Below are 115,343 nucleotides of genomic sequence, written 5' to 3' on the forward strand. Positions count from 1 at the left end.
GGCGGCGGCGCCTTCTCCGGCAAGGACCCGTCCAAGGTCGACCGCTCGGCCGCCTACGCCATGCGCTGGGTCGCCAAGAACGTCGTCGCCGCCGGCCTCGCGGCGCGCTGTGAGGTCCAGGTCGCCTACGCCATCGGCAAGGCCGAGCCGGTCGGTCTCTTCGTCGAGACCTTCGGCACCGCGACCGTCGACACCGACAAGATCGAGCAGGCCATCGCCGAGGTCTTCGACCTCCGCCCGGCCGCGATCATCCGCGACCTCGACCTGCTGCGTCCGATCTACTCCCAGACCGCCGCCTACGGCCACTTCGGCCGTGAGCTGGAGGACTTCACCTGGGAGCGCACGGACCGGGTGGAGGCGCTGCAGAAGGCCGCGGGGCTGTAAGGCCACACCGCCGCTCGCTCTGATCACGGCCCCGGACCGCTTGGCGGTCCGGGGCCGTTGGGCTGTGTGCTCGCCGCCGGTCGCTGTCAGTGCCGTCTGCTAAGACTGGAGCTGTGAGCAGGCAGAACGGGCGAGCGGAGGAGGGGGCGTCGGAGATGGGGGAGCAGCTGGCGCTGATCCGGGAGGCCGTGCGGGAGAACAAGGCCGGTCGGGCCAAGCCGCGGACGTGGCGGGGGGCCGAGCTGGCGGCCGAGCTGCCGGTGGCGCGGGTGCTGGTCGACAAGGGTCTGGTGCATCTCGACCGGTACTTCGACTATGCCGTGCCGGCCGCTATGGACGCCGAGGCGCAGCCCGGGGTGCGGGTGCGGGTGCGGTTCGGGGCGGGGGAGAAGGGCGGCCGGCGGGAGGGGGGCAAGCTGGTCAGCGGCTTCATCGTGGAGCGGGTGGCGGAGAGCGAGTACCGGGGGGTGCTCGCGCCGATCGCCCAGGTGCTGTCGGCGGAGCGGGTGCTGAGTCCCCAGTTGCTGGGGCTGTGCCGGGCGGTGGCGGACCGGTATGCGGGGACGCTGGCCGATGTGGTGCAGCTGGCCGTGCCGCCGCGCCGGGCGCGTGCGGAGGCCAAGCCGTCGCCTGCCCCGCTGTCGCCCAACGCGCCGCCGGAGGCCGGGAGTTGGGAGCGTTACGGAGCCGGGCCCGGGTTCCTGGCGGCGCTCGCGCGGGGGGATGCGCCGCGGGCGGTGTGGACGGCGCTGCCGGGGGCGACCTGGCCGCAGGAGCTGGCGCGGGCGGCGGCCGCGGCGCTGGCGGGCGGGCGCGGTGCGCTGGTGGTGGTGCCCGACGGACGGGCCGCGGCGCGGGTGGACGCGGCGCTCGCCGAGCTGGTCGGGCCGGGACGGCATGTCCTGCTGACCGCCGATGCCGGGCCCGAGGAGCGGTACCGGCGCTGGCTCGCGGTCAGCCGGGGCTCGGTGCGGGCCGTGGTCGGGACACGAGCGGCGATGTTCGCGCCGGTCGCCGATCCGGGGCTGGTCGCGCTGTGGGACGACGGCGACGCCAGCCACAGCGATCCGCATGCGCCGCAGCCGCATGCCAGGGAGGTGCTCATCCAGCGGTCGGTCAGCGAGCGGGCCGGCTTTCTGCTGGGCGGGCTGAGCTGCACGGTCGAGGCGGCGCAGCTGGTCGAGACGGGCTGGGCGCGGCCGCTGGCGGCGGAGCGCGCCCAGGTGCGGGCCGCGGCGCCGGTGGTGCGTACGGTCGGCGAGGGCGACGAGGCGCGCGATGCCGCGGCGCGGGCGGCCCGGCTGCCGACGATGGCGTGGCAGGTGGTCCGGGAGGGGCTGAAGCAGGGGCCGGTGCTGGTGCAGGTGCCGCGCCGCGGCTATGCGCCCCGGCTCGCGTGTGAGCGCTGCCGTACGCCGGCGCGTTGCCGGGCCTGTGCCGGTCCGCTGGAGTCGCCGGCAGCGGGGCAGCTGGGGTGCGCCTGGTGCGGACGTCCGGAGCCGGACTGGCACTGCGCCGAGTGCGGCGGTGCCCGGCTGCGGGCGCAGATCGTGGGGGCGCGGCGGACGGCGGAGGAGCTGGGCCGGGCGTTTCCGGCGGTTCCGGTGCGCACGTCCGGGCGTGACCATGTGCTGGCCACGGTCCCCGAGGCGCCCGCGCTCGTGGTGAGCACCCCGGGCGCGGAGCCGGTGGCCGAGGGCGCCGGTTATGCGGCCGCGCTGCTGCTGGACGGCTGGGCGCTGCTCGGACGGCCGGATCTGCGCGCCGGGGAGGAGGCGCTGCGCCGCTGGCTGGGCGCCGCCGCGCTGGTCCGCGGCCAGGGCGAGGGCGGCACGGTCGCGGTGATAGCGGAGCCCACGCTGCGGCCGGTGCAGGCGCTGGTGCGCTGGGACCCGGTCGGCCACGCGGTCCGCGAGCTGGCCGAGCGGGCCGAGCTGGGGTTCCCCCCGGTGTCCCGGATGGCCTCGGTGGCCGGCCGCGCCGCGGACGTCGTCGAGCTGCTGCGGACTGCCGAACTCCCCGAGGGCGCCGAGGTGTTGGGGCCGGTCCCGCTGCCGGTGCCGGATCCCGGACGTCCGCGCCGGCCCGGTGATCCCCCTGCGGGTGAGGAGTGGGAGCGTGCGCTCGTGCGCGTCCGTCCCGGCCAGGGGGCGGCGCTCGCCGCGGCGCTCAAGGCGGCGCGGGCCGCGCGGCTGGTCAAGCGGGAGGGGGAGGCGGTACGGGTACGGATCGATCCGCCGGATCTGGGGTGAGCCCCGGGGGCGGCCCCGCGCGCCCGCGGCTTCGCGGCCCGGGCACGGGCGCCGCGGGCCCCGGACATGGCGCCGCCCCGGGACCGTGGTCGACGGGCGGTCCCGGGGCGTTGGCGAGCGGTGCGTACGAGGCCGCGCCCGGTGCGGCGAGTGGTCAGCCGTTGCGCGGGCCGGGGAGGGCGCCCGGACGGGTCGACTCGTCGCGGCCCGCGGTCCCCGAGGGCTGGGCGGGCATGGAGCGGGCGGCGGGCACGGACGGGGCGCCGGGCAGCCCCGTCGCCATGGTCACCGCCCGGGGCGCGGGAGACGCGGCGGGCTCCGCGGCCCGGGACACCGGCTCGCCGCCGCTGTCGGCGGAGGGCTGGGCGGTGGCCCGGCGGGCGCCGTAACGGCGGTGCACGGCCTGCTTGGTGACCCCGAGCGCCGAGCCCACCGCGTCCCACGAGAAGCCCAGCGAACGGTCGAAGTCGACCGCGGCCGTGACGAGTGTTTCGACGCTGTCCCGCAGCTCCTGGGCCAGGCGCACGGTCGGCGCGGGCGCGCGTCCGTAGACGACGAAGCCGGCGGAGGGTCCGGTGCGCCGCGGCCGGTAGACGTTGCCGAGCTGAGCGGTCAGCGTGCGCAGTGCGTCCACCTGCCGGCGGACCCGCTCGATGTCCCGCACCAGGAGATGCAGGCTGGCGCGTGCCTGGGCGTCGTGGGTTGCGTGGTCGGCCATGAGCAAGCCTCTCGAACCGGCGTGGAAAAGGAAGGGTGAATGCGATCGGGCCGCCAAGGCGGCCCGTCCGGGTCAATGCTGCTTGACCAACGCGACAGCAGCGGCTCTGGTCACGGTATGGGGGCGTACGAGCTTCCGTGCGAGGCGCGGGAAATGTCGTACGCCCCCTGGATTCACCGCTGTGGCTTGGGCCAAGCCCCATAGACTGGTGCGTCGTTCCGCTGCGTGTGAGAGGTAGATCGCCACCTATGAGGCTTGTCTTCGCCGGTACCCCCGAGGTCGCCGTACCCGCCCTCGATGCCCTGATCGCCTCGGACCGGCACGACGTCGTGGCCGTCGTGACCAGGCCCGACGCGCCCGCCGGCCGCGGCCGCAGGCTGGTCGCCAGCCCCGTCGCCCAGCGCGCGGAGGAGGCCGGCATCGAGGTGCTCAAGCCCGTCAAGCCGCGCGACGAGGACTTCCTGGCCCGGCTGCGGGAGATCGCGCCGGACTGCTGCCCGGTGGTCGCCTATGGCGCGCTGCTGCCGAAGACCGCACTCGACATCCCCGCCAAGGGGTGGGTCAATCTGCACTTCTCGCTGCTGCCCGCATGGCGGGGCGCGGCGCCCGTCCAGCACGCGGTGCTCGCGGGTGACGAGGTGACCGGCGCCTCGACGTTCCTGATCGAGGAGGGGCTGGACTCCGGCCCGGTCTACGGGGTGCTGACCGAGGCCGTCCGCCCGACGGACACCAGCGGCGATCTGCTCACCAGGCTGGCGTTCGCCGGTGCCGGACTGCTCGTCGCGACGATGGACGGCATCGAGGACGGCACGCTGGAGGCGGTGCCGCAGCCGGCCGACGGCGTCACGCTCGCGCCGAAGATCGAGGTCGAGGACGCCAAGGTGGACTGGACGGCGCCGGCGCTCCGCGTGGACCGGGTGATCCGCGGCTGCGCCCCCGCGCCCGGAGCCTGGACGGTCTTCCGCGGAGAGCGCCTCAAGCTGATGTCGGCCGCCTCCGCCGCGGGCCAGGCCGAGCTCGGCCTCGCCCCCGGCGAACTCGCCGTCACCAAGAAGGCGGTGTACGTCGGCACCGGCAGCCATCCCGTCGAACCGCTCTGGGTCCAGCCGCAGGGCAAGAAGCCGATGAAGGCCGCGGACTGGGCGCGGGGCGTACGCATCGAGAAGGGCGAGCGGCTGGGGGAGTAGGGGCCGCGTGCCGCGCCGGGGGCGGAGCCCCGCCGTCCTCCCGGCGGCGCTCAGGGGTGCATGCGGGCGCCTTTGAGCACCTTGTCGACCGCGTTGCGCGGCCCGTACACGGCCAGGCCCACCAGATCCAGCTGGTCCTTCGGCACGGCCCGTACCGCCGCGCGGTTGTCCCGGTCGTTGCCGGTGACGAAGAGGTCGGAGGTGAACACCGACCGGGGAAGCGAGCGGGCCAGGGCGCGGCCGTGCGCGGCGGTCAGCGTCTCCTTCGTCCCTTCGAGGACCAGGACGGGCTGACGGAACATCGGCAGGTACGGGGTGCCGTCGGCGTCGGCGTACGGTTCGCCGATCACCTCGGGAAGCTCCGAGCCGAGACCGCTGACCAGGAACGCGGTCACGTTCAGCCGCTGCCAGGGCGCAAGGTCCTCGCGCAGCAGAACGGCGATCTTGGTGTCGAAGCGTACGGGGCTGTGCTGGGTCGTCATGCTCCGAGACTGCCGGCCGCCCCGCCGTACGTTCTTGTACGTTCTTGGCATGCTGGCACGGCAGGAGGTCACCGCGTGGCGCCCGCGGGTCCCGGGCGTCGTGGAGGTCTTCCACGCCCATTTCACCGAGCACGCCTACCCGATGCACGTCCACGACGTGTGGACGCTGCTGATCGTCGACGACGGCGCGGTCCGCTACGACCTGAACCGGCGCGCGCACGGCACCCCGCGGGACACCGTGTCCCTGCTCCCCCCGCAGGTACCGCACAACGGCCAGTCCGCCACCTCCCGGGGCTTCCGCAAGCGGGTGCTCTATCTGGACCTGACCCAGCTGGACGAGACCTTCATCGGCCCGGCGGTGGACGGCCCCGACCTGATCGACACTCTGCTGCGCCGGCGAGTCGGACAGCTGCACGCGGCACTGTCGCGCCCGGGCGACGAACTGGAGGCGGAGAGCCGCCTCGCCCTGATCGGGGAGCGGCTGCGCGGCCATCTGCGGCCCCGCCGCGTCGCCTGCCCGCCCCAGCCCGTCCGCGGGGTGGCGCACAGTCTGCGGGAGCTCCTGGACGAACGGTTGCCGGACGGCGTGAGCCTGGACGAGGCCGCCAAGCTGGTGCACGCCCACCCCACGCACCTGGTCCGGGCGTTCACCACCGCCTTCGGCATCGCCCCGCACCAGTACCTGATGGCCCGCCGGGTCGACCGCGCCCGCAGGCTGCTCCTCGACGGCCGGTCGCCCGCCGAGGTGGCGGCCGCGACCGGCTTCTACGACCAGCCGCATCTGACCCGGCACTTCAAACGGCACGTGGGCATCACCCCTGGTCGCTATGCCCTCCGGCCGTCCCCGTGGGCCGCCGGCGTCGGGCCCGCGTAGGCTGGGGCACCACCCCCATCCCGTATCCGGAGCACCTTTTCTGTGAGTGAGCAGCCTCGCCGTCGCCCCAGCAAGCCCCATCGCCGGCCGAAGAAGGACCCCGTCAGGATCCTCGCCTTCGAGGCGCTGCGGGCCGTCGACGAGCGCGACGCGTACGCCAACCTCGTCATGCCGCCGCTGCTGCGCAAGGCGCGGGAGCGCGGTGACTTCGACAGCCGGGACGCGGCGCTGGCGACGGAGCTGGTCTACGGGTCGCTGCGGCGCCAGGGCACCTACGACGCGATCATCGCGCAGTGCGTGGACCGGCCGCTGCGGGAGGTGGACCCGCCGGTCCTGGACGTGCTGACGCTCGGCGCCCACCAGCTGCTCGGGACCCGCATCCCCACCCACGCCGCGGTCAGCGCGAGCGTCGAGCTGGCGCGGGTGGTGCTGGGCGATGGCCGGGCGAAGTTCGTCAACGCGGTGCTGCGCAAGGTCGCCGCGCACGACCTGGACGGCTGGCTGGAGCGGGTCGCCCCGGAGTACGACGAGGACCCCGAGGACCACCTCGGCATCGTGCACGCCCACCCCCGCTGGATCGTCTCGGCGCTGTGGGACGCCCTCGGCGGCGGCCGCGCCGGTATCGAGGACCTGCTGGAGGCGGACAACGAGCGCCCCGAGGTGACGCTGGTGGCACGGCCCGGCCGGGCCACCACGGAGGAGCTGCTGGCGGCCGCCGGCGAGGAGGGCGCGCTGCCCGGGCGCTGGTCGCCGTACGCGGTCCGGCTCGCGGAGGGCGGCGAGCCCGGCGCGCTGGACGCGGTACGCGAGGGGCGCGCCGGAGTGCAGGACGAGGGCAGCCAGCTGGTCGCCCTGGCGCTGGCGAACGCACCGGTCGAGGGAGCCGACCGCGCCTGGCTCGACGGCTGCGCGGGCCCCGGCGGCAAGGCGGCGCTGCTGGCCGCTCTCGCCGCGGAGCGCGGCGCCGCACTGCTGGCGTCGGAGAAGCAGCCGCACCGTGCGCGGCTGGTGGCCCGTGCGCTGGAGGGCAACCCCGGTCCCTACGCGGTGATCGCCGCCGACGGCACCCGCCCCGCTTGGCGGCCCGGCGCCTTCGACCGGGTGCTGATGGACGTGCCGTGCACGGGTCTGGGCGCGCTGCGCCGCCGCCCCGAGGCCCGCTGGCGCCGCCGCCCAGAGGACCTGGACGGCTTCGCCCCGCTCCAGCGTGAACTGCTGCGGCAGGCGCTCGCGGCGGTGCGGGTCGGCGGCGTCGTCGGCTATGCGACCTGCTCGCCGCACCCGGCCGAGACCCGGGCCGTGGTGGACGACGTCATCAAGGGCCGCGGCGGACCGCCGGCGCAGGTGGAGTGGGTCGACGCACGGCCGCTGATGCCGGGCGTACCGGCGCTCGGCGACGGCCCGGACGTCCAGCTGTGGCCGCATATGCACGGTACGGACGCGATGTACCTGGCGCTGCTGCGCCGGACGGGCTGAGGCGCGGCGCGACCGTCGAGCCTGCGGCGGAGCCGGGCGGGACCCGACCTGAGGGCCGGGCGGCCGCCCGGGGCGGTCCCGCCTCCGACCCTTTCCGGCCAGGACGCCATACTGGTGGCATGGCCTTGATCAACCCCAGCATTCTGTCCGCAGACTTCGCCCGGCTCGCCGAGGAGGCGAAGGCCGTCGAGGGCGCCGACTGGCTGCACGTCGACGTCATGGACAACCACTTCGTCCCGAACCTCACCCTCGGCGTGCCGGTCGTCGAATCGCTGCGCAAGGCGACGGACACCCCCCTCGATCTGCATCTGATGATCGAGGACCCGGACCGCTGGGCACCGCAGTACGTCGAGGCCGGGGCCGGTTCCGTGACCTTCCACGCGGAGGCGGCGGCCGCGCCGGTGCGGCTGGCGCGGGAGATCCGGGCCAAGGGCGCGCGGGCGTCGATGGCGCTCAAGCCGGCCACCCCGATCGAGCCGTACGAGGATCTGCTCCCCGAGCTCGACATGCTGCTGATCATGACCGTGGAGCCGGGCTTCGGCGGCCAGGCGTTCCTGGACATCATGCTGCCGAAGATCCGCCGCACCCGTGAGCTGATCTCCCGGCACGGGCTGGAGCTGTGGCTCCAGGTGGACGGCGGGGTCTCCGACGCGACGATCGAGCGGTGCGCGGAGGCCGGCGCCGATGTGTTCGTGGCCGGTTCCGCGGTCTACGGCGCGGACGACCCGGCCAAGGCGGTGCGCGACCTGCGGGAGAAGGCCGAGGCGGCGACCGCGGCGGCGGGCTGGGGCTGCGCACACTGAAATCTATTCGGAAGGTCTTTTCGGAACAGGGGGTCGGTGGCCCGGCGATTTCGGGACACGGGAGCGGGCGGTCCGGCCGGATTTCGCCAGGGGAATCGCCTTGTGGCACGGCCGCGCCGCCAATTGTCCGTGGCGCAATCGAGCGTTCACGGCCGCCGGGGCGCTGATGGTCCCCGTTGCCCCCGGGTTTCTGAAAGGATGAGCAAAGACTCGATCAGATGCGCAAAAGGGGAGAATTTCGTGGTAGCCAGCCGCCCACAGTCCGGAATGGGCCCTGCCGAGCTGGTGCAGGCTGCGGCCATGGCCCGCCGTTTCTATCTTGAGGGAAAGTCGAAGATCCAGATCGCGGAGGAGTTCGGCGTCAGCCGGTTCAAGGTCGCGCGGGTGCTGGAGACGGCACTGGAGCGTGATCTCGTACGGATCGAGATCCGGGTGCCCTCCGAGCTGGACGCCGAACGCTCCGACGCCCTGCGGGCCCGCTACGGCCTGCGGCACGCGGTGGTCGTCGAGTCGCCCGCGGACGCTCCCCCCGCGTTCGGCGGCCAGACCCCGCCCGAGGACGCCGCCGACCCCGAGAACCTCGGTGAGGTCGCGGCCGACCTCCTGGGTGAGCTGGTCACCGAGGGCGATGTGCTCGGGCTCGCCTGGGGCCGTTCGACCATTCACATGGCGGCCGCGCTGCACCGGCTCCCGCCGTGCACGGTCGTGCAGTTGACCGGGGTGTACGACGCGGGCACCGCCGACCGCGGCTCGGTCGAGGCGGTGCGCCGCGCGGCCGACGTCTCCGGCGGCGAGGCGCACCCGATCTACGCGCCGATGCTGCTGCCCGACTCGGCGACCGCCGAGGCGCTGCGCCGGCAGACCGGCATCGCCCGCGCCTTCGAGTACTTCGACAAGGTCACCGTCGCCTGTGTCTCCATCGGCTCCTGGGAGCCGGGCGTCTCGACCGTCTACGACATGCTGAGCGAGCAGGAGCGGGAGCACTACGCCTCGCTGGGCGCGGCCGCCGAGATGTCCGCGCACCTCTTCGACGCCGAGGGGCGGCGGATCGGCCGCGACCTGGGCGAGCGGTGCATCACGGTCGAGGCGGACCGGCTGCGCCGGATCCCGGAGGTCGTCGCCATCGCCGGCGGCCGGCGCAAGGCCGCGGCGATCGGCGCGGTGCTGCGCTCCGGGCTGGTGACGAGCCTGGTCACGGACACCGCGGCGGCCGACCATCTGCTGCTGGAGACCGGCCCCGGGCCGCGTCCCGCGCTGGACCGGGCGGATCCTGACGGGGCGTGATGCCCGCCGGGGGCCGGTGACCGGCCACCTGAAGCGCTCGCCGCCGGCCACCCTCCGACGCGCGCACCGGCGAGCGGCCTTCGCACGCCTGTGACAGCATCGGCGCCATGGAGATCAGCTCCGCCCCGCGCCGTGCCGCCGCCGTCCTCGGCGCGCTGCTCGCCGGCCTGCTCCTCGTCCTGACGGGCTGCGCCACCGGCGGGGCCGACAAGGGGAGTTCACACGGATCGCCGCGGGCCGCCGCCACGGCCGTCACCCCCGCGCCGGGCACCTCTGCCGTTCCGGACTGGGCGCAAGGCCTGCCGGTCGTCCCGGTCGGCGCGCTGCCCTCCCAGGCGCGGGACACCCTGCGGCTCATCGACGCCGGCGGGCCCTTCCCCTACCGGCAGGACGGGACCGTCTTCGGCAACCGCGAGCGGCTGTTGCCCCGTCAGCCGCGCGGCTACTACCACGAGTACACGGTCCCCACGCCCGGCTCCCCGGACCGCGGCGCCCGCCGTCTGGTCACCGGCCGGAGCCATGAGACGTACTACACCGACGACCACTACCGAAGCTTCAAGGCGGTGCTGAGATGAGGTTCCTGTCTTTGACGGCGGCGGTTCCGGTGCGGCCGGGGGGCCGGGGGTTGGCCCCCTCGGGTTGCGGTGAGGCGGTGCTGCGATGACCGGGTCGGTGCCGCGGCCGCTTGCGGCGGTGCTCGACGGCAGTACGCCTGCGGGGGTGCTGACCTGGCCCGCCGAACGCCCGGTGGCGGATGCGCTGGCGGCGGCGCGCGAGGCCGGCTGGCGCGGCGCGTCGCTGGAGCTGGACGGGGCCGAGGACAAGGCCGCCTTCATGGAGCGCTGTGCCCGTGCGCTGCGGCTGCCGGCCTGGTTCGGCCACAACTGGGACGCGCTCGCCGACTGCCTCACCGACCTGTCCTGGTGCCCGGCCGACCGCGGCCGGCTGCTGGTCGTCACGGACTGGCAGGGCTATGCCGCCGCCGCGCCCGAGGACTGGCGCATCGTGGAGTCCGTCCTCGCGGACGCGGTGGGCTTCTGGCGCGACACGGACACCGGGCTGGCCGTGATCATGGCCAGGGGGCGGGGCCGGCAGGGGGTGTAGCACCCGGACGGAGCGGTCCCGGCGCACCGGGACCGCCCCCGTTGGCGGATCGCACACATGGCCCAGCCCTAGCTCGGACAATCGTATGAGCCCTGGTCAGGGCCCGTATCCTGGCCATATGCGATTCCTGAATCCGAAGAACGGCGCGCTCGAAGAGAGTTCTTCGGTGCCCTACGACCTGACCTACGACGATGTGTTCATGGTGCCCGGCCGCTCCGCCGTGGGCTCCCGCCAGGGTGTCGACCTCTCCTCGCCCGACGGCACCGGCACCACCATTCCTCTCGTGGTCGCCAACATGACGGCGATCGCCGGCCGCCGGATGGCCGAGACCGTCGCCCGCCGTGGTGGCCTGGTCGTCATCCCGCAGGACATCCCGATCGATGTCGTCACCGACGTCGTGACCTGGGTCAAGCGCCGTCACCTGGTCCTGGACACGCCGATCGTGCTCTCGCCGGTGGCGACCGTCGCCGACGCGCTGTCGCTGCTGCCCAAGCGGGCGCACGGCGCCGGCATCGTCGTCGAGGGCGGCCGCCCGGTCGGTGTCGTCACCGAGCACGACCTGGCCGGGGTGGACCGCTTCACCCAGGTTTCCGAGGTCATGTCGAAGGACCTGCTGGTCCTGGACGCGGACATCGACCCGCGTGAGGCCTTCAACCGCCTCGACGCCGCCAACCGCAAGCTCGCGCCCGCGGTCGACGAGAACGGCATGCTGGTCGGCATCCTCACCCGCAAGGGCGCCCTGCGCGCCACCCTGTACACCCCCGCGACCGACGCCAACGGCAAGCTGCGGATCGCCGCCGCCGTCGGTATCAACGGCGATGTGGCCGGCAAGGCCAAGGCGCTGCTGGACGCCGGCGTGGACACGCTCGTCGTGGACACCGCGCACGGCCACCAGGAGACGATGATCAGCGCGATCAAGGCCGTCCGGGCGCTGGACCCGCAGGTCCCGATCGTGGCGGGCAACATCGTCGCCGCCGAGGGCGTCCGCGACCTGATCGAGGCCGGCGCCGACATCATCAAGGTCGGTGTCGGACCGGGCGCGATGTGCACCACCCGCATGATGACCGGCGTCGGCCGGCCGCAGTTCTCCGCGGTGCTGGAGTGCGCCGCCGAGGCCCGGAAGTACGGCAAGCACGTCTGGGCCGACGGCGGGGTGCGCCACCCCCGCGACGTCGCGATGGCGCTGGCCGCCGGCGCGTCCAACGTCATGATCGGCTCCTGGTTCGCCGGCACGCTGGAGTCGCCCGGCGACCTCCAGCACACCGCCGAGGGCCGCCCGTACAAGGAGAGCTTCGGGATGGCCTCCGCCCGTGCGGTGCAGCGCCGTACGAGCGAGGAGTCGGCCTACGACCGGGCCCGCAAGGCGCTCTTCGAGGAGGGCATCTCCACCTCGCGGATGTTCGTCGACCAGGCGCGTCCCGGCGTCGAGGACCTGATCGACTCGATCATCGCGGGCGTCCGCAGCTCCTGCACCTACGCGGGCGCCGCCTCCCTGGCGGAGTTCGCCGAGAAGGCCGTGGTCGGCGTGCAGAGTGCCGCCGGCTACGCCGAGGGCAAGCCGCTCCACGACAGCTGGAGCTGACGCGTCACAGGGCCGCCCAGCGGTCCACCAGCACGGCTCGACCGGCCCCGCACCGTATTCGGTGCGGGGCCGGTCGCGTATCCGCACACCCGGAGTGTCCACCCCTTGGACACCGTCGCCGCCGCCCGCCCGACCGCTGCCCGAAACGCAACGAACCTCCGCTCTCCACTTTGGCGCGCAACGATCGTCCGCGGTTGCGCAAGGAACCCGCATTACGGCAGGTCAGCGGCGGCCCGTAAGGTCATGCGCTGTACGTGGAGTGGCGGAGACCGTCTGCTCGGCGGTCTCCTGCTGCAGGGGCTTCGGCATGCCTGCACACGGCCGCCGCCGGTCGCCGTCATCCGAATCCGCCTTGACCAGGCAGCGATAAAGGAGCCACCCCAGTGTTGGAGCACGGCGCAGCCCCACCCGCAGGGGACAGCGACATTCGGCCACCCGCCCCCGGAGGCCTCGGCACCAGACTGATGCGGCGCAAACCGGTCGAGCGGCTGGTCGCCGAGGGCGGCAAGGGGGAGGGCGGTTCGCTCCGCCGCTCCATGGGCGTATGGCATCTGACCATGATCAGCATCGGTGCCACCCTCGGTACCGGCATCTTCGTGGTCCTCGGTGAGGCGGTGCCGGACGCCGGGCCCGCGGTCGTCATCTCCTTCATCATCGCCGGTATCACCGCGCTGTTCTCGGCGCTGTCGTACGCGGAGCTGGCCGGCACCATCCCGGTCTCCGGATCCTCGTACTCCTACGCCTACGCCACCCTCGGCGAGCTGGTCGCCTGGGTCTGCGGCTGGTGTCTGATCCTGGAGTACGGCGTCTCGGTCGCGGCCGTCGCGGTGGGCTGGGGCGAGTACCTCAACGAGCTGCTCGACGGCGTCTTCGGCTTCACCATCCCCGACGCGCTGTCCGCGCCGCCCGGCGACGGCGGCATCTTCAATCTGCCGGCGCTGCTGGTGGTGCTGCTGGCGATGGCGTTCCTGCTGGGCGGGGCCAAGGAGAGCGCGCGGGCCAACACGATCATGGTGATCGTCAAGATCGTCGCGCTGCTGCTGTTCTGCGGTGTCGCCGTCCAGGGCGTGCGGTCCGGCAACTACGAGAACTTCATGCCGATGGGCATGGCGGGCGTCAGCGCCGCCGGCGCGACCCTGTTCTTCTCCTACATCGGCTTCGACGCCGCCTCCACGGCGGGCGAGGAGGCCAAGAACCCGCAGCGCGACCTGCCGCGCGCGATCATGCTCTCGCTGGTGATCGTCACCGCGCTGTACTGCCTGGTCGCGGCGATCGCCGTGGGCGCGCTGCCGTGGCAGAAGTTCCAGGGCTCGGAGGCCGCGCTGGCCGGGATCATGACGGCGGTCACCGGCCAGAGCTGGTGGGCGGTGCTGCTCGCGTTCGGCGCGGTCATCGCGATCGCCAGCGTCGTGCTGACCGTGCTCTACGGCCAGACCCGCATCCTCTTCGCGATGTCCCGGGACGGCCTGGTGCCGAAGGTGTTCTCCAAGGTGCACCCCAAGAGCGGTGCGCCGCGCGCCAACACGGTGATCGTCTCGCTGTTCTGCGGAGTGCTGGCCGCCGCGGTGCCGCTCGGCCAGCTGGCCGACGCCACCAGCATCGGTACCCTCTTCGCCTTCGCGCTGGTCAATGTGGCCGTGATCGTGCTGCGCCGGACGCGTCCCGACATGCCGCGGGCCTTCCGTACGCCGCTCTCGCCGCTCTTCCCGGCGATCGGCTTCCTGCTGTGCGTCTACATGATGGGCAGCCTCGGCACCGTGACCTGGGTGGTCTTCGGTGTCTGGATGGCCGTGGGCCTTGTGGTCTACTTCGGATACGGCTTGCGCCGCTCCCGATTGGCCACGTCAGAGAAGTGATCCACCCGCAGTGCGACTGAACGATCTCGACGAACGCATCGTCCACGCCCTCGCCGAGGACGCCCGCCGCAGCTATGCGGACATCGGCCAGGAGGTCGGCCTGTCCGCACCGGCCGTCAAACGCCGGGTGGACCGGCTGCGGGCCGACGGGGCGATCACCGGCTTCACCGTACGGGTGGACCCGGCCGCGCTCGGCTGGGAGACCGAGGGCTACATCGAGATCTACTGCCGCCGCAACACCTCGCCCGAGGCGATCCACCGCGGCCTGTCGCGCTACCCGGAAGTGGCGTCCGCCTCCACCGTCACCGGTGAGGCGGACGCCATCGTCCAGGTCTTCGCCTCGGACATGCGCCACTTCGAGCGGGTGCTGGAGCGGATCGCGGGCGAGCCGTTCGTGGAGCGGACGAAGTCCGTACTGGTGCTCTCGCCGCTGCTGCGGCGCTACAGCTCGGGCGCGCCGGGCTAGGGCCTGTCCGGTGGGTCTTGGCCGGAAAGGCCCGAGGGCCGTCAACAGGCCCTTCAAGCTCCCCGGCCCCCTCAGGCCTCCGCCCCTCAGGCCTCTGCCCCCAGGCCCGCCGGCAGTCGCGGCGGCGTCCCCTGCGTCCAGGCGATGCGCAGTGACGAGGCCGCGATCCGCCAGCCGTCCGCGGTCCTGACCAGCTCGTTGTCGGCGTGGCCCGCCGAGATGAAGACCTCCCCGGAGCCGTCCGCGAGGACATGGGTGCTCAGCTGGGCGCCACGGGCGGTGGCGCGGTCGCCGTCGATCTCGATGACGGCATTGCTTCCCAGGTGCACGGTCCGGTCGAACAGGGCCATCCCGCGCCGGACGTGCGCGAGCAGGGCGTTGCGCCCCCGTACGGTGCCGATGGGCATCTCGGCGGTGACGTCCTCGGTGTGGAAGGCGCGGGCCCATGCCTCGTCGAACCGCCCCTCGTCCAGGGAGCGGAGGTAGCGGTCCAGCAGGTCGGTGATCTCGGCGCGGTCGGTCAGGTACTGGATCTGGTGCTGCATCGCTTCGGTGTCCATGGCGGAGATCCTGCTACCTCAAGCGAACTTGAGGTCAAGGAGGTCAAGGAGGTCGAGGAGGTCAAGGCGTCATGGCCGGAACCGCGGGCCGCGCCCGCCGACCCGCCCGCCGCGCACTACAGTCCGGTGGATTAACGCCCACCGCAAAGTCTGGACTCCATGATTGCGCGACACGCATCCATCGATCTGAACCTGCTGACGGCCCTGGACGCCCTCCTGGAGGAGGAGAGCGTGACCGCGGCCGCCGACCGCCTCGGGCTCTCCGGGCCCGCCATGAGCCGCGCCCTCGGCCGGATCCGCCGTACGATCGGCGACCCCGTGCTCGTGCGGGCCGGCCGCCGCATGGTGCCGACGCCGCGCGCCCTGGAGATCAGGGCCGAGGTGCGCCGGCTGGTGGAGGCGGCACACGGTGTGCTCGCCCCCTCCGCGCCCGCCGACCCGGCCGCGCTGGCCCGGGTCTTCACCCTCAACAGCAACGACCTCCTCGTCACCGCAGTCGGCCCCCGCCTGGTCGCCCTCGCCGCCAAGGAGGCGCCGAAGGTCGTGCTGCGCTTCCTGGGGGAGAGCCATATCGATGTGCCGCTGCTGCGCGACGGCGCCGCGGATCTGGAGCTGGGCGTCATCGACAGCCGCGAACCGGAGATCCGTACGGAGGAGCTGTTCACCGAGCGCGGTGTCGCCGTGGTCCGCGACGGGCACCCGCTGACCACCGTGAAGCTCACCCCGCGCCGCTACGCCGACGCCGTGCACGTCAACTTCTCCCGCCGCGGCCGGCTGACCGGCCCCATCGACACCGCGCTCGCCGAACTCGGGCTGCGCCGCAAGGTGATCGCCACCGTCCCCACCTTCGCCGCCTCGCTGATGATGGTCCGCGACAGCGACGCGGTCGGCCTGGCCAACGAGCTGACCGCGGCGTCGGCGATGCGCGGGCTGGGCCTGCGCACCCTGCCGATACCGCTCGATCTGCCGCCGATGACCATGGCGATGGCCTGGCACCCCCGCCAGGAGGCCGACGCGGGGCACATCTGGCTGCGCGGCCTCGTCCGCCGGGCCGTCGCCGAGGCGATCGGAGCGCCGCCCGCCCCCGCGTGAGCGCGCCGCCGCTCCGCTTCCGGTGCCCTCCACGCGCCCCGGGACCCCCGCTCCCACCTGCGCGAACGGCGGGCGCAACGAATCGCCGGGGAGTCCCTTGAACGCGCAATGAATCGTCCGTCGGCACGCAACGGTGGCGCCTTGTCCGGAATCGTCGCCGCCCCGTACCGTCATTGCGTCCCGCCCGAACCGTCCGCCGAGGGGTCCCATGACGTCGCTGCACACCGCCCTGCTCCAGAGTTCGGGCCGGCCCGGCGATGTCGCGCACAACCTCCAGGTGCTCGACGACGCGGCCCGTACGGCGGCGGCGACCGGCGCCGGACTGCTCGTGTGCCCCGAGCTGTTCCTGACCGGCTACGCCATCGGCGGCGATGTGCACCGCCTCGCCGAGCCCGCCGACGGCGACAGCGCCCGCACCATCGGCAAGATCGCCGCCGAGCACGGCATCGCGGTGCTCTACGGCTACCCCGAGCGCGCCGGCCACGACGAGCCCGACAGCGCCGCGGTCTACAACTCCGCGCAGCTCATCGGCCCCGGCGGCGAGCGCCTCGCGAACTACCGCAAGACCCATCTCTTCGGCTGCTTCGAGCACGAGTGGTTCACCCCGGGCGACCGCGCCGTCGTCCAGGCGGAGCTGTCCGGCGTCCGGATCGGCCTGCTGATCTGCTACGACGTGGAGTTCCCGGAGAACGTCCGGGCGCATGCGCTGGCCGGCACCGACCTGCTGCTGGTGCCCACCGCGCAGATGCACCCCTTCCAGTTCGTCGCCGAATCCGTCATCCCGGTCCGCGCCTTCGAGAACCAGATGTACATCGCGTACGTCAACCGGGTCGGCGCGGAGGGCGAGTTCGAGTTCGTCGGCCTGAGCTGCCTGGCCGGTCCCGACGGTGTCGTACGCACCCGGGCCGGCCGCACCGAGCAGCTCGTGCGGGCCGATGTGGACGCCGCCTTCCTGAAGGAGTCCCGGGCGGACAACCCGTATCTGCACGACCGGCGGCCCGAGCTGTACGGCCCGCTGACGTGATGTGACGTGACCTGATCTGACCCGCCGGCCCCCACCCGGCCCCACCCCCTGTGCCGCAGTCCGGCCCGCCCGGCCCGCGCGCCCCCCTGCCCTGCCTGCTGTGCCCTGCCTGCGAGGAGTCCGCCCCCGATGACGTCCACGGTGCCCACCGCCGCCCACCACGCGGATGCCCAGCCGCCGATCACCATGTTCGGCCCGGACTTCCCGTACGCCTATGACGACTTCCTCGCCCACCCCGCGGGCCTCGGCCAGATCCCCGCGGTCGAGCACGGCAAGGAGGTCGCGGTCATCGGCGGCGGCCTCTCCGGGATCATCACCGCCTACGAGCTGATGAAGATGGGCCTCAAGCCCGTCGTCTACGAGGCCGACCAGATAGGCGGCCGGCTGCGCACCGTCGGCTTCGAGGGCACCGGCGCCGAGGCCGCGGACCTGACCGCCGAGATGGGGGCCATGCGCTTCCCGCCGTCCTCGACGGCGCTGCAGCACTACATCGACCTGGTGGGCCTTGAGACCAAGCCGTTCCCCAACCCGCTGGCGCCGGACACCCCCTCGACCGTCGTCGACCTCAAGGGCGAGTCGCACTACGCCGTCACGGTCGACGACCTCCCGCAGGTCTACCGCGACGTCATGAACGCGTGGAACGCCTGCCTGGAGGAGGGCGCCGACTTCTCCGACATGAACCAGGCGATGCGCGAGCGCGACGTCCCGCGCATCCGCGAGATCTGGGCGAAGCTCGTCGAGAAGCTCGACAACCAGACCTTCTACGGCTTCCTCTGCGACTCCGCGGCGTTCAAGTCCTTCCGGCACCGCGAGATCTTCGGCCAGGTCGGCTTCGGCACCGGCGGCTGGGACACCGACTTCCCCAACTCCATCCTGGAGATCCTGCGGGTCGTCTACACCGAGGCCGACGACCACCACCGCGGCATCGTCGGCGGCAGCCAGCAGCTGCCGCTGCGCCTGTGGGAGCGCGAGCCGGCGAAGATCGTGCACTGGGCGCCCGGCACCTCGCTGTCCTCGCTGCACGACGGCGCCCCGCGCCCCGCCGTGACCCGCCTCCACCGCACGGCCGGCAACCGCATCACGGTGACCGACGCCGACGGCGACATCCGCACCTACGAGGCGGCCGTCTTCACCGCGCAGTCCTGGATGCTGCTGAGCAAGATCGCGTGTGACGACTCGCTGTTCCCCATCGACCACTGGACGGCGATGGAGCGCACCCACTACATGGAGTCGTCCAAGCTCTTCGTGCCCGTCGACCGGCCGTTCTGGCTGGACAAGGACGAGGAGACGGGCCGGGACGTCATGTCGATGACGCTCACCGACCGGATGACCCGCGGCACCTACCTCCTCGACGACGGTCCGGACAAGCCCGCCGTCATCTGCCTCTCGTACACCTGGTGCGACGACAGCCTCAAGTGGCTGCCGCTGGACGCGAACGAGCGGATGGAGGTCATGCTGAAGTCGCTGTCGGAGATCTATCCGAAGGTCGACATCCGCAAGCACATCATCGGCAACCCGGTCACCGTCTCCTGGGAGAACGAGCCCTACTTCATGGGCGCGTTCAAGGCCAACCTGCCCGGCCACTACCGCTACCAGCGGCGCCTGTTCACCCACTTCATGCAGGACCGCCTCCCCGAGGACAAGCGCGGCATCTTCCTCGCCGGTGACGACATCTCCTGGACGGCCGGCTGGGCCGAGGGCGCGGTGCAGACCGCGCTGAACGCGGTGTGGGGCGTGATGCACCACTTCGGCGGCGGCACGGATGCCACCAACCCCGGACCGGGCGATGTCTACGACGAGATCGCGCCGGTCGAGCTCCCCGAGGACTAGAGCCTGCCCGATGGGTCATGGCCGGGTCCGATGGGTCCCGGCCGGGCCCGCGACCTGCGCAGCTCCCGGCGTGACACGGCGGTCTACACCCCGGCCGCCCGTGCCGCCGTGTACACCTCCGCCGCGAGGTCCTTGAGCTCCTCCGCGTCGCGGGCCCGGCCCTGGAGGTCGATGAGGATCTCCGCCACGCCCACCGCGGCGTGCGCCGCCAGATCCTCGACGATCTGCTCGACGCTGCCCTGGAAGGGGCTGCGGTCCGGGCCGTCGTACGCCTTGGCGGTGTGCTGGGTGTTCACCCGCAGCACGCTCTGCACCGGCTGTGTGCGCCCCCGCTCGGCGGCCAGCTCCTGCAGCCGCCGCCACTGCCCGGCCAGCTTCGCGGCGCCCGTGCCGACCGGCATCCAGCCGTCCGCCCGGTCGATCAGCCGGCGCAGCGCGCGCGGGCTGTTGGCGGGCAGCAGGATCGGGATCGGGCCCTTCGGTTTGGGCCCGACGACCGACGGCGCGATGGTGGTCAGCGCCCCCTCGTACGCCACCGGGTCCGGGCCCCACACGGCGTGGCAGACGTCGATCAGCTCGTCGAGGACCCTGCCGCGCCGCTCGAACGGGGCGACGGCGGCGGCCGCGTACTCGTCCAGCGACCAGCCGGTGCCCAGGCCCGCGACCACCCGGCCGCCGCTCGCCGCGTCCAGCGACGCGAGGCCGCGGGCGAGCTGGAAGGGCACATGCAGCGGGGCGACCAGGACGCTGGTGCCCAGCCGGGCCCGCTCCGTGGCGGCCGCGGCCAGCGTCAGTGTCACCAGCGGGTCGGCCACCGAGCGGTACTGATCCGGCCAGGGCAGGCCCGGGACGCCGTACAGCCCCTGCGCGGCGGGCTCGGGGAACAGGATCCGCTCGAAGACCCACAGGCTCTCGTAGCCGGTCCGTTCCGCCGCCCGTGCCACGTCGGGCACGTCCCGTCCGATGTCGTACTGCCGCATCTGCGGAAGGCCCAGACCGAGTCGGATGCCCATGCACGCGCTCCTTCGTCTCAGGTGGTGCGTCGTCACCGCGTCCCCTCGGCCAACGTACCGCCGGAGCAGGGACGTTCGGGGCGGAACACGTCGAGGCGGCGGCCGTGCCGGGTCAGCCGGGCAGCGGCGTCAGCAGCATCCGCCCCACCAGGCCCACGCCCGCGTCCAGCCGCTCGGTGAACTCCTCCGTCACCTCCGGCAGCCCGCGTACGCTCCACAGCGCCCTGGCCGCGACCCAGGCGCCGTCCCTGGCCTTGTCCAGGCTCCACGACCCGATCAGATGGGTCAGCGGATCGGCGACGTCCAGCATGTCGGGGCCGGGCATCAGCCGCTCCCGGATCCGCTCCTCCAGACTCGTCAGCACCCCGCCCACCCGGTCGAAGTCGCCCTCCAGCGCGCCCGGTTCGCACTCCAGCGCCCGGCAGGTGTCCAGCACCGCGAGCGCGAGGTCATGGCCGATGTGGGCGTTGATCCCGGCCAGCGCGAACTGCAGCGGGCGCACGCCCGGGTGGCGGCGCAGCTGGAAGAGCGGCCGCCAGCAGGCCGGCGGCCGCAGCCCGGCGGCCGCGGCGTCCACCGCGTCGAAGTAGCGCTGTGCGAAGCGCAGGTCCAGCTCGCCGGCGGCCTCGGGGTCCGCGAAGGCGCCGTCCCCGATGCGCCGGGCCACCGCTTCGGTGACGGTCAGATAGACCCCGTTGAAGACCGCCACCCCGTCCTCGGCGGGCAGCGCCGCCTCCAGCGCCCGCATCCGCGCCACCGCCCTCGCCACGCCCTCGGCGGACGCGGTGCCCGGCGGGTCGCGGTCGTCGCCGTGTTCCTGAACCGTCGTCATCGGTCCAGCGTGACAGCGGTATTACGGATATCGACGCCGGCCGGTCGCCGTTGACCGGAACGGGGTAATGACCGGCGCGCCCTCTTGTGGCACCGCCCGGCGGGTTGTGACCTTCCGGCGAGCCGGAAATGCGGGCGCGACGGCTTTGCCACACCCCTGCCTTTCGGCAATCCCAGGAAGCGCCGCGGTGGACCCGGCGCAGAATTCCGGAGGTTGGCGTATGTCCCGAAGAGCCGTTGCCGCACTCGCCGTTCCCCTCCTGGCCGTGCCGGCGGCGCTGCCGGCCGCCGCCGCGCAGGCCGCGCCCGCCGACAAACCGCGGGTGCTGGCGAGTTGGACGCAGCCCGACACGGCCAGCTATGGCATCTGGGTGGCGGCCCGCGGCGACCGGTCGAAATGGTCCTCCTACCGATTCGACTGGTCCACGGATTACTGCTCGCAGTCGCCCGACAACCCTTTGGGATTTCCCTTCGACATCTCCTGCGCGCGACATGACTTCGGCTACCGCAACTACAAGAGAGCCGGCACCTTCACCGCCCACAAACCACGGCTGGACAGTGCGCTGTACGCGGATCTGAAGCGGGTCTGCCGACGCTACTCCGGCGCCAGGAAGGGCTCCTGCAGCAGCCTGGCCTGGACGTACTACCAGGCGGTGCGAAGGCTCGGCCGGTGAGGCGGCGGACGGACCGGATGGCAGGGGGCGAGCCGGGGGCACGGCCGTAGCAGACCCGCGGGTTTGTTCAGCGGGAAACGTTCGGCTATGAATCACCTCGGCTCTGTGACGTGCAGGGCGTCGCAATCATGGAGTGTGATCATGGCCGGCTTCGGGTGGAAGCTGCACGGGGATGGCAAGCACCTGGAGCCCGGCGAGGTGGTCAGGCCGGGGGAGCGGCTGACCTGGGGGCGGACGATCGGGCTCGGCGCCCAGCACGTCGTCTCCATGATCGGCGCATGCTTCGTCGCCCCGGTGCTCATGGGGCTGGACCCCAGCCTCGCCCTCATGGCGTCGGGTGTGGCGACCGTCCTGTTCCTGGTGATGACCCGCGGCCGGATCCCGAGCTACCTGGGATCCTCGCTCTCCTTCGTCGGCGTGTCCGCGGTGATCGCGGGCCAGGGCGGCGACGCCGGGACCCTGACCGGCGCGATGCTGGTCGTGGGGGCGTGCCTGGCGGGCTGCGGTATCGCCATCCACGTCCTCGGCGCCCGGGTGATCCACGCCGTGCTGCCGCCCACGGTGACCGGCGCGGTCGTCATGCTCATCGGCTTCAACCTCGCCCCCGTCACCGCCTCCGCCTACTGGCCCCAGGACCAGTGGACGGCCCTGGCCACGATGCTGTTCACCGGGCTCGCGCTCGTCGTGCTGCGGGGCTTCTGGTCGCGCATCGCGATCTTCCTGGGCCTGGTCTTCGGCTATGCGCTGTCCTGGGTCCTGGACCGCACCGCCGGCAAGATCCACTCGGTCGACGGCTCGGGCAAGCTCACCGATCACTGGCGCATCGACTTCTCGGGGGTCGCCGAGGCCGACTGGATCGGCGCCCCCACCTTCCACGCCCCGAACTTCTCGGCCTCCGCGATCCTGGTCGCGCTGCCCGTCGTGGTGGCGCTGGTGGCGGAGAACGCGGGCCACGTCAAGGCCGTCGGCGAGATGACCGGCGATCCGCTGGACGACAAGATGGGCATGGCCATCGTCGCGGACGGCACGGCGACGATGCTCTCGACCGCGGCCGGCGGCCCGGCCACCACGACGTACGCGGAGAACATCGGGGTGATGGCCGCGACCCGGGTCTACTCGACGGCCGCCTACACCGCGGCCGCGGCCTTCGCGGTGCTCTTCGGACTGTGCCCGAAGTTCGGCGCGGTGGTGGCCGCGATCCCCGGCGGTGTGCTGGGCGGCATCACCGTCATCCTGTACGGCATGATCGGCCTGCTCGGCGCCCAGATCTGGGTGCGGAACAAGGTGGACTTCACCGTTCCGCTGAACCTCATCCCCGCCGCGGCCGGCATCGTCATCGCCATCGGCGGGGTCTCGTTGAAGCTCACCGAGAACTTCGAACTGAGCGGCATCGCCCTCGGCACCCTCGTCGTCCTCACCGGCTACCACGCCCTGCGCTGGCTCTCGCGGGCAACCGCCGCCCCGCAGCAGGGCGCGCTGCTGGACGGCGGAACCAGTGACTACGACGGCACCGCCGCCGCCGACGAGTCCGACTGAGGCCCGTTCCCGTTCCCGTTCCCGTTCTCGTTCCCGTTCCTGTTCACGGCACGGCCGGTGACCGGCCTTCCGCGCTACGGCGCGGGCACCTCCTTGGTCAGCCGCGAGGACCAGGGACACCACACGAGGCCGGGGAGGAACGCTCCGCCCGCCTCGTCCAGATGCTCCTCGACGTACGGCAGGCTGGCGTCGCACACCTCGATGGCGTAGTCGAAGAAGTCCACGGTCTCCGGCCGGAAGTGGAAGCTCCAGTTGGGGTTGTACGGCGCCCGGGTCTTGGCGATCCGTCCGACGAGGTGGGGCCGCTCGTCGGTCTCGCCGTTCACCAGCGCCCTGGCGTGGGCGATGAGCTCGGGGTTGGTGATCTTGACTACGGCGGGTGCCGGGTGGCCGTACCCGTAGGTGGTGAACTCGAAGTAGGCCGCGGAGTCGTCCGCGGCGGCGCGGTCCCGTGCGCTCCCGGCCTGCTTGCCCTGGGCCGCGCCGGCCGCGGTGAGGGCGAGCAGCGCGGCCGCGGTGAGAATGCCGACCTTGGTGGTGATTCCTCGCATGGGAGCCTCCGGCGCCTCATGGTCGCTCTCTGCAACCAAGTAGTCGCTCAGAGTTGTGTCCTCCGGTGTCGGCGTCCAGACGCCCGGGGGGCGTGCCGCCCTCAGGGGTGACGTCGCCGGAGCAAAATCGAACGGCCCACGTTGGCCGGAAGTCCGCGGCGGCGGCGCGGACGCGGGCCGGTGGGCGAACCGTTCTAAGCGCCCGCTTACGATGGCTCCGGCATACGCACCGAGAATCCAGGAGCAGTACCCCGTGAGCGTCGAACCCCTGCAGACCGCCGACCCCGTCCCGTACGGGCAACTGGTCCCCGTTACCGTCCACTTCGACGACCTCGACGCGCTCGGCATGCTCCACAACTCCCGCTACCCGCTGCTGGTCGAGCGCGCCTGGGCGGAGTACTGGCACGGCCGGGGCTTCGGATTCGACGGTGACTGGGCCGCCGCGGGCGACATGTGCAACGTCATCAAGGAGATGCGCGTCTCCTACGAGCGGCCGATTACCAGCCCCGGCCGCTACGCCGCACCCCTGTGGGTCGAACGCCTCGGACGTACCGGCCTGACCTACGGCTTCCGGCTCTGCTCGGCCGACGGCGCCCGGACCCACGCCCAGGGCCACCGGGTGCTCGTCCGCGTCGACGCGCAGACGCTGCGTCCCACCCCGTGGTCGGACCGGGCCCGGGCGATCGCGGCGGAGCTGCTCCGGCCGGAGGCGGACGCCGGGCCCGCCGGGACCGCGGAGGCGGACGCGGCCTGAGCCGTCCGGGGCGGTCGCCCGCCCCGGTCACCGGCCCCGCCGGCCGTTTATGACCGCTCCAGGTCTCCCGTCACCGCGGGCGCACCGGTCGCCGTATGCGTCGGCACCCGGAGCACCCGTGCGCCCACGACCAGGCCGAAGGCCAGCGCGGTGACGAGCGTGAAGGACGCCGTCAGCGAGGTCGCCTGGGCGATGCCCCCGATGGCGGACGGTGCGATCAGGCCCGAGGTGTAGGTGATCGTGGCGACGCCCGCGATGGCCTGGCTGGGGGCCGGGCCGCTGCGGCCGGCGGCGGCGAAGGCCAGCGGCACCACGACCGCGATGCCCAGGCCCATGAGGCCGAAGCCGCCCATGGCCATCGCGGGGTGCTGCGCGGTGATGATCAGCAGACCGCCGGCCGCCGCCAGTGCCCCGCCGGTCCGTACCGTGCGCACCGCGCCGAAGCGGGCCACCACCTTGTCACCGGCCAGTCGTGCGACGGCCATGGTGCAGGCGAAGGCGGTGGTCGAGGCGGCCGCCAGGCCCGCGTCCGTGCCCAGCTGATCGCGGAGGTAGACCGCCGACCAGTCCAGGGCGGCGCCCTCGGCGAAGACCGCGCAGAACCCTATCGCCCCGATGACCAGCGCCGATTTCGGCGGCAGCGCAAAGCGCGGCGGCGGATGCTCCTCGGGCGCGCTGCGCAGGTCCAGTACGCCCTGGCAGGCGAGCGCGCCGAGCAGGGTCAGTACGAGCGCGGCGCCGGCCAGGTGGAGCCGGGCGTCCCATCCGGCGTGTGCGGCGACGGTGCCGGCCGCCGAGCCGAGCAGTGCGCCGGCGCTCCACATGCCGTGCAGCCCCGACATGATCGGCCGGCCGAGCCGGTCCTCGGTCTCCACGCCCAGCGCGTTCATCGCCACGTCCGACATCCCGGAGGCCGCGCCGTACAGCAGCAGTGCCGGGCACAGCGCGTACAGGCCGGGGGAGAGGGCGGGCAGGACCAGGGACAGCGTCCACAGGGCGAGCAGACCGCGCAGCGCGGCGCGGGCGCCGAAGCGGTGGCTGATCCGGCCGGCCAGCGGCATCGCGAGGGACGCGCCGATCGCCGGGAAGGCGAGGGCCAGGCCGAGCTGGCCCGGGGAGATGCTCGTGTGGTCCTGGATCCAGGGGATACGGGTGGCGAAGTTGCCGGTGACGGAGCCGTGGACGAGGAAGACCAGGGCGATGGACCAGCGCGCGCGGCGCAGCCCGCTGCGGGGGAGGGAGAGGGCGCCAGACATGGGCGGTAAACTATCAGGAACCCTGCCTGATAATAAGGGTGCCGGCCCGGCCGGATGAAAGAATCCCGTTATGCATCCACCGCGCGCGGCGGCCGCCGGCCGCACCGCCTCCCCGACCACCGCACGGCTGATCAACGACCGGCTGGCGCTGCAACTCCTGCAGTCCGAGGGCCCGTTGACCGCAGGTCAGCTCAAGACGCTGACCGGTCTGTCCCGGCCGACCGTGGCGGACCTCGTCGAACGCCTCCAGGAGGCCGGGCTGATCGCCGTCGTGGGGGAGAGCGGGGCGCAGCGGCGCGGCCCCAACGCCCGGGTCTACGGGATCGTCGCCGACCGCGCCCATCTCGTCGGCCTCGATCTGCGCACCCACAGCGTCACCCTCGCGGTCGCCGACCTCCTCGGTCACGTACGCGCCGAGCGCACCGTCCCCGTCGCCCCGGACGACGCCCCCGACGCGGTCGTCGACACCGTCCTCGCCGCGGTGGACAAGGCCCTCGCCGCGGCCGGCACCGAGCGTCCGCACACCGTCGCGGTCGGCGCCCCGGGACTGGTCGACCCCGCCACCGGGCGGCTCGGCAGCACCGACTGGATCCCGCCCTGGCACACCGCCCTGGTCGCCGCGCTGCGCGACATGGGAGTCCCCCCGCGCCGTTCAGGCATGGGGGAGGCCGTACCGGTCCTGCTGGAGAACGAGGTCAACCTCGCCGCCATCGCCGAGCAGCGCGAGGGCGCCGCCCGCGACCACGAGACCTTCGTGCTGCTCTGGCTCGGGCACGGCACCGGCGCCGCGGTCGTCCTGGACGGCAAGCTGCGGCGCGGCGCCTCGGGCGGCGCCGGCGAGATCGGCTTTCTGCCGGTCCCCGGCACCGACGCGCTGCCCTCCGCGAGCGGCTGCGACGGCGGCTTCCACTCCCTTGCGGGCTCCGCGGCGATCTGCGAGCTGGCCGCGGAGTACGGCATCCGGGCCGCGGCGGACGAACGGACGGCCCGCGGCCCGCTGGCCGACGCCCCGCCCGCCGAGGCCCTGGTCCGCGCCGCCGTGGACGCCGGTGCCGCCGGCGCCGGGTTCCTCGACGCGCTCGCCGAGCGGATCGTCCTCGGCGTCGCCGCCGTCTGCGCGGTGCTCGACCCCGGCTGTGTGGTGCTTGGCGGCGAGATCGGCCGGGCCGGCGGAGACCCGCTCGCCGACCGGGTCGCGGACCGCCTGGCCCGCCTCTCCCCCCTGCGCACCGACGTCCGCCCGGGGGCCGTAGGCGGCCGCGCGGTGCTGCTCGGCGCGGTGCTCGCCGCCCGGGACGCCGCCCAGAGCGAGCTGTTCGCCCCGGGGGGCTGAAGCGTGTCCCAGGGCTAGCCGTCCCGGGGGCATCCCCTCGGGGGAGGGCGAACAGATCCCGTAGGGGATGCGCGGGCCCCCTGCAGGGCCACAACGTGGCGGGTGGGGAGGGTATTCCGGTGGGGGCGCGACGAAGGCTCATCCCGCCCGTTCCGCCAGGAACTCGGCGTAGGTGCGCCGTCCGTCGGCGTGCTCCGGGGTGAGGTTTCCGCCCCGGCGCAGCGCGGCGGCGAACGCGCCCGGCAGCGGCAGCGGCAGCAGCAGCCGGCGCCGCCCGCCCGCCGCCAGCGTGGCCCGTGCGAGTTCACGGACCGTCAGCACCTCGGGGCCGCCCATGTCCGGCACCCGCCCGGCCGGGTCGCCGGCCGCCAAGTCGGCCAGCCGGTCGGCCACTTCGCGTACCTCGACCGGCTGCACCCGTACGCCGGTCGGCAGGGGCAGCACCGGCGAGCGGGCCCCCGCCTTGATCACTCGGAGCACCAGCTCGTGGAACTGCGTCGTGCGCAGCACCGTCCAGCCGATGCCGGAGTCCTCGATCAGCCGCTCCACCGCCAGCTTGGTGCGGTAGTAGCCGAGCGGCACCCGGTCCACGCCGACGATCGAGATGTAGACCAGATGCCGGACGCCCGCCGACCGGGCCGCCTCGATCAGCCGGCCGGTCGCCTCCGCGTCGCCGCCGGACGGCGCCGTGGCGCAGTGCACGACCACCTCCACGTCCGCCAGCGCCGCCGCCAGGCCCGTGCCGTCGCGCAGATCGACCGCGTACGAGCGCAGGCGGGGCCGCTCGGTGCCGGTGTGCGGGCGCCGGCTCAGCGAGCGGACGTCATGGCCGTCGTCGAGCAGCCGGTCGATCAGGGGCTGCCCGAGCGTGCCGGTGCCGCCGGTCACCAGAATCGTCGTCATCGCAGTTCAGTCCTCGGGTGTGCGGGGTCGGGTACGTACGGCCCGCGCGCGTGCCGTACCGCACTAGGACGGACCAGCCCTGCCGGCTGTGACACCCCGACGCGCCCGATCCCTGTGAGACAGCCCACAGGGATCCGCTCGCATGGGCGAGGACCGGCCGTGGCAGACTGAAGCTGTACTGACATAAGAGCAGCAGCGCACTCCGGGGTCGGTGTAATTCCGAACCGGCGGTAACAGTCCGCGACCCGTCCGCAGCCAGCGGCCGGTTGAGCAGGTGAAATTCCTGCACCGACGGTGAAAGTCCGGATGGGAGGCAGTGCGCGGCGGGCGAGCTTCGGTACACCGCCGTCGGCGGCGCGTCCGGACGTTTTCGGGCGGGCCCTCCTTTCCGGCATCGGTGTCCCCGTTGCGTCGTTTCCGTTTCTGTCGTCCCGACAGCCCCGGAGTCCGTGCCTGAACAGGCAGGAGGACCCGGTGGCCACCGCAGCCCCCGTCGAGACCGCGGCGATGCGCCGAGCCATCGAGCTCGCCGCGCGCGGCCTCGGGCACACCAGCCCCAACCCCGTCGTGGGCTGTGTCGTCCTGGACTCCGCGGGCCGTACGGTCGGCGAGGGCTGGCACCAGCGGGCCGGCGGGCCGCACGCCGAGGTCCACGCCCTGCGCGCCGCCGGAGACCGGGCCCGCGGCGGCACCGCACTGGTCACCCTCGAACCCTGCAACCACACCGGCCGCACCGGCCCCTGCGCCCAGGCGCTGATCGACGCCGGGATCGCCCGGGTCGTCTACGCCGTCTCCGATCCCAACCCGACCGCCACCGGAGGCGCCGTCACCCTGGCCGAGGCCGGTGTCGACGTCGAGGGCGGCCTCCTCGCCGACGAGGCCGCCGCCGGCAACGAGGCCTGGCTGACCGCCGTCCTGCGCGGCCGCCCCTTCGTGCTGTGGAAGTACGCGGCCACCCTCGACGGCCGGATCGCCGCCGCCGACGGCACCAGCCGCTGGATCTCCTCGCCGCAGTCTCGCGCCGACGTACACCGGCTGCGCGCCGCCGCGGACGCCGTGATCGTCGGCTCCGGCACCGCCCGCGCCGACGATCCGCAGCTCGGCGCCCGGATCAGCGGGCTGTCCGACGACGAGATCAGCCAGCCGCTGCGGGTCGTCGTCGACTCCGGGGCCACCGCCGTCAAGGCCGGCGCCCGGGTCCTGGACGGCACCGCGCCCACCCTGATCGCGGTCGCCGAGGACGCCGACGCCGGTCACCTCGAAGGCCTCGCCCCGCTCGTCCGGCTGCCGCGCGCCGCCGACGGGCGCGGCCTGTCCATCCCCGCCCTGCTCCAGGCCCTGTACGAGCGCGATGTCCGCTCCGTACTGCTCGAAGGCGGTCCCACGCTCGCCGGGGCCTTCCTGGCCGCCCAGGCCGTCGACAAGGTCGTCGGCTATCTCGCACCGGTGCTGCTCGGCGCCGGACCGGCCGCCGTCGGCGATGCCGGAATCACCACCATCGCCCAGGCGTTGCGGCTCGATGTGACCGGAACCGAACGGCTCGGCCCCGATCTGCGCATCACCGCCACGCCCATCCGCCACGCCCTCCACGAGGAGAACTGAAGTGTTCACCGGAATCGTCGAAGAACTGGGTGAGGTCGTCGCCATCGAGGACCTCGGTGACGCCTCCCGCTTCCGGCTGCGCGGCCCCGTCGTCACCGAAGACGCCAAGCACGGCGACTCGATCGCCGTCAACGGCGTCTGTCTGACCGTCGTGGACACCGCCGACGGTGAATTCACCGCCGATGTGATGGCCGAGACCCTCAGCCGCTCCAGCCTCGGCGCGCTGACCGCCGGCTCGCGGGTGAACCTGGAGCGCCCGATGGCGCTCGGCGGGCGGCTGGGCGGCCACCTCGTCCAGGGCCATGTCGACGGCACCGGCACCATCGTCGAGCGGACCCCCGCCGAGCACTGGGAGATCGTCAAGGTCGCGCTGCCGGCCGCGCTGTCCCGCTACGTCGTCGAGAAGGGCTCCATCACCGTCGACGGCGTCAGCCTCACCGTCGTCGACGCCGCCGACGACTACTTCACCATCAGCCTCATTCCGACGACCCTCGCGCTGACCACCCTCGGCATCAAGAAGGCCGGCGACCCCGTGAACCTGGAGGTCGACGTCCTGGCGAAGTACGTCGAGCGGCTGCTCGGGCGGGGCTCCGAGGACCTCAAGGACGTCGAGGAGATCAAGGAGATGGACCGGTGAGCGTCCTCGACCCGCTGAACGGCGAGGCCTTCACGGCCTTCGGCCAGCACGTCATCTGGTCGGACATGATCGGCAACAGCATCGGTCTGGCCGCCCTGGCGCTCGGCTGGCGGCGCTCGATATGGACCTGGCCCGCCCAGTTCCTCTCCGGCGTCATCCTCGTCGCGGCCTACGCCTCCGCCCACCTCAGCGGCGGCGTCGGCAAGCAACTCCTCGTCATCGGCGTGGCGTTGTGGGGCTGGCGGCAGTGGCAGCGCGGCCGCCAGCAGGCGCAGGACGGCTCCATCGCCGTACGCTTCGCCAGCTGGGGCGAGCGCGGTGTGCTGCTGGGCGGCACGGCCCTCGGCACCGCCGCCGTCGGCACGCTCTTCACCCTGATCCCGCAGCTGTCCTGGAACCCCTGGCCGGACGCCTACATCTTCGTCGGCACGCTCGCCGCGATGGTCGCCCAGGCGCGCGGGCTGGTCGAGTTCTGGTTCGCCTGGCTGCTGGTCGACGTCGTCGGCGTCCCGCTCGCCTTCAGCAGCGGGCTCGCCTTCTCCGGCCTCGTCTACGTCGTCTATCTCGCCCTCGTCGTGTGGGGCATGCGCGACTGGTGGCTGCGCTCGCGCGCGCAAAGCCGCCCCGTCCTGGAAGGAGCAGCGGCATGACCGCAGTGCAGAGCTGGTACGACGCCGAGGCCGAGTCCCTGGCGCTGGACCCCGTCGAGCAGGCCATCGCCGATATCGCTGCCGGCCGTCCGGTCGTCGTCGTGGACGACGAGAGCCGCGAGAACGAGGGCGACCTCGTCATCGCCGCGGAGAAGGCCACCCCCGAGATCGTCGCCTTCATGATGAGCGAGTGCCGCGGACTGATCTGCGCCCCCATGGAGGGCCCGGAGCTGGACCGGCTGGAACTCCCCCAGATGGTCGAGCACAACACCGAGTCGATGGGGACCGCCTTCACCGTCTCCGTCGACGCCACCGCCGCGCACGGCGTGACCACCGGCATCTCCGCCGCCGACCGCGCCACCACCCTGCGGCTGCTCGCCTCCGGAGAGTCCTCTGCCGGCGACTTCGTCCGGCCCGGCCACATCTTCCCGCTGCGCGCCAAGCCCGGCGGCGTACTGGTCCGCAACGGCCACACCGAGGCCGGTGTCGACCTCGCCCGGCTCGCCGGACTGCGCCCGGCCGCCGCCATCGTGGAGATCGCCGGCGAGGACGGCGTGATGCTGCGGCTGCCCGAGCTGGTGCCGTTCGCCCGTAAGCACGGCCTGTCGATCATCTCCATCGAGGACCTGATCGCCTACCGGCGGTCCTCCGAGCCGACCGTCCGCCGCGAGGCCACCACCCGGCTGCCCACCGCGCACGGCGAGTTCACCGCGTACGGCTACCGCTCCACGGTCGACGGCGTGGAGCACATTGCGCTGGTCGCCGGTGAGCTCGGCGACGGCGAGGACGTCCTGGTCAGGGTCCACTCCGAGTGCCTGACCGGCGACATCTTCCACTCGCTGCGCTGCGACTGCGGCCCGCAGCTGGAGGCCTCGCTGCAGCGGATCACCGAGGCCGGCCGCGGTGTGGTGATCTACCTCCGCGGCCACGAGGGGCGCGGTATCGGCCTGCTGTCCAAACTGCGCGCCTACGAACTCCAGGAGCGCGGCCGCGACACGCTGGACGCCAACCTCGAACTGGGGCTGCCCGCCGACTCCCGCGACTACGCCGCGGGTGCGCAGATGCTCCAGGACCTGGGCGTGCGCTCGCTGCGCCTGATGACCAACAACCCCGAGAAGACCGCGGCCCTGGTGCGGTACGGACTGAAGGTCACCGGCCGCGAGCCGATGCCCGTCAAGGCCGGCGAGCACAATCTCCGCTATCTGCGAACAAAGCGGGACCGAATGGGCCACGATCTCCCGTGGTTGGACACCGACCACGCGACCACCTGCGACAACCAGTAGCCCGGACCCCGGATCCCGGCACCCCACGTCACCACCACCCACCACCATCACCCGTACGAGGAGAACCGTGAGCGGCAAGGGCGCACCCGAACTGACCGTGAAGAACTGTGGCGACCTGCGGGTGGCCGTCATCGCCGCGCAGTGGCACGAGCAGGTGATGGACGGCCTGGTGGACGGTGCGCTGCGGGCACTGTCCGAGCTGGGCATCAGCGAGCCCACCCTGCTGCGGGTGCCCGGCGCCTTCGAGCTGCCGGTCGTCGCCAAGGTCCTGGCCGGCCGCGGCTATGACGCGGTGGTCGCCCTCGGCGTGGTCATCAAGGGCGGCACCCCGCACTTCGACTACGTCTGCCAGGGCGTCACCCAGGGCCTGACCCAGGTCTCGGTGGACACCGGCGTACCCGTCGGCTTCGGTGTGCTGACCTGCGACACCGAGCAGCAGGCGCTGGACCGCGCGGGCCTGGAGGGATCCGCCGAGGACAAGGGCCACGAAGCGGTCACCGCCGCGGTCGCCACCGCCGCGACGCTGCGCACGGTGTCCGAGCCCTGGCGCTAACAAGGACGGGCCGACCGCGTAGGGTAGTCACCATCATGTCCAAGAAGACGTTCGAGGAGCTCTTCGCCGAGCTCCAGCAGAAGGCCGCCACCGGCGACCCCGCGACCTCCCGTACCGCCGAGCTCGTGCAGGCCGGTGTCCATACGATCGGCAAGAAGGTCGTCGAGGAGGCCGCCGAAGTCTGGATGGCCGCCGAGTACGAATCCCATGAGGCGGCCGCCGAGGAGATCTCCCAGCTCCTCTACCACCTCCAGGTCATGATGGTCGCCAAGGGCATCTCCCTCGACGACGTCTACGCCCACCTCTGAACCACCCCGGCACACCCAACACCCTTCAGCTGCAAAGGAACTCTCTCTCATGCTGCGCATCGCTGTCCCCAACAAGGGTTCACTGTCCGAGCCTGCGTCGGCGATGCTCCATGAGGCCGGCTACCGCCAGCGCAAGGACCGCAGGGAACTGGTCCTGGTCGACGCCGAGAACGAGGTCGAGTTCTTCTTCCTGCGCCCGCGCGACATCGCGGTCTACGTCGGATCCGGCAAGCTCGACATCGGCATCACCGGCCGTGACCTGCTGCTGGACTCCGGAGCCGACGCCGAGGAGATCCTCCAGCTGGGCTTCGCCGGCTCGACCTTCCGCTACGCCACCCGTCCGGGCACGGCCAAGGACGTCAGCGAGTTCGGCGGCATGACGATCGCCACCTCCTTCGCCGGCCTGGTCACCCAGCACCTCGCCGACAACGGCGTGGACGCCTCCGTCGTCCACCTCGACGGCGCCGTCGAGACCGCCATCCAGCTCGGGGTCGCCCAGATCATCGCGGACGTAGTGGAGACCGGCACCACCCTGCGCAACGCCGGCCTGGAGATCATCGGCGAGCCGATCCTCAAGTCCGAGGCCGTCGTCATCCGCGGCACCGGCGCGCCGGACGACGACCCGAAGGTCCGCCAGTTCCTCCGCCGCATGCAGGGCGTCCTGGTGGCCCGCCGGTACGTGATGATGGATTACGACATCCGCGTCGAGCACGTCGAGAAGGCCGTCGCCCTCACGCCCGGCCTGGAGTCGCCCACCGTCTCCCCGCTGCACCACGAGGGCTGGGTCGCGGTCCGCTCGATGGTCCCCTCCAAGGACGCCCAGCGCATCATGGACGAGCTCTACGACCTCGGCGCCCGCGCCATCCTGACCACCGGCATCCACGCCTGCCGGCTGTGACCCGCGCGATCTGACCACCCGTACGCCCCGCCCCCCGACGGAAGACCGACCACGTGTCCGCGGCACCCCAGCCCTCCCTGCCCAGCCTCCCGGTGACCTTCCGGCCGACCCGCACCCGGGTCGTGCTGTACACCGTCGGCATCGCCCAGCTCGCCGCCCTCACGGCCGTCGCGCTGGCGCTGCCGAAGCTGAGCGGCGGCGAGCGCTTCAGCTTCGTGGCGACCGGACTGCTGGTGGGGGCCGTCCTCCTGCTGCTCGCCCGCCCCAAGGTGGTCGTGCGGCAGGAGGGCGTCACGGTGGTCAACCTCACCACCAAGCGCGAGCTGGCCTGGGCCCAGGTCGTCCGCGTCAACCTCCGGGCCGGCGACCCCTGGGTCCACCTCGACCTCTCCGACGGCACCAGCCTGCCCGCCATGGGAATCCAGCCCGGCATCGCCCGGGACCAGGCCATCCGGGACGCCCGCGCGCTGCGCGACCTCACCGAGAAGCATGGTGCGCTGGACCACACGGGCGGTTGAGCCTGCCCTAATCCGGGCCCTGCTGTTTACTCTGTTCCCCGGGGCGCACCCCTGCGCCCTGCCCCTCAGTGGGCCCACCGCGACCCGAGGAGTGACTCCCTCCGGCAATGGACGGATCGTCCTGTAGTACCTGCGCCGCCCCTCCCCAACCCCCGCATACCACGGAGGCGGCGGCATGACCGGCCCCCTGCTGCTGCTCGCGGCGGCCCTCGTCCTGATCCTGGCCAACGGATTCTTCGTCGCCGCCGAGTTCGGCCTCGTCACCGTCGAGAAGGCGGACGCCGAACGGGCCGCGGCCGACGGCGACCCCCGCGCCGACACCGTCGTCTCCGCACTGCGCGAACTCTCCTTCCAGCTGTCCGGCACCCAACTCGGCATCACGATCACCTCCTTGGTGGTCGGCATGCTCGCCGAGCCGGCGCTGGCCCATCTGCTGTCCGGCCCGCTGGCCGCGCTCGGCCTGCCCAAGGGCGCGGTCCCCGGCGTCGCCGTCGTCATCGGGATGCTGCTGGCCTCCGCCGTCCAGATGGTCGTCGGCGAGCTGGTGCCCAAGAACTGGGCGGTCTCCAGGCCGCTGCAGGTCGCCCGCTTCGTGGCCGGCCCCCAGCAGGCCTTCTCCCGCTTCTTCCGGCCGGTGATCACGCTGCTGAACACCGTCGCCAACCGCCTGGTGAGCTCCCTGGGCGTGGAGCCGACCGACGAGCTGGCCTCCGCCCGTACCCCCGGCGAACTGGTCTCGCTCGCCCGGCACTCCGCCCGCGCCGGCGCCATCGAGCAGGACACCGCGGACCTGTTCGTCCGCACCCTGTCGCTGGGCGACCTGACCGCGGAGAACGTCATGACCCCGCGCGTACGGGTCAGCGCCCTGCAGGCGACCGCGACCGCCGAGGACGTGGTCAACCTCACCCGCGCCACCGGCCTGTCCCGCTTCCCCGTCTACCACACCCGCCTCGACGAGGTCGTCGGCATGGTGCACCTCAAGGACGCGCTGGCCGTCCCGGCGCACGACCGGCTGCGCACGCCGGCGGGCCGGATCGCGATGCCGCCGCTGCTGGTGCCCGAGACGCTGCCGGTGCAGCCGCTGCTGGAGCGGCTGCGCAGCGAACAGCCGATAGCGGTGGTCGTCGACGAGTACGGCGGCACGGCCGGTGTGGTCACGCTGGAGGACATCATCGAGGAGCTGGTCGGCGAGGTCCGCGACGAGCACGACGGAGTGGACCTGCCCGAACTGGGGCAGGCCCCGCCCGAGGAGGGCCGCCCCGCCTGGGACGCCGACGGCGGCTGCCGGGTGGACACCCTGCGGCGGATCGGCCTGGAGGCCCCGGAAGGCCCGTACGAGACGGTGGCAGGACTGGTGGCACACATACTCGGCCGGATCCCGGCCCCCGGCGACACCGCGGAGCTCGACGGCTGGCGGCTGCGGGTGCGGCTGGTGTCGCACCACCGCGCCGAGCGGATAAGGCTGGTACGGACCGCGGCCGCCGCGCCCGCCCCCCGTGAGCCCGCCGCGGCCGGTGCGGAGGTGGCCCGATGACCCTGGCCCAGCTGCTCTTCGCGGTGCTGCTCGTGCTCGCCAACGGCTTCTTCGTCGGCGCCGAGTTCGCCCTGGTCTCGGTACGCCGCTCGCAGATCGAACCGCTGGCCACACAAGGCTCCACCCGCGCCCGGCAGGTGCTGCACGGGCTGGAGAACCTCCCGCAGATGATGGCCGCCGCCCAGTTCGGCATCACCGTCTGCTCGCTGACCCTCGGCGCGGTCGCCGAACCGACCGTCGCCCACCTCCTGGAGCCGCTCTTCGAGGCGGTCCGCCTCCCCGCCGCGCTGGTCCACCCGCTCGGCTATGTCATAGCCCTCGCGCTGGTGGTCTTCCTTCACCTCGTCATCGGCGAGATGGTCCCCAAGAACCTGGCCATGGCGGCGCCCGAGAAGACCGCCCTGTGGTTCAGCCCGGGACTGGTCGCCTTCGCCCGGCTGTGCCGCCCGGTGACGGCCCTCCTCGGCGCCTGTGCCCGCGGCGTACTGCGGCTCTTCCGCGTCGAGCCCAAGGACGAGGTCGAGGCGGTCTTCACCAGCGAGCAGCTGACCCACCTCGTCGAGGACTCCGGCCAGGCGGGCCTGCTCGAACCGGCCGAACAGGAGCGCCTCTCCGACGCCCTGGAGCTGGGCAGCCGCCCCGTCACGGACGTTCTCCTCGACCGGGCCGGCCTGATCACCGTCGATCCGGCGGTGACGCCCCGCCAGGTGGAGGAGCTGACCGTACGCACCGGCTACTCCCGCTTCCCGGTCTGCGCGCCCGGCGGCGCGTACATGGGCTATCTGCACGTCAAGGACGTCCTCGACCTGGAGGAACGCGACCGCGCGGTGCCGCAGCGCATCTGGCATCCGATGGCCACGCTGCGGGCCGAGCTGCCGCTGGACGACGCCCTGACGGCGATGCGCCGCGCCGCCTCCCATCTGGCCGCGGTCGCCGACGCGAGCGGCCGCGTCCTCGGTCTGGTGGCCCTGGAGGACGTGCTGGAGATGCTGGTCGGCGAGGTCCGCGACCCGTCGCACCGCCGGGCCCCGGCGGCCCGCGGGGCAGCGGAGCGCATCACCGAGCCCCGCGAGGAGGCCACGCTGCCGGCGGAGGACCGGGCGCTGGCCGGCTGAGCCGAAGGGGTGCCCTGGCGGCGGCGGTGCGGACCGCCGCCGCGACGGCGCTCACCGGCCCGGCGTATCCGGCCCCCGCCCCGACAGCACCTCCCCGTACGCCTGCATCAGGTCCGGCAGCCGCAGGGTCGCGAGGTCGTCCCGGGTGGGCGTCCCCCGCCAGGTGGACAGCCGCAGATCGCGATAGGCACAGCTCTTCTCGTAGAGGGTGCGCAGAAAGCGGCCGTTGCCCAGCTCGTCGATCCAGCCCTGGTCGACGACGTGGCCGCTGATGCTGCACAGCTCCTCGCGGGCCTCCTCGTCCCAGCGGTCGCCGTTCTCGGCGGCCAGCACCTCGCCGATGGCGGTCAGCTCCAGCGGCCGGTAGCTGGGGAAGTCGACGCGGCTGGTGAAACGGGAGGACAGCCCCGGGTTGGCGGCCAGCAGCCGGTCCATGCCCTCCGGATAGCCCGCCAGGATCACCACGAGCCGGTCGCGGTTGTCCTCGGCCCGCTTGAGCAGCACCTGCAGCGCCTCGTCGCCGTACGCATCGCCCTTGCTGTAACCGGAGTTGGACAGGCTGTACGCCTCGTCGACGAACAGCACCCCGCCCAGCGCCGAGTCGATCAGTTCGTTCGCCTTGACGGCGGTCTGGCCGAGGAACTCGCCAACCAGGTCCGCCCGTTGGGCCTCCACGAGATGGTCGCCGCCGAGCAGCCCCAGCGCGTAGAAGACCCGCCCGAGTATCCGGGCCACGGTCGTCTTGCCGGTGCCGGACGGCCCGGAGAAGACGAAGTGCCGCTTCGGCGGCTGCACCGGCAGCCCCTGACTCGCGCGCAGCTGCGCCATCCGCAACTGGGCCGACAGCGCCCGCACCTGCCGTTTGACCGGCTCCATGCCGACCATCCGCTCCAGCTCCGCCAGCGCCTTCTCCAGCAGCACGGGATCGGCGGGGCCGGCGGGCAGCCGCTCGGCGCCGCGCGGGCCGGGTGCCGCCGCCTTGACCCGGGCGGCCACGTCGTTCCCGGCCGGCGCGCCGCCGCCGACCGGCGCGCCGCCCAGCTCCTCCGCCTCGCCGGTCGCCAGCAGCTCACGGCCGTCGACCGGATCGAGCGGCGCCAGCGGGTCCAGATCGCCGCCGGCCTCCTGGCCGAGCCCGGAAGCGGAGACCGTGGCGAGGCCCGCGCCCTCGTCCAGGCCGTCCACCTCGGCGATCGCGGCCAGCCGCGCCGCGGTGTCCATGAACGCCGGGTCGACGCGGTGCACGGCCCGGTAGAGGGGGAGTGCCGCGGCGCTGCGGCCGGTGCCCTCATGGGCGCGGGCGAGCCAGTAGCGCAGCTCCTTGCGCTGCGGCTGCTCGCTGCGGCAGCGCATCAGCGCGGCGGACAGCAGCGGTTCGGCCTGCCCGTACATCTCCAGACGCACCCGCGCCATCCCGCCGAAGAGCCCGGCCTCGATGCCCAGCACCGGATCGCCCAGCAGCGGCTCGGTATGCCGTACGAGCTGGTCCCAGTCCTTGACCAGATAGGCCCGGCAGGCGTGCAGGAAGCGCACCTGGGGATCGGTGTCCACCGGCGGGCACCCGGCCAGCGCCTGGTCCAGCTCGGCGACATGGCGGCCGTCGAGCCAGTGGGAGGCGTGCGCGAGCAGCAGATCGCGCGAGGTCTCCAGCACCGGCTGAACCCACCAGCCGAGCCAGTACCAGGAGTTGAGGGTGCGTCGGTGACGGGTGCGCATCTCGCCGAACCGGTCCCTGTGCCGATGCATCCTCAGCAGCGCGATGGAGGTGTCGGCGCGCAGTGCGTGCAGACCGAGCCAGGCGTCGGCCATCGACGGATCGAGCCGCACCGCGGCCCGGAACTCCTCCTCCGCCTGCGGGTATGCGCCCACGGTGTAGGCGTCGACCGCGCGCAGCCAGGCGAGCTCGGCCGGGGCGGGCGAACCCTGAGTTCCGAAATCCATCGTCCCCCCACAAAACGTCCCCCGTGTGTGCCGCCGGGCCAGTGCCGGCCGAGGGCCGTTCCGAACCGGCGTACGACAGGCGGGAGTTGACCGTCCTCACGTACTTCGGTCCCGTGGCCTGCGGTGGCACGGACTCGCATCGTACCTGCGGGATCGGTGCAGTCCGTAGAGGGCGGTACGGGGCAAGAGCGGACGACTTGGCGCGACCCGACGGCGTGAAGAATACGGTGACCCAGGGTGAGGGTGAGGAGGCGTCAGGTCGCGGAGAAAGGTGCTTCAACGCAGAACGAAGCCCCCGATCACGGGGGAACAACCGGGGGCTTCGCATCTGCGGGCGGTCCGTAGAACCGCACATTGAGAACGTAAGTCCTGTACGCCCCCCAGGTCAAGCCGAGTTGGGGCAGTCGGCAAGACCCAGTCGGCGTGTACCGGCGCTCAAGCGAGGTCTGCTACGGAGCGTGAACTGCGGGGCTGATCATGGCGTCGCGGAAGGCCCCACGCGTACCTCGTATCCCATCTGCCCCTGGTGCACCAGGAAATCGGCGTAGGGGCGCGAAGGGTCCGCCGCGAAGTGCGCGCGCTCCGCCGGAATCCAGCCACTCCAGAACGCGGCAAGGTCCGGTCCGTCCCGGAGTTGCCCCCTTTGCCATGAGTGCTCGCTTGCCAGTTCCATCCACAGCAGGCAGGCGAGATGCGGCCGCAGCGCCCGCCGGCCCGCGCCGACCCCCTCGATCAGCACGACCGGCGCGGGCGCCAGCGCACGCTCCTCGGTGAACTCCCCGCGCACCCAGTCGTAGACCCCGTAGCGCGCGGTCTCGCCCCGGGACAGCGGCTCCAGCACCTGTGCGCCGAACCTCTCGTTCCAGGCGAACAGCTCCTCATGGGTGGCCAGGTCGTCGGTGTGCACCACCGGGGCGCCGCCCAGTGCCCGTGCCAGCCGCCCGGCGAAGGTGCTCTTGCCCGACCCCGCGTGCCCGTCCACCGCGATCAGCCGCACCGGCCCGCAGGAGGGCGGCAGTGCGCGCAGGCTGGCGACGAGCGGAGCCAGATCACGATCCATCGAGCCAGCGTACGCTCCGGTTTCCACGGCCGTCGGCCCGCAGTGGTCCATACCAATATTCCTGCTGCGACGCGCACCGCAGCCGCTTCCGAAGCCCGCCCGGAACGGCAATAGTTGACCCACTGCCGATCTGCCCGTGCCCGCCCGCCGCCCCGGCCCGACCCCTCGCACCCGATCGCACGCATCCGACTGGGGGACTCCACCATGACCAGCTCCGCGCCCCGGCGCACCGTCCTGGCCGCCGCGCTCGCCGCCGCGGCGGGCGTCGCCACCCCTTTGGCGCAGGCCGCCGACGAACCCCGCAAGGCCGCCGCGGACAAGGCGGCCCCGCCCGCCACCACCCCGGACGCCGCCGTGCGCCGACCGAAGAGCCCCGTGGACTACCACTCCTGGACCACCACCGCAGACTGGAACAGCGGAGCCGGCAAGGGCACCCGTGTCGCGCACGGCGCCCGCCCCGGCGTCCTCATCGCCCGCCCGGCCGGCACCGCCGACTACAAGGACCCGCACACCGGCAGGACCGCCGCCTGGGAGTACGCCACCTGGACCTCCCCGGTGCACACCCCCGCCGTCCCCGCCACCGAGCTCGTCGCCTCCTGGAACGCGCACACCCCGCCCGGCACCTGGATCACCGTCGAGCTCCGCGGCACCTACAGCGACTCCGGCCGCACCCCCTGGTACGTCCTGGGCCGCTGGACCGCCGGCGACACCGACGCCGACATCCGCCGCACCTCCGTCGACGACCAGAAGGACGGCAGAAGCAGCGTCTCCACCGACACCTTCGCCATCGACGCCCCCGCCAGCGGCCTCCGCCTGACCTCCTACGAACTCCGCCTCACCCTCCACCGCAAGCCCGGCACCACCCTGACCCCCACCGTCTGGCGCCTGGGCGCCATGTCCTCCGCCCTCCCCGACCGCTTCGAGGTCCCGGCCTCCAAGCCCGCCCAGGTGGGCCGCGAACTGTCCGTGCCCCGCTACTCCCAGGAGATCCACAAGGGCCAGTACCCGGAGTACGACAACGGCGGCGAGGCCTGGTGCAGCCCCACCTCGTCCCAGATGATCATCGAGTACTGGGGCCGCAAGCCCACCCAGCAGCAGCTGTCCTGGGTCAATCCCGCCTACGCCGACCCCCAGGTCTGCCACGCGGCCCGCTACACCTTCGACTACCAGTACGACGGCTGCGGCAACTGGCCCTTCAACGCCGCCTACGCCGCCACGTACCGGGACCTCCAGTCCGTAGTCACCCGCCTGACCTCCCTCACCGACGTCGAACGCCTCATCCACGTCGGCATCCCGGTCATCACCTCCCAGTCCTTCCTCAAGACCGAACTAGACGGCGCCGGCTACGGCACCGCCGGCCACCTGATGACCGTCATCGGCTTCACCAAGACCGGCGACGTCATCGCCAACGACCCCAACTCACCCAGCAACGATGCCGTCCGGCGCGTCTACCGCCGACGGCAGTTCGAAAACGTGTGGCTCCGGACCAAGCGCAAGAACGCCGAGGGCAAGGTGGTCGGCGCCACGGGAGGGGTCTGCTACCTCTACTTCCCGGCCAAGCCGTCACCGACGCAGCGGCGGGTGCTGGAGGAGCTGGGGGTGCGCTGAGCATGCGCGCCCCGAAGGTGGCCTCGACGACCTGACGGCAGCGCTTGCTGCCGTCGAGGGTGAGGTGGCCGTGCCGGTCCACCGTGATCTTGAACGAGCTGTGGCCCATCCGTCGCGGTACCCGGTGGATGGGCACACCGTTGCTCAGGATTACGGTGGCCCATTTGTGCCGGAGGTCGTGGGGGTTGTAGTCGGGGAGCCCGAGGTGATTGAGGGCGCGATCCCAGGACTTATGGAAAAGGCCGGGGTAGATCATGCCTCCGGCCTGAATGCGAATGGGCAGCGTTTCGGCAATCGGCTCCAGGGTGGCGGGCGCCGGTATACCGTGCCATTCGCCCTCTTTTCGATGCTTCAAGGGTACGTAGAGGGCAGCGTACTTAACCTGAGGAATTCTTGATACGCGAAACCTGCCGCCGGCAACGCAACATGCCGTCGACGATTTCCTCTGGAAAGACTCCAAGCGACTCGCCGATACGCAATCCGCAGCACGCCATGAGCCACACAGCAGGCTCCAGACGTGGACCAATCTCTTTGGCCAAGGCTGAAATCGCATCGAAGCCGGGAAGCGTCCTCTCATCCACTTGCATGATGGGGTTGGCAGGCTTCTCGGCCTGCGTGATCGGATTCTCGCGGATCCTCTGGTGGCGAACCGCGTGAGAGAACATCCCCGACAGAGCAATGCGGCGGGAATCTATCGTGTTGGGCATCGCGCCCTGCCGGCGCCAGAGCGCGTACAGCTCCTCCACGTCGGCCGCAGTGACCTGGGAGATGGTCTTCTTCCCCAGCTGCGGGAGGACGTGAAGACGCATGATGCGCTCGTAGGCCTCCTCCGTGCCGGGCGCCATGGGCGTCAGAGCGAGCCAGTCGGCCGCATAGCGCCGCACCGACAGCTTGCCGGCAGAAGGATCGACGTAGCTGTTCGCCCGCTTGTCGTTCTCCATCTTGGTGGCGAAATCCACCGTGTCCTTCTTGCGGTCGAACGACTTCTCACGCTGCCGAGCGCTACGCCCAGGCGTCTGAACGGCCGATCCAAAGGGTTGAGGCCCCAGGCCGACCCGGCGCTTGCCTCCCCGCACCGCCCCCACACCTCTGCCTGGGCGGAGAGCACGCTCGGCACACGCCCCCAACGTGTGGGCGCCGTGGACCACCTCCGCCTGCGCGGAGGCCACTTAATCCCGAGCGTCTGCACGTCGGCCATGAACGGATCACCTCCGCCTGCGCGGAGACCACGGCGCGTTGAACAGGTAGTAGCCGTAAACCAGCGGATCACCTCCGCCTGCGCGGAGACCACAGAGGGCAGCCACCCACCATTTCCGTTTCGCCCGGATCACCTCCGCCTGCGCGGAGACCACGTGCTGATCGGGGTGGGCGGTGTCGCTGCTGCCGGATCACCTCCGCCTGCGCGGAGACCACCTTTCAGTGGTTGGGGAGTTGGCGTGCGAGGGCGGATCACCTCCGCCTGCGCGGAGACCACGCGGGGTCGCCGATGCGCTGGATGGTGACGGCCGGATCACCTCCGCCTGCGCGGAGACCACCAGGAGGACTTTCACGCCGTGCCCCTCGTCTCCGGATCACCTCCGCCTGCGCGGAGACCACGCCCAGAATCTCGATGCCGTAGCGGTCGGCAACGGATCACCTCCGCCTGCGCGGAGACCACCGTCTGGCTGTTACGGTCGGTGCGAACCATGGCGGATCACCTCCGCCTGCGCGGAGACCACGGAGGGTGGTCAGGCGGCGTGGCGGGGCGCTGCGGATCACCTCCGCCTGCGCGGAGACCACCTCCGCGAGCGCCGCGAGGACGCAACCGCCGCCGGATCACCTCCGCCTGCGCGGAGACCACGTGATCGACATGACCTCAGGGGTGATCTCCGACGGATCACCTCCGCCTGCGCGGAGACCACCCTTCGCGACCTGCGACGCTACAACGGCTTTGCGATTTCTTGGTCTACTCCGTGGGTGCCTTCGTTGTTCCGGAAAGCGACGAGTGTGAGTCCGTCGAAGTCGCGCAGGTGGCGGTGTCGTTGGCCGGCGGTCCGTAGTGCGAAGCCTTGTTCGTTGTTGGCGGGATAGGTGAGGACTGCGATGCCATCGCCGACGCAGGCGCTGACCGCGTTCCAAAGTTCGTCTCTCACTTTTGCGGAGACTGTGCCGACGTAGAGTTCCGGGGTTACTTCCAAGAGCCAGCGTGTCAGGGCTCCTCGCAAGTGGTCGGGGACTGCCGTCATGGTGAGGGTGATCATCGATGGCATGTGGTGCCTCGTTGTACTGGGGTTAGCTGCCGTCGGCCGCGTAGTTGACGCCGCCCGGAATGACTCCGGAGATCGGGTCCCAAAGGTCTACCAGTTCTTCTTCCGGGTCGGGTTGTTCGCGTGTTTCGTCGGGGGCGAAGAGGAGTTGGATGTCGGAGACGATGCGGGGCATGAGGCGGAACAGGCGCAGGCCGTTGCGGAAGCTTCGGCGGGCTGCTTGTTCGGGTTGGGGAGTGTTGTGCAGGGTGAAGGCGAGGGGAATGGTCAGTTCGGCCTTGTAGAGGTCGGCGATGTCGTAGACGAAGGCTTGCTGATTGCCGCTGTGGACGAATCCGAGGGCAGGGGAGCAGCCCATGGACACGATGGCTGCGTGAACGATTCCGTACAGGCACGTGTTGGCGGAGGACAGGGCGAGGTTGACGGGGTCTTGTTCGTCCCATTTCGATGGGTCGTAGGTGCGCTTGAAGCGGCCGATTTTGTGTTGCTGGGCGAGGAGTTTGTAAAGGGCTTTGACGCGTTGGCCTTCCAGGCCGCGGAGGCTGGCTAAGGAGGTGCCAGGTGGGACGGTGCCGGGGCCGAAGCGGTGCTCGTACATGCGGGTGGCGACGGCGACGCGTTCGTGGTCGTTGGCCCAGGCGCGGGCTTGGAGTTCCAGCCAGCGGGTGCTGAGGGAGTCGGGGATGGTGGCGCTGTAGGTGCGGACGCCGCCGGCGCCGGTTGCGATGACGGTGGTGCCGTGGCGTACCAGGGTTGCCAGGGCGCGTGTGGTGATGCTGGTGCCGGGGCCGAGGAGCACGCAGCTGAGGGCTGCCGTGGGCAGATAGACCAGTTCGGCGCCTCGTTTTTCTGTGGTGACAACGGCGCAGACACCGGTGTCGTCTTGCTGGACGCGCACGATGTCGAGGTAGAGGAAGGAGAGGGAGTCGGCGGTGCGGGGGAGCATGGCGACGGTGGGTGCGGCGAGCTTGCGCCGTGCGGCCGGCTGTTCGGTCATGTGGAACGCCCGATGGCAGGTGCAAGGGTGAGGAGGCCGCAGCCGTATGCCTTGCCTCGTCCGATGCCTTCGAGGATGCGGCGGCGCAGCAGGTCGGGGTCTTTGATGCGTGCGGTGCCGTCGAACCTGGTGCGGGCGTGGATGATGGGGGGCTTGTTGTGGGTGTGGGTGCCGTGGGCGGTGTCGAGTGGGGTGGAGCGTGCGAGGTCCAGGTGCAGGCCGCTGTTCTCCTCTGCCTGGCGTTGCCACCATTGATCGGCGTCGGCTCCGGTCAGTGGTATGGCTGCTGGTGCTCCGGTGGCGGCGCGGGTGGTGTGGCCGGGTTTGCGTACTGCGTTGGCTGTAATGCGGTAGCGGACGGTGAGGCCGGGGCGCAATGCGTGCAGGAGGGGGCTGAGGTCTTTGGTGGCGGCCCGGCCGTAGTTGGTGGGCAGCTGGTCCAGGTCGGGCTGGACCTGACTTTGCAGGAGGATGACGGGGGAGGCGTCGTTGTCCTCGGTGCGGAAGAGGACGCCCAGCTGCCGGCGAGCCTGGGGGCCTACGCCGTCGGGGAAGAGCTTCATGAGGCGGCGGTGCATGCTGACGGCGTTGGCGAGGTCATGTCGTGCCTCGCGGGCGCTGAGACTGGGCAGGATGCGGGTGAGCCACAGGGTGGTCATCGCGCGGCTCCTTTGCGGCGGACGTTGTCGGTGTAGATGGTGAGGGCGTTGAGGTAGGCGGTTCCCATGCCTGCGTACTGGCTGTTCGGCAGGGTGAGGGTGCGCTGGTAGACGTCGCGTGCGCGGAAGGTGCGGCCTGCGGGTGTTCGGTCTTGCGGGTCGTCGTTGATTTCGCTGACGGGTGCGATGCCGTCCAGTGCGTCGGCGTCCTGTCCGCCGGCTGTGTGAGGTGCGGGCAGTTGGTTGAGGGGGGCGTCGGACTGGAAGCCGATGCGGACGGGTCGCGTGCTGGGGAGCCGGGGCAGGGGCAGGTGCACTAGGTGGTGCAGGGGGTGGGTCCACAGGCCGATGAGTAACGGGCCTTCCGGGGGACAGGAGCGGCGCCCGAGGTAGGGCGGCCAGTGCGGGCGGAGTAGCGCCTGGTGGCACGCTTCCAGAACGTGCTGGTCGCCGGTGAGGCATGCGGTGAAGGCTGCATCGGCCAGGTAGGAGCGGTGGGTGAGGAGCGTGCTTTGCGACGGAGGCCGCTTCTTTCCCTCTGCGGTGGTGACCGTCAGTTTGGACGGCAGGCCGCCGCCGACCGTGTGCAGATCACGCAGCAATACGCCGGGTCGGTCAGCGCGTGTGGTGAGCGACAGCTGTGCCAGGTCATCCACCTGGTCGTAGCGTGTGCGGCCCAGGCACGCGGCGAGCAGGCCGATGACACCAGAGCGGGTCGGATGGGGTGCGGTGTCGCGTTCGTTGTAATGGCTGCGCGTTCCCCACGACTGCAGTGGCCCGGCAAGGTGCAGCAAGAGCCCTGGCGCGGCAGCGTCCGGGGCATTCACGAGGTTGCCTCGCCCAGTGCGGCGGTGACGGCCTCGGTGATGAGCTGGTCGAAGGAGTCCGCACGGGCGCCCAGCCCGGACAGATCCTTGTCTTCCACGCTCGCCCATCCGGCGTGCAGCACGCCGCGGGGGCCCAGCAGACGCCCGGCTGCCTGGGCATAGTGAGAGAGCGCCTGCCGCGACGGCTGGGCGAATCCACCAGTGCGATCGGCGTCCACCGGCTTCTCGAATGCCGCCGCATACGACAGTGGCCGGTCGGTGCGGACACTGATCTGCACCAGGTCGGGGATGGTGTGCGGGGCGGTCGACGTCTTCTTCGCTTCGGGCAGCGACAGCGTGAACGCCTCGGCGAACGCGGCGGTCAGCGTCCGGGCAGCGTTCACGTCCCCGCCGATGTTGCGCAGGAGGTCGGCCAGGTCCAGCGTGGCGTAGCGGTAGAACACCCCGGCGCTGAATTCATTGCTGCCCAGGTGGGCGCTGCCGGCCGTATCGCGCCAGGCGTCCGTGATGTCATCGACCGCGGCGAAGTAGTCGATCTCCACGTCGGTGCCGTGCGTGGTGAGGGCGTGGGCAACCTGTACGGCGCCGTCGACGCCTGCGTCGTCGATCTCGGCGAGCATGCGGCCGAAGAGGTTGATGACCCCGTTGCGGCTGCGCAGGATCGCATCGATGTCGGCTTGTGGCAGTACGCTCTTGACGCCCTTCTTCATGTCCTTGGCGTTCTCGATCAACTCACGGTGTGTATCGGCGAGTTGCGCAAGTTCGGCGATGGCGGTATCGGGGATGTAGACCATGGCGTTGGTGCTCCAGGCCGGTTCGTCCTGTGAGGGAGGGTCGGCCTTGATGCTGCTGCCCGCGGCGATGTGCTGGCCGGCGCGCCGGGCCAGGTCCTTGGGCCAGCCGTGTTCGGTGCCCAGCAGGCGCTCGACGCTTTCGCCGAACCGGCGGGTGCGCAGTGCCTGCTCGCCCATGGTGCGCTGGAAGTAGCGGCGGACGGCACGTTTCCAGCACTGGCTGCTGACGCGGGTACGTTCGCACTTGCCGTACTGAACCGTCTTCACCGAATTCGTATCGTCCCGGTTGAGGTTGGCGTAAGGGACGCTCTGCAGGATGTGGATATCGACGAAGCGCCCCGGGACATCGGGCAGGGCAGTGGCGGTAGTCATGAGCGATCTCCTTGGAGAGAGGGGTGGATAGCCAGGGAGGGGGAGGTCATGCGCTCGGGTTTTCGTCGCTGGTGTCGGGGGATTCCTGGGGGGCGTCGTCGGCTCGGCGGGCTGCATCGAGCGTGGCTGCGTTGCGGGCGCGGTGATAGTCCTGCAGCCATCGGCGTGCGACGCGACGATGCTGCTGCGGCCAGTTCCGCAGATCGACCAACAGTCGTGCCCAGTCCGGTGGGGCGCCCCGGTCGCACAGCTGCCGTGCCGTGGCCGGCAGGTGCCGATGCACACCGGAAGTGCTCTGCTTACTCAGTAGGTTCAGACGTGTCTCGGCGGCGCTTTCACGGATGCCGTTGCGTGCTCCGGCGGCGACGGCCCGGGCGTAGGTCGAACCGAGGCTTTCGCCGTAGCGATTACGCCGCTGCTCTGCGCCCTCGGAGCTGCTGAGGGCCTCCTGCCGGAGATGCGCGTCATCTGCTGGCTGTACGGGGCTGTCTGTATGTGTGGCCGCGGCTGCGTCAGAGGGTTTCTGTTCAGGCTGGGCATCGTCGGACACGTCGTCTTGCTGATCGTCAAGCTCGATTGCCGACCCTGTGGTGCGGGGTCGGTGGTAGGCAGCGATCAGGGAAGCCACCGTGTAGTAAGGCCGTTGGCCGTCTTCATCGTTCAGTACGGCCGCAGGCAGGCGGGGAGCAACGATGCGATGCATCCTTGGGACGTTGTCCAGATCCTTGCCCACGCCGCTGCGCAAGGCGGCACGCGCTCCACCGTCTTTGCTGATTGCGGTAATGATCTCGCTGACGAACGCGCGGGCTTGGATCAGCCACGGCGACGGGCCGTTGTGAGAAGTGACGGACGCAGACGGTCCGGGGGAACTGGTGGTCATCGGAGTTCTCCAGCAGGCAGGGGTGGTCATGCACCAGGCGTCTTCTTCGGGCGGCCTCCATAGAGCTCGATGCGCGCGTACTCACATGCCCGTGCGCCTCGTGCCGTGCCGGCTGCAGCCTGGGTGACCTGGTCATAGATGCGTTCAGCGGTGGACCGGAATGCCTTAGCAGCACCGTCGAAGTGACGCTGTTGCAGTCTTTGCCAGAACTCCGACTCCGCGGCCGGCCAGTAGTGCGCGGCCGCAGTGGCCGACCACGCGCAGTCCTCCGCCTTGGAGGCGTTGCTGAACAGCGCCCACGCCTGTTTGACAGCACGGTCCAAACGTCGGCCGGCACGCTCACCGGCGAGCCGCAGGTCTCCCACCAGCCGCGCCTGGACTGCGTCGCGTTCCTCCATCAGCTGCACGACAGGTGGAGTGATCGCGGAGACAATCTGCCTGTCCTTGGCCTGGCCCTCCTGGTCGATGCCCAGCGCCTGCACCCGCAGGCCCTCCTCGTCCTCGAAGACATCGATCGCCGTGGGAAAGACCGGTGGCCGGCGGGTCTCCACGCCGGGCGGATCGTGGAGCAGCAAAGCGTCCAGGTCACGCCACAGACCACGTCGGCAGTCGGCGTAGCGGGCGTAACGATTGCCCGCCTGGCTCGTCTGCCAGATCACGTAGTCGTCATCGCGCGGAATACGCTCGCGATAGGCCCAGGTGATGTATGCGTTCACGGTCTGAGCACCCTGCGCGCCGGGGACCAGAAGCAGCGCGTGCTGGTTGTGCCCCACCAGCTTCGACATCGGGCCGGTGACGACCCCCTTGAGCGTCAACGGGTCGGTCGGAGTGTCGCGTTCCCAGGGACAGGGATCGTCGGCGCGGACGTACTGGCGTGCCCGGTCGGGTTCCGGCAAACCGGCCAACAACGTCTCGAACAGAGTCCGACCCAGCGGGTGGTAGGACAATGCGCTGCGCAACGGCCCCGCGGTGGAGTTGGCTTCCTTCGCGCCACGCACGGTGCGCGCTGCGCAGCGCCCGGAAGGGCCGTAGTAGCGCCAGACGATCAGGTTCTGCAGCGCCTGGGCGGAGGAAACGGGGTGCGGTCGCGCATCGACACTGTGCTCGAACCAGGCGTGGTTGGAGCCCGAGGGCCTAGTGGTGATGAGCTTGTTGAGACCCGCAGGCTTGTCGCACTCCTTCGTCAGCCGCGGGTCCTGCAGGAAGGGATGAGTCGGATCGTAGAGTCGGAACCGGTCCGGGTACGCGCCGAAGTAACGGTCGATGCCGACTGGGTCGAAGCGCCCCGACTCCAGGAGGCGGTCGCGCTCTGCGTGCCAGTTGCGGGAAACGTCGAGTTCGGTGATGCGGGCGGTCAGGGCGTAGAGGATCCGATACAGCCCCGATAGCGCCGGCGCCAGGGGTATGGCCAGAGCCGCGATCTCGTGCGCCCGTAAGAACAGCTCCCTCAAGCCGACCGCGTCCGGCGGCCGACCGCTACCTCGCGCCGTGTGTGCCCACCGCACCGGAAATACCGGCTCGGTGAGCAGATCATGGAGTTCAGCAGACATGTCACCTCTACGACGATGGATTTCAGTAGGCTCGTCAACCTCCCCGCGCGAGTGGGGGTGACCCGCGTGATGGAGGCGTGTCAACGCCCGGAAACGGTGTCGTACGTACCGGCGCAGGCGGGAGTGGCGCTCTTCAGGCACGCCGCGGTGTACCCGAAGAGCTGTTGTTACGGTAGGAAGCGTGACGGTGGTTGTGTCTTACGAACTCTCAACTCCGACTGTGCTGACCGAAATTGATCGATCTCCGACCCTGCATGACCATGCGTCATCGCTTGTTGGCCGGCGCATCCGTAGGACGCTCAGCTCGCGCAGCGCCGCGCGCTTCGCCCACGACTCAGGGACCTGCTGATCCGGACCCCGCTCCCGCAGCCACCCACCTGGCAGCGGGACCGACTGCTGCACTACTGCGCGAACGTCTTCCAGTGACAGCCGTCGGTTGCTCTGCCACCCCGGCACCGGGACATCTCCCTGGGCATCCAGCGTCACCGATCCGCCGGGCTGCACATAGACGCACACTGCCCGCGCCGAGTCTGCACCCAGCCGAGTCGTGACCAGCGCCTCATCGATCACATCGCCGTCCCGGCTCAACTCGGCAAGGTCAATCATCCCGTTCGGGGGATTCACCAACGTCATCTGCGCCAGCGACTCCTCCGCAAGCACAGCCCCCCATCGCTCCGCGTCCTCCCGCTTGAGCCGGTCACGCATCGTGGCATCGCCCAGGCGGTCCGCGAAGTCTTCCGCGTAGACCTCGTCGACCAGCTCTTGCACATCACCGGGTACGGCGATCCCACGGTCGGCGTACCTCTGCAGAAGCTCGCTGGTGCGCGTCAGTAGCGCTTGGGCGTAGACCGATCCCCATGACCGTGGCGCCATGCCCCTCACCTCGTCGGTCATGGGATCCAGCACGGTGAGACGAGGGCGGTCGCCCACCCAATCAGGTCTACCGCCGTCCTCCAGCCCCAACCCGCTGCGGTCATGCCGCATACAGCGCCCCACCCGCTGCAACAGCTGGGCCAGCGGCGCCAGATCGCTGATCACGACATCAAAATCCAAGTCGAGGGACTGCTCAACCACCTGCGTCGCCACCAGCACCGACACCCGCGGCCGTCGCCGCCCCCCGACCCCCGGTTTCCCGAAGGCCCGCTCACAGGCCCGCGTAATCTCCGCCCGTCGCGCGCCCGGGTACCTCGAATGCAGCAACAGCAACCCGTCCTCCGCATCCGCCAGCGAAGGGAAAACCTCACTCAGCATGCGGAACGTCTGCTGCGCCTCGGCCACCGTCGTACAGCACACCAACGCACAGCCACCCTGCTCCACCAGTGGCCGCAACTGCTCCACCACAGCCGCATCACGCCCGAGCACACCACCACTGGACGGGCCCCACCGCACCGGGACCGACGTCACCTGGACACGACGTGACCGACTCCCCTCCACCGCACATGGCGGCGAAACATCTCCCGTCCGCCCGCTGACGTACACCCAGCCCGGATACACCGGCACCACGCCAGACGGCTCAAGATGCCCACCACCACGCCGATAGGCATCCACCAGCGACGAAGCCGTACGACCCGACAGCGTCGCAGACAACAGCACCACCGGCGCACCACAGGCACCCAGCCACTCCAGCAGACGCACCAGGAGACTGTGCATCCACGGCCCGTACGCATGGGCCTCGTCCACCACCAGGACCTTGTTCGAGAGGCCCAGCAATCGCAGTACGTTGTACCGAACCGGCAGCACACCGGTCAGCGCCTGATCGATCGTCCCTGCTGCCAAGGGTGCCAACAGCCCCCTCTTAGCGCCCCTCAACCACTCGCCAGCCGCGATCTGAGCCTGAGGATCACTCACCGTCGCTTCCGAACCACCCTGAGACCCGTTGCCGAGCGGCAACGCGTACGCCTCACTCAGCCACGCCATGCTGTGCAGCAACGTAAGCGCCCGATCACCCTCAACGTTCTGCATCGCGAAGTCCGCTACACGGCGATATATGGCATCAGCCGTAGCCATGGTCGGCAGGGCGAAGAACACCCCCGAAGAGCCCGCAGCACGGGCCATCACCGAGGCGGCATGCAAGGCCGTTTCGGTCTTCCCATCACCTGTCGGGGCGGTCACCAACAGCAGACCCGGACCGTCCGCCAGGGCCGGCAACCTCTCAGCCACCGAAGCCTGCAGCTGATTCGGCGCAAACGGAAACTGCTCCCCGAACGGCCGCTCCGGAAAGCCCGCCACACCCAGCCCAGCTTCCGCCACCAGCGGCATAGCCCCTGAGACGGCCTTCGTCCAATGCGCCTGCAGAGCTTCATCGGTTGCATGCCACCCGGCCCCTGGCAGCCGAGCCGCAATCGCCTCCTCCTGACTGGCCAGCCAGTCCGCAACCACCACTAACCCCAGCACGACCACGGCCGCTTGCGCAGGAAGGGGAGCCGGCGGCACATCATCCGGGCCACAGCCCGTCAGCCGTCGCACCGCCGCGGCGTGAGAGCCCCGCTGGCCCCGCCAACCGGGACCTCCCAGCTCACGAGCGTAGGTACCGGGGTTACGGAGTTCTTGCCCTCTCAGTGGACGGTGCACCCGCCCGTGATGGCCGCCGAGCAACTGCGCCACCTGATGGTGAACTGATTGCCGGAGCCTCTTCGACGCCGGGTAGCCCCAACTATCGAAGATCTCCGTAAGTGCCCATTGTGTTGCGATGTCATGCGGAAAGGGCTGGCCCTCGATGCCCGGCTCGTGCCCGTAAGAAGCGTCACCACTCAACGAGGCGTAACGCTGCGGAACCTGTGCCTGAAACGGAGGGATGATCTTTCCGACGTCGTGCAGTCCGGCCCACAGGCAGACCAGCCGCCGGCACCGGTCTTCGGGCATCTGCATCGCCTCAGCCAGGCGCTCGCGGGCCGCCGCAGTCAGCGTCCGATCCCACAATTCCCCAGCCGTTGCCGCCGTATCCAATAAGTGGCAAATCACTGGATATGGCCGGAGTAGTCCCCTTTCTTTTCCCCACAGCCGTGCATCGACTGCTCCACTCGCCATCTTGCTCCCATCGCCCGCGAACCCGCGAAGAAGAAGTGCCTCAAGGGATAGCACCCAGTACTGACAGTGTCCGTCCTTCCAGTCGCTTGAACGTCAATAACTCCCTTGCGTGCTGGGGCATCCGGGGCCGCAGGCGGACTACTCGACGGCCGGCTCTGGTGCGTGGTACGCCGCTTTGCTCGGGTCGGCGATCGTCGGCGTGCCCTGAACGGGGCATCGCGGTAAGTTGCACTAGGTGAACAGCCGCCGCTTCTTGATTAAAGGAAATGCAAAGTCGATGTGGCGTCGCAGGTCGTGAAGGGTGCTCTCTGCGCAGGCGGAGGTGATCCGCAGGCCGCCAGGTAGCCATCCACTGCTAGTCGGTGCTCTCTGCGCAGGCGGAGGTGATCCGGCTCGTAGCTGATGAGGATCGGCTTGGTGCGCGTGCTCTCTGCGCAGGCGGAGGTGATCCGTCGGTGGGGTCGACCTGGCTGAGGTGCCGGTCGTGCTCTCTGCGCAGGCGGAGGTGATCCGCCCGTGACGATGGATGCGTCGCGGCTGCTGATGTGCTCTCTGCGCAGGCGGAGGTGATCCGGACGGGGTCGAGGGCTCCGCCGGATCCCCGGGGTGCTCTCTGCGCAGGCGGAGGTGATCCGTGGCGTGATGACGAGGCCAACCACGGAGCAGCGTGCTCTCTGCGCAGGCGGAGGTGATCCGCTGTACCCGCCGTACTTCACGGCCACGTACAGGTGCTCTCTGCGCAGGCGGAGGTGATCCGGTCTCCGATCGCTGCTTGGCGAGGTCAGAGAGGTGCTCTCTGCGCAGGCGGAGGTGATCCGGGTCGCCCTCGGCCTGGGTGTACTCGGCGTCGGTGCTCTCTGCGCAGGCGGAGGTGATCCGCACCCGTCCGCTGCGAGTCGGGACCCGGCGGAGTGCTCTCTGCGCAGGCGGAGGTGATCCGGTCTGCCGCAGAGCCCGGGCGCCGCCGTCGTCGTGCTCTCCGCGCAGGCGGAGGTGATCCGGTGACGGTGACGGCGGTGCCCGGGTGGAGGCCGTGCTCTCCGCGCAGGCGGAGGTGATCCGATGCTTGACACCGGAGTGAGCCAGGCCGAGGCGTGCTCTCCGCGCAGGCGGAGGTGATCCGCAGACGTACGACCAGACGCGCACCCTCAACGCGTGCTCTCCGCGCAGGCGGAGGTGATCCGGCGTCACGTGCACCGAAAGCGTGGGGTCGCCGGTGCTCTCTGCGTAGGCGGAGGTGATCCGCCGGCGGATCGGAGGGCCCCGCAGCAGCAGGAGTGCTCTCCGCGCAGGCGGAGGTGATCCGGTGGTGATGTCCGCGCCGGTTGTGCCGAGGACCGTGCTACCGACTCCTTGCTCGATCGCCTGCAGCTCCCGGTAGGCGGACCGGGAAGCCTGGACGGTCTTGTGGTCGAGGTCGTCGACCTTCCAGGCGGCGTCCACGATGAGGGCAGCCATCTGGCCGTGCGGGCTGAGGAAGTTGTGCCGGGCCAGCAGGTCGGCGGGACGGTCGACTCCGAGAGCGTCGGCGACGAGCCGTGTACGGAGTCCCGGCGGGGTGGAGGGAGACATGAACATATTTCGTGCGGTGCTGTGCAAAGAGCTGGGGGTCACGAGCGGGTGCGGTCGGGACCGTGGCTGCGCGGTGGGAGCCGCAGGCGTCTGCGGACGACTTGTGGGTGCTGATCGCGCCGCCGCTGCCGTCCTGCCCCAAGCGATCGCCGGGGTCGTAGCCGGTGTCGGACCGGTCCTCCGCCGGCTTGAGCAGAAGCCCGACGTGGCCGGTAGCCAGGGTGTGCACGTCGTACGGATTGTCGGGCGTCAGGGTGTCAGGGCGTCAGGTTCGGCGATCAGGTGGTCCTGCATGGCAACGGGAAGCGACCGGTCGTCGGCGAGACGGATGTAACGGATGTAGGTGGGTGCGGGCGATGGTGCCGCAGGTGTCGGCATGGGCCCGTGCGTCGGACATCATCACCGCTGGGGAGAGTCGTCCGGTTGCAGGATCGCCCCTAGGATGAACGGCGTACGGTCAACACGGCTTGACGGTGCCGGACGGACAGGACAACGGGGGGACAATGACCAGCCCGAGCCAGGCCCCAGAGCAGAGCAAGGCCCATGAGCCGCATCCCTACATCGGGGGGCGCAATGCCGTGCTGCGCGCGCTCACCGGGTGGCGGATGGAGTGGCCGGGTGCGCCTCGGGTCGTCATCCTGACTGGGAGTCCGGGCACCGGGTGTTCGCGGCTGCTCACGGGGTTCCTGATGCTCTGCGATCCGGAGCATCGCAAGGGGATCGAGCTGGACGCGCTCGATCCGGCGACCGTGCCTCCGGACCTGCCCGCACCCGCGGTGCCGAGCGTCGCCGGGCTGACGGCAGCGCAGACCCTGTGGCTGCTCGCCGATCACTACGAATTGTCCGCGACCCGCACCGCCGACATCTTCCCCGAACTCGGTCAACTCCCGTTGTCCGGACGGCCGGTGACGATCGTGGTGCCGGATGTGGATCGGGCCGGTCCGGTGCGGGGGGCGGGTGAGCCCGCGCGCGTGGTGCGGGACGTGCTGAAGCCCCTCGCCGCCGTCGAGTCCATACGCCTTCTCGCCGACGTGCCCCGGGAGTTCGCCGTCGAGCTCGCCGAGGGCCTGCCGCCCGGCGTGGCCCAGATCATCGACCTCGACGCACCCGAGTGGGCCGACCCCGAAGGGCTTGTGCTGCAGGCCGAGGCGCTGCTCACTCCCCAATTCGGCGCCCCGGAGCTGCCGTTCACGACCGAGCCTGACGCTCGACGCGCGCTCGCCGAGGCGATCGCCCGGCACGCGGGAGACGGCGCGGGCAGCCGCCTGACCGTGCATCTCGCCGTGCGGTCGATCCTGATGCACCCGGAGGGGTTCGACCCGGCGGATGCGAGCCAACTGCCCGGCAGCGTCGGCGAAGTGCTCGATCTGCACGCCGAGCGACTCGACACCCACCCCCGCACCCTGCGGCAGATCCTCGCGCCCCTCGCCCTTGCCGAGGGCGACGGCCTGCCCGTGCACCTGCTGACCCCGCTCGCCTCCGCCGTCGCCGAGCGGGACATGAGCGAGGACATGGCACGGGGCATGCCGCTCGTCGCCCCCTTCATCCGCCCCATCGAGAGGGACGGCGAAGGCATCCCCGAGGACGAGCGGACGCTCATCGGATTGCAGCACCCGGGCATCGGCGAGGCCGTTCGGGCAGGCATTCCGGATGTTCCGGGCGCTCAGGCGCGTATCGCCATGGAATTGCTGGAGGCCGTACCCCATCAGGACTGGGCGAAGGCAGGGGCGTACGTTCGCGATCGCATCGCGGGACACACCCTGGAGGCCGGTTTGCTCCCCCGGCTCCTCACCGACCCCGGCCTGTTCGCCCACGCCGATCCGGTGCGGTTGCGCGCCGCGGTGGAGGCCGTACCCCCGGAGCAGCTGGACGCACCGGCGCGCACATATCTGCGTACGGCCCCGCTGCTCACCCGCACCCAGGCGCCCGCCATCCTTCGGGCGGCGCTCCTGGAGACCGCGTTCGTCGAAGACGGACTGCCGGAGTACGCGGCGGTGTTGCGCCGCATAGTGCCCGAGCTTCCCTGGCACACCCTGTGGAGCGTACCGGTCGCCGGGGTCGATGCCGTGACCGTCGGAAAACTGCCCCCGTCCGCGGTCGCGTCGGACAGCGCCGCGGAGGCCCCTGCCGAGCAGGAGCCTGCGGAGTCGGCTCCGCTCGCCGTCGCCGTGAGCGTGGTGCCTCAAGGCACCCCGGGTTCAAGCCCGTTGAAGGCCGACGATCCCAAGGCCCCCGCCGTGCTGGTGCAGGACCTCGGCACCGGCTCCGTCATCGATGCCGACCCGGCCCAGATCCTGCGCCCCTCGGATGACGAGCGTGCCACGGGGCCGCTCGGGTTCAGCCGCGGTGCCGACTATGTACGCGTCTGGCGTCGCGGCGAGCAGAAGGGCGACGAGACGGTCGTCACGGCCCTGATCTCCGCCACGCCCTTCACGGGAACCGACCTCTCCCCCGACGGCATCCTCCTCGTTGCCACGGAAAGCGGTGTGAAGGCGCTGCAGATCCGCCCGGCGTAGCCCTATGCCCGACCGCCATAGCCCTATGCCACGACCGCCGTAGCCCTATGCCACGACCGCTCGGCGCACCGTACCCGACCTCCGGGCAGCCGAGCCCGAGCCCGAGCCCGTACAGGCCCCGAGCCCAAGCCGGAAGCCGCACGGGCTCCACAAGCCCCCGGGCCCGATGCCCACCCGACCGCCCCTGACACCCACCCACCGCAGACCGTTAGCCTCGAAGGCTCAAAGCCCCGGAGCCCCGGAGCCCCGGAGCCCCGGAGCCCCGGAGCCCCGGAGCCCCGGAGCCCCGAAGCCTCTCGAAGGCGCCCGCCCGCATCAGACCGCCTGCACCCAGGCCCACTCGGACGAGGGCCGCGCAGCGCCCGGCATCGACCCCGGCCGCACCGGCCCCGTCCGCCCGAAGACTCGAAGGGAGTTCCCGTGATCAGCCAGGAGCAGGCGCTCGCGACCGCCGAGGGGTGGCTCAACCCCGAGGGACAGGAGCGCCGTGAGGTGCGGATGCAGGAGTTCGATCTGGGCTGGGTGGTGTGGGCCGCGGCCCCGCCGATCGAGCGTGACCCGGTCACGGGCAAGCGCCGGCCGCCGGCCACGATCGGCCACTCCTGCGGTGTGGTCGACCGCCGCACCGGCGAGCTGAGCACCTGGCCGTCCGTGCCGGTCGAGGAGGTCGTGCGGATGTATCAGCAAAAGCACGGCGGCGGCCAGGAGACCGCGCCGCCCGCGCAGCCGCCGGTCACCGGCCCCGGCAACACCACGGTCATCACCTACGTCGACCCGCGCACCGGCGAGGAGACGAGCCTCTTCAAGAACTCCGCCCCCGGTCTGCCGCACTCCGAGTTCCAGGCCATGGCGGAGATCCAGAGCCTCGGCGTCCCCGCGCAGAACGTGGTCGCGATCCACACCGACCTCAGCTCCAGCCTGCTCCCCGGCGGGTACCCGGGCCGGCTGATCGGCCGTGTCTACCCCAACGCCCGGTTCTCCTGCACGCAGGAGTACGGCCTGCGGGGCGAGGAGCGCGCCGAGGCGATCGCCGGGCTGCTCCAGCACGTCGAGATGATGCACCAGATCGCGGGACAGCAGCCGCCGCCACGGCCTCACCGCGCCCCGGTGCCGACCGACGTCGAGCCCGCCGAGCCGCTCCGCGATGTTGCCCTGGGTCGCGAGCTGACAGAGGCCTTCGGCGCTGACGGCGTACGTCGCTACGACGCCGACGATGTGGCGGCCACCCCGCTCCCCGAGGCCACCAAGGCCACGCTGACATGGGCCGGGCTTCCGACCGACATCCCGTTCTTCTTCACGGCCGACAGCCCGGAGGTGGAGCTTCCGGCCGGCCTGTTCGGGAATGCCGCCGCGCATCTGCGCGAGGTCGGCTCCCAGGCGAGCGCCGACTCCCTCGCGTTCCTGGAGGGTCACGTCAGGATCGGCACCGACGGGGTCGCTCTGATCACCGTCCAGTGCACGGGGTCCGATCTGGAGGGTGAGCCGGTCGGCCAGCTCTGGGCCGTCACTCCGGAAAACGGCGCGGGCCGCCGCGTCAACGCCTCGGTGTCCGCCTTCGCCCGCTCCCTCGCGCTCCTGGACACCACGCGCGAGGAGATGATCGCGCTCGACCCGATCATGGCGGGCAGGGCCGTCGCCGACTTCCAGGAGCAGCTCGTCGCCATCGACGCATCGGCCCTGGACGACCCGAGGAACTGGTGGTCGGTGATCGTCGAGCAGATGTGGCACGGGTTGTTCTGATCGACCCCCATCGCTTGGAGGCGCGGCGCGTTGCCGACAACGCGCCGCGCCTCTTCGCGTACGTACGAATTCTGTACGCGCACTTGAGGCAGCCCACGCCGTGCACCAAGTGTGGATGGGGGATACGGAGCGGGAGGCGGGCTACATCGGGCGCCGGGACATGCGCTACAACCCGCGGCTCAACGGACGCGCCTGATCGGACGGCCAGGACGGCCAGGACGGCCGCGACAGTCAAGACGGGGAGGGAGTACCGGACCATGGGCCGACGCTACGAAGTGGACGGCTACACCGCCGAGTTGGACGACGACTTCCGGGTCGTCTACCGCAATCCACGAGGCAAGAAGCTTCAACAGGTACCGGACCGGCTCGCGGACACCGAAGGCGTACGCCGGCTGTATCGGCTGCGGCGGGCGCTCACGAAACACCGGAGGGACGCGCGCGTGCAGGCCGAAGCCTGGGCCACCGCGGGCACGCGCGTGCCCCTGGCCCTCGCCGAGTCCGATGCCGAGTGGCGCGAGGCACTCGATGACGCCGGCGTCGACCTAGCGGCTGACCTGCCCGCATCGGATGCCGACGAGGACGAGGCGACGCTGATCGCCCGGACGTACATCCACCCCGACGGCCACACCATGACGCTCCTCATGAAGGCCGCCCCCTTCGCACACCACTGGGACGCGCTGCTGGCGTCGCAGGAGGAATGGGAGCTGACGGACACCTTCGCGACCGGCATTCGGGCTCCGGGGGACGCCGGGGACAGTGAACTCCCCTTCCCCGAGCGGCTGATGGCGGCGCACCCCGGCCGGGAGCAGGAGGCCCTGGAGGCCGCCTACGCCTTCGGCTGGAGCCTCTGGGGCAGCCCAAGTCTCTACAAGTCCATCCTGGACGACGACTTGGAGAACCTGGCCGCGACGGCACCCAGGTTCCTCCCCGCCTTCCTCGACGAACTCGCCGACATGTGCCTGAAGGAGGGCGGAAAGCACAAGGAGTACGCCACCGGGTACTTCACGCGCGCCAGGAACGCCGAACGTGAGCACCACACCAAGCCCGACGAGCGATGGCTTGACGCCCGATACGCCACCTTCGCGGACCATGGAGCGCTGGCCAGCGGGGCGGTACGCGCGCGTGCCAAGGAACTGGCTCCCCGAGGCGCGGTGGTTTCGCCGGACCAACTCTGGCGATTCCGCGACGTACTCGTACGGCGCGTACACACGCCCCACGACCTGTATCCGGGCATGGCCGCGGATCTGCTCAAGGTGGCCCGGGCGGCGGGAGCGAATCCCGAGTCCGAAGTGGCCGCACTGCTCGAGGACATCGTGCCGAGGGTCGGGCTGTGCGCGGGCGACACGGACAAGTTCTGGGTCGACGCCCTGAAGGGGAAGGCCCTGGAGCTGCTGGTCGAGCGACGCCCGGAAACGGTGCACGACGTACTGCGGCTGATCCCCGACGACGCGAACAGCGCGGAGGACTGGCTGTCGCTGCTCCGACGCAGCGGCGCCCTGGCCCTGGTGACGGGCGAGCGGCCGGGGCTCCCCGCCGGTGAGGCCGCCCGCCTGCTGCACGACTGGCTGGCGAGCGAACCGACGTGGCGTGTGCGTAGTGACGAGCTGTACGACCTGGCGGTGCGCCTCGCCCCACGCCTGGCGGCCGACGACGTCCCGGTGCGCCTGCCCTATCCCGGTTCCGATCCCGCGCCTGACCACGGGCGGGCCCCCATCCCGCTCGACCTGGCGGACGAACTCCTCGAACACGGCGTGCCGTTGGCCGACCCTCCGCCGAAACTGGGCAGTCCGGGCGCCGCCCACATGCTCGTCCACCGGCGCCCGCACCTGACCTGGCTGCTCGCAGACCCGCGCTTCGCCCGCGAGCTGCGCGGCGGGCTCGACAGCGAACTCGAGCTGGAGGGGCTACCGGAGGCAGGGATCTCGTATCACCGTTACTACCGCCCGCATCACGCCACCGAACTCGACAGCTGGCAGAGCACCCCCGGCATCTGCCGCACGCCTCTGGGCCGTGAGGTGCTGCGCGTCTGGCTGGACCGCCAACGCGCACGTCTGCGCACAGGCCTCGACCTGAACGGTCTCGTGCGCGTGCTCGCCCCCTTTGTGCATGTCGGCGGGGCCGTCGACGAGCTGCTCAAGGACGAGGCGGCGGCGCGGGAGTTCACGGCGGTGGACGTGGTCGCACTGGTCCTGGCCGACCTTCCGATCCAGGCCGATCGTCCGGCGGTCGAAGGGCTGATGGCCACGATGCGCCCCGAGGACCTGATCGGCCTGAGGCCCATGCCTGACCTGCGTACACGGATCGACCAGACCCTGCCCGACCTGTCCGAGGTACAGGTGGCCCAGGCCTGGAAGGCGCTCCAGACAGGGGTCAACTGCCAGGAAGGGCTGAGGCGCCTTGTCGCGCGCCTCTCCGGCTGATACGCCGACACCGATGTGTCCCTTGTTGTGTCCCTTGTTGTGTCACTCGTTGTGGAGGACGTACGACCACGCGGGCTGCTCGCCGCCCCTCTCATCGGCTTCGGCCAGTTCCCCCAGGACCCAGTAAGTGATCTGTCCCCGCTCGGAGTTGCCTGGAGGAAGGAGGGCACGGGTGCGGAGCCCGGTGACCCACAGTGCGACCATGGTGAGGAAGCTCTCCAGGCTGCGTGCAGCGGGCAGCCCGGCCAGATACTCCTCGTCGGGCCCGGTCGGGACGCGCAGGATGTGTCCGGTGGGCCCGTCGATGACGATTTCGCCCCCCATCCACTTGCCGATCTGGAAGAAAGGCCCGCGTTCCGCCACGGGTTCGACGTCACCCGGCCAGCTCACCTCGTCGAAGAGGTCGACTTCCCAATTCCCGTACGGCAGTAGCGCCATGGCGCCCTCGTTCATGTCCGGCAGGCCGAACTCGGTGCAGAGCTCGCGAGTAGGCTGATGGGTCAACTCATCGGGAAGTTCCTCGGATTCGGCCTCGTAGATGTCGTCTTCGCCGAAAAGCGCGATCAGGTCTCTGTGGTTCGGGGGCGTGGCATCAATGGGGCGGCTTGGGCCCGCGTCCGCGTAATCCCAGGACAGGGGCTGTTGCCGGGAGCCGAAGGTGTCCGAGGGGACCACGCCGTCCGCTGATTGGATGGCGATCAGCCCCAGGTTGCCCCCGAACACGACGACATTGCCCACGGTCAGTGAGGTGCAGGGAAGCAGGAATGCGTTTTTGCTTCGAGGAGGGGACGACGAGTCGAACAACTCGCGGAGGTGTGTGGGATGCCTGGAACTCTCGCCGGCCTGTGAGGCCGATGGGGACGGTGTCGTAGTCGACGGGGGAAAGGCCAGGTCCGTGCGATGTTCCTGCGGAATCTCATCCTGCTCCCAGGGGCCTGCGACGAGCTCACCCGTCTCCAAGTCCCGGATGGAGACATACGGTTGCGGCGATCCGTCTACCGTACGCTGCTGCAACCCGGCAATGGCGGACCGCCCCTGCCGGCGCACTTCCGCCAGCCTGACGAACCTGCCCGCTTCGAGGAAACGGGCATGGTATCCACCCGGCGGCCGCCAGTGGGCCCACTTCGTACGCCAGGGAAGTGAGACACCGGACGAAGCCACGGACGACGCGAATTCGAGATCGTCGCGCGACCAGGCCATCAAATGCAGCCAGGAAGCCCACTCACCCTGACTTTGCGGTACAACTCCCCATCCCCACAAATGAATTGCATCGGCGGCGGGACTGTTTCCGGGGATGACGAAGCTGCGGCTTCGCGCCGAGTCCATGAGTGCGGTCTGCGGTAGATGGGCCACCGTACGTCCATCGCACAGGAGTTCTTCGTACGTCCCCGCCTGCACGGCGTGCATGGCGAGCCCAGTGGCCGCGTACAGGCCGACGGCACCGTGCTTGGCCCACCCCTCGGGGTGGCGAAATCCCGGAGCCGAGCGCATCAGCCAGGCAACCACATGCCTATTGACACGGGAGAGTTCGGCGGATTCGACCTCCCGACGCAAGGCCTCGGCCAGGCCCTCGTCGACGAAGGAAACCCCGAGAGGCCCGAGCCGAAGAATTCCGGACTCTTCCCTCGCGAATTGAGCGAGTTCGTCTTCGGATGCCGCTTCACCGGTCAGCGCGGTGACGAGTTGGACCCAGACAGGGACGGGTACGAAGCGGGGCTCGGCCAGTGCCAACGCCCGCACCGCAACAGACTCTGTCACCGCCGGCAGAGACTCGACGGCCGACGCAGACAGCCGAAACACCGCCCTGGGATCAACGCGGGCCGGCAGCAACTCGGGAACCACATGGACCACCACGGCCAACTTGCCACGCGTCAGCCACGGAAGGGTCCGGGTCACCAACCGCTCGGACTCGTACGACCGCCGTGTCGGCCCGGCACGATGGGCGTTGACGACCAGCAGCAACCGCTCCTCGGGCCATGCGCCGAGCGCGAAACGCCAGTCGTCCCGTTTGTCCGCGGACAGATCGACTCCGAGCGCCGTGAGGGACTGCTGCATGACCTGCTCGGCGGTGAGACCGGTGGCGTCGACGACGACACTGCCGGGCACGTGGTCGTGTGTCTCCCGCATGACGGCCGAGGCGTCATGGCCGTCCGAAGCGACAAGAAAGGCCACCTGGCCGCCGAGCCCACCCTCACGCCACCATGCGCCGACGCGACCGGCGACCTCTTCCTCGGGGATTCCGGGGATTCCGGGGGTGTCGGCGGTTGGCTCGGGCATGGTCCTCCTCAGTTGCGCGATGACTCCTCGACCCTACGCGTGGTGGGCGGTGGCGGAATCAGGCCGGGGCAGTCGCGACGCGGCGCAGCACCACGTCCCAGTCGTCCTCGCTCGGCCAACCCGCCAAGTCGGCGAGCTGCCATGTCTCGTCGCCCACGGGGAAGGTCTCACCGATGCGGAGGATGTGAGTCTGCTCCTCGGTGGCGAAGGTCGCGAGCCGAACCCTGACCGAGGCGTCGGACTCCCTGTAGATATCGCTCACTGAGAACCTCGCGTTCTCGGACTTTCGCTGGATCCCGTGCCAGAGATGAATCGTGTCGGCATTACTCACTTCTCATCCCCCATGACGCGTACTGGTTGCTGCAGTTTTTCATGAACTCCTCAATGGTCAGCGGCCGGGGCAGTCGCGACGCGGCGCAGCACCACGTCCCAGTCGTCCTCGCTCGGCCAACCCGTCAAGTCGGCGAGCTGCCATGTCTCGTCGCCCACGGGGAAGGTCTCACCAATGCGGAGGATGTGAGTCTGCTCCTCGGTGGCGAAGGTCACGAGCCGAACCCTGACCGCGGCGTCGGACTCCCGGTAGATGTCGTTCACTGAGAAGCTGGCGTTCTCGAGATTTCGCTGAATTCCGTGCCAGAGGTGAATCGTGTCAGCACTCACTTCTCATCCTCCAAAGACGCGTACTGGTCGCTGCAGTATTTCATGAATTCCTTGATGGTCAGCGGCTCGGGATGGTCCTTGTTGTGTGGATTGCGCAACTGAATCAGGCCCTTGTCGTCGACCGAGACGATCTCGTAGGCGTGGGAACTCCGGAGGCCCTTCTCCATCTTGTTCTCCACACCCGTGCCCTTGGGGACGGTGCCGATAACGACCGGCCTGCCGCTTTCCGTGAGTTCCCGCAGGTGGGCCAGGAGTTGCTTTTCCGGGCTGCGGCCGTGCATATCGTACTGCGTCGGGACATCGTGGTTCTCCGACGTACGTCCCGTGATCTGGGCCAGCAGTTCGGCACGGTCGCCCGATGTGGAGCCATGGGTGATACGGGAGTAGCCCGTCAGCAGGTTGCCGTCGAAGTCCTTGTAGCGGGGGAACTGCGACAAGTGCTCGCGCTCCTTGTCGTCCCAGAATTGGTCCAGGCCCGCGATGGCCTTCTCCATGATCGCTGGCCAGGCCACACCCACGTCGTTGGCGTTGGCGTAGGCGGTGATGGTGGGGAAGTCGCTGTACACGGGCACGTCGGGAGTGACCCGCACGGTCAGGATGCGCCCGGTCGGAGCCTGGTTGCCGTACCTGTTGCGCGCGACCTCGTGGAAGCGGACCTCGTAGTTGCCGTCCTCCGTCTCGCGAATCATGTCCTGGAGGAGATCCGGGTACCTGCTCGCGACGGCTCCCATGGTGGCGATGATGCCGCAGTCACCGATTGCACCCTGTTGCGTCTGCTCACGCGACGGAGGCCCGTCGAACAGCGGCACGCGCGTCCCATCGGGACGGTCCAGCGGAGTGCCGTAACGGTCGGGCTGGTGCTCCGGCAGCTTCTTGTAGTTGCCGAACTGCGGCTGGTTCACCTCAGTGGTGATCTCGGTGGGCTCGGCCGGGCCTGACTGGGTGAGCGACTGCCAGACCCGCTTGAACCGGCCTCGCCTTTCCGGCTGGTTGTCCGAGGCGGGGGAGCCTTCGCGAGGCTCGTCGGCGGATGGGTTCGGGGCGCCGGCCTGCTCGCCCGCCACCGTGGTGGCGGTGGTGAGGCGCGGGGCATCTGCCGCGCGCGTGAGTTCGGTCTCCGTCTGCGAAACGTCGCGGTGTGAGCGCTGTGAGTCCGCCGGCGCGGATGTTCCGTTGTCCGCAGTCCCGTTCTCCGCAGTCCCGTTGTCCACAGGGGAGTTGGCGCTCGCGGGGTCTGCCGAAGGTGTGCGCCCGCTATCGGTCGGGTTGGTGGTCGGCGTGCCTGCGGGGTCGGCGGAGGGACGGCGGTCCGTGCCTGCGGGGTCGGCGGGGGGACGGCGGTCCGTGCCTGCGGGGTCGGCGGGGGGACGGCGGTCCGTGCCTGCCGGGTCCGATGGGGGTGTGCGGTTGGGGTCCGTGGGATTGGACGGGCCCGACTGAGGAGCCTGGGTGGGCGGTGTGTTCTGGTCGGGCGTTGGGGCCGGCGGTGTGTTCTGGCCCGGATTCGCCAGCGTCTGTGTCAATTGATCGACGAAGTTCAGGTGCTGCTGGATCTCCTGGTCCATGAGTTGGCGGTTGGGCGTCTTGTAGCCGTCCAATTCCTTCTTGATCTCGGCCTCGGTCTTGCCCTGGTCCCGCAGGGCGGCGCGCTCCTGCTCCAGCAACTCCTTGCGCTGAGGGTCGACCCGGTACGTCGTGCTGTAGTACACGGGCACCCCGTCCATCGCGTCGGAGTCGCGAATGGTCTTGGAGCAGTCCGCATGCCCGGACATGTCCTTGCGCAGACCGCAAGGTTCCCGCTCGGTGTACAGACCGGCGATCTTGTACTTGGGCTTCCCCTCGGCTTCCCTGCTGTTGTTGAGCTGGTCGACCCACTCCAGGATGTGACCTTCCGAGTGCCGTGGACGCACGGCATCCGAGGCGGCCGGGACCGAGGAGTCGATGATGTAGTGGCTCTCGCCGCGCTCGTCGACGACCTCCACCACCGCGTAGTTCTTGTCGGAGAAGTCCGGGGAGTTGCGCTCCGTCTCGTCCAACAGATCCCTGAGGTCCTGCGGGGCGTTGTCCTTGGGGCGAGCCGAGGCTTCCCGTCGGGTGGATGCCACGGACTCGTGATGGTCGTGCGCCGGGTCGATCTTCTGACGCTTCTTGGGCGGGGCGTCGGCGTACGGATCGTTGTTGGGCGCGGGTTCCGGGCTCGCGCCCACCGCGTTGTTCGCGTGGAAGGAGTGGCTCATCCGGCCCAAGGTCGCGAGCGCGGCGTACCGGTCACCGTCGTTCATCTGCGACCACGCCGGGTCGAGATGACGGCGCAGATCGCTGTCCGTGAAGTTGGTCGCCGGCATCGAGACGTTGTCCCGGTGCGCCCGCAGCGTCTCTTTGTGCTCCTTCTTCGCCTCCGCCAAGGCGTTCTTGGCGTCGTTCAGTCTCTGCTCGGCAGCCGCCCGCCCCGCCTGATCGGCCTTCTTCAGCGCCCTCTTGGCGCTGTCGGTCTCCTTCTTGGCGTCGTCAAGAGCCTTCTTGGCGTCGCGGACGTGCTGTGCGGACTCTGCATGCTGCTGCCGTCGATCCAGGGACTCCTGCAGCAGATTGTGCAAGGGGGAGGGGGAGGTGGGCGGGTTGCCCTGGGGCTCGGCCCAGGCCCGCATCTGCTGCTGGACCGGCGTCAGATCAATCCGTCGTACCGCGTGCTCCCGCCGGAGATCCTGCTGTGATTGATCCGGAGGGAGGTTCGCATGCTGCTGGTCCGGGGCTTCCGGGTTGGGGAGGCTCTGGTTGCGCCGCTCGCGAGTGGCTTCCGCACTGGGGTCGTTGGACCCAGGGGTCGCACCGGCCGGGCGCTGGGGCGATGTGTGGTCCGTACCGGCAGGTGTGGTCTGGCTCTGGTTGTGCGTGGTGGGCTGGTTGGTGGTCGCGATGGGTCGACGGTTGGCGTCCAGCGGGATCGCGAAGACGCCGTTGTTGCCGTTGTGGAGCGGGGTGGTGCTGCTCTGGCCCGTCTGCGGATCGGCGTAGACAATCTGGCCGTTGTGGTTGACCACGTTCCAGGCGTGGGCACGGCCGTCGGCGTTCTGGGTGATGATCACGGCCTGTGAGCCGTGGCCCTCGTTGAGGAGGGCGGTCTCCAGGTTGTTGTACGCGTCGCGGCCGTCACCGAAGTCGTCGAACTGGGCGCCCAGAGCGTTCTCGATACGGTCGCGGCCGCCCGGCTCGGGGGTATCGGCGGGGGTGCCGTCCTCGTTCGGGCTGCGGCGGGCGGCGACCGTGGGGCTGCCCGCGTACGAATCGACGAACGCCAGTGCTCCGTCAGGGCAGTTGACGTCGCGCCCGGACTCGTCCGGGTTCTGGCCGCGGATGTCGTCGAGCCAGGTGCCTTCGCGCGGGTCAGGAGCATGCTGGAACGAGCCGTCCTCGTTGCGCGGGAATCCTTCCTGCTGCGCACGGTTGTCGGCGTCGGTGGGGTCGTCGTAGCCGTCCGGCGGGCCGGAGGGGCGCGTTGCGGTGGACGGGAAGACCGGTTCTCTCGTCTCCGTCTCCGACTCCGACTCCGCTGGCTGGTCGGTGTCGTGAGGGGGCTGGGTGTCCTGGGTTTCCTGGGTGTCCTGGGAATCTTGAGGGGCTTGAGATTCCTGGCTGTCCTGCGTGTCCTGCGCGTCCTGAGTGTCCTGCGCGTTTTCGGGCTGCGGGCTGTCCTGGTCCGTCGCGTCCGAGTCCTGGGTCGCTTCCGAGTCCCGGTCCGTGGTGGAGTCCGTGTCCGGGGTGGTCTCGGATACCTGGTCCGGGTTGGACTCCTGGTTGGCGTTCGTGTCCGGAGAGGTGTCCTCGTTCTGCGGTGATGTTGCCTCCGGGGTCGACGTCGTCTCCGGGGTCGGCGTCGTTTCGGGGGTCTGCGTCGTCTCCGGCGTTGTGGAGGATTCCGGCGTCGTCGACGGCGGTGCTGTGTCGGTGCTGCCGTCGTTCGTGTTCTGTTCGGCGGTCGAGTCGTCGTTGTCGGAGGGCGTCTCGTCAGTGGACGGCTCAGTGGACGGCTCAGTGGACGGCGAGGTGTTGGACGGTCCGTCCGACTGAGCGTCGGGAGTCGACTGATCCGCCGACGAGTCCGGGCCCGGGCTGTTGTTGGTGTCCGGAGTGCTCTGGGTGGACGGTTGAGGCGTCGATGGGGTCAGGAAGTACGGAGTGATCGGATTCCGATTGGCGTCCAGCGGGGTGTAGAAGACCTCTTGGGCGCCCAGGTGAATCGGATTCTCGCTGACGACGCCTGTTTGCGCGTCGACGAACAGGACCTGGCCGTTGTGGTTCACCGCCGCGAAGGCATGGCCGCCACCGCCGGGCCAGTTGACGCCGATCACGGCTGCCGAGCCATGCCCGGCCTGCGACAGCTCGTAGGCGATACGTGCGTACGGGTTGGGATGGTCCTTGCCCGCATACGTGCTGGGTGCACCGGCCCAACGCGCCTGGTTGGCGACCGAGTCGCGCTCCGCGGAAAAAGTGTTGAGGCTGCCGTCCGCATTGAGGTCCAAGGTGCGCGGGGCGGACACCGTCGGGCGGCCGAACCATGTCTCAAGGAACGAGCGGGTGCAGTCGGCGCAGTTGTTGGACCGGCCGGGCACCCCCACGCCGCCGTCGTTCTGCAGAGCGGCCCAGTTTCCTTGCCGCGGGTCCGCGTACACCTGCGGGGTGCCGTCGGGGTTCCTCGGGTGGGCGTTTTCGAGGTCCTGCTGATGGGCGGGGTCGGGTGTGGTCAGGCCTTCGTGCGGAATGTTGAGGTCGTTACGGATGTCCGAAAGGTTGTCTGCCTGGGGCGGAGGCGGAGGCGCTGTGGGTTGCTCGGGCGCGCTGTCGTCAGCGGGGGGCTGGTTCTGATCGGGCGTCTGGTCGGTGGCGTCCGGCTGCTGATTGTCCGGCTGCTGATTGTCCGGCTGTTGGTTGTTCGGTGCCGGCATCCCCTGGTCGTTCGGCGTGGAAGTGGGGGACTCGGCCGGTGAGTGCTGGTCTGTCGGACGGTTCGTCGGCTGCTCGCCGCGGGGCGGCGTGGTCGGGCGCCCAGGTGTCTCGGTCCGCGGAGTCCCGGCACGCGGTGTGTCTGTACGTGGTGGTGTGGTGGGGCGGTTGGGCGTTTCGGTACGCGGTGTGTCAGTGCGCGGCTGCGTGGTCGGGCGGCTTGGTGTCTCGCTGCGCGGCGTCTCGGTGCGCGGCGGTGTTGCGGGACGGTTCTGCCGGGGGTCCCGCGACGGCGTCGTGGGCCTGGCGCTCGGCTGTTCCGTACGCGGCGTCGTGACGTTGGGCGTGGTGGCCCGCGGTGTCGTCGGTGTCGTCCTGGGGGTGCCTGCCGCCGGCGCCTGCGTCGGGATGGGGCCGGCCGCCGGTGGTGGCATGGCACCCGGGGGCGACGTTGAGGGCGTCGCGGACGACGGGGCCGCCTGCTGCGGAATGCCCGCCTCACCGGGCTGCGTACCGGGGGCCGGGGGCGTCGCCGTGGCGACGTTGCCCATGAGGCCCATGTTGTCGTCGTCCGGGTCGTGCGGGGTCGGTGTTGACGGTGTCGGCGCGTGGCCCTGACCAGGGCTGGGGTTTGCGGTGGGCGTGTTGCCGGGCATGGCGCCGCTCGGCATGGAGACGCGGCCGCCGCCCTGGTTCTGGTTGTCGTTGTTGTTGTTGCCGTCGTTGGAGTCGCCCGGCATGGGGCCCTGGGCCGGTGCGGGCATGGTGGTGACCGAGTCGCGGTCGACCTGGTGCACGCCCGGTTCGGGGCGGGAGTTGTCGGGAGCCGGAGCCGGAGCCGGATCCGGTGCCGGGGCGGCCTCGGGGCGGTCTGTCTCCGGCGGCGGGGACGGCATGGGCGCGGGCTCGGCGTTGCGCGGGTCGGGAATCGACGCGCCCTGCTCCGGGGTGTGGACGTCGACGCCTTCCGGGCGGCTCGGGCGAGCGCTGTCCGGAGTGGTGTCCGGCGCCGGGGAGCCATCGACGTCCGGAGTGGTGCCCGGGCCCTCGATGGGCGAGGAGTTGGAGGGCATGGACGGCTCGTTGCCCGGTGCCGTGGTCGGCGGGGCGTCCGGTGTGCTGTCCGGACGGGCGGAGTCAGGGGCGGTGTCGGAGGCGGTGTCGGGGGCCGGTCCGCCCCCCACGTCCGGCCTCGTCGTGGTGGACGGCGTGGACGAGTCCGGAGACGAGTCGGGGGTGGACGAGTCGTCGCCCAGAGGACGACCCATGCTCTCGTTGTAGGCCCGGGTGCCCACGTCGAAGGGGCTGGGCGAGTCGGAGCCACGGCTTGGTGAGGGCGAGGACGACGAGGGGTTCGACGAGTCCGGGCTGCCGGTGCTGTCCGTGCTGCTGTTGGACGGCGTACTCGAGGAAGAGGAGGGCGAACTCGAAGCCGACGGGCCATCGGACGACGAGGACGGGCTCGACGACGAGGACGGGCTCGACGAAGAGCTGTCCGAACCGCTCGACGGAGACGAGGACGACGGACCGCCGATATCCGGTGCCCTGCGCCCGGAGTCGCCGCTGCTCGAACTCGGCGAACTCGGCGAAGTACTGGAACTCGGGGAGCTGCTCGACGAGCTGCTGTCGTTCGATGACGAGTTGGATGAGCTCGGCGAGTTGGACGAGTTGGACGAGCTCGGCGAGTTCGACGAATTGGAGGAGCTGGGGGAGTTGTTGGACGAACTGCTGTCGTTGGACGATGAGTTGTTGGAGGAACTGCTGTCGTTGGAGGACGAGTTGTTGTTCGACGACGAATCGTTGGAGTTGGACGAGCTGTCGTTGCCGGAGTCCGACGAGCCGTCGCCGCCGTCGTTTCCGCTGTTGGTCAGTCCGTCGCGGGCGCCACGCCCCGCGCGGGAGCCGGCGCCGTCGCGCAGGGACTCGCCGAAGGTGGAACCGGAATTCTTCAGGGCCTCCTTGCCCTCTTCGTAACCCTTCTTGGCGGTGCGGCCCAGGTCGTAGCCCGACTGCTTGCCGAAGTTCTGCTCGACGGTCTGGGCGACCAGGTCGGAGACCATGGCTTCCAGAGCGGAGACAAAGGGTTCCTTGGCGGTCTCCAACACCGCCTGCAAGATCTGTTGGGCTATCTCCTTGAGGAGTTTGCGCAGGATCAACCGCGTGGCGGCGGCCGCGCCCATCGCGCCGAGTTCGGACAGACCCAGGGTGAATGGAGCGGCGGCCTGGGCCGCGGCGATCTCGATCGCCAGGATGATCAACTGGGCGATCACCGCCACTTTTAGCCCGATGATGAGCATCGCCGCGGCGTCCATGCATATGGCGATCAGCTCGGCGCCCTGGCGGGCGTCGTCGAAGTAGCCCGAGCCGCCGGCGAACTTCTCCCAGGTCTTGTTGAAGCCCTCGATGGAGTCGCCGGCGTTCTCGGCGAGGACGTTACCGGCGGCGCTCATGCCACGGGCCTGGAGGGCCTCCACATCAGCGGCGAACTGGCGCCAGGTGTTGGCGCACTCCATCATCTTGTCTTCGTCGCCTGTGGGCCAGTCGAAGCCACACATCTCGAGAACCCACTCGAGTGCGGTCGGCAGCATCAAAGCCATGACGAAGACCCCCGTTGTCGCCCATGTAGTTCGTGTCGCCCCGGCCCTGTGGGCCGACCGACCCCCTCCGCCTCACCGCCGACGGAAGGGCCCTGCTTCTCTGCTGCTGCCGGAGGCGCCCTTCGGCGCCTCGTGAGTGCTCAACCGGCTTGCGTCGGCACAGAGCCATGCCCATGCCAGAGCCTACTCAACGACCCTTCAGATCTCTGAACTCTGGTGTGTCACAGTGCTGTAGCAGACATCCGGTCCAAAGCTGTCCAGCCCTCAGGCGGCCGCCCTAGCCATTGGGTCGCCGCATGCTGCGGTACAGCTCGATCGCGGAGTCCGGCGGAAAGTTGGGGACATAGGTGACGGCTCCGTCGCTTTTGGAGATCACCATGTGACTGCCACCCAACGGCGCCTGAGTGCCGGGCGGCGGTGGGGGCATGACGGCGTGGACGAGGAAGCCGATGTCGAACTCCACCACGTACAACGGCGCCGGGTTCCCTTCCAGATCCAGTACTTCGAATCGGGCGCGAGCGGCAGCCAATGCCTCTTCGGCAGTGGTGGGGATGGGCTGTACCGGTTCCGGCGCGTCGGGATGCGACACGGACTCTCTCCTATCAGTGAAGGGTTGGCTGTGGGTCAGGCGCGGTCATGCGGTTGAACTCGGGCTTGGCGCGGGACAGTCGGCCGTCGAAGCGTCGAAGCGTCGAAGCGTCGAAGCGTCGAAGCGTCGAAGCGTCGAAGCGTCGAGACGTCGAAGCGTCGAGCCGGAGCCGAGCCGGCGCCGAAACCTATACGGCGCAAACACTCGACCCTGGCTGCCGCGACCGTGCTGCTGTGGCGGCCCTGCAACCCCGCTGTACGGTCGCCACACGCGCCCCCGTGGTGCGGGCCGTGTCACTTGCTCACGGACTTCAGAATCCGCATATCGCCACCGAACTGGTTCTCCGGCTTCTGCTCCTTGACCAGAGCGTCGTTGAAGTCCTCGTTCTCCTCGTGGTTCTTCGCCATCCGCTCCAACGCCTTGCCGATCTCGTTGAGCTTGGTGGCAAGGTGCTCCATCGAGTCCGTCATGCCATCGCGCAGGCCTTCGTAGACCACGCCGAACTTCTCGCCGAGCTCGTCGTCACCCCACGGTGGGGTGCCTGCCTTGTCGCTGAAGGTGGTCAGGCCCTTCCAGGCGTCCTGGGCGACACTCGAGAACGTCGTCTCCTTCGGCGCTTCGCCTCCGCCGCCTCCACCGTCACCCTGCGCGGCCAGGCCGTTCTTCAGCTTGGTGGTCGCCTGGTAGAAATCCCTGCCGATCTCGGAGAAGTTCCTCCCCTCGGCCTTCAGCGTCTGCGGATTGCTCTTGAACCCGTCGCCCATGACTGCGCCCCCGTTCACCAACCGGCGTCATCGAGATACCGGTTCACGTCCGTTTCATGTCTGTGCCAGCGTACCCAGAGGCACTGACAAGCCCTCAACCCCTGGGTTTCACAGTGCTGCCCCGGGGCGTTCGGCCGATACACGTTCCGAGACAAAGCGATCGCCGCCGCCCGGACGTGTTCGGGGTAGCCGATGCCGAACACGCGCACCCGCAACGGCGTCTGGGTGCCGTCAGGCCAGGTGGCTGCCGAAGAACGGGCGGGCCATTTCGAGAGCCTCCCCTTCGTTCGCCGGTAGGCGGTGCCCCGGCGAGACGGCCCGAGCCTCCGCGGGCACGGGCCCTTGGTCCGTATCCGGCCCGGGCTCAACCCCGGTGTCTAGCCCGCCCCGCTTCTTCGGCCCCGTGACCAGGTTGGTCGAAGGACCGTCGTGCTCGGCGCGGTCCTTCTGCTCTTCCTCGTCCCGCTTGCGCTCCCACTACTCCCACTACTCCCACTGCTCGCGCTTCTCGCGCTCGGCCTCGCGGTCCTCCATGGTCTGCGACTCGGCGGCGCGGCGGATCTCGGTCACGCGGTCGCCCAGCGCGTCCATGTAGCGCTCGTTCTTGATGGCGTCGGTTATTCCCATACGTCCCGACAGGATGCCCTGGGCCATCTCCTGGAGCGGTCCGTTCACATTGGGGTTGTTGGCCAGAGTGCGCAGCGTGTTGTGGAGGCTGTGAGCCTGCTCTGGTTCCTGCGCGACGTCCATCAACTCGGAGCCGTCGATCTCCCGCTCGCCCGGTCCCTTGCCTGCTCCCAGGGGGACGCCGGGCATGTGGATCGTGCTGTGGCCGGGTTGGCCGCATTACTCACTGATCAGCAACGGGTGCTGGGGCCGCAGCACCCTGACACCATCACCACCCAGGGAGACCTTGTTCACTGGCGGGAACGGCAGGAGTGAACAGCTTCCGCGAGAGAGTCCGCACTGCGGGATATTGGCGCATCCACCGACCGGCCGGTACCGGAAGCCCGTCGGCGCGTACGGCAGGAGGCCGGCTTCCCTCGTAGGCTGAATGTCGCAGGCGATGCGACGGACAGGAGGCTGCGGTGGCCGAGTCGATGGTGGCCGAGGTGATGGCCGAGCTGGCCGCGCTTGAGGATGCGAAGACGCGCGCCGTGAACGAGAAGCACGGTGACGATCACGGTGTGAACCTCGGCAAGCTGCGTGCGCTCGCGAAGCGGCTGAAGACGCAGCAGGAGCTTGCGGTGCGGCTCTGGGAGACGGATGACTCCGCGGCACGGCTGCTGGCCCTCTTGATCTGCCGCCCGAAGGCGTTCGAGCGGGACGAGCTGGACGTCATGGTGCGCGAGGCGCGCACACCCAAGGTGCATGACTGGCTCGTGAACTATGTCGTGAAGAAGAACCCGCACGCCGAAGAGTTGCGCCTGGCCTGGTTCGCCGATCCGGATCCAGTGGTCGCGAGTGCCGGGTGGGCGCTGACGACCGAACGTGTGACGAAGAAGGCCGAGGGCCTCGATCTGGCTGGACTGCTTGATGTCATCGAGGCGGGGATGAAGGATGCCCCGGACCGGCTGCAGTGGGCGATGAACCACTGCCTGGCTCAGATCGGGATCGAGCACGTCGAGTACCGCGCCCGTGCGATCGGCATCGGTGAGCGCCTGGAGGTGCTCAAGGACTACCCGACCTCCCCGGGCTGCACGTCTCCGTTCGCGCCCATCTGGATTACCGAGATGGTGCGTCGGCAGCACGATCAGAACGGCGCAGATGCCTAGTGCTCCAGCAGCAGTGGTTCGTGTAAAGGCAGGTAAGAGCGGCTGGCGGCTTGTCTGATTAGCGGGGGCTGCCTTTCGGCGCTGCGGGGTGGGGGAGGCGGGGGCGGGCCGGTGTGCTGCCGTGTTGGTCGGTGCGGTCGGTGAGGCCGAGGAGGGGGCCGGTCATGGCCGTGGTCGTCAGGGCCATGACCACCAGGGCGAGGACCAGCGGTGCGGGCAGGATGCCGGCGCTGTGCCCGGCCTGGAGCACGATCAGCTCGGTCAGACCCCTGGTGTTCATCAGTATCCCGATCCGGCGTGCCGGGCCGGGGCGCATACCGGCGAGCCGGGCCCCGACGTAGCCGCCGAGCAGCTTGCCCGCGCAGCCCAGTGCGAGCGTGGCGGCGATCAGCGTCCAGGACGCGGCGGTGAAGGCGTTGATGAGCACGGTGACGCCGGTGACCACGAAGAAGACCGGGGTCAGCGTCCGCCCGGCGTGTGACACGGTGGCCACCGGCCTGGTCCAGGGGGCCCGTTCCTCGCCGGGGATCGCCAGGCCGACCAGCGCGGCGCCGACGATCGAGGTCATGCCCAGGTGCTCGGTCAGCAGCGCCGTACCCAGCGCGGCACCGCCGAGGAGGGCCGCGGTCGTCCTCGGCATCCGCCCGCACAGCCGGCGCGCCGGGCCGGTGCGCAGCCCCAGGCGCAGCAGCAGCGCACAGCCGCCGCCCGCGAGGAGCGCGACGGCGGAGTCCGCCAGGCCCGAGAGATCACCCGCGCCGAGACCGATGGCGAGCGTGAGGATGATCCAGCCGAGGCTGTCCATGACGATGGCGGCGGCCAGGGCGCGCTGGCCCTCGGCCGAGTCGCTGAGTCCCCGGTCGCCGAGGATCCGGGACAGGACGGGGACCGCGGTGATGGACATGGCCACCGCGACCATCAGGACGAAGGCGGGCAGCGGCGCATCGCCTCGGGCCGCCGCGTCGTCGGTGAGCCCGATCAGCCCCACCAGCAGCAGACCCGTGGTGAGGGGCACCACGAAGGCGCCGGCGACCAGGGCGGAGAGGGAGCGCTGCGGCGGCCCGCCCTGACCCGGCCGCAACTTGTGGGCGAGACCCACCAGATAGAGCACGAGCCCCGTCTGGCCGACGAACTTGAGCACGTCGAGTACGGCGGCCGGCAGCAGGGCGTCGAACGAGGCGCGGTCGGACAGCACGAGTACGGCGGGTCCGATCAGCAGGCCCACCGTGACCTCTCCGACGACCTCCGGCTGGCGCAGCCACCGGGCGGCAGCCCGTCCGGCGCGGGCCAGGAGCAGCACGGCGGCGAGCGCCGCGGTCACATGTGCGGCGCGGGACAGGAGTTCCGATACGTCCATGGTGGTGTGAGGCCCTTCGTGGCCGTTCCGGCGCGGTCAGCCCAGCGGGGAGGAGCGGTCGTCGGTCTGCGCCGCGGTGCTGTCGGACGGTGGGAGCGCGGGTCACCGGCCGGTCGAGCAGCCGATCGGGGGCCTGGCCGGGCCGGTCGGAGCGTGCGTCAGTGCCGTTCCGGAATCCGGGGATAGCGGGCGGTGATCTGCTCGCTCGCCTTGGGGCCGCGGGCGAAGACGTAGTCGGCGGTGTCGATCCGGCGACCGGTCAGCCGGTCCACCACGACCGGTTCCACCGCCACGCCCGTCTCGGCGTCGACCAGAAGGAGACTGCGGTCCTCCGGGGCCAGCTGGTGGTTTCCGTATGCCGCCATGACCAGGAGCAGCGGGCGCAGCGCACGGCCGCGGTCGGTGAGCCGGTACTCCCGGTCGCCGGGATCCGCAGTGCCGTCCTCGGTTTCGAGAAGGCCCTTCGCCGTCAGATCGGCCATGCGTTCCGTCAGTACGTCGGCGGGCGTTTCCAGATTCCGGGAGATCGCCTCGATACGGTGATGGCCGTCGAAGACCTCGTGCAGGATTTCCAGCGTCCACCAGTGGCCGATGGTCTCGACGGTGCGCGCCAGCGGGCAGTCGGGAATCCGCGCTTTCGGGGCGGCCGGGCGCGGCGGCTCCGCACTCCCGCCGTTCTTGGTGCTCAAGAGATCGCTACTCACCGTCAGCTCCCATTGGCGGCCGGAGAATCCTTCAGTGACCAGTACCGCCGCATTCCGTACAGCAGTGGGGTCGATGGCTGGTTCGCCGGCGTTTTCACCTGGAGCACCTCCCCGAAGACCACGAGGTGGTCTCCGACGGGCAGTGTCTCGCTGACGCGGCAGTCGGCGATCGTATGGGCGTCTTCGATCAGGTGCGGCACCCCGGATTCCGGTTCGCGGACCCATGTGACCTTCTCGAATCGGTCCGCTGCGCCCGAGGCGAACAGATTCGCCGCCGGTTGTGCCTGGTCGTGCAAGAGGTTGACGGCGAACGCCGACACCTGGAGCAGCGCCGCCAGTGTCGGGCTCTGCGTGCGCAGGCACATCAGCAGTGTCGGCGGCCGCAGGGCGACGCTGCATATCGACGAGCAGGTCATTCCCCACGGTTCGCCATCCGGTGCGGCGGTCGTCACGATGGCCACTCCGGCCGGATGCGCCGTCATGAGGGAGCGGAACTGCGACGGGTCGACCGGTGCGCGCGCGACTGTGCCGGTTACGGGTTCCGGCATGGTGTGCCACCTCCTCGATTGGCCGCACAGCACGGCCGGTTACGGACGCGTCCCTTTCAGGCTGTGGACGTGCGCCAGGTAGTCCCAGTGGCTCGGCAGCTGCTCGACCAGCGTTCTGGCCTGGTCGCGGACCAGTCGCAGCTCCTTGGTCGCGGCGACGTCGTCCATCATCGCCAGACCGGGCAGCGCACGTACGTCGAGACCACCGAGGCCCAGAATCATGGCGGTGTAGGAATAGGGTTCGAAGCCGTGGTAGTAGGGAAAGACGGTGTCCTCGTCGGGCAGTTTCACCCGCCACTGCTCGATGCGTTCGGCCAGCGCGTCCGGCATCTTGCGGGTTTTGGCGTCCCGCCAGTACTGGTTGTCCTTGCGCTTGGCCGCGACGTAATGCAGCACGAGGAACTCTCGTACGCCGTCCATGACATTGGCCACTTGCCGGTTGTAGGACGTGCGCAGCTGATCGTCGTCCCGGCCGCCGGGGAAGTGCTTCACCAGCTGCTCGACCGCATTCTGGATGAAGAAGATCCCCGTCGATTCGAGCGGCTCGACGAACCCGCTGGACAGGCCGATCGCCACGCAGTTGTTCACCCAGGAGTTCTCGCTACGGCCGATCCGCATCCGGATGTGGTTGGCGGACAGGTCGTCCGCGGCGGGGCCGACGAATTCGCGGAGTGTGCGCTCGGCCTCGTCCGGTGTGCAGTAGTCGCTGGCGTAGACATAGCCCGTGCCGATCCGGCCGAACAGCGGGATCGTCCAGATCCAGCCGGCGGCCTGCGCGGTCGACCTGGTGTACGGGCCCATTCCTTGTTCGGTCATTTCCATGGGCACCCGCAGAGCGACCGCGCTGTCGTTCGGCAGGGTGTCCTGGTAGGAAAGGAAAGGCACACCGAGTTTCTGGTTCAGCAGCATTCCGCGGAAACCCGTGCAGTCGATGAAGAGATCGCCCGCGAGGTCGCCGCTTTCCTTGGTGCGTACGTGCGTGAGGTAGCCGCGCTCGTCCACTGCGGTCTCGACCACGTCGTCCAGCACGTGCCGGACACCGCGGTCGGTGCCGTACCCGGTGAGAAGCCTGGCCAGCAGCGTCGCGTCGAACTGGTACGCATAGGGGAACTGCGTGGTCTGTTCGGCCATGGTGGACCGGGACATCTGCGCCGCCCCCGGCTCGCCGAATTCGGGCCCCAGCAGGCTTCCTTCGAGCTGCCGGGGCGAGCGCTTGGCGTCGCAGAGCGCGGCGATCAGCGTGCAGTCCCTGTCGTAGTCCGCACTGGGCCGCTTGTGCAGCCACCAGTCGGCGAGGGAAACGCCCTCCACCACGCGCGGCCGTTCGAAGGGATGGTAGAAGTGATGCCCTTCGGCCCGCCAGTTGTCATAGCGGATCGCCAGTTTGTAGGTGGCGTGGCAGTCCGGCATCCAGTCGGTCTCTTCGAGGCCGAGATAGGCGAAGAAGTGGCGGATCGTACTGAAGGAAGCTTCGCCGACGCCGATCGTGGGCACATTCCTGGATTCGACCAGCGTGACCGCGAGCCGATCTCCGAACGCCGCCTTCAGATACGACGCGGTCATCCAGCCCGCGGTCCCACCGCCGACGATGACAACACTCTTGGCCATGATCTCCTCACTTCTTTCGCGCTGACCGGACTTCAACCATCCTGGCGGCCGCACCACCGGTAATGCGGAGGGGAAAGACGGGGAAAGGCAGGGAAAGAACTCATGCACCGCCGCTGCATTCGTCGACGAATTCCACGATCTTGCGCACCCCGGTCTCCAACCACGCCGGATCCACACAGAACGCGATCCGGACCAGATGCCGCGCCCAGGGCGCATAGTCGTAGGAGCGGACCCGGCCCCGGTCGTCGAGTTCGGGGCGCATGGCGAACCCGTTGCCCGGTACGACCGCGACACCCTTGCGCTCCAGCAGCCGGGTCGCGAAGGTTTCGGCGTCCAGCCCGGTCCGGCCCACGTCCAGCATCGCGTACCACCCGCCGGCGGGCAGTTCCCGCAGCAGTCCGGCCTGGATCAGCGGCGGCAGGGCCACATCCCGGTTGCGCTGCACCAACTTGCGGTTGGTCGCCGCCGCGTCGGCCCGGCTGTTCAGCGCGGCGATCCCCGCGTACTGCACCGGGGTCGACGTGCCGATGATGTTGGCCTCCTGGGAGACCTTCATGACGTCGGCGGCCCGGTCGTTGGCCAGCGCGACATAGCCCAGCCGGTAACCGGTCATCGCAAAGCTCTTGGAGAAGCTGAAGACGCTGTGCACGATGCGTTCGTCGACCGGGACATCGCGTTCGAGCGAAGCCACCGAGAGGTGCTCACGCTCGTAGAGGAAGTGCTCATAGGCCTCGTCGCTGATGACGTGCCAGCCCCGGGCGCGTGCCAGCTCCAGCAGGGCGGAGATCTCACCGCGGTCCAGGACCGCGCCGGTCGGGTTGGCCGGTGAGTTGATCAGCAGCACCCGTGTGCGCGGTGTCGCGGCGGCCGCGATCGTCTCGGGATCGGGCCGGAGATCGGTTCCGAGCGAGTACAGCACCGGCCGGAAACCCGCGAGCAGACTCTGCTGCAGATGGACCGGCCAGTGCAGCTCCGGCAGCAGGATCTCGGCACCGGGCTCGGCCAGCGACTGCAGCAGGGAGGCCAGGCCCTGACACGAACCGGGTGAGATCAGCAGCCGGGAGACCGCACTGTCCACCTCGTTGTCCGCGCGGAGCTTCTCCACCACCGCGGCGCGCAGTTCGGGCAGGCCCTCCACGCCGGTGTACTTGGTCTCGCCCCGCCGCACGGCATCGATGAACGCCTCGGCAACGTCTTCGGACGGGTCGAAATACGGGTCGCCGACGTGCAGCTTCACCACCTCGGCGCCTTCCTCCGCCTCCTTCGCCTCCGCCGCCCGGAAAATGCGGTGCAGACACGACGAAGGAATAGATCCAGCGGCGGACAGGATGTCTGGACTCACGCTCGAACCACCTTTGCTTCGTTGAGTGTTCTTCAGATCCGCGAGACGCGTTATGCGGTGCGGCCGCCGTCGACGGGAATCAGCGCACCGGTCACCCAGCCCGACGATTCCGAGTCGAGCAGCATGCACACCCACTGGCCGATTTCCGAACCCTCGCCGAACCGTCCCATCGGGGTCGACGAGAGGAGACCGACCCGCAGCTGCTCGGTGTCCGCCCCGTCCAGACCGGTCTCGTTCCACATCGGGGTGTCCACCGGGCCGGGCAGGACGGCGTTCACCCGTACGTCCGGTGCGAGTTCCCTCGCCAGCGAACGGGTGAGGCTGTTGAGGGCCGCCTTGGTCGCACCGTAGAAGGCACGCCCCGGCATGGACACCACACCGCCGACCGACGAGATGTTGACGGCGCTGCCGCGGTTGGCCCGCAGCTGCGGCAGCGCGCAGCGGATCAGTTCGGCCGGCGCGCGGACGTTGACGGCGAACATCGCGTCGAACTCCGCGGGATCGATCGCGTCGAGCGGGCCGAACCGGGCCAGTCCCGCGTTGTTGACCACCGCGTCCAGCCGACCGAAGCCGTCGGTCGCCGCCGCGACGATCTGTTCGGCGGCGCCGGGGGCGCAGACGTCCCGGGCCACCACCGCAACGGTGTCCCCGTACCGATCCGCCAGGTCCCGCAGGGGTTCTTCACGGCGCCCGACGATCGTCACCAGGGCGCCCGACTTCAGCAGGCACTCCGTGATCCCCCGGCCGATACCGGTGGCCGCACCGGTGACCACGACCGACTTTCCGGCAAGAGTCATAGCAGCGCTTCGCCTTCCGTGAGGACCGCAACGATGTCGGCGGTCAGCTCGGCCGAGTCCGAGAGAAGCCGGAAATGCCCGCCCGGCCAGGACCGCACACTGAACGGGCCGGTACCGACCGATGCCCAGGCACCGAGCCGGGCGCCGTCCACCAGCGGGTCCTCGGTGTGGTAGTAGCCGCGGACCCGGCAGGTCAGCGGTTCGGGGTGCGGCGCCGGCCGGTAGGTCTCGTTGAGCGTGATGTCCGACCGGAGCACCGGCAGCATCAGCTCCCGAAGCTCGGCGTCCTCCGCGACGTCCGGCTCGATCCCGCCGAGCTCCCGCAGGGTGGACCACAGTTCTTCGTCGGTGGCCCGATGGGTGCTGCCGCCGCCGGCCTGGGACGGCGCCGGTGCGCCCGAAACGAACAGCCAGTGCGCGGGTCTGCCGTTGTCCTGCAGCACCCGTGCGGTCTCGTAGGCGGCCAGGGCGCCCAGGCTGTGTCCGAACAAGGCGCAGGGAGCCGGATCCAGCTGCAGCAGTTCCGCGGCGACGCTCGATCCCATCTCGGCGACGCTGCTCGCGGGCGCCTCGGCAATCCGGTCGGCGTGGCCTGGATACTGCACGGCGAGCAGCTGGGTGTCCCCGGGCATCGCCGACGACCAGGCACGGTACGTTGCCGCCGAACCACCGGAGTGGGGAAAGCAGACCAGCCGGACGGCCGGGCACTCCACGCTGTTGAGGGCCCGCACCCAGCCTCGGTGACGCGTTCGTATCCGATTCACGTCACCGAGCTTCACCGAAACCCCCGGCCTGCCCGAGGCAATCTGTCAAAGCTCTGTCGGGCTCGACGCGGCTTCCGGGCGCTTGCCCGAACCTGAAGGCGTCGCAACCTAGGAGGACACATGCTGGACGGGTTCGTGCCCTGGCCACCCGGCTTCGCCGAGCGCTACCGCCGTGCGGGCTACTGGAACGGTATCTCTCTGCGGCAGCTGCTCGCCGACAGTGCCGGACGCCACCCGGACAAGATCGCCGCCGTGGACGCGACACGCCGGGTCAGCTACGCCGAGCTGGTCGACGAGGCCGACCGCATCGCGTCCGGCCTGCTCGATCTCGGTATCGGCAGGCGCGACCGGGTGGTGGTGCACCTGCCGAACAGGATCGGCTTCCTGTCCACCGTCGTCGCGTTGTTCAGCATCGGCGCGATACCGGTGCTGGCACTGCCCGGTCATCGCCGTGACGAGATCCTCCACCTGGTGCGCTCTTCCGATGCGGTGGCCTATGTCGGCCCGGACCGTTTTCAGGGCTTCGACTACCGCACCCTGGCCCGCGAGGTCCGCCGTGACGCACCGGGTCTGCGGCACATCGTGATCGCCGGCGAGGCAGCGGAGTTCACACCGCTGTCCGAGCTCGCCCGCTCCGGCGTACGGGAACTGCGACCGGTCGACTCGTCCGAGGTGGCGCTGCTGCTGCTGTCGGGCGGAACCACCGGTGTGCCCAAGCTGATTCCGCGGACCCACGACGACTACGCGTACAACATCTTCGCCTGCGCCCGGGTCGTGGAATTCGACGGCAGCGGCGTCTACCTCGCCGCGAACCCCGTACCGCACAACGCCGCACTCGGCTGCCCTGGTGCGCTGGGCGCGCTGCTCCTCGGCGGAAAGGCCGTACTGGCCGCCAACCCCAGCCCCGACAACGTCTTCCCGCTGATCGAGCAGGAAGGCGTCACCCTCACGACACTGGTGCCCGCGCTGGCCCTGCTGTGGGCGGAGGCGGCTCGCGCCACCCCGGTCGACATGTCCCGCATGACCATTCAGGTGGGCAGCTCGAAGTTCGGACCCGCCGCGGCGGAGCGGGTGAGCGCGAGCCTGGGGTGCCGCATCATGAACGTGTACGGCATCGGCGAAGGGCTGATCACCCATACCCGCGTCGACGATCCGCCGGAGGTCGTCTTCGGCACCGAGGGCACACCCGTGTGCCCGGACGACGAAATCCGCATCGTCGACACCGACGACAACGACCTCGCCCCCGGCGAAACCGGCGAACTGCTCACCCGCGGCCCGTACACGATCCGCGGCTACTTCGCCGCGCCGGAGCACAATCGCCGCGCATTCACCGCGGACGGCTTCTACCGCACCGGCGATCTGGCCCGGATGACCGACGACGGCAACATCATCATCGAGGGCCGGCTGAAGGACATCATCCATCACCTGGGCGAGAAGGTCTCGGCCGAGGAGGTGGAGGGTCATGTGCTGACCCACCCCCTGGTCAGGGACACCGCGGTGGTCGGCATCGCGGACGACGATCTCGACGAACGCGTCTGCGTGTTCGTCGTTCCGGGGAGCGACGCGGACACCGCGGCGGCGCCGCTGTCGCTGCGCACGATCAGGGAACACATCCGCGATCGCGGGCTGGCGCCCTACAAGCTCCCCGACGAGCTGATCGTGGTACCCGACCTGCCCCGTACTCCGGTCGGGAAGATCGACAAGAAGGCACTGAAGACCCTGCACCGCGAGCGCCGGGCGGTCGCACGGGCGTGACGGGGCCGGGCCGCCTTCCGGGGCCCGGCCATCGACGAGGATGTGGTCCACTCCGCGCCCGGCGGAGTGGACCACATCGGTTTCCGGCGGCCGGCGGCCGTCTGTGTCAGCGGCCTTCGAAGTGCACCGGCAGGCTTTCGTATCCGGTGAGGAAGTTCGAGTAGAGGGGGCGGGGCGTCCCGCGCAGTTCCATCCCCGCGACACCGGCCACCAGGGCGCTCAGCAGCGCCCGCAGCTCCGCCCGGCCGAGGTAGGCACCCAGGCAGTAGTGCGGGCCGTGGCCGAACGAGAGGTGCTTGTTGGGGGAGCGGGACAAGGTGAACCGGCGTGGGTGGTCGAAGACCGACTCGTCATTGTTGGCCGAGATGTTCCACAGGGTGACGATGTCGCCCTTGCGTACCTTGTTGCCGTGCAGATCGAGATCCTCAACGGCGGTACGCGCCAGGTGGATTCCCGGTGTCGACCAGCGGATGACCTCCTCCACCGCCGAGTCGAAGGAGACGTCGCCCCTCTGCAGCGCGTGCCACTGACCGGGGTTCTCGATCAGGGCGAGCACCGCGCAGATCGCCGATATCCGGGAGGTCTCGTCGCCGCCGAGAATGAGGCTGTAGCAGTTGACGGCGAGTTCTTCGACCGTGAGCTGACGGCCTGCCAGCTCCGCGGTGGCGAGCATGCTGATGACGTCGCTGCCCGGGTTGTCTCGCCGTTCCTGCGCCAACTCCATGAAATAGAAGACGATTTCGTTGCGGGCGCTGAGGGCGTCCAGCTCACTGCTGTCCGCATGGCCCGACGACAGTGCCATCTTGTTCCACTGCAAAAGGTCCTTGCGGTCCGCAGACGGAACGGACAGCAGATCGCAGATCGTGTTCATCGGAATCTGCTCGGCGACCTCGGCGGCGAAGTCGAACGTGTCCCGCCCGACGACCTTCGCCACCAGCTCGGTCGTGCGTTGCTGGACCTTCTCGACGACCTCGCCGAGGACCCGTGGTGTGAACGCGCTGAACATCAGGTTGCGCAGTTGCCGGTGGCGCGGGGCGTCGGTGACCGCCAGCATGCTCCCGCCCGCGGAGTCGTCGCCGCGCAGCACGACGTCGAGGACGTTCCCCCTGGCGGAACTCAGGGCTGCGTTGCGGTACAGCGACTGGACGTCGGCATAGCGGGACACGACCCAGAATCCGGGGTTTCGGTCAGTGGGTTCGTGCCAGTAGACGGGGCGCTCGGCACGCACTGCACGCCAGAACTCGTGGACGTCGTTGTCGACGAATGCGGCCGGATCGGTGAGATCCAGGGAACGAACACTGAGAGCGGACTGACTCATTGCGTGATGGTGACAGGGCCGCTTGGCCCGCTGCCCGGACTCTTGCCCGTTCCTTTCCCCCGCTCGGTGCGCATCTGCGCAGCGGCCCGGCGGGCTGGTCGTTGCCAGCCCGCCGGGCCCGGATGCGGTGGCGCAGCGACGGCGTCGGCCGCCGGTGCGGTACGGCCGGCTACTCCCGGTCGGGGACCTTCTCGCGGTCGTCCTGCTGTGCCGGCGCCGGTGCCGCGGCGCTGGTGCGGGGCAGGACGGTGAGTGCGGTGACGACGGCACCGACCAGGAGTACGGCGCCGATCGTCATGCCGAGCGCATATCCGTCGCTGAGGGCCTCGGGCGTGCCGGTCCGTCCGGTGCGCTCATGGGCGGCGGTGCCGAGCGCGGCCAGTCCGAGGGAGGCGCCGATCTGGCGTGTGCTGTTGAGCATGCCGGAGGCGGTGCCCGTCTCGTGCGGGGCGACACCCACGGTGGCGGTGGAGACCACCGGTCCGAGGCAGAGCCCGAATCCGATGCTGGTGACGATCGACGGGCCCAGCACGTCGGTGACGAAGGAGCCGTCGGCGCTCATCATGCCGAACCAGGCGAACCCGGCCGCGGTCAGCAGCCCGCCACCGATCAGGAGGTTCCGGGCGGGGAAGCGGTAGCCGAACTTGATGGCGAGTACGGAGCCGACGACCACGCCGAGCGCGAGCGGCAGGAACTGGATCCCGGACAGGGCCGGACCGCTCCCCAGCACTCGCTGGAGGTAGAGGGAGACGAAGTAGAAGGACGAGGCCATGGAGGCGCCGAGGAGGAGGTTGTAGGCGTTGGCTCCGGCGACCGAGCGGTTGCTGAACAGACCGAGCCGGATCAGCGGGTCGCGGGCGGTGGTCCGCTCGATGTAGAGGAACGCGGCCAGCAGTACGACGGCGATCGCCAGCGTCGTCAGAGTGACCGCCGAGGTCCAGGCGTACTGGTCGGTGCGGACGATGCCGAACACGAGCAGGGTCATGCCCGCCGTGGCCAGGACGGCACCCAGCACGTCCGGGCGGCCGCGCCGCGCGGTGGGCTGGTCGGCGGCGACGCCGCGCCAGGCCAGGGCCAGTGCGCCGGCGGCCATCGGGACGTTGATGAACATCACCCATTGCCAGCCCGCGTACTCGGTGAGCAGACCGCCGATCAGAACGCCGAAGGCGCCACCGGCGGCGTTCATCGCGCTCCATACGCCGAAGGCCTTGATGCGCGGCTTGCCGCTCGGGAAGGTCCGGGCCAGCAGTGCCAGCGCGGCCGGAGCCAGGGTGGCGGCACCGACACCCTGCACGGCGCGGGCGGCCACCAGATGGCCGGGGGCCTGCGCAAAGCCGCCCAGCAGGCAGGCGAGGCCGAACACGGGGAGCCCGAGCAGCAGGATCCGCTTGTGGCCGTACCGGTCGGCGATCTTGCCGCCCAGCAGGAGCAGCCCGCCGAAGGTGAGGGCATAGGCGTGGATGACCCAGGTCAGGCCCACTTCGCTGAAGCCGAGGCCGTCGCTGATCTGGGGAAGTCCGACATTCACGACCGACAGGTCCAGCGACACCATGAACTGCACGACGGCCACCGCGGCGAGGGTGAGCCCTGGCCGAGCGGCCCGCTCGGTAGCCGTTTCGCTTGCTAACTCCGTCACCGCAACTCAGCCCCTCCGGGTCGTGGCATAATTTTCAAACACGTTCCGAAATTACCACCGGGGCCGGCCGGCTGTCGAGCGCGGAGGTCGGAGCCCTCCCGGTTCGAGGGAAAGGCATGATGGGACGGTGCCCCGATCCAATGCAGCGCACGGCCGCGTCGGCCGACCACCCGTGACCTCCCGTACGCAGATCCTGACGGCGGCCCGCCGGCTCATCGATCGGCACGGCTGGAAGAACCTGACCATCCGTAAGCTGGCCGCCGAGATCGGCATCGGGGCGACGACCCTGTACCACCACGTGCGGGACAAGGAAGACCTGCTGCTCCTGCTGATCCACGAATACGCGGACCAGATCCCGCACCCCGAGCTGCCCGACGAGCCGCGCGAGCGCATCATCGTGTCCGCCACCGCGATCCACGACGCCCTCGCGGCCTGGACGTGGGCCGCGGAGATCCTCACGGCCGACGGCTTCATCGCCCGGCTCAGCGACTCGGCCCTGTGGCTGGTCGAAACCATCGTGGCCGGAGCCATCGACCACGGGTGCACACCCGAGCAGGCCGTCCACGTCTTCCGCAGCATCTGGTACTACACGGTCGGCGAGATCCTCGTCCGTGCGCACTCCGCCCGCCAGCCGGCGGCCGAGGGGCAGTCCGCCTTCCACGACGCCTTCTCCGGCGGCCTCGGCGCAACCCGACTGCCGCACCTGGCCGCCCTCGGCGACCAATGGGCGGCGCTGGCCTCGCGGGACACCTACCCCCTCGGACTCCGGGCCTTCGTCGACGGACTACTCACCCAGGCCACGGCGGCCACAACGCGGCCCTGAATTCGCTGAGAAGCATTGCCGGTCGGAGAGTTCGCCCCCTCTCCCGGTAATTGGGGGGAATTTCTTCCGCGGTGACGAAGTCGGCTTTCCCGCAAGGGAATTGACGCATCGTGCGGGCGCGGGCTCAGGTGCGGGCGCGACGCGGACCGGCGCGCCGGCCATCGTGTCCAGCGGGGGAGCGGTCGGCATCGCGAGGGCGGTGTCGGCGGCGTTGGGGTGCCGGGCCTGTGCGGTGGCGCACCGGCCGCGGCGCCTGCCGCGGCCCGGAAGAGGCCAGGCGAGGCCCTGTCAAGCAGAGTTCCTTCAGTCCGCATATGCAAAACGCACGGGCACGAATGTGGAGTGAATCTGTCTCGGTGTGATCGCCGACTGCTAACGTCGATATCGCTTCTCGGGACCGAGCCAGAGGGGGGACTGGCGGATTATTCGTGGTTATTCGGAGTGACGCGGATCGATGATTGCGCCGATTGTGCCGGGTCGTCGGCGCTGATATTCCATCGGTCTGCAACAAGGCGATGCCGTCCACCGCTTCCGGTGGGCGGCGTTCTGATGGACGGCGTTCTGATGGACGGCCGACTCAATTCTCCGACCGCTGTCCAGTACCGGCAAGTTCAGCATATTCCTGCTCGATGAAGGGGTTTACGCATGTCCAATCCGTTCGAGGACGACAGCCGGGACTACCTGGCGCTGCGCAATGACGAAGAGCAGTACTCGCTCTGGCCGCAGGACATCCCCGTTCCCGATGGCTGGCGGGTGGTGTACGGACCGGCGACGCGGGCGAAGACCATCGAGCACATCGACCAGGCCTGGACGGACATGCGGCCGAAGAGCCTGCGCGACGCGATGGCCGCGCACGGTGGCGCGTCCGCGTGAGCGCCGGTGGGGGAGTTGCCGCGGCGTGACCGAGCTGCGGTGATCACAGCGGTGGCCGCCGGGCCCCGCATACGCCTGATGACGTGCGCCGATCCGATGGCATGTCGATGGCCGACTGGAAAACGGTGCGGTTGAGAGTCCTGCTTCTCGATTTCAACGGAACAAGGTTGCTTGGGGGATACCTGTGAAGGTAGATGTGAAGGATCGGGTCAAATTCGTTCGCTGGCCCGCGGAAAGCAATATCCGGGAGCAATGTAAGGTCCGGGGGCATCTCTGTCTTCTGGTGGTCGAGCACGGCGCGTCTCCGCCGGAGCACCTCAGCCTCCATGAGGACTGGGTGCGTCCTCCCATCGTCCAGGAGGATCTGCAGGCGCGGCTGCGTCAGCTGGCTGCCCGGGCCGTTCTCAAGTCGAAGCCCGTGCTGGACCCGGCGGGAATCCTCTACTTCAAGGAATCATCCGTCACGCTCTCCTTGACGCAGTGCGAGATGCTGGCGCCGCTGGTGGCCCGATACGGCCAGATCATCTACCGCACGGAGTTGCGGGAAATTCTCGAGAATTCCGGTTCCAGCTCGTCCAGCAACGCATTGGACCTGCACGTCATGCGGTTGCGGCGACGCCTGCAGCTCGTCGGGCTCTCGGTGCGCAACGTCTGGGGACGCGGTTTCGTCCTCGAACCCCTCTAACGCCCGCGGGCGGCATGGGTGCGCCGTCGGCCGACGGCGCAGGCCCCGTGGCGGTCAGGGCGTGGCGACGCTGAGACCGATGTGCGCCTGGCTGCGCAGCTCGCGCAGCTTCGCGAACGGGAGGGTGCAGCGGCTGGCCAAGTGGCTTGCTCCCGATGTGCCGCCCGTTCCGGCGTGGTTGCCCATCACCCTTGTGATCAGGCTGATATGGCTCCCCTGCCAGCGCCAGTAGCCGTTGCCGACGTCGAGCAGTGCCTCGATGATCCGGTAGTAGATCTCCGCGTCGATACCGCGCCGGGCAAGGTCGGAAACGGTGTGCCCTGACCTGGCCACCCACGCGGCGAACGATTCATAGAGGGGACCTTCGTGCTCGGCGTTGCCCAGCAGGTGTGCCAGCCGGTGGAACTGCTGTGACTGCGCCCCGCTCGCCGTTCCGAGCAACGGCCGGAACATCGCGAAGTCACGCAGGGGCAACCGGTCGAGGGCGGTCAACTGGCAGTGCAGCACACGGAGAAGTTCCGAGGAACGCTGCAGGAGATCGACGACCCATTCCGCGTGGGACGTGTCGTCGGTCGTCGTAAAGGCATCGATGACGGCTTCCAGGTCGGCGATGATCTGTGTGAGCCACAGTTCGCTCGCCTGGTGCGCGATGATGAAGAACTGCTCCGACAGCACAGTGGACTTCATGGCCGCGGATCCGGCCGCGCGGGGCTTCTGGAGGGACAGCAAAGTATCCAGCTCAAGGTAATTCTGATAGTTCAGTTCGTCGGTCACTTTGATTCCCTCTCTCCGTGACGAACTCGATCGAGCGTATGGTGCCCGCCCCTACGGTCAGCGTGGAAAGCTCTGCGCAGAAGGCGATGGTCGGACTTGCGGAGTCGCCCCCGATCGCCCGTGGCCTGGGGCAATCCATACGAACGACGGCTGCGCCGAACCGGTCCGGTGGCGGAGCAGCGTTGCCAGGCACCGCCTCATCATGGAGTGACCGGGGACCTCGTGAGCTTTCGGAGAAAGAGTTCTTTCACGGCTCGGTCGGCCGGCCGGGCTCCGTGTCATCGTCGGTGACTGTCACCCGGCGCGATGGCTGTGCCGGTGGGCCTCCATACCGATGATCGGTGACGCCGGTATACGAGAAGCGGGAAGAAGACGGCGGGCCGCCAAGCTCGCGAACCGCGTTCCCGCATTAACCATTCTGGAACTCTGTGTCGGAGGCGGAGCGGAGTTGGATACTGTTTCGGATCTATTCGAGTCCGTGGTTGCCACGTCGGGTGATACTCCGTCGGTCATTTTCGGAGAGACCGTCGTTGATTATGCGGAGTTGAACGCGAGCGCGAACCGACTCGCCAGGCGGCTGATCGCCTCCGGCGTGGGGCCGGACTCACTGGTCGCGGTCGCGGTGCCACGGTCGGCCCGGCTGATCGTCGCGGTGCTCGCCGTGCTGAAGGCCGGCGGCGCGTACCTGCCGCTGGACCCGAGCTATCCGGCCGGGCGGCTGGCGCACATGGTCGTGGACGCGCGTCCGGTCCTGCTGCTGCGGACGGAGGGCGTCACCTCACTGGACCTGGACGTGCCGGAGCTGGTGCTCGACGACCCGCGCTTCGAGGCCTCGTACGAGCAGGAGCGCAGCGACAACATCGCCGCGGACGAGCGGCTGGCCCCGCTGACGCCCGCCCACCTCATGTATGTCATCTACACCTCCGGCTCGACCGGTGTCCCCAAGGGCGTCGCGGTCAGTCACGCCGGTGTGGCGGACCTGGTCTCCACTCAGGCGAAGCACTACGGGGTCGGTCCCGGCGAGCGGGTACTGCAATGGGCGTCCTTCAGTTTCGACGCCTGGTTCTGGGACTTCGCGCTGGCGCTGCTGCAGGGCGCGACGCTCGTGATGGCCGAGCAACACGAGCTGATGCCGGGGGAGTCGCTGCGCGAGACCATGCTGACGTACGACATCGACCATGCGGTGCTGCCGCCGGTGGCGCTGGGCATCACCGAGAGCGAGGGGCTGCTGCTCGACGGCACGATCACCTCCACCGGCGATGTCTGCACCAGGGCCCTGGCCGAGGAGTGGTCCAAGGGCAGGCGTCTCTACAACGCCTACGGCCCGACCGAGGTGACCGTGGGCGCGACGATCGGCGGGCCGGTCGAGGGCGTCCAGGACGAGGTGACCATCGGGACGCCGTGGGACGGCGGCGCGGTCTATGTGCTCGACGAAGGTCTCCGCGACCTCCGCGACGGCCGGGAGGGCGAACTGTTCCTGGCGGGAACCGGAGTGGCCCGCGGCTATCTGAACCGCCCGGGCCTGACCGCGAGCCGGTTCGTCGCCGATCCCTACGGCCCGCCCGGAAGCCGAATGTACCGGTCGGGGGACCGGGGCCGGCACGAGGCCGACGGCGCGCTCTATTTCACCGGCCGGATCGACAACCAGGTGAAGGTCCGCGGTTTCCGCATCGAACTCGGCGAGATAGAAACGCGACTGGAAAGCCACCCGGCGGTGGAGATCGTCGTCGCGGCCGTGGGCGGTGACGACGTCTCCACCGAGCACATCGTCGCCTACGTCAAGACGTCGGCGCGGCAGGTCGTCCCCGAGGCGGAACTGCGCGAGTACGCGCGCCGCGCACTTCCCGAGCACATGGTTCCCTCGAACATCGTCGTGCTCGAAAAGTTCCCGACCCTGTTGAACGGGAAGGTCGATCGAAAAGCGCTCGCCGAGCGGGCATCGCGTTCCACGGCCGACACCCATCCCGTACCGCCTCCCGCCGTGTCCGACGCGAAGGACGTGAACGGCGCGAACGACGCGCATTCCTACGAACAGCTGCTGTGCGTCATGGTGCGGGAGACGCTGAAGATCAGCGAAGTGACCCCACAGGACAATTTCTTCGATCTGGGCGGCCACTCCGTGCTCGTGGCGAAACTGGCCAGCCGGATTCGCAAGGAAATCGGGGTGACCGTGCCGATGCGATCGATGTTCGCGGCCGGGAGTCTGGCCGAGCTGGCACAGCTCATGGAGCAGGCCGAGCAGGCAAAGCAGGCCCAGCAGAGCGAGCAGGCCGAGCAGGTCTGACCAGGTAAAGCACATGCGTAAATGCCTGACCACTGGCTTGGGTTATGGCGCTGCGGAGTGGATAGCGTGCAAGGGAGCTTGGGAATGTCATCGGAGAATGTTGACGGCGGCGCGGGGGCTCTCGTCGCCACGAATGCCGGGATGGACCGGGACGCCCTGCGCCGCGTGGTGTCCGATCTGCTGGGCATCGAGCTGACCGAGGCGGACGACGACAGCAATCTCTTCGAACTCGGCTTGCAGTCGCTGGAGATGATGAGACTGGCGACGCGACTCAGCCGTGCGGGTTCCGAGATCAAGTTCGCGCAGTTGTCCGACGATCCGCGTCTGTCGGCATGGTTCGCACTGCTGGCTCCCGCCGCCGACGCCGCGCCGGCACCACAGCCGCCGACTCCCGGCACGGCACACACCGACCGGGCGGACCAGCCCTTTCCGCTCACGGCGGTGCAACAGGCATATCTGATCGGCCGTGCCGACGACCAGCCGCTCGGCGGCGTCAGCTGTCATGCCTACCTGGAATTCGACGTGGCGCAGGTGGACCTGCCGCGCCTTGAGACGGCCGTACGAGCCCTGATCCAACGGCATCCCATGCTGCGCGTCGCGTTCGCCGACGACGCGACCCAGCACGTCATGCCGGAGTCCTCCTGGCCCGGCGTGACCGTCCACGACCTGGGCGGTCTCGCGGGCGATGAGGCGATGACCGCGGCGCTGGCGCTGCGTGACCGGCTGTCGCACCGGCGGCTGAACGTCGAGCGGGGCGAGGTCATCGACGTCCAGCTGACCCGGCTCCCCGAGGCGATGGACCGGCTCCACTTCAATGTCGATCTGCTCGCCTCCGACCTGGCCAGCATTCGCGTGCTGCTCGCCGATCTGGCCGCCCTGTACGACGACCCCGGCAGCCTGGACGACCTCACGTACACCTTCGGCCGCTATCTCGCGGACCAGGACGGGAGGCGCGCCGCGGAACGCGAACGGGCCCGCGCGTACTGGCAGCAGAGGCTGCCGTCGCTGCCGGGAGGGCCGAAGCTGCCGCTGGCGACCGACCCCGAAACCGTCGCCGTACCGAAGTTCGCCCGCCGCTCCTGTGCGCTCACGGCAGACGAGTGGCGCGTCATGGAGCGACGGGCGCGCGAGGCCGGTCTGACCCCGTCGGTGGTGCTGGCCACGGCGTACTCCATGATTCTGGGGCGGTGGAGCGGGGACGACCACTTCCTGCTCAATCTGCCGCTGTTCGACCGCGATCTCGACGCACACCCCCAGATCGACCGCATCGTGGCCGACTTCACGGGCCTGGTGCTGGTCGAGGTCGACCTGTCCGGCGGCAGCTTCGCCGACTGCGCGCGCACCATGCAGAAGCAGATGCACGAGGACATCGGCAACTCCGCCTATTCCGGCGTCGACGTGCTGCGCGACTTCCACCGCACCGACCTGGACGCGCCCCGCACGGCGCCGGTCGTCTTCGCGTGCGACCTGTCCGCCCCGCTGGTTCCGGACGCGTTCGCGGACCGCTTCGGCGAGGCGACGTGGATGATCTCCCAGACGCCGCAGATCTGGCTCGACCATCAGGTCTACCGCACCCGCGACGGTGGTGTGCTGCTGGTGTGGGACGCCGTCGAGGAGCTCTTCCCGGACGGTGTGCTGGACGCGATGCTCGGCGCCTACGAGACGCTGCTCCGCGGCCTGCTGGACGGCGGGTGGGAGACCACGCTGCCGGAGATACCGCTGCCCGCCGCGCAGCGCCGGCAGCGGGTGGCGGTCAATGCGGAGACCCGCACGGTGACCGGGAACCTCCTGCACACCGCGTTCTTCGAGGGGGCCGCCGCGCGCGCCGGGCAGCCGGCCCTGCTGTGGGGCGAGACGGCGGCGATGGCCCACGACGAGCTGGCGCGGCGCGCGCTGGGCATCGCCGGTGCGCTCGTGGAGCGCGGTGTCGGCCGCGGTGCGTACGTCGCCGTGATCGCCCCGAAGGGCGCCGAGCAGATCGCGGCGGTGCTCGGCGTCCTCGCCGCGGGGGCCGCGTATGTGCCCATCGGCGTGGACCAGCCGGCCGAGCGGCGCGCCCGCATCCTCGAACTCAGTGGCGCCCGCGTGGTTCTCGACGGCAGCGGGCTCCTGGAGCCGGCCGGGGACGGTACCGAGGTACTGCCGATCGAGGAGGCGATGCGCGCGCGACCACTGAGCGCACCGGTGCCCGCCGACCCCGGCGACACCGCCTACGTGATCTTCACCTCGGGCTCTACGGGCCTTCCCAAGGGGGTCGAGGTCAGCCATCGCGCTGCGGTGAACACCGTCGAGGACATCAACGAGCGGTTCGCCATCGGGGCCGGCGACCGGGTGCTGGCGGTGTCCGCGCTGGATTTCGACCTGTCGGTGTGGGACGTCTTCGGATTCCTCGCGGTGGGCGGCGCCGCCGTCCTGGTGTCGGAGTCCGGCCGGCGCGATGCCAACGAGTGGCTGGCCCTGTGCCGACGGCATGCGGTGACCGTCTGGAACACCGTCCCGGCGCTGCTCGACATGGTGCTGACCGCGGCCGACGACGCGTCGCTCCCGGCCACGATGCGGTTGGCCCTGCTGTCCGGCGACTGGGTCGGGCTCGACCTGCCCGACCGGCTGGACCGCGCGTCGGGCGGCCGGTGCCGGTTGGTCGCCCTCGGCGGCGCCACCGAGGCAGCCATCTGGTCGAACGCGTACGAGGTCACCGCGGTGCCGGACGGCTGGCGGTCCATCCCTTACGGAAAGCCGTTGCGGAACCAGAAGTTCCGAGTGGTGGACGGCCGCGGCCGGGACTGCCCGGACTGGGTGGCGGGCGAGCTCTGGATCGGCGGCACCGGTGTCGCTCTGGGCTACCGGGGTGATCCCGAGCTGACCGCGGCACGCTTCCCCGAGCGGGACGGCGAGCGCTGGTACCGCACCGGGGATCTCGGCCGCTACTGGCCCGACGGCAATCTGGAGTTCCTCGGGCGTCTCGACCACCAGGTGAAGATCAACGGATTCCGGGTCGAGCTGGGGGAGATCGAAGCCTGCCTGCAGGCGCATCCCGCGGTGGCGCAGGCCGTGGCCGTCCCGTTCACCGAAGGGCGCCGGGAGGTGGTCGCCGCCCTGGTCGAACGCTCGTCGGCGCCCGACCGGGGCGAGGCGGACGCCGGCCGCACCGCCGGGGACGGGCATCGAAGCGGCGCGTTCCTGCCGCCGGCGACCGGCGTGGCAACGGAGTCCGATCCGCATCTGCACGAGCACCACCTGGTGGAGGTGCTGCTCGCCGAGGTCGTCGCACCGCTGGTCGGGCCCGACGGCGGCGCGGCACGGTATGCGTCCGTCTGCGCCGAACAACGTCCGGTGGTGGACATCTGGCTCGACTACCTCGCACAGCGCTCCGTGCTGGTACGCCGGAACGACGCGGCGTACCAGCACGGCCCCAGATGGGACGAGGTCACCCGCCCGGAGTGGATCAAGCAGGTGCGCGAAGCGACCCAGGGGACACGCCTGGAGGCCGTCGCCACCGCGCTGGAATGGGCCGGGCCGCTCTTCACGGCCGTCCTCTCCGGCGATGCCGACGCCACCGCGCTGCTGGACGACCCGGTACTGGCTCCGGAGGCCCTCAACGATCTGATGCCGGGGACGGCCGGCTGCCTCGGGGCCGTCGCGCACGACCTGCGGGAGCGTACCGCCGGCACCGCGCCCTGCGCCGTCGCGGAGTGGGACGTGACCGGCGGCCGCGGCACCGCGCGGCTGCTCGCGGAACTCGCCGCCGACACGGTCGAGTACACGCTGCTCGGCGCCTCGAAACCGGCCCTGGCCAGGGCCGAGACCCTGCTGCACGAGCACGGGCACATCACGCGCACCGCGTTGCAGGGCGCCGCCGCGATCGCCGCGCAACACGTCCACGTCTTCGACGCCGTCGTGGCGAACAACGTCCTGCACCGGATGCCGGACCCGGAGGCGGCCGCGGCCACCATGGCCCTGCTGCTCGCGCCGGGCGGGCGCCTCTACCTGCTCGAACGGGAGTACCCGACGCCGCTCGCGCTGGTCACCGCCCTGCCGTTGGAGGCGCGCGCGGGGAGGTTCGACGAGGAACGGCCGCACTCCGCCTGGCTGTACGGCCGCGAGCGATGGACACGGGCCTGCGCCGAGGCCGGACTGGGTGACGTCCGGGTGCTGCGCACCGAGGCCACCGGCGAGATCCTGCTCGTCGCGGACCGGCCCGCGACGGCGCACGGAATCGACGCGGAGCAGATGCGCCGATGGGCGGCGGACCGGCTGCCCGAACACATGGTTCCCGCGCACCTCGCCGTGCTGCCCGTGCTGCCGCTCAGCGCCAACGGAAAGGTCGACCGGCGGCAGATCCAGACCGTGCTCGAACAGTCCGTCGACCGGCCGCGTGAGGTGGGCGATCCGCCGCAGGGCGTCACCGAGACCTTCGTCGCCGAACGGTGGACGAAGCTGCTCGGGCTGGATTCGGTGGGCCGGGACGAGAACTTCTTCCGGCTCGGCGGCGACAGCCTGCTCGCGACGCGCTTCGTCGCCGAGGTGCGCGGGGCGTGGGGCGTCGAACTGCCCATGCGCGAGGTCATGCGCACACCGACCGTCGCCGGGCTGAGCGTGCTGATCGACCGGCTCGGTTCCGCCGGCGGCGAGCGGCCGGCCGACGGCTGGGACAACGGCGACGATTGCGAAGAAGGTGCGGTGTGAACGCCAACGATCTGCTCGAAGAGTTCCGGGGCGCCGGTATCCGCCTGTGGCGTGAGGGGCAGCAGCTGCGGTTCCGCGCTCCCCGCGGCGCGATGACCGACCGGCGTCTGACGGAGCTGCGCCGCTGCAAGGCGGAGCTGCTGACCGTCATGGCCGACACCGCCGCGAGCCCCGAAGCGGGGCGGCCGCACGGCGGCGATCCGGTGTGGCAGGCCCGGCCCGAGGCGCGCGAAGAGCCCTTCCCGCTGACCGACATCCAGTCGGCCTATCTGTTCGGCCGCAACGCGGCCTTCGACTACGGCGGCGTCTCCTGCCATATCTACCTGGAGTTCGAGTATCCGGCGGATCTGGATCCGGACCGGCTGCAGCAGGCGTGGGACGGCCTGGTGCGGCGCCACGACACCCTGCGGACGGTCATTTCCGAGGACGGCACCCAGCGTGTCCTGCCCGTCCTGCGGGACACCGGCATCGAGGCCGCCGATCTGCGCGGAGCGGCCGGCGAAACGGTCGACAAGGCGATCGCCGCCGTCCGCGACGAGCTCTCCCACAAGGTGCACCCCGCGGGCGAACGCCCCATGTACGAGCTGCGCCTGACCTTGGCCACCGAGCGCAGCGTGCTGCATGTGTCGGTGGACTTCATGGCCCTGGACTGGCTCAGCATGCAGCAGGTGCTGACCGAGCTGGACCGCCGCTACCAGCAGCCCGACTGCGAACTGCCCCCGGTGGAAGCCACCTTCCGGGACTATGTGCTCGCCGAGCGCCGGCTGCGGGACACCGAACGCTACGCCCGCGACCGCGCGTACTGGTGGAACCGCCTCGACGAGCTGCCCGGCGCGCCGGCGCTGCCGCTGCGCGACGACCACGATCCGGCGGCGACGCCGCCGCGCTTCCGCCGTCTGACGGCGACGCTGGACAACCGCGTGTGGCAGTCGCTGAAGGCGCGCGCCGCCGAGCACGGCATCACCCCGGCCAACGCGGTACTGGCGGCGTACGCGGAGACGATCGGCCGCTGGAGCAGCGCCGAACGGTTCTGCCTCGGGCTGCCCGTGCTCAACCGGATGCCGTTGCATCCGCAGGTGGACCGGCTGCTCGGCGACTTCACCTCGCTGAGCCTGCTCGCCGTCGAAAACGAGGGCAGGAAGAGCTTCGCCGAACGGGCCCGCGCACTGGGCGAGCGGGTCTTCGACGACCTCGATCACCGGCTGTGCAGCGGAGTGGAGGTGCTGCGCGAGCTCACCCGGCGCCGCGGGCGTGAGGCGGCGGTGCTGCCGGTGGTGTTCACCGGAAGCATCGGTGTCGGGGGCGTCGCGGTATCGGCGGCGGGCCGTAAGACGCGACCGGTGTACGGCATCAGCCAGACACCGCAGGTGTGGATCGACTGCCAGGTCGGCGACCAGTACGGCGGCCTGGACATGAACTGGGACGTGCGGGAGGGGATCTTCCCCGACGGCATGGTGGACGAGATGTTCGCCGCGTTCGAGGGGCTGCTGCACCGGCTGGCCGGGAGCGACGGCCCGTGGGAGGCGGTGGATCCGCAGCCGTTGCCGGACCGGCAGCGCACCCGCCGGACCGCGGTGAACGCGACGCGGGCGCCGGCGCCGGACGGTCTGCTGCACGACCCGCTCGTGGCGTACGCACGCGCGCTCCCGGACCGGGTCGCGGTGATCGACACCGCCGGATCGCTGACCTACGGGCAGTGGCTGGGGCGCGCCGCCGCGGTGGCCGAGCGGCTGCGGGCCGCGGGGTGCCGCCCCGGCGACTTCGTCGGCGTACTGATCGACAAGAGCCGGGAACAGGCCGTCGGGGTGCTCGGTGTGCTCCTCGCGGGCGGTGTGTACGTTCCGGTCGACCTCGGCCAGCCCAGGGTCCGCCGGGACCGGATCCTCACCGACAGCGGTGCCGGGTTCGCGGTCGTCGCCGACGCCGCGACCGGCGCGCCACCGCCCGGCGTCCGGGCGGTGGAAGTGGCCGGTGTGCGGCCGGTCCCGCTGGCCGAGATTCCCGACGGCCCCTCGGTGGCACCCGGGGAACTCGCCTACGTCATGCACACCTCGGGTTCGACCGGCGTACCCAAGGGCGTGATGATCAGCCACCACGCCGCGGCCAACACGGTGCACGACATCAATCACCGCTTCGGCGTCGGCGACCGTGACCGGGTGCTGGGCCTGGCGGCGCTCAGCTTCGACCTGTCGGTCTACGACCTGTTCGGCCCGCCGGCCGTCGGCGCCACCCTGGTGCTGCCGGACCCCGCTCGCCGCGGCGACCCCTCGCACTGGGCCGCGATGGTGGCCGAGCACGGTGTGACGCTGTGGAACTCGGTCCCCGCGCAGCTGCAGATGCTGATGCACTATCTGGACGTCGAACCCGCCCGGCTCGCGAGCCTGCGGCTGGCGCTGCTGTCCGGCGACTGGATCCCGCTGTCGCTGCCCGGTCACGCCGGACGGCATGTCCCCGACGCCGAGCTGGTCAGCCTGGGCGGGGCGACGGAGGCGGCGATCTGGTCGATCTACCACCGCATCGAGACCGTCGAACCGCACTGGCGCAGCATTCCGTACGGAACTCCGCTGGCGAACCAGCGCTTCCATGTGCTCGACGCCGCGCTGCGGGACCGGCCCGACCTCGTCGTCGGCGAGCTGTACATCGCCGGTACCGGCCTGGCGACGGGCTATCTCCACGACCCCGAGCGGACCGCGGAGCGCTTCATCCGGCACCCGGAGACGGCGGAGCCGCTGTACCGCACCGGTGATCTCGGCCGCTATCTGCCGAACGGCGAGATCGAGTTCTCCGGCCGCGCGGATCAGCAGATCAAGATCCGCGGACACCGGATCGAGCTGGGCGAGATCGAGGCGGTGCTCGGCGAGCACCCGATGGTGGGCACCTGCGTGGCGCTGGCAGCGGGCAGTGACGCGTTCGAGCGGGCACTGATCGCCTTTGTGATACCGCGGCAGCAGCCCGAGCCCGCCGACGGCACGGAGCTCATCGGATGGGTGGCCGAACGCCTGCCCGCGCACATGGTTCCGGCGCGGGTGCAGATCGTCGAAACGCTGCCGCTGACACCCAACGGAAAGGTCGACCGCAAGCGGCTGCTCGCGTCGGCGCCGGTGCCCGGCGCGCCGCGGGGCGAGTCCTGCGAGCCGCCGCGGCCGGGCCTGGAAGGGCAGCTCGCACAGCTGTGGGCCGAGGTGCTCGGCGGCGAACTGCCCAGCCGCGACCAGGGGTTCTTCGACGCCGGCGGCAATTCGCTGCTGGCGGCGCAGTTCGTCGGCCAGGTGCGCGAACGCCTCCCCGAGGCGGCGCAGGTCACCTTCGACGTGCTGCTGCGCGCTCTGCTGGACCTGCCCACGGTCGCCGGTCTGGCCCAGTGGCTGCAGTCCGCCGTCGCGTCGGTGCCCGCCCCGGTGACGACTGCGGCGGCCCGGCAGTCGCCGCTGATCCCGCTGGGCGGATCGGGGCGGGGACCGGTGCGGCTGCTCGTACACGACGGATCGGGCACCCTGGCGCCCCACCAGGCGCTGATCACCGAACTCGCCGCAGGAGCACCGCTGTTGGGGCTCGCCGTACCCGACAGTGATCGTCTCCTCGACCTCGCCGCGCCGGACCTCATCGAGGAGCTGGCCGCCGGCTACGCGCGCGAGGTGCAGGCCGCCGGATTCGACGACGTCGAGATCATCGGCTACTGCCTCGGCGGCCCGGTCGCACTGGAGTTGGCCCGGGCGCTGAGCGAGGCGAATGTGACGGTGCGCCGGCTGACCCTCGTGTCCAGCCACCGCATTCCGTACCCGCTGCACGACGCACTCGCGGTGGACTACCTCTTCGCGCGGGCGATGGGTGCCGACCCGGCGGCCCTCGGCTGGCCCGCCGACGAGGCGGCGGTCGGCCGGGCTCTCACGGCCGCGCTGGCCGGTTCGCCGACGGCCTTGGCGGAGGGTGCCCTCGGGCGGGTGGCGGGGGACGAGCAGCTGGAAACGGTCGCCGAGCGGTTTTGTGCCCTCGGACGGCGGGACACCGCCGAACGCCGGGCGGAGCTGCACGACGCACTCGCCGGTGCGGACCCGGCGCGCGGCGACAGCGGTCAGGTCGCGGCCATGCACACTGTCTTCGCGCGGACGCTTGAGGCGGTGGCGTGCTACGAGCCGCAACCGTACGCGGGGGACATCACCTTCCTCCGCCCGGCCGGGCCCACCGGCCTCATCCCCGGCCCGCAGGACGATGCGACCCGGTTCTGGCGCGAGGTGTGCCTGGGCGACCTGACGGTGGTCGACCTCCCCGGCGATCACTTCAGCTGTCTCCAGGCGCCGCATGTGTCGCGGACGGCGGACGCGATCACCTCGCCGCAGGGGGAGGGCCGATGACGCGCGCGACATCGGGCCCGATGCGCGTCGTCGTGTGCGGTACGCGCTTCGGCCAGGTCTACCTCTCGGCCCTCGCCCGCGCCGAGCCCGGGCGCTACCGGCTCGCCGGCATCGTGGCACGGGGCAGCGCCCGGTCCGTGGCGCTCGCCGAGGAGTACGGCGTCCCGCTGTACGACACGGTCGAGCAGCTGCCCGAGGACATCGACGCCGCCTGTGTCGTGGTGTCGACCGCGGTCGGCGGCGGCCGGGGCGTCGAGCTGGCCCAGGCCCTGCTGGAGCGCGGGATCCATGTGCTCCAGGAGCATCCGGTGCACCCGACCGAGCTGGCGGACTGTCTGCGGGTGGCGCGCCGGGCCGGGGTCCAGTACCAGGTCAACACCTTCTATCCGCACCTCGAACCGGTCCGGCGGTTCATCTCGGCCGCTCGTCGGCTGGTCCAGCTGCGCCGGCCGGTGTTCGTCGACGCCATGTGCGCGGTGCAGGTCTCCTTCGATCTGCTCGACATCCTGGCCGGGATCTTCGACGGTCTGCGGCCCTGGTCGCTCGCTCCGCCCGCCGGCCAGGCCGGTCGCCCGCTGGTCGGTGTGGACGGGCAGATCGCGGGTGTTCCGCTGACGCTGCGGGTGGAGAACCGGATGCAGGCGGGGGACGACAGCTCCAGCCTGCTGCTGCACCGGATCACCATCGGCACCGACGCGGGCAACCTGATGCTGGCCAACACCCATGGCCCGGTGATCTGGAGCCCGGTGCTGCACCTGCCGGAGGACGCGACCGGACAGTTCCTCCCGGGGCTGTCGGACGGGGCGGAGCGGTGGCCGCACGGTCTCGGCGTCACCGGCGGCTATGTGGGCGCGGCCGAGACGCCCACCTGGGCGACCGTCCTGCACGAGGTGTGGGGGGACGGGGTGCTGGCAGCCATGGACGCGTTGCGCGAGCGCATCGACACGGGGGTGGACCCGTTGCACGGCAGCCAGCGCCATCTGACCGTCGCCCGTGCCTGGAAGGAGCTGACCGAGGCGCTGGGGTATCCCGAGGTGGCCCACCCCGATTCCGGAGACCCGCTGACGGTCGCCGATCTGCGGAACGGCCGTTCTCCGGGCGGTTGTTGAGGGTTGTCCGACGCTGTGTCCTCCTGTTGGTGGCTCATCGGGCCGGTCCGGGGTAACGTAATATCGGAACGCGTTTCAAAATGGATGGGAGACCGATGAATGCGATCGACCCCGCTGCGGTGAGGGAGCGGTCCATGCCGTTATCGGAGGCCGCTTCCGCAGCGAAACCGAGCATCAAACGGCTGTTGCGCCCGTATGCCTGGAGCTTTGCGGCCCTCGTGATCCTGCAGGTGATCGGCGCCCTCGCGGGTCTGGCGCCGCTGCTGGCGGTCGTCGAACTGGGGCGGACCCTGCTGGTGCCCGGCCCGATCGATCATGATCATGTCCAGGTCGTCGTGATCGCGGGTGCGGTCGGCATGTTCGTCCGGCTGCTGTTCACGGCCGCGTCGTCCGGCATCGGGCACATCGTCGACGGCCAGGTGCAACTGACGTTCCGTCGGCAGCTGGCCGCGCAGCTGGGGCGGGTACCGATCGGCTGGTTCTCCCGGCGCCGGACCGGCGAGCTGGCGAAGGTGGTGGGGGAGGACGTCAGTGCGGTGCACCCGTTCATCGCCCACACCCCCGGCGAGCTCGTCTCCGCATTCGTGGTTCCGCTGGTGTCGCTGGTCTACCTGTTCACCATCGACTGGCGGCTCACCCTGATCACGCTGGTACCGGTGGTGCTGGCCATGGCGATGGTCCCGCTGATGATGACCCCGGCCCGGGAGCGCGAGCAGAAAGAGTACGACGCGGCCATGGGGCGGATCTCCAGTTCGGTCATCGAGTTCGTCCAGGGCATCGCCGTGGTGAAGGCGTTCGGCGGAGCCGAGCGCTCCCACCGCAAGTTCCTCACGGCCGCGGACGATTTCGTCAGCATCTTCCGCCGCTGGGTGCGCGGCATCTCCGCGCCTGCCGCGGGGATGCAGCTGGTGCTCTCGCCGCCGTTCGTGCTGCTGGTCGTGCTGATCGGCGGTACGGCGCTGATCACGGGCGACGGGCTGGCCCCCGCCGACCTGCTGCCCTTCCTGCTGCTCGGACTGGGCCTGACCGCTCCGGTGGCGGCCCTCGGCCACGGCTTCGACGAGCTGCAGGCCGCCCGGGCCGCGATCGGCCGCATCCGGGACGTGCTCGGGGTGCAGTCGCTGCCGGAGCCCGCGCACCCGGTCGCGCCGCAGGGACACCGGGTGGAGCTGCGTGGTGTCCGATTCGGTTACGAAGCCGACCGCGAGGTGCTGCGCGGAATCGACCTGGTGCTCGAACCGGGGACGGTCACCGCGGTCGTCGGGCCGTCGGGCAGCGGAAAGTCCACGCTGGTCCAGCTGTTGCCGCGGTTCTTCGACCCGACCGAGGGCTCCGTCGTCCTCGGCGGCGTCGATCTGCGCGAGCTCGGCAGCCGGGAGCTCTACCAAACGGTCTCGTTCGTCTTCCAGGACGTTCGCCTGCTGCGCGCGTCGGTCGCGGACAACATCGCCCTGGCGGTGCCCGACGCCGACCTCGACGACGTGGTGCGCGTCGCCCGGCTGGCGAACATCCACGACCGGATCCTCGAACTGCCGCACGGATACGAAACGGTGATCGGCGAGGAAGCCGGCCTGTCGGGCGGCGAGGCCCAGCGGATCTCGATCGCCCGCGCACTGCTCGCCGACGCGCCCGTCCTGGTGCTCGACGAGGCGACCGCCTTCGCCGACCCGCAGACCGAACAGGCGGTACGCCAGGCACTGGCGACGCTGGGGAACGACCGGACGATCCTGGTCATCGCCCATCGCCTGGAGACGGTCGCCGACGCCGACACCGTCGTGATGCTCGACAACGGCGAGATCGTCGAGAGCGGCAAGCCCGCCGAAATGCTCGCGAAGAACGGGAAGTTCGCCGCGTTCTGGCAATCCCACCAAGCGGCGATGGCCGACGAGGGCGAACACCACGGTGGCGTACTGCAAGGAGACGAGTCCCGATGATTCGAATGCTGCTGCGCGTGCTGGGCCACGAGTACGCCCGGCCGATGCGACGCACCGTGGCCCTGATGACGACGACCGCGATCGCCGAGGGCCTGTCCTACGCACTGCTGGTTCCCGTGCTGCGGGCACTGTTCGGGAGCAACCCCGGCGACGCCTGGCCCTGGCTGATCGCGTTCGGTGTCGCGTTCGTGGTCTACGCGGCGCTGCGCTACACCAGTGACCTGTCCGGATTCCGCGTCGGGGCCTCGCTGCTGGGCGGCATGTACCACCGTCTGGGCGACCATCTGGCCCGCCTGCCCATCGGCTGGTACAGCGCAGGCCGGGTCGGGGAGGTCTCCGTCCTGGCCAGCCGCGGCGTCCTGCAGGCGATGAGCGTGATCGCGCATCTGCTGGCACCGTTCGTCTCCGCGTCGGTGACCCCGCTGACGATCGTCGCCGTGATGCTCGCCTTCAACTGGCAGATGGGGCTGGCCGCGTTGGTCGCCGTACCGATCGTGGCGGCCATCCAGATCTGGACGGGACGCTCGATGGCCGCCGGCGACGCCGAGCGCGCCGAACGCGACCATGACGCCACCGGGCGCGTCATCGAATTCCTCCAGGCCCAGCCGGTGCTGCGCGCCGGCGGCCGGACCGGCGAGCGCTTCCGGCTGCTCGACGACTCGCTGCGCGAGGTCCAGCGCGCGTCCCGCCGCGCCACGCTGTCGGCGCTGCCCGGCGCGGTGGGCCTGACGCTCGCGGTGCAGACGATGTTCACCGTGCTGCTGATCCTGGGCGCCTACCTCGCGCTCGGCGGCAACATCGGTGCCGCGGAGGTGCTGACGATCCTGGTGCTGGCCGCACGCTGCGCGGATCCGCTGCTGTCGCTGTCGGACATCGGCGGCAAACTCCGCGGCGCACGCTCCGAGCTGGCCAGGCTCGACACGGTCCTGCGCACCGAGCCGCTGCCGGAGGCCCGCGAACCGATCCGCCCGGAACGCCATGACCTGGAGTTCGACTCCGTCGCCTTCCGGCACGGCGACCGCACGGTGATCGACGAGGTGTCGTTGTCCCTGCCCCAGGGGCAGCGGCTGGCCGTCGTCGGACCCTCGGGCGCGGGCAAGAGCACCCTGCTCCAGCTGCTCGCACGGTTCTACGACGTGGACGCCGGCGCGGTGCGCGTGGGAGGCGTCGACGTGCGCTCCATCGACACCGAGGTGTTGATGTCGCAGATCGCCATCGTCTTCCAGAACGTCTACCTCTTCGACGGCACGATCGAGGAGAACGTGCGCCTCGGCCGCCCCGACGCCTCCGACGCCGAGGTACGGGCGGCAGCGACCGCGGCGCGGCTGGACGAGGTGATCGAGCGGTTGCCCGGCGGATGGGCGACCGATGTCGGTGAGGGCGGCGCGCTGCTGTCGGGCGGTGAGCGCCAGCGTGTCTCGATCGCGCGAGCGCTGCTGAAGAACGCGCCCATCGTGCTGTTGGACGAGGTGACCTCCGCACTGGACCCGGTCAACGAGGCCGCCGTCCACGAGGGGATCGAGCGCCTGATGGCGGGCCGGACCGTGGTGATGGTCGCGCACCGGATGCGGACCGTCCGACGCGCCGACCGCGTGGTCTTCGTGGACGGCGGCCGGATCGTCGAGGAGGGCAGCCACGACGAGCTGCTGCGCCGCGAGGGCCGCTACGCCGCCTTCTGGAACATTTCCATGGCACCGGCAGCGGGGGAATAAGTCGAAATGGTTGCCGATCCTTTGTCACGGGACCGTCGCGCCGGCGCGTTTCGCCGCCTCGCGCCGCGGCCGTACGCCCGGGCCCGAGTGCTGCTGTTTCCGCATGGCGGCGGCAGCGCGAGCTACTACCGGCCCTGGGCCGCGGCGGCACCCTGGGACATCGAATTCCTCTCCGCCCAGTACCCGGGCCGGGAGGACCGCTACTCCGAACCGGTGCCGGCGGACATCCAGGGCATCGCCGCCGCGTTGGCGGCCGATCTGCCGGACGACGGACCGCCGCTTCCGACCATCCTGTTCGGGCACAGCATGGGGGCCGCCGTCGGCTACGAGGTGGCCCGCCGGCTCTCGGCGGCGGGCCGGCCGCCCAAGGGACTGGTCGTGTCGGGGCACCCCGCCCCGCAGCTGACGAGGCCGGGCCGGGTGCATCTCGGCAGCGACGACGAGCTGGTCCAGGAACTGCGCCGCACCGAGGCAACGCATCGCGACATCCTCGACAACGCCTCGCTCATCCAGGCGTTCCTGCCCATCATCCGGGGCGACTACCGGCTGAGTGAGACCTATCGGCCCGCCCCCGGTGAGCGGCTGCGCATCCCGGTCACGGTGCTCTACGGCGATCGGGATCCCGAGATCGATCCATGGGAGGCCGAGGGATGGCGCGAGGTCACCGACGGCTCGTGTGACATCCGCACCTTCGAGGGCGGTCACTTCTATCTGGACGAGCACCGCGACCCGGTCATCGAACTCCTCACGGCGCAGGCACGCATGGCGTCCGAGGCGTCGGCGATCGCATGGCCGTCCATGCCGTGACCGCTCGCGCCGACCGGCCGGGGCGGCGCCGAACACATTCCTACAGCCGAGATGAGGGCAGTGACACCGTGACCGTCGAAACCATCGATCACCGCATCGATTTCCGGATGAGCCCAAGGGACCTCATCAACATCGGAATCTTCGGCGCGCTCTACATCGTGACGGTGGGGGTGTTCAACGCGCTGGAATTCATCAGCCCCGTGATGACGCTGGTCACCAGCGCGGTCAGCATCGTCGCGGCGGGCGTGCCGTTCATGCTCTTCCTCACCCGAGTACGGCATGCCGGCATGGTGACCGTATTCGCCGTCATCGTGAGCGGCTTCATGCTTCTCATCGGGAGTCCGCCGGTCAGTCTCGCGATCGGGGTGGCGGCGGCGCTGGTCGCCGAGGCGCTGCTGTACCTGGGCCGCTACCGTTCGCGGCAGTTGAGTGTGCTCGCCTATGCCGTGTTCAGCACCTGGTTCGCCGGCCTGTTCATGCCGATGCTCTATGCCCGCGAGGACTTCCTGTCCAGCCCGTACATGAAGGAGATGGGCGCGGACTACGTCGAGCAGCTGGACGCCCTGCTGTCCCCGGCCGTGCTGATCGCATTCGACGTGTCCACGCTGGTGTTCGGCCTGATCGGCGGTGCGCTGGGACTCCGGCTGTTGAACAAGCACTTCCGGAAAGCCGGGCTGGTGTGACCAGCGCCAGTACGCAGCTGGGCCCGGCCGCACCGAAGGAGACGGTCCCCGTCGCAGCGGAGGGGACCGTCTCCCGAGGGGCGCTCGACCCCCGCACCGCGGTGGCGATCCTGCTGGCCGCGAGCATCACCATCATGTCGCCCGGCGGAGTGTGGTTCGTTCCGGCGGCCCTGATCGCCGGTGTGCTGCTGGCGCTCTCCGAGCGGGCCTGGCGGCGCGCGATCGGGTTGCCGGTGGCCGCGGGGGCGGCCGCCGCGGTGGCCTATCTGCTGCCGCTGGCCGCCGCATGGCCGGTGCTCGGCCTCTTCGGGGCCATGGGCGGGTTCTCGCTGCGACTGGTGGCGGTGGGAGGCATCGCCGCACACCTGATCCGGACCATCTCGCCGACCCGGCTCACCGCCGCGCTGCGGTCGGCGCGGGTGCCGTCGGCGTTCACCGTGTCCGGCGCGGTGCTGCTGCGGTTCGTCCCCACCATCGTCGCCGAGGCGCGGGCGGTACGTGACGCCATGCGGCTGCGCGGGCTCGGCGGCTGGCTGACGATGCTGCGCCATCCCGTCCGCGCCATCGAATACTTCACGGTGCCGCTCATGGCGTCGAGTCTGCGCGCGGCGGAGGATCTCTCGGCGTCGGCGCTGCTGCGCGGGCTGGGCTCGCAGCCGCGGCCGACGTCGATGCATCCGCCGCGGTTCGGCCCCGCCGACGCGGCGGCCGCGGTCGTGGTGGTACTGCTTGCGGCGGCGACGCTGCTGTGGAGGGCCGGGCGATGATCCAGCTGAAGGACGTCCGGTGGGTGTACCAGGGCGGTGACACCGCCGTACTCGACGGGGTCGACCTGCACATCCGGCGCGGCGAGACGGTGGTGGTGTGCGGGCCGAGCGGATCGGGCAAGAGCTCGGCGCTGCGGCTGATGAACGGCCTCATCCCGCACTTCCACGACGGGACCCTGACCGGGGAGGTCCGCGTCGACGGGGAACCGATCACCGATCTGGCACAGGTCGGGCGGGTGACGGGGACGGTGCTGCAGCATCCGCGCCGCCAGTTCTTCACCGACGCCGTCGACACCGAACTGGCCTTCGCGCTGGAGAACTTCGGTACCCCGCCGCAGCGCATCCGCGACCGGGTCGGCGAGGTCATCGCCGACTTCGGGCTGGCCGATCTCACCGGCCGGCTGCGGGAGCTGTCGGGCGGTCAGCAGCAGCGGGTGGCGTGCGCGGCGGCCATCTCGCACGGGCCGCCGCTGCTGCTGTTCGACGAACCCACCTCCAACCTGTCGCCGCAGGGCATCGCAGATCTCACCGAGGGGCTGCGACACCTCCGGGAGCTGGGCGCGACCCTCGTCATCGCCGAACACCGCCTGCACTATCTGCGTGAACTCGCCGACCGCATCGTGGTGCTCCACGACGGCCGCGTCGCCAAGGAATGGACCCGGGCCGAATTCCCCGGACTGACCGAGGAGATGTTGCGCGGGGAGGGACTGCGCAGCCTCGACCCGCCCCAAAGAACGGCGGTGGCACCGGCATGCGCGTACGGACCCAGCGTCGCGCAGGGAGAAGCCGGGCCCCGGGAGGAGGCGGCGGAGCCGGCGGACAAGGCCGGTGAGCAGGCCGCCGCCGCACCCACACCAGCACCCGGACCGGACACGGACGGCGCCGGCGTCGTCCTGCGCGGCGTGCGGTGCGCATTCCGCGGGCGCCCCGCGCTCGACATCGTGGAAGCGCAGCTGCCCGCCGGTGTCATCACCGCCGTCACCGGCCCCAACGGCGCGGGCAAGAGCACCCTGGCCCGCATTCTCGCCGGGCTGCAACGCCATACCGGCCAGGTGCTCCTCGACGGCCGGCCGCTGTCCCGCGCACAGCGGCAGCGCGAGTCCGCGATCGTCATGCAGGACGTGCAGCGGCAGCTGTTCACCGACAGCGTCACCGCCGAACTGCGCCTCGGCGCGACTCCGGACCAGGCGGCACACGCCGCCACCGTCCTCGCCGACCTCGACCTGGACGGCTTCGGCGACCGGCACCCGCTGTCGCTGTCCGGCGGCCAGCAGCAGCGCCTGGTCGTCGCCACGGCTCGGCTGAGCGGCCGCCGCATCGTCATCTTCGACGAGCCCAGCTCCGGCGTCGACCGCCGCCACCTGCAATCGATGACGCGCACCATGCGCGACGTCGCCGCGGGCGGTGCGGTGGTCGTCCTCATCAGCCATGACGCCGACCTGCTCGACCTCGCCGCGGACCAGGAGCTGAGCCTGCGCCCGATCCGGTGACCGCCGTCGCCGGTCAGGATCTTTGACGGGACTCCCCGAAGGTCCTCGCCACCCCGTGCAAAATTCACATGGACTGGGGTGGGGTGAACATTGCCGTGCGAACGTTCCGATTACTACTCTTTCGGTATTCGTGCAGGCTGAAAAGTGAATGCCCATCAGCCCACCGAAACCCTTCCCATCTGGCCTGCTCGCGAATCAGGAGTCCTTGAACCATGGCGCATCGGTCCACGTCGAGACTCCCGCTGACCGAGGGCCAGGCCGGAATTTGGTACGGCCAGCAACTGGACGATTCCAAACTCGCCCACTCCTTTGCCGACTACCTCGACATCACCGGTCCGGTGCTCCCCGAATTACTCCGGGAAGCGGTCTGCCGCACGGTGGGAGAGGCGGAGGCGCTGGGTATCTCCTGCGGTGAGGACGCCGACGGCCCATGGCAGCAAGTGGAGACTCCTCTCGAAGTGGACGTGCCTCTCGTCGACCTCGGCCGTGAGGCGGAGCCGTGGGAAGCGGCACAGCGGTGGATGAGAACGCAGATCAACAGCCCGCTGGACCCGGCCCTCGGGGGTATTCAGCGTCACGCGATTCTCCGCATCTCGGCAGAGCGGCACATCTGGTTCTGGCAGCTGCACCACCTGGTGGCCGACGGAGTCACCTCACAGTTCATCGCCCGCCGCGCGGCTGCTGTCTACGACGCCCTGTCCGCCGGCCGGACCGTGCCCCCGACCCCCTTCGGGAGCCTGCGTTCCCTCGTCGAGGAGGAGCAGCGCTACCGCTCGTCCGCGGAGCACGCACAAGACCGTGAGTACTGGCTGACGCAGTTCGCGGACATCGAGCAGGTGGCCGGCCTCACCGACGATTCCCTGCTGCCGGCCGGGGTTCCCCTCAGGGAAACCTGGTATGCCAGCGCGGATATGGAAGGGCTGCTGCGCGCGTGCTCGCGCGCGCATCAGGTGACATGGTCGCGGGTGGTGATCGCCGCGTTCGGCGCATACGTCAGCCGGCTCACCGGTTCAGCCGACACCATTCTCGGCCTGCCGGTGTCGAATCGCCACACACCTGCTGCCGCCATCACTCCGGGCATGGTTTCCAATGTGATACCGCTGCGTCTGCGCATCGCACGCGCCATGAGTTTCGCCGAACTGCTTGCGCAGGTCGACGAGAAGATCAGGGAGACCCGTGCTCACCGGCGGTACCGTTTCGAGGAAATACGGCGCGAAATCGGGGAGGGGGACGGAAACGCACGCGTCTTCGGCCCCATAGCCAACGTCCTTTCGCTGGACTCCGAGTTGTCCTTCGGAGGGTGCCCCGCCCGGCACCACAATCTGACACCCGGCCCGATCGAAGACCTGATGCTGGGTGTCTACGAGAAACCCCAGGGCCTTACCTTCACCTTCGACGCCAACGCGGCACTCTACAGCGGTGAAGACCTCAGGAACCACAGGTCGAGGTTCCAGGCGTTTCTGCACCAGGTGATCACGGATACCGAGCGCCCCCTGGGGGACATCGACATCCTCGACGCGGCGGAGCGCCGCAGCTTTCTGGAGATCCGCCCGCGTCGGCCGGCAGCGGCCGACGAACAGTCGCACACGCTCACAGAGGCCTTCGAGGCACAGGCCGCCGCGACTCCGGACCTAATGGCCGTGAAGTGCGGAACATCGAGCCTGTCGTATGCGGAACTGAATGCGCGGGCGAACCAGCTGGCCCGGCTGCTCATCCGGCACGGCGCCGGGCCGGAGCGGTTGGTGGCGGTCTCCATGCCGCAGGAGGCCGACCTCGTCGTGGCGCTCCTGGCGGTCCTCAAGTCGGGAGCCGCGTACCTTCCCGTCGATCCCGACTATCCCCAGGACCGCATCACCTTCCTGCTCCAGGACGCGGAGCCCGTGCTGCTGCTCACGATGTCCGGCCTGGCGGCGCGATCCCCCCGGGGCGACGTCATCCCCGTCCTCCTCGATACCGCGTCGACCCGGCAGCGCCTGGCCGGTCTTCCGCAGGACGATGTGAGACCCGGCGAACGCCTTCGCCCCGTCTCGCCCGGCAACGCGGCCTACGTCATCTACACCTCGGGATCCACCGGACGCCCCAAAGGCGTGGTCGTACCCCACCAAAACGTCCTCGCCCTGTTCGCCGCCGCCCGGGAGCTCTTCGATCTCCGTGCAAGTGACGTGTGGACGATGGCCCACTCGTACTCGTTCGACTTCTCCGTATGGGAACTGTGGGGAGCATTGCTGCACGGCGGATGTCTCGTCCTGGTCCCCGCCGCGACGAGGCGTTCGCCGGACGAACTCCTCAGGCTGCTGGCCCAGGAGAACGTCACGATCCTCAGCCAGACACCCGCCGCCTTCTACCAGTTGCTGCAGGCGGACAGGGACGACCCGCGGGCCGGGCAGGAGCTGGCTCTGCGCTATGTCGTCTTCGGCGGTGAGGCGCTCGATCCCGGACGGCTGGAAGAGTGGTACGAGCTCCACGGCGATGACGCTCCGGTCCTGGTCAACATGTACGGGATCACGGAGACCACCGTCCACGCGAGTCATGCGGCGCTCGGCAAGTCCCTTCAGCTGTCCCGGGTCGGGAGCCTGATCGGCCAGAGCCTGCCGGGGCTGGCGCTCTATCTCCTCGACGAGGACCTGCAGCCCGTTCCGCCCGGCGTCACGGGGGAGATCTACGTGGCCGGCGACCAGGTGGCCCGCGGCTATATGGGCCGGCCGGGACTCACCTCGTGCCGATTCGTCGCCAACCCCTTCGGATCGCCCGGCGCACGGATGTACCGGTCCGGCGATCTCGCCCGTCGGCAGGCGGACGGGCTCCTGCAGTACCGGGGCCGTGCGGACGACCAGGTGAAGATCCGCGGCTACCGGATCGAACTGGGAGAAGTCGAGGCGGAGTTGCGTGCGTGCCCGGAGGTCACCGCGGCCTGTGTGGTGGTGCGGAAGGACTCCGTCGGAGACCATGCGCTGATCGCCTACGCGGTGCTGGAGGACGCCTCGGGCACGGATCCGGCCGACCTGCGCACACGCCTGGCACGGCGGCTCCCTCCCCACATGGTGCCGGCCGCCATCATGGCGATCGACCAGATCCCGCTGACGGCCCACGGCAAACTCGACCGTCGAGCCCTGCCCGAGCCGGTGTATCTCCGCGCCGGGCGAGGCGCGGCTGCGGCCTCCCCTCTGGAGCGCGACGTCATCGACGCCTTCAGCCACGCGCTGGGGGTCTCGGACATCTCCACGGAAGACAGCTTCTTCGATCTGGGCGGAGACTCCTTCAAAGCGGTACGTCTCGCCCGCCGGATAGGCCAGGGGCTGTCCGTACTGGATGTATTCCAGAACCCCACACCAGGAAAGCTCGCCCTCCGCATCCTGGAACGGGAAAACGGGGAACGGGAAAACGGGGAGGAAAAGCAGCGCATTCTGCAGTGCCTGGCGAGCGAGAAGAACGCGGAATTCACCCTCGTCTGCATACCCTACGGAGGCGGCACCGCCGCGGCCTACCAGAGCCTTGCCACCGAGCTGGCGCCCCATGCACGGGTGTGGGCGGCCGCGTTGCCCGGACACGATCCGACCCAGCCTCAGGAATCCCTGCTGGCATTGCACGACACCGCCGAGCTGATCGCGGCGGAAGTCAGCCGTTCCCTCAGCGGCCCGTTCGCCCTGTACGGCCACTGCGCAGGCTCTGCCCTCGCCGTGGCGGTGACACAACGGCTGGAGCGGATGGGCCGCACACCGGTCGCCCTGTACATCGGGGCCGCACTTCCCGAGGCTGATCCGCAGGCGCAACTGGAGCGTGCCACGACGTGGTCCGCAAAGGCCCTGCACGCCTATATGACCTCACTCGGGGGTTTTGACGGAGCGCTGGACGAGTCCGATCTGCAGACCGTCCTGAACGTGATCCGGCATGACATGAAACAGGGCCTGCTCTTCCAGATCGAAGTGCAGGAGGGGCGGCATGAGCGGCTGACCACTCCGCTCATCGCCGTGATCGGCGACGCGGACAGCGCCACCGAGGGCTATGAGCGCGACCACGTCCGTTGGGAGCGCTATGCGGCGCACGTCGAACTGCTGGAAGTCGCCGGAGGTGGGCACTATTTCGTCACTCACCAACCGAAGGAACTCGCCGCACTGATCTCGGAACGCTTCGAAGCACTGCATTCCGCCGGATGACATCCGTCGAGGAATGCGACCGCAGCGGTGGCTGTGGAACACAGTGCGGGTGGGGTGCGGCGTCGATCACCGTCATGGATCTGACTGCTTGACAAATGTACGGAAGCGTAAGGGAAATGGGGTTGTGAGATGTGCGGGATTGCCGGCTGGGTGTCGTTCGACGCTGATCTGACGCACCGGGGTGACGTACTCGACGGAATGACCGCGACGATGGCCTGCCGCGGACCGGACGGCCGTGGCACGTATGTGCGCACACATGTCGGGCTGGGGCATCGGCGTCTTGCCATCATCGACCTGCCCGGCGGAACACAGCCGATGACCGTGAGCACACCGGCCGGCGACATCGCCATGGTGTACTCCGGGGAGGCCTACAACTTCCAGGAACTGCGCGAGCGTCTCACGTCGCTGGGGCATGCGTTCCGGACGGACAGCGACACCGAGGTGGTGCTCCGCAGCTACCTGCAGTGGGGCGAGGGCCTCGTCGACCACCTCGACGGGATGTACGCGTTCGCGATCTGGGACGAGCGCGACCAGAAGCTGCTTCTGGTGCGCGACCGCATGGGGATCAAGCCGCTCTACTACTACCCGACGCCGGACGGTGTGCTGTTCGGCTCCGAACCGAAGGCGATCCTGGCGAACCCCCTGGTGCGCAAGGCGGTCGACACGGACGGACTGCGGGAGCTGTTCGCGCAGACCAAGACCCCGGGCTGGGCGCTGTGGAAGGGCATGCACGAGATGCTGCCCGGCACGCTGATCTCCGTGGACCGCAACGGGCTGCGGCAGCGCACCTACTGGCACCTGCGCGCGATCGAGCACACCGACAGCCGTGACGACACCGTGGCACGGGTGCGGGAACTGCTCACCGGCATCGTCGACCGGCAGCTGATCTCGGATGTGCCGCAGTGCGTGCTGCTCTCGGGCGGACTGGACTCCAGCGCGATCACCGGTCTGGCGGCGGAGCGGCTGGCCTTGCGCGGCGAGCAGGTGCGTACGTTCTCGGTGGATTTCGTCGGCCAGGAGGAGAACTTCGTCCCCGACGAGATGCGCGACACTCCCGATTCGCCGTTTGTGCGCGATGTCGCGGCGCATGTGGGGTCCGCGCATCACGACGTGGTGCTGAATCCCGCCGATATCTCGGACCCTGCGGTGCGGCGCGCGGCCGTTGCCGCCCGGGACATTCCGATCGGGTTCGGTGATCTCGACAATTCGCTGTATCTGCTGTTCAAGGCGATCCGGGAGCACTCGACGGTGGCGCTGTCGGGGGAGTCGGCCGACGAGGTGTTCGGCGGCTATCCCTGGTTCCACCACGAAGCGGCGCTCCGCGCCGACACCTTTCCGTGGATGACGGTCATTCCCCCGCTGAGCCTCGCGGGGCGGACCGACCACATCGAGCCCGGCCTGCGCAAGCGGCTCGATGTGCAGACCTACACCGCCGACCAGTACGCCACGGCGCTCGCCGAGGTCGAGCACCTCGACGGGGAATCCGAGCTGGACCGGCGCATGCGCACCACGTTCCATCTGCATCTGACGCGTTTCGTGCGCACGCTGCTGGACCGCAAGGACCGGCTGTCGATGGCGGTCGGGCTCGAGGTGCGGGTGCCCTTCTGCAACCACGAGCTCGTGGAGTACGTCTACAACACGCCCTG

At 70.3% G+C, this 115,343-nt stretch carries 86 protein-coding genes, 1 pseudogene, 2 CRISPR repeat arrays and 1 riboswitch (1 of these 90 running past the window's edge); of the genes and pseudogenes, 50 read left to right on the forward strand and 37 right to left on the reverse strand.

The features are described from left to right. Positions 1-384 (forward strand): methionine adenosyltransferase domain-containing protein (locus tag ACWD6P_RS06105; protein ID WP_451442835.1); only part of this gene is annotated, 384 nt, incomplete at its 5' end. A 113-nt stretch (positions 385-497) separates the two neighbouring features. After that, a complete protein-coding gene (locus ACWD6P_RS06110) occupies positions 498-2,636 on the forward strand; it encodes a primosomal protein N' (RefSeq protein WP_451442836.1) in 2,139 nt (712 codons plus the stop codon). Positions 2,637-2,790: 154 nt separating this feature from the next. On the opposite strand, the gene ACWD6P_RS06115 is transcribed toward ACWD6P_RS06110, so the two are convergent. Next, positions 2,791-3,354 (reverse strand): hypothetical protein, encoded by a 564-nt coding sequence (locus ACWD6P_RS06115; protein WP_451442837.1) that lies wholly within the window; start codon positions 3,352-3,354, stop codon positions 2,791-2,793. A 248-nt stretch (positions 3,355-3,602) separates the two neighbouring features. Here ACWD6P_RS06115 and fmt point away from each other — a divergent pair, with 248 nt between their 5' ends. Continuing rightward, entirely contained in the window at positions 3,603-4,541 is a 939-nt protein-coding gene (gene fmt / locus ACWD6P_RS06120; RefSeq protein WP_451442838.1) for a methionyl-tRNA formyltransferase, read from the forward strand. A 50-nt stretch (positions 4,542-4,591) separates the two neighbouring features. On the opposite strand, the gene ACWD6P_RS06125 is transcribed toward fmt, so the two are convergent. Beyond that, positions 4,592-5,023: a DUF2000 family protein gene (locus tag ACWD6P_RS06125; protein ID WP_451442839.1), complete on the reverse strand. Its 432-nt coding sequence runs from the start codon at positions 5,021-5,023 to the stop codon at positions 4,592-4,594. Positions 5,024-5,072: 49 nt separating this feature from the next. Here ACWD6P_RS06125 and ACWD6P_RS06130 point away from each other — a divergent pair, with 49 nt between their 5' ends. The 9 genes from ACWD6P_RS06130 (at position 5,073) to ACWD6P_RS06170 (ending at position 14,468) form a co-directional block, all read left to right on the forward strand. Next, positions 5,073-5,897: an AraC family transcriptional regulator gene (locus ACWD6P_RS06130; protein WP_451442840.1), complete on the forward strand. Its 825-nt coding sequence runs from the start codon at positions 5,073-5,075 to the stop codon at positions 5,895-5,897. 42 nt (positions 5,898-5,939) lie between these two features. Continuing rightward, complete coding sequence (locus ACWD6P_RS06135; protein ID WP_451442841.1) at positions 5,940-7,373, forward strand: RsmB/NOP family class I SAM-dependent RNA methyltransferase; 1,434 nt, start codon at positions 5,940-5,942, stop codon at positions 7,371-7,373. Between the two features lie 119 nt (positions 7,374-7,492). Further along, positions 7,493-8,176: a ribulose-phosphate 3-epimerase gene (gene rpe / locus ACWD6P_RS06140; RefSeq protein ID WP_451442842.1), complete on the forward strand. Its 684-nt coding sequence runs from the start codon at positions 7,493-7,495 to the stop codon at positions 8,174-8,176. A 267-nt stretch (positions 8,177-8,443) separates the two neighbouring features. After that, the gene (locus ACWD6P_RS06145) at positions 8,444-9,460 is read left to right on the forward strand and encodes a sugar-binding transcriptional regulator (protein WP_399144071.1); all 1,017 of its coding nucleotides are present in this window, start codon (positions 8,444-8,446) and stop codon (positions 9,458-9,460) included. 107 nt (positions 9,461-9,567) lie between these two features. Further along, positions 9,568-10,035: a ribonuclease domain-containing protein gene (locus tag ACWD6P_RS06150; protein WP_451442843.1), complete on the forward strand. Its 468-nt coding sequence runs from the start codon at positions 9,568-9,570 to the stop codon at positions 10,033-10,035. 85 nt (positions 10,036-10,120) lie between these two features. Continuing rightward, positions 10,121-10,564 (forward strand): barstar family protein, encoded by a 444-nt coding sequence (locus ACWD6P_RS06155; RefSeq protein ID WP_451442844.1) that lies wholly within the window; start codon positions 10,121-10,123, stop codon positions 10,562-10,564. Between the two features lie 118 nt (positions 10,565-10,682). After that, on the forward strand, positions 10,683-12,146 hold the full coding sequence (locus ACWD6P_RS06160) for a GuaB1 family IMP dehydrogenase-related protein (protein ID WP_451442845.1): 1,464 nt from the start codon (positions 10,683-10,685) through the stop codon (positions 12,144-12,146). Positions 12,147-12,529: 383 nt separating this feature from the next. Continuing rightward, positions 12,530-14,002: an amino acid permease gene (locus ACWD6P_RS06165; RefSeq protein WP_451442846.1), complete on the forward strand. Its 1,473-nt coding sequence runs from the start codon at positions 12,530-12,532 to the stop codon at positions 14,000-14,002. A 10-nt stretch (positions 14,003-14,012) separates the two neighbouring features. Beyond that, positions 14,013-14,468: an Lrp/AsnC family transcriptional regulator gene (locus tag ACWD6P_RS06170; protein WP_393487901.1), complete on the forward strand. Its 456-nt coding sequence runs from the start codon at positions 14,013-14,015 to the stop codon at positions 14,466-14,468. 86 nt (positions 14,469-14,554) lie between these two features. Here the strand turns inward: ACWD6P_RS06170 and ACWD6P_RS06175 are convergent, their stop codons facing one another. Beyond that, positions 14,555-15,028 carry a nuclear transport factor 2 family protein gene (locus ACWD6P_RS06175; RefSeq protein WP_451442847.1) on the reverse strand — a complete coding sequence of 158 codons (474 nt, stop codon included), beginning with the start codon at positions 15,026-15,028 and terminating at the stop codon, positions 14,555-14,557. A 159-nt stretch (positions 15,029-15,187) separates the two neighbouring features. Between ACWD6P_RS06175 and ACWD6P_RS06180 the strand changes: the two genes are divergently transcribed. The 3 genes from ACWD6P_RS06180 (at position 15,188) to ACWD6P_RS06190 (ending at position 18,974) form a co-directional block, all read left to right on the forward strand. After that, a complete protein-coding gene (locus tag ACWD6P_RS06180) occupies positions 15,188-16,120 on the forward strand; it encodes a LysR family transcriptional regulator (RefSeq protein ID WP_451442848.1) in 933 nt (310 codons plus the stop codon). 208 nt (positions 16,121-16,328) lie between these two features. Beyond that, positions 16,329-17,144, forward strand: coding sequence for a carbon-nitrogen hydrolase family protein (locus tag ACWD6P_RS06185; RefSeq protein WP_451442849.1), 816 nt, complete (start codon positions 16,329-16,331; stop codon positions 17,142-17,144). Between the two features lie 129 nt (positions 17,145-17,273). After that, on the forward strand, positions 17,274-18,974 hold the full coding sequence (locus ACWD6P_RS06190; RefSeq protein ID WP_451442850.1) for a flavin monoamine oxidase family protein: 1,701 nt from the start codon (positions 17,274-17,276) through the stop codon (positions 18,972-18,974). A gap of 83 nt (positions 18,975-19,057) precedes the next feature. Here the strand turns inward: ACWD6P_RS06190 and ACWD6P_RS06195 are convergent, their stop codons facing one another. Together ACWD6P_RS06195 and ACWD6P_RS06200 are read right to left on the reverse strand one after the other, a co-directional pair. Continuing rightward, the gene (locus ACWD6P_RS06195; RefSeq protein WP_451442851.1) at positions 19,058-19,987 is read right to left on the reverse strand and encodes an LLM class F420-dependent oxidoreductase; all 930 of its coding nucleotides are present in this window, start codon (positions 19,985-19,987) and stop codon (positions 19,058-19,060) included. Between the two features lie 112 nt (positions 19,988-20,099). Continuing rightward, positions 20,100-20,735, reverse strand: a complete 636-nt coding sequence (locus ACWD6P_RS06200) for a DUF5995 family protein (protein ID WP_451442955.1) — start codon at positions 20,733-20,735, stop codon at positions 20,100-20,102. 304 nt (positions 20,736-21,039) lie between these two features. Here ACWD6P_RS06200 and ACWD6P_RS06205 point away from each other — a divergent pair, with 304 nt between their 5' ends. Beyond that, complete coding sequence (locus ACWD6P_RS06205) at positions 21,040-21,492, forward strand: phospholipase (protein ID WP_451442852.1); 453 nt, start codon at positions 21,040-21,042, stop codon at positions 21,490-21,492. Positions 21,493-21,633: 141 nt separating this feature from the next. After that, on the forward strand, positions 21,634-23,028 hold the full coding sequence (locus tag ACWD6P_RS06210; RefSeq protein WP_451442853.1) for a uracil-xanthine permease family protein: 1,395 nt from the start codon (positions 21,634-21,636) through the stop codon (positions 23,026-23,028). A gap of 74 nt (positions 23,029-23,102) precedes the next feature. Here ACWD6P_RS06210 and ACWD6P_RS06215 read toward each other — a convergent pair whose 3' ends face one another. After that, on the reverse strand, positions 23,103-23,579 hold the full coding sequence (locus ACWD6P_RS06215) for a BP74-related protein (RefSeq protein ID WP_451442854.1): 477 nt from the start codon (positions 23,577-23,579) through the stop codon (positions 23,103-23,105). A gap of 253 nt (positions 23,580-23,832) precedes the next feature. On the opposite strand from ACWD6P_RS06215, the gene ACWD6P_RS06220 reads away from it, so the two are divergent. After that, a complete protein-coding gene (locus ACWD6P_RS06220) occupies positions 23,833-24,333 on the forward strand; it encodes an acyl-CoA thioesterase (protein ID WP_451442855.1) in 501 nt (166 codons plus the stop codon). Between the two features lie 47 nt (positions 24,334-24,380). Here the strand turns inward: ACWD6P_RS06220 and ACWD6P_RS06225 are convergent, their stop codons facing one another. Beyond that, positions 24,381-25,589 carry an MFS transporter gene (locus tag ACWD6P_RS06225; RefSeq protein WP_451442856.1) on the reverse strand — a complete coding sequence of 403 codons (1,209 nt, stop codon included), beginning with the start codon at positions 25,587-25,589 and terminating at the stop codon, positions 24,381-24,383. 70 nt (positions 25,590-25,659) lie between these two features. Here ACWD6P_RS06225 and ACWD6P_RS06230 point away from each other — a divergent pair, with 70 nt between their 5' ends. Further along, on the forward strand, positions 25,660-26,922 hold the full coding sequence (locus ACWD6P_RS06230) for an ROK family transcriptional regulator (protein ID WP_451442857.1): 1,263 nt from the start codon (positions 25,660-25,662) through the stop codon (positions 26,920-26,922). Positions 26,923-27,060: 138 nt separating this feature from the next. Here ACWD6P_RS06230 and ACWD6P_RS06235 read toward each other — a convergent pair whose 3' ends face one another. Then, the gene (locus ACWD6P_RS06235) at positions 27,061-27,825 is read right to left on the reverse strand and encodes an SDR family oxidoreductase (RefSeq protein WP_451442858.1); all 765 of its coding nucleotides are present in this window, start codon (positions 27,823-27,825) and stop codon (positions 27,061-27,063) included. A 193-nt stretch (positions 27,826-28,018) separates the two neighbouring features. Beyond that, a riboswitch (FMN riboswitch) is annotated at positions 28,019-28,149 on the forward strand. A 183-nt stretch (positions 28,150-28,332) separates the two neighbouring features. Between ACWD6P_RS06235 and ribD the strand changes: the two genes are divergently transcribed. The 10 genes from ribD to ACWD6P_RS06285 all read left to right on the forward strand — a co-directional run bounded on the left by ribD (position 28,333) and on the right by ACWD6P_RS06285 (position 36,923). Then, on the forward strand, positions 28,333-29,427 hold the full coding sequence (ribD, locus tag ACWD6P_RS06240; protein ID WP_451442956.1) for a bifunctional diaminohydroxyphosphoribosylaminopyrimidine deaminase/5-amino-6-(5-phosphoribosylamino)uracil reductase RibD: 1,095 nt from the start codon (positions 28,333-28,335) through the stop codon (positions 29,425-29,427). 1 nt (position 29,428) lies between these two features. Further along, positions 29,429-30,064 (forward strand): riboflavin synthase, encoded by a 636-nt coding sequence (locus tag ACWD6P_RS06245; protein WP_451442859.1) that lies wholly within the window; start codon positions 29,429-29,431, stop codon positions 30,062-30,064. Next, entirely contained in the window at positions 30,061-30,714 is a 654-nt protein-coding gene (locus tag ACWD6P_RS06250) for a nicotinamide mononucleotide transporter family protein (RefSeq protein WP_451442860.1), read from the forward strand. The genes ACWD6P_RS06245 and ACWD6P_RS06250 overlap by 4 nt, the downstream gene beginning before the upstream one ends. Then, positions 30,711-31,997, forward strand: coding sequence for a bifunctional 3,4-dihydroxy-2-butanone-4-phosphate synthase/GTP cyclohydrolase II (locus ACWD6P_RS06255; protein ID WP_451442861.1), 1,287 nt, complete (start codon positions 30,711-30,713; stop codon positions 31,995-31,997). Before ACWD6P_RS06250 ends, ACWD6P_RS06255 begins: the two co-directional genes overlap by 4 nt. Positions 31,998-32,064: 67 nt before the next feature. After that, the gene (gene ribH, locus ACWD6P_RS06260; protein ID WP_451442862.1) at positions 32,065-32,550 is read left to right on the forward strand and encodes a 6,7-dimethyl-8-ribityllumazine synthase; all 486 of its coding nucleotides are present in this window, start codon (positions 32,065-32,067) and stop codon (positions 32,548-32,550) included. Between the two features lie 35 nt (positions 32,551-32,585). Next, positions 32,586-32,858: a phosphoribosyl-ATP diphosphatase gene (locus ACWD6P_RS06265; protein WP_030412067.1), complete on the forward strand. Its 273-nt coding sequence runs from the start codon at positions 32,586-32,588 to the stop codon at positions 32,856-32,858. 49 nt (positions 32,859-32,907) lie between these two features. Beyond that, positions 32,908-33,756 carry an ATP phosphoribosyltransferase gene (hisG, locus tag ACWD6P_RS06270; protein WP_384485028.1) on the forward strand — a complete coding sequence of 283 codons (849 nt, stop codon included), beginning with the start codon at positions 32,908-32,910 and terminating at the stop codon, positions 33,754-33,756. A gap of 53 nt (positions 33,757-33,809) precedes the next feature. Continuing rightward, positions 33,810-34,274: a PH domain-containing protein gene (locus ACWD6P_RS06275; RefSeq protein ID WP_451442863.1), complete on the forward strand. Its 465-nt coding sequence runs from the start codon at positions 33,810-33,812 to the stop codon at positions 34,272-34,274. Positions 34,275-34,449: 175 nt separating this feature from the next. Further along, positions 34,450-35,808, forward strand: coding sequence for a hemolysin family protein (locus ACWD6P_RS06280; protein WP_451442864.1), 1,359 nt, complete (start codon positions 34,450-34,452; stop codon positions 35,806-35,808). Then, a complete protein-coding gene (locus ACWD6P_RS06285) occupies positions 35,805-36,923 on the forward strand; it encodes a hemolysin family protein (RefSeq protein WP_451442865.1) in 1,119 nt (372 codons plus the stop codon). Before ACWD6P_RS06280 ends, ACWD6P_RS06285 begins: the two co-directional genes overlap by 4 nt. A gap of 51 nt (positions 36,924-36,974) precedes the next feature. Here the strand turns inward: ACWD6P_RS06285 and ACWD6P_RS06290 are convergent, their stop codons facing one another. Together ACWD6P_RS06290 and ACWD6P_RS06295 are read right to left on the reverse strand one after the other, a co-directional pair. Then, the gene (locus tag ACWD6P_RS06290; RefSeq protein WP_451442866.1) at positions 36,975-38,864 is read right to left on the reverse strand and encodes an AAA family ATPase; all 1,890 of its coding nucleotides are present in this window, start codon (positions 38,862-38,864) and stop codon (positions 36,975-36,977) included. A gap of 475 nt (positions 38,865-39,339) precedes the next feature. Further along, positions 39,340-39,924 (reverse strand): uridine kinase family protein, encoded by a 585-nt coding sequence (locus ACWD6P_RS06295; protein WP_451442867.1) that lies wholly within the window; start codon positions 39,922-39,924, stop codon positions 39,340-39,342. Positions 39,925-40,128: 204 nt separating this feature from the next. On the opposite strand from ACWD6P_RS06295, the gene ACWD6P_RS06300 reads away from it, so the two are divergent. Continuing rightward, complete coding sequence (locus ACWD6P_RS06300) at positions 40,129-41,532, forward strand: peptidase C39 family protein (protein ID WP_451442868.1); 1,404 nt, start codon at positions 40,129-40,131, stop codon at positions 41,530-41,532. 88 nt (positions 41,533-41,620) lie between these two features. On the opposite strand, the pseudogene ACWD6P_RS06305 reads toward ACWD6P_RS06300, so the two are convergent. From ACWD6P_RS06305 to cas3, 10 genes and pseudogenes are all read right to left on the reverse strand, one after another. Then, positions 41,621-41,788: pseudogene (locus ACWD6P_RS06305) on the reverse strand (tyrosine-type recombinase/integrase); the annotation flags it as partial. A 121-nt stretch (positions 41,789-41,909) separates the two neighbouring features. Beyond that, a complete protein-coding gene (locus ACWD6P_RS06310; protein ID WP_451442869.1) occupies positions 41,910-42,491 on the reverse strand; it encodes a tyrosine-type recombinase/integrase in 582 nt (193 codons plus the stop codon). A 181-nt stretch (positions 42,492-42,672) separates the two neighbouring features. Then, positions 42,673-43,433: a CRISPR direct-repeat array (repeat unit 29 nt; unit sequence CGGATCACCTCCGCCTGCGCGGAGACCAC). An 18-nt stretch (positions 43,434-43,451) separates the two neighbouring features. Further along, positions 43,452-43,781 (reverse strand): type I-E CRISPR-associated endoribonuclease Cas2e, encoded by a 330-nt coding sequence (gene cas2e, locus ACWD6P_RS06315; protein WP_451442870.1) that lies wholly within the window; start codon positions 43,779-43,781, stop codon positions 43,452-43,454. Between the two features lie 22 nt (positions 43,782-43,803). Then, complete coding sequence (gene cas1e, locus ACWD6P_RS06320; RefSeq protein WP_451442871.1) at positions 43,804-44,775, reverse strand: type I-E CRISPR-associated endonuclease Cas1e; 972 nt, start codon at positions 44,773-44,775, stop codon at positions 43,804-43,806. After that, complete coding sequence (cas6e, locus tag ACWD6P_RS06325) at positions 44,772-45,434, reverse strand: type I-E CRISPR-associated protein Cas6/Cse3/CasE (RefSeq protein WP_451442872.1); 663 nt, start codon at positions 45,432-45,434, stop codon at positions 44,772-44,774. The genes cas1e and cas6e overlap by 4 nt, the downstream gene beginning before the upstream one ends. After that, complete coding sequence (gene cas5e, locus ACWD6P_RS06330) at positions 45,431-46,261, reverse strand: type I-E CRISPR-associated protein Cas5/CasD (protein ID WP_451442873.1); 831 nt, start codon at positions 46,259-46,261, stop codon at positions 45,431-45,433. Before cas5e ends, cas6e begins: the two co-directional genes overlap by 4 nt. Then, complete coding sequence (gene cas7e / locus ACWD6P_RS06335) at positions 46,258-47,427, reverse strand: type I-E CRISPR-associated protein Cas7/Cse4/CasC (RefSeq protein WP_451442874.1); 1,170 nt, start codon at positions 47,425-47,427, stop codon at positions 46,258-46,260. Before cas7e ends, cas5e begins: the two co-directional genes overlap by 4 nt. Before the next feature lie 46 nt (positions 47,428-47,473). Beyond that, positions 47,474-48,307, reverse strand: a complete 834-nt coding sequence (casB, locus tag ACWD6P_RS06340) for a type I-E CRISPR-associated protein Cse2/CasB (RefSeq protein ID WP_451442875.1) — start codon at positions 48,305-48,307, stop codon at positions 47,474-47,476. A gap of 26 nt (positions 48,308-48,333) precedes the next feature. Next, a complete protein-coding gene (casA, locus tag ACWD6P_RS06345; RefSeq protein WP_451442876.1) occupies positions 48,334-49,857 on the reverse strand; it encodes a type I-E CRISPR-associated protein Cse1/CasA in 1,524 nt (507 codons plus the stop codon). A gap of 198 nt (positions 49,858-50,055) precedes the next feature. Next, complete coding sequence (gene cas3, locus ACWD6P_RS06350; RefSeq protein WP_451442877.1) at positions 50,056-52,884, reverse strand: CRISPR-associated helicase Cas3'; 2,829 nt, start codon at positions 52,882-52,884, stop codon at positions 50,056-50,058. Positions 52,885-53,185: 301 nt separating this feature from the next. Next, a CRISPR array of direct repeats spans positions 53,186-54,190; the repeat unit is 29 nt; unit sequence GTGCTCTCTGCGCAGGCGGAGGTGATCCG. 769 nt (positions 54,191-54,959) lie between these two features. Between cas3 and ACWD6P_RS06355 the strand changes: the two genes are divergently transcribed. The 3 genes from ACWD6P_RS06355 (at position 54,960) to ACWD6P_RS06365 (ending at position 61,132) form a co-directional block, all read left to right on the forward strand. Continuing rightward, entirely contained in the window at positions 54,960-56,972 is a 2,013-nt protein-coding gene (locus ACWD6P_RS06355) for an ATP-binding protein (protein ID WP_451442878.1), read from the forward strand. A gap of 420 nt (positions 56,973-57,392) precedes the next feature. Continuing rightward, positions 57,393-58,712, forward strand: a complete 1,320-nt coding sequence (locus tag ACWD6P_RS06360) for an SUKH-4 family immunity protein (RefSeq protein ID WP_451442879.1) — start codon at positions 57,393-57,395, stop codon at positions 58,710-58,712. Positions 58,713-58,969: 257 nt separating this feature from the next. Further along, positions 58,970-61,132, forward strand: coding sequence for a hypothetical protein (locus tag ACWD6P_RS06365; protein ID WP_451442880.1), 2,163 nt, complete (start codon positions 58,970-58,972; stop codon positions 61,130-61,132). A 42-nt stretch (positions 61,133-61,174) separates the two neighbouring features. On the opposite strand, the gene ACWD6P_RS06370 is transcribed toward ACWD6P_RS06365, so the two are convergent. The 7 genes from ACWD6P_RS06370 to ACWD6P_RS06400 form a co-directional block, all read right to left on the reverse strand. Then, on the reverse strand, positions 61,175-63,409 hold the full coding sequence (locus ACWD6P_RS06370) for an SUKH-4 family immunity protein (RefSeq protein WP_451442881.1): 2,235 nt from the start codon (positions 63,407-63,409) through the stop codon (positions 61,175-61,177). A 58-nt stretch (positions 63,410-63,467) separates the two neighbouring features. After that, positions 63,468-63,740, reverse strand: a complete 273-nt coding sequence (locus ACWD6P_RS06375; protein WP_451442882.1) for a DUF6406 domain-containing protein — start codon at positions 63,738-63,740, stop codon at positions 63,468-63,470. Between the two features lie 50 nt (positions 63,741-63,790). Then, entirely contained in the window at positions 63,791-64,069 is a 279-nt protein-coding gene (locus ACWD6P_RS06380; protein ID WP_451442883.1) for a DUF6406 domain-containing protein, read from the reverse strand. Next, positions 64,066-71,607 carry a toxin glutamine deamidase domain-containing protein gene (locus tag ACWD6P_RS06385; protein ID WP_451442884.1) on the reverse strand — a complete coding sequence of 2,514 codons (7,542 nt, stop codon included), beginning with the start codon at positions 71,605-71,607 and terminating at the stop codon, positions 64,066-64,068. Before ACWD6P_RS06385 ends, ACWD6P_RS06380 begins: the two co-directional genes overlap by 4 nt. Before the next feature lie 277 nt (positions 71,608-71,884). Next, positions 71,885-72,196 carry a hypothetical protein gene (locus ACWD6P_RS06390; RefSeq protein ID WP_451442885.1) on the reverse strand — a complete coding sequence of 104 codons (312 nt, stop codon included), beginning with the start codon at positions 72,194-72,196 and terminating at the stop codon, positions 71,885-71,887. Between the two features lie 293 nt (positions 72,197-72,489). Continuing rightward, the gene (locus tag ACWD6P_RS06395; RefSeq protein ID WP_451442886.1) at positions 72,490-72,960 is read right to left on the reverse strand and encodes a hypothetical protein; all 471 of its coding nucleotides are present in this window, start codon (positions 72,958-72,960) and stop codon (positions 72,490-72,492) included. 486 nt (positions 72,961-73,446) lie between these two features. After that, positions 73,447-73,776, reverse strand: a complete 330-nt coding sequence (locus tag ACWD6P_RS06400; protein ID WP_451442887.1) for a hypothetical protein — start codon at positions 73,774-73,776, stop codon at positions 73,447-73,449. A 284-nt stretch (positions 73,777-74,060) separates the two neighbouring features. On the opposite strand from ACWD6P_RS06400, the gene ACWD6P_RS06405 reads away from it, so the two are divergent. Beyond that, entirely contained in the window at positions 74,061-74,735 is a 675-nt protein-coding gene (locus tag ACWD6P_RS06405) for a DNA alkylation repair protein (protein ID WP_451442957.1), read from the forward strand. A gap of 58 nt (positions 74,736-74,793) precedes the next feature. On the opposite strand, the gene ACWD6P_RS06410 is transcribed toward ACWD6P_RS06405, so the two are convergent. From ACWD6P_RS06410 to ACWD6P_RS06440, 7 genes are all read right to left on the reverse strand, one after another. Continuing rightward, complete coding sequence (locus ACWD6P_RS06410; protein WP_451442888.1) at positions 74,794-76,092, reverse strand: cation:proton antiporter; 1,299 nt, start codon at positions 76,090-76,092, stop codon at positions 74,794-74,796. 158 nt (positions 76,093-76,250) lie between these two features. Beyond that, positions 76,251-76,796, reverse strand: a complete 546-nt coding sequence (locus tag ACWD6P_RS06415) for a winged helix-turn-helix transcriptional regulator (RefSeq protein WP_451442889.1) — start codon at positions 76,794-76,796, stop codon at positions 76,251-76,253. A 2-nt stretch (positions 76,797-76,798) separates the two neighbouring features. Further along, positions 76,799-77,344 carry a flavin reductase family protein gene (locus ACWD6P_RS06420; protein WP_451442890.1) on the reverse strand — a complete coding sequence of 182 codons (546 nt, stop codon included), beginning with the start codon at positions 77,342-77,344 and terminating at the stop codon, positions 76,799-76,801. Between the two features lie 39 nt (positions 77,345-77,383). Beyond that, entirely contained in the window at positions 77,384-78,952 is a 1,569-nt protein-coding gene (locus tag ACWD6P_RS06425; RefSeq protein ID WP_451442958.1) for a tryptophan halogenase family protein, read from the reverse strand. A gap of 100 nt (positions 78,953-79,052) precedes the next feature. Continuing rightward, a complete protein-coding gene (locus tag ACWD6P_RS06430; protein WP_451442891.1) occupies positions 79,053-80,294 on the reverse strand; it encodes a pyridoxal phosphate-dependent aminotransferase in 1,242 nt (413 codons plus the stop codon). 50 nt (positions 80,295-80,344) lie between these two features. Then, on the reverse strand, positions 80,345-81,091 hold the full coding sequence (locus ACWD6P_RS06435; RefSeq protein WP_451442892.1) for an SDR family NAD(P)-dependent oxidoreductase: 747 nt from the start codon (positions 81,089-81,091) through the stop codon (positions 80,345-80,347). Continuing rightward, positions 81,088-81,855, reverse strand: coding sequence for a thioesterase II family protein (locus ACWD6P_RS06440; RefSeq protein ID WP_451442893.1), 768 nt, complete (start codon positions 81,853-81,855; stop codon positions 81,088-81,090). Before ACWD6P_RS06440 ends, ACWD6P_RS06435 begins: the two co-directional genes overlap by 4 nt. Before the next feature lie 120 nt (positions 81,856-81,975). On the opposite strand from ACWD6P_RS06440, the gene ACWD6P_RS06445 reads away from it, so the two are divergent. Beyond that, positions 81,976-83,610, forward strand: coding sequence for a (2,3-dihydroxybenzoyl)adenylate synthase (locus ACWD6P_RS06445; protein ID WP_451442894.1), 1,635 nt, complete (start codon positions 81,976-81,978; stop codon positions 83,608-83,610). Positions 83,611-83,716: 106 nt separating this feature from the next. On the opposite strand, the gene ACWD6P_RS06450 is transcribed toward ACWD6P_RS06445, so the two are convergent. Both ACWD6P_RS06450 and ACWD6P_RS06455 read right to left on the reverse strand, forming a co-directional pair. Further along, entirely contained in the window at positions 83,717-84,928 is a 1,212-nt protein-coding gene (locus ACWD6P_RS06450) for a cytochrome P450 (RefSeq protein ID WP_451442895.1), read from the reverse strand. Between the two features lie 169 nt (positions 84,929-85,097). Then, entirely contained in the window at positions 85,098-86,498 is a 1,401-nt protein-coding gene (locus ACWD6P_RS06455) for an MFS transporter (protein WP_451442896.1), read from the reverse strand. A gap of 193 nt (positions 86,499-86,691) precedes the next feature. Between ACWD6P_RS06455 and ACWD6P_RS06460 the strand changes: the two genes are divergently transcribed. From ACWD6P_RS06460 to ACWD6P_RS06470, 3 genes are all read left to right on the forward strand, one after another. Beyond that, positions 86,692-87,387 (forward strand): TetR/AcrR family transcriptional regulator, encoded by a 696-nt coding sequence (locus tag ACWD6P_RS06460; protein WP_451442897.1) that lies wholly within the window; start codon positions 86,692-86,694, stop codon positions 87,385-87,387. A gap of 645 nt (positions 87,388-88,032) precedes the next feature. Continuing rightward, positions 88,033-88,260, forward strand: a complete 228-nt coding sequence (locus ACWD6P_RS06465) for an MbtH family protein (RefSeq protein WP_451442898.1) — start codon at positions 88,033-88,035, stop codon at positions 88,258-88,260. A 184-nt stretch (positions 88,261-88,444) separates the two neighbouring features. Next, on the forward strand, positions 88,445-88,945 hold the full coding sequence (locus ACWD6P_RS06470) for a winged helix-turn-helix domain-containing protein (protein ID WP_451442899.1): 501 nt from the start codon (positions 88,445-88,447) through the stop codon (positions 88,943-88,945). A 54-nt stretch (positions 88,946-88,999) separates the two neighbouring features. On the opposite strand, the gene ACWD6P_RS06475 is transcribed toward ACWD6P_RS06470, so the two are convergent. Continuing rightward, complete coding sequence (locus tag ACWD6P_RS06475) at positions 89,000-89,719, reverse strand: tryptophan 2,3-dioxygenase family protein (RefSeq protein ID WP_451442900.1); 720 nt, start codon at positions 89,717-89,719, stop codon at positions 89,000-89,002. Between the two features lie 478 nt (positions 89,720-90,197). Between ACWD6P_RS06475 and ACWD6P_RS06480 the strand changes: the two genes are divergently transcribed. From ACWD6P_RS06480 to asnB, 12 genes are all read left to right on the forward strand, one after another. Further along, positions 90,198-92,003: a non-ribosomal peptide synthetase gene (locus ACWD6P_RS06480; protein ID WP_451442959.1), complete on the forward strand. Its 1,806-nt coding sequence runs from the start codon at positions 90,198-90,200 to the stop codon at positions 92,001-92,003. Between the two features lie 84 nt (positions 92,004-92,087). Beyond that, positions 92,088-96,689, forward strand: a complete 4,602-nt coding sequence (locus ACWD6P_RS06485) for an amino acid adenylation domain-containing protein (protein WP_451442901.1) — start codon at positions 92,088-92,090, stop codon at positions 96,687-96,689. Continuing rightward, on the forward strand, positions 96,686-101,041 hold the full coding sequence (locus ACWD6P_RS06490) for an amino acid adenylation domain-containing protein (RefSeq protein ID WP_451442902.1): 4,356 nt from the start codon (positions 96,686-96,688) through the stop codon (positions 101,039-101,041). Before ACWD6P_RS06485 ends, ACWD6P_RS06490 begins: the two co-directional genes overlap by 4 nt. Next, positions 101,038-102,150 (forward strand): Gfo/Idh/MocA family oxidoreductase, encoded by a 1,113-nt coding sequence (locus tag ACWD6P_RS06495; RefSeq protein ID WP_451442903.1) that lies wholly within the window; start codon positions 101,038-101,040, stop codon positions 102,148-102,150. The genes ACWD6P_RS06490 and ACWD6P_RS06495 overlap by 4 nt, the downstream gene beginning before the upstream one ends. 134 nt (positions 102,151-102,284) lie before the next feature. Continuing rightward, positions 102,285-104,084 (forward strand): ABC transporter ATP-binding protein, encoded by a 1,800-nt coding sequence (locus ACWD6P_RS06500; protein WP_451442904.1) that lies wholly within the window; start codon positions 102,285-102,287, stop codon positions 104,082-104,084. Next, on the forward strand, positions 104,081-105,796 hold the full coding sequence (locus ACWD6P_RS06505; protein WP_451442905.1) for an ABC transporter ATP-binding protein: 1,716 nt from the start codon (positions 104,081-104,083) through the stop codon (positions 105,794-105,796). The genes ACWD6P_RS06500 and ACWD6P_RS06505 overlap by 4 nt, the downstream gene beginning before the upstream one ends. A gap of 87 nt (positions 105,797-105,883) precedes the next feature. Then, a complete protein-coding gene (locus tag ACWD6P_RS06510; protein ID WP_451442906.1) occupies positions 105,884-106,603 on the forward strand; it encodes a thioesterase II family protein in 720 nt (239 codons plus the stop codon). Between the two features lie 68 nt (positions 106,604-106,671). Next, positions 106,672-107,286 carry an MptD family putative ECF transporter S component gene (locus tag ACWD6P_RS06515; protein WP_451442907.1) on the forward strand — a complete coding sequence of 205 codons (615 nt, stop codon included), beginning with the start codon at positions 106,672-106,674 and terminating at the stop codon, positions 107,284-107,286. Then, positions 107,283-108,053, forward strand: a complete 771-nt coding sequence (locus tag ACWD6P_RS06520; RefSeq protein WP_451442908.1) for an energy-coupling factor transporter transmembrane component T — start codon at positions 107,283-107,285, stop codon at positions 108,051-108,053. Before ACWD6P_RS06515 ends, ACWD6P_RS06520 begins: the two co-directional genes overlap by 4 nt. Continuing rightward, positions 108,050-109,543, forward strand: a complete 1,494-nt coding sequence (locus tag ACWD6P_RS06525) for an ABC transporter ATP-binding protein (RefSeq protein ID WP_451442909.1) — start codon at positions 108,050-108,052, stop codon at positions 109,541-109,543. The genes ACWD6P_RS06520 and ACWD6P_RS06525 overlap by 4 nt, the downstream gene beginning before the upstream one ends. Positions 109,544-109,755: 212 nt before the next feature. Continuing rightward, positions 109,756-113,697 carry an amino acid adenylation domain-containing protein gene (locus ACWD6P_RS06530; RefSeq protein WP_451442910.1) on the forward strand — a complete coding sequence of 1,314 codons (3,942 nt, stop codon included), beginning with the start codon at positions 109,756-109,758 and terminating at the stop codon, positions 113,695-113,697. A 129-nt stretch (positions 113,698-113,826) separates the two neighbouring features. Next, positions 113,827-115,343, forward strand: partial view of an asparagine synthase (glutamine-hydrolyzing) gene (asnB, locus tag ACWD6P_RS06535; protein ID WP_451442911.1) — the 5' portion only. 328 nt of this gene lie beyond the right edge of the window; only the first 1,517 of its 1,845 coding nucleotides appear in the window; its start codon is at positions 113,827-113,829; its stop codon lies off the right edge, out of view.

This window comes from Streptomyces sp. NPDC002446 (genome assembly GCF_053595675.1).

What these genes read in the sequence shown, in the direction of transcription:
- ACWD6P_RS06150 (WP_451442843.1), top strand. Translation starts at nt 9,568, where the DNA reads ATGGAGATCAGCTCCGCCCCGCGCCGTGCCGCCGCCGTCCTCGGCGCG.
- casB (WP_451442875.1), bottom strand. Translation starts at nt 48,307, where the DNA reads ATGACCACCAGTTCCCCCGGACCGTCTGCGTCCGTCACTTCTCACAAC.
- ACWD6P_RS06145 (WP_399144071.1), top strand. Translation starts at nt 8,444, where the DNA reads ATGGGCCCTGCCGAGCTGGTGCAGGCTGCGGCCATGGCCCGCCGTTTC.
- ACWD6P_RS06355 (WP_451442878.1), top strand. Translation starts at nt 54,960, where the DNA reads ATGACCAGCCCGAGCCAGGCCCCAGAGCAGAGCAAGGCCCATGAGCCG.
- ACWD6P_RS06410 (WP_451442888.1), bottom strand. Translation starts at nt 76,092, where the DNA reads ATGGACGTATCGGAACTCCTGTCCCGCGCCGCACATGTGACCGCGGCG.
- ACWD6P_RS06295 (WP_451442867.1), bottom strand. Translation starts at nt 39,924, where the DNA reads ATGGATCGTGATCTGGCTCCGCTCGTCGCCAGCCTGCGCGCACTGCCG.
- cas1e (WP_451442871.1), bottom strand. Translation starts at nt 44,775, where the DNA reads ATGACCGAACAGCCGGCCGCACGGCGCAAGCTCGCCGCACCCACCGTC.
- ACWD6P_RS06205 (WP_451442852.1), top strand. Translation starts at nt 21,040, where the DNA reads ATGTCCCGAAGAGCCGTTGCCGCACTCGCCGTTCCCCTCCTGGCCGTG.
- ACWD6P_RS06400 (WP_451442887.1), bottom strand. Translation starts at nt 73,776, where the DNA reads ATGCCCGGCGTCCCCCTGGGAGCAGGCAAGGGACCGGGCGAGCGGGAG.
- ACWD6P_RS06255 (WP_451442861.1), top strand. Translation starts at nt 30,711, where the DNA reads ATGACCGCAGTGCAGAGCTGGTACGACGCCGAGGCCGAGTCCCTGGCG.
- ACWD6P_RS06425 (WP_451442958.1), bottom strand. Translation starts at nt 78,952, where the DNA reads ATGGCCAAGAGTGTTGTCATCGTCGGCGGTGGGACCGCGGGCTGGATG.
- ACWD6P_RS06195 (WP_451442851.1), bottom strand. Translation starts at nt 19,987, where the DNA reads ATGGGCATCCGACTCGGTCTGGGCCTTCCGCAGATGCGGCAGTACGAC.
- ACWD6P_RS06495 (WP_451442903.1), top strand. Translation starts at nt 101,038, where the DNA reads ATGACGCGCGCGACATCGGGCCCGATGCGCGTCGTCGTGTGCGGTACG.
- ACWD6P_RS06465 (WP_451442898.1), top strand. Translation starts at nt 88,033, where the DNA reads ATGTCCAATCCGTTCGAGGACGACAGCCGGGACTACCTGGCGCTGCGC.
- ACWD6P_RS06125 (WP_451442839.1), bottom strand. Translation starts at nt 5,023, where the DNA reads ATGACGACCCAGCACAGCCCCGTACGCTTCGACACCAAGATCGCCGTT.
- ACWD6P_RS06370 (WP_451442881.1), bottom strand. Translation starts at nt 63,409, where the DNA reads ATGCCCGAGCCAACCGCCGACACCCCCGGAATCCCCGGAATCCCCGAG.
- ACWD6P_RS06160 (WP_451442845.1), top strand. Translation starts at nt 10,683, where the DNA reads ATGCGATTCCTGAATCCGAAGAACGGCGCGCTCGAAGAGAGTTCTTCG.
- ACWD6P_RS06365 (WP_451442880.1), top strand. Translation starts at nt 58,970, where the DNA reads ATGGGCCGACGCTACGAAGTGGACGGCTACACCGCCGAGTTGGACGAC.
- cas7e (WP_451442874.1), bottom strand. Translation starts at nt 47,427, where the DNA reads ATGACTACCGCCACTGCCCTGCCCGATGTCCCGGGGCGCTTCGTCGAT.
- ACWD6P_RS06265 (WP_030412067.1), top strand. Translation starts at nt 32,586, where the DNA reads ATGTCCAAGAAGACGTTCGAGGAGCTCTTCGCCGAGCTCCAGCAGAAG.
- ACWD6P_RS06290 (WP_451442866.1), bottom strand. Translation starts at nt 38,864, where the DNA reads ATGGATTTCGGAACTCAGGGTTCGCCCGCCCCGGCCGAGCTCGCCTGG.
- ACWD6P_RS06155 (WP_451442844.1), top strand. Translation starts at nt 10,121, where the DNA reads ATGACCGGGTCGGTGCCGCGGCCGCTTGCGGCGGTGCTCGACGGCAGT.
- ACWD6P_RS06445 (WP_451442894.1), top strand. Translation starts at nt 81,976, where the DNA reads ATGCTGGACGGGTTCGTGCCCTGGCCACCCGGCTTCGCCGAGCGCTAC.
- ACWD6P_RS06190 (WP_451442850.1), top strand. Translation starts at nt 17,274, where the DNA reads ATGACGTCCACGGTGCCCACCGCCGCCCACCACGCGGATGCCCAGCCG.
- ACWD6P_RS06180 (WP_451442848.1), top strand. Translation starts at nt 15,188, where the DNA reads ATGATTGCGCGACACGCATCCATCGATCTGAACCTGCTGACGGCCCTG.
- ACWD6P_RS06405 (WP_451442957.1), top strand. Translation starts at nt 74,061, where the DNA reads ATGGTGGCCGAGGTGATGGCCGAGCTGGCCGCGCTTGAGGATGCGAAG.
- ACWD6P_RS06235 (WP_451442858.1), bottom strand. Translation starts at nt 27,825, where the DNA reads ATGACGACGATTCTGGTGACCGGCGGCACCGGCACGCTCGGGCAGCCC.
- ribD (WP_451442956.1), top strand. Translation starts at nt 28,333, where the DNA reads ATGCGCCGAGCCATCGAGCTCGCCGCGCGCGGCCTCGGGCACACCAGC.
- ACWD6P_RS06450 (WP_451442895.1), bottom strand. Translation starts at nt 84,928, where the DNA reads ATGAGTCAGTCCGCTCTCAGTGTTCGTTCCCTGGATCTCACCGATCCG.
- ACWD6P_RS06225 (WP_451442856.1), bottom strand. Translation starts at nt 25,589, where the DNA reads ATGTCTGGCGCCCTCTCCCTCCCCCGCAGCGGGCTGCGCCGCGCGCGC.
- ACWD6P_RS06280 (WP_451442864.1), top strand. Translation starts at nt 34,450, where the DNA reads ATGACCGGCCCCCTGCTGCTGCTCGCGGCGGCCCTCGTCCTGATCCTG.
- ACWD6P_RS06395 (WP_451442886.1), bottom strand. Translation starts at nt 72,960, where the DNA reads ATGGGCGACGGGTTCAAGAGCAATCCGCAGACGCTGAAGGCCGAGGGG.
- cas6e (WP_451442872.1), bottom strand. Translation starts at nt 45,434, where the DNA reads ATGACCACCCTGTGGCTCACCCGCATCCTGCCCAGTCTCAGCGCCCGC.
- ACWD6P_RS06525 (WP_451442909.1), top strand. Translation starts at nt 108,050, where the DNA reads ATGATCCAGCTGAAGGACGTCCGGTGGGTGTACCAGGGCGGTGACACC.
- rpe (WP_451442842.1), top strand. Translation starts at nt 7,493, where the DNA reads ATGGCCTTGATCAACCCCAGCATTCTGTCCGCAGACTTCGCCCGGCTC.
- ACWD6P_RS06500 (WP_451442904.1), top strand. Translation starts at nt 102,285, where the DNA reads ATGCCGTTATCGGAGGCCGCTTCCGCAGCGAAACCGAGCATCAAACGG.
- ACWD6P_RS06200 (WP_451442955.1), bottom strand. Translation starts at nt 20,735, where the DNA reads ATGCGGGCGCTGGAGGCGGCGCTGCCCGCCGAGGACGGGGTGGCGGTC.
- ACWD6P_RS06130 (WP_451442840.1), top strand. Translation starts at nt 5,073, where the DNA reads ATGCTGGCACGGCAGGAGGTCACCGCGTGGCGCCCGCGGGTCCCGGGC.
- ACWD6P_RS06175 (WP_451442847.1), bottom strand. Translation starts at nt 15,028, where the DNA reads ATGGACACCGAAGCGATGCAGCACCAGATCCAGTACCTGACCGACCGC.
- fmt (WP_451442838.1), top strand. Translation starts at nt 3,603, where the DNA reads ATGAGGCTTGTCTTCGCCGGTACCCCCGAGGTCGCCGTACCCGCCCTC.
- casA (WP_451442876.1), bottom strand. Translation starts at nt 49,857, where the DNA reads ATGTCTGCTGAACTCCATGATCTGCTCACCGAGCCGGTATTTCCGGTG.
- cas2e (WP_451442870.1), bottom strand. Translation starts at nt 43,781, where the DNA reads ATGCCATCGATGATCACCCTCACCATGACGGCAGTCCCCGACCACTTG.
- ACWD6P_RS06505 (WP_451442905.1), top strand. Translation starts at nt 104,081, where the DNA reads ATGATTCGAATGCTGCTGCGCGTGCTGGGCCACGAGTACGCCCGGCCG.
- ACWD6P_RS06385 (WP_451442884.1), bottom strand. Translation starts at nt 71,607, where the DNA reads ATGGCTTTGATGCTGCCGACCGCACTCGAGTGGGTTCTCGAGATGTGT.
- ACWD6P_RS06115 (WP_451442837.1), bottom strand. Translation starts at nt 3,354, where the DNA reads ATGGCCGACCACGCAACCCACGACGCCCAGGCACGCGCCAGCCTGCAT.
- ACWD6P_RS06485 (WP_451442901.1), top strand. Translation starts at nt 92,088, where the DNA reads ATGTCATCGGAGAATGTTGACGGCGGCGCGGGGGCTCTCGTCGCCACG.
- ACWD6P_RS06300 (WP_451442868.1), top strand. Translation starts at nt 40,129, where the DNA reads ATGACCAGCTCCGCGCCCCGGCGCACCGTCCTGGCCGCCGCGCTCGCC.
- hisG (WP_384485028.1), top strand. Translation starts at nt 32,908, where the DNA reads ATGCTGCGCATCGCTGTCCCCAACAAGGGTTCACTGTCCGAGCCTGCG.
- ACWD6P_RS06420 (WP_451442890.1), bottom strand. Translation starts at nt 77,344, where the DNA reads ATGCCGGAACCCGTAACCGGCACAGTCGCGCGCGCACCGGTCGACCCG.
- ACWD6P_RS06210 (WP_451442853.1), top strand. Translation starts at nt 21,634, where the DNA reads ATGGCCGGCTTCGGGTGGAAGCTGCACGGGGATGGCAAGCACCTGGAG.
- ACWD6P_RS06285 (WP_451442865.1), top strand. Translation starts at nt 35,805, where the DNA reads ATGACCCTGGCCCAGCTGCTCTTCGCGGTGCTGCTCGTGCTCGCCAAC.
- ACWD6P_RS06435 (WP_451442892.1), bottom strand. Translation starts at nt 81,091, where the DNA reads ATGACTCTTGCCGGAAAGTCGGTCGTGGTCACCGGTGCGGCCACCGGT.
- ACWD6P_RS06530 (WP_451442910.1), top strand. Translation starts at nt 109,756, where the DNA reads ATGGCGCATCGGTCCACGTCGAGACTCCCGCTGACCGAGGGCCAGGCC.
- ACWD6P_RS06215 (WP_451442854.1), bottom strand. Translation starts at nt 23,579, where the DNA reads ATGCGAGGAATCACCACCAAGGTCGGCATTCTCACCGCGGCCGCGCTG.
- cas3 (WP_451442877.1), bottom strand. Translation starts at nt 52,884, where the DNA reads ATGGCGAGTGGAGCAGTCGATGCACGGCTGTGGGGAAAAGAAAGGGGA.
- ACWD6P_RS06230 (WP_451442857.1), top strand. Translation starts at nt 25,660, where the DNA reads ATGCATCCACCGCGCGCGGCGGCCGCCGGCCGCACCGCCTCCCCGACC.
- ACWD6P_RS06185 (WP_451442849.1), top strand. Translation starts at nt 16,329, where the DNA reads ATGACGTCGCTGCACACCGCCCTGCTCCAGAGTTCGGGCCGGCCCGGC.